Here is a 113,103-nt window from a genome sequence, read left to right on the forward strand (position 1 = left end):
TCGCGCCAGATCATGGCCGTGCCGACGATGTTCCTGAACGGTGCGTCGTTCGGCCAGGGCCGCAGCAGCGTGAAGGAAATCCTCGCGAAGCTCGATACGGGCGCCGGCGAACGCGCGGCGAAGTCGCTCGAAAACAAGCCGGTGTTCGACACGCTGATCGTCGGCGGCGGCCCGGCAGGCGCGGCCGCGGCGATCTACTCGGCACGCAAGGGCATCGCGACGGGCGTGGTCGCCGAGCGTTTCGGCGGCCAGGTGCTGGACACGATGGCGATCGAGAATTTCGTGTCGGTACAGGAAACCGAAGGGCCGAAGTTCGCGACCGCACTCGAACAGCACGTGAAGCAGTACGACGTCGACATCATGGACGTGCAGCGCGCCGACGCGCTGATTCCGGGCGACGTGCACCAGATCCGCCTCGCGAACGGCGCGGTGCTGAAGGCGAAGACGATCGTCCTCGCGACCGGCGCACGCTGGCGCGAAATCAACGTGCCGGGCGAGCGCGAGTACCGCAACCGCGGCGTCGCGTACTGCCCGCACTGCGACGGCCCGCTGTTCAAGGGCAAGCGCGTCGCGGTGGTCGGCGGCGGCAACTCGGGCGTCGAGGCCGCGATCGACCTCGCGGGCATCGTGAAGGAAGTCACGCTGATCGAATACGGTGCGCAACTGCGCGCGGACGAAGTGCTGCAACGCAAGCTGCGCAGCCTGCCGAACGTGACGATCGTCACGCAGGCGCAGACGACCGAACTGACCGGCGACGGCAGCAAGCTGAACGGGCTCGTCTACAAGGATCTGCGCTCGGGTGAAACGAAGCGTGTCGAGCTCGAAGGCGTGTTCGTGCAGATCGGCCTCGTGCCGAACACCGAATGGCTGAAGGGCACGGTCGAACTGTCGAAGCACGGCGAGATCGTCGTCGATGCGCGCGGTGCGACGTCGGTGCCCGGCGTGTTCGCGGCCGGCGACGTGACGACGGTGCCGTTCAAGCAGATCGTGATCGCGGTCGGCGAAGGTGCGAAGGCGTCGCTCGGCGCGTTCGATCACCTGATCCGGCAGGACGTGGCGGCGCCGGCGGCGAGCGCGCAACCGCAGGCCGAAGAAGCGGTCGCCGCCTGACGCAGGCCGGCCCCACACATCGAAGTTTGTCTCTCTTGGCCCCGCATGCCTTGGTCGGCGTGCGGGGCCCTTTTTATGCCGAAGACGTGCGCGGTTACTTGGTCGCGGTCGGGCCACCGTCCGCCGGCGCAGGCGCCGTCGACTTGAAACTGCTCGACTGCCTGACCAGTTGCTCGGTCATCGCGGCCGCCACCGGATTCGCGCCGGACGACGAACCGCCCTGCCGGTACGAACCGGTGCTCGCCGGCATCGAGGATACCGGCGACATCGACGGCGGCGGCAACGACGGGTCGAGCTTCGCCGACTCCCTGACGAGCGCGGCCGTCTCTGGCGTTTCGGATTTCGTCGCGGCCGGCGGCGCGGCGGCGGCGTGGCGTTCGAGGCCGTCGCGCTTGCGCGGCGCGCGTTGCGTGACCTGCGCGGGCGCAGCCGACTGAGCGCGTTTGGCGGCCGGGGCCGGGACGGGGGCCGGAGGCGAAGCCGGGGCCTGCGCCGATGGGGTCGAATCCTGCTCGTCGACCGTCACGACGTTGACCTTCGGCGGGGGTGCGACCGGCTTCGTTACCGGTTGCGGCTTGTCGCTGACGACCGGAACCGCCGGCGCAGCACCGACGCGTGCGGGGGCGGCCGGCGCGGGTGTGGGCGCGGAGGGAGGCGGCGCGGCCGCCGCCAGTTTCGGCGCAGTCGCTGCGGCCGGTGCCGGCGGCGCGATCGTGCCCTGTACCGCGTGATCGTTGCCCGCGGGCGCCGCGGCAACCGGCGCGGCCGAATCGCCGATGCCGGCGTCTTCGATCGCACGGTGGTCCGCGCGTAGGAGCATCACGTACGCGGTGCCGGCCGCGGCGACCAGAAGCCCGCCGGCGATCATCATGGTTTTACGGGTACTCGTCATGCTTGCTCACCGATCATATCGACGTGAACAAGTCATCATACGCGGCCGACGTCCGTTGATCCCGTATGAATACAATTGGTTGCATTGATCACGGCGGCGGGCCATCGGCCCCGCGCGATGCCGCGCCGCACTATCGTCGGACAAGAAAAAACGCCGCCCTTCGACTGTCAGATGCAGAAGATCGCGACCGCGATCCCGCCGAACAGCAGCCACTTGACGACGTAGTACACGGTGCGATTCCACGCCTTCAATCGCTTGCCGGCGCGCCGAATCGCATACAGGTACCTGAACGCACGATTGAGCCCGCCCGTGCGATCGCCGGTTTCGTTCGGCGACGCGGCCGCGCGCATCAGCAGTTGCCCGAATGCATCGTTGACGCGCTGCGCCCAGCGATATTTCATCGGACGATCGATGTCGCAGAACAGGATCACGCGATCGTGTTCGGTGCGGTTTTCGGCCCAGTGCAGGTACGTCTCGTCGAACATCACGGCCTCGCCGTCGCGCCATGCATACGACTCGCCGTCGACGACGATCCGGCACGCGTCGTCGTTCGGCGTATCGAGCCCGAGATGGTAGCGCAGCGAGCCCGCATACGGATCGCGATGCAGCCCGAGCTTGCCGCCCGGCGGCAACTGCGCGAACATCGCCGCCTTGATCGACGGAATCCGCGACAGGATCTCGACCGAGCGCGGGCACAATGCCTGCGCGGACGGATGCGGCGCATCGTACCACTTCAGGTAGAAACGCTTCCAGCCGTGGCGAAAGAACGAATTGAAGCCGATGTCGTTGTACTCGCCCGACGCCTTGATCCGGCTCGCGTCGCGCAACGCGAGCGCTTCGCGGCGAAACGTGCGCCATTCGCGCTGCAGCACCGCCAGCTCCGGAAAGCGATCCGTGTCGACGAACGGCGTGGTCGGCACCGACGAGAACGCGTACGAAAAGCAGTTCAGCGGTGCGGTAAAGGTCGAGTGGTCGGAAAGTTGCCTGAACAACCGGTGCCGAACCTTGCCGCGCCGATGCGTGTACACGACACACGCAATGAACACGATCAGCAGGACCCAGCGCATCGATATTTCCCCCGTGGTTCTTTGGCGAAATTCTAAAGACGGGGAAAATTTCCTGCATTGACGCACAGGCGGGACGATGGGCAGCGGGACGACACGGCGCGAATGTCGATCGACCGAGGCCGAAACGCCGAAAAGCCCGCATATACGGGCTTTTCGGGCTATCCGCACGCGCACGCGGCATGCCGCCGACGCACGCGCCGGCGGCGATTATTCCGGAAACGGCAAATCAGTTTGTCCGTCTGCGCGCATACCGAACGTGTTGAGCGTCATCGCGACGAGCGCGTAATAGCCGAGCAGCGCGACGAGGTTCACCACGGTCTCGTGGCCGAAACGCGCCCGCGCGCGTGCGAACGTCGCATCGCTCACGCGGCGCGTGTCGTACAGCTCGGTGGCGAACGCATGGATCAACGCGTCGTCGTCCGATTCGAAGGCCGGCGCGACGCCACGCCGGATCGCGTCGGCGGTTGCCGCCGGCAAGCCGGCATCGAGCGCGATCGGATGATGGATGTGCCACTCGGCCTGCGAGCGCCAACGCGCGGCTGTCACGAGAATCGCGAGTTCCGACAGGCGCAGCGGCAGCCCCGTGCGGTAGCGGCAGAACGCGCCGAGCTTCTGCGCGTGCTGGGCCAGTTCGGGGCTCGCGATCCAGCCGAGGAACGGCCCGTTCAGGTTGCCGCGCGGGCCGCTGAGGATGTCGGCGAGCACGGCCTTCTGTTCGTCGGTGGCCGATGCGGGATCGAAAGGAGGGAGTCTGTCCGTCATGATGAAAATTCGTTGAGATCGGGGTTCATGCGCCGGCCGACGCGAGCGCCGCGCCGATCGCGCCGGACAGCCGTTCGACGATCGTGTCGATCTGCTGCGCGGTGCAGACGAACGGCGGTGCGACCAGAATGTGGTCGCCGTGCACGCCGTCGATCGTGCCGCCCATCGGATACACCATCAACCCGCGCTGCATCGCTTCGCGCTTGACCGCCGCATGCAGCTTCAGCGCGGGATCGAACGTGGCCTTGGTGTCGCGATCGCGCACGAGCTCGATGCCGACGAACAGCCCGCGGCCGCGCACGTCGCCGACATGCGGATGCGCGCCGTAGTGCTCCCGCAACGACGCGCGCAACTGCTCGCCGCGCGCCTTCACGTTGTCGAGCAGCTTCTCTTCCGCGATCACGCGCTGCACCTCGAGCGCGGCCGCGCACGCGGTCGCATGGCCGAGGTAGGTATGACCATGCTGGAAGAAGCCCGAGCCGTCGACGATCGTCCGGTAGATGCGGTCGCTCACCAGCGTCGCCCCGATCGGCTGGTAGCCCGCGCCGAGCCCTTTCGCGATCGTCAGCAGATCGGGCGCGACGCCGTCTTCGTCGCACGCATACAGGTAACCCGTGCGCCCCATCCCCGACATGATCTCGTCGAGAATCAGCAGCACGCCGTACTTGTCGCACACCGCGCGAATCTTCTTCAGGTAGGTACGCACCGGCGGCACCGCGCCGGCCGTGGCGCCCACCACCGTTTCCGCGACGAACGCCGCGACGTTTTCCGCGCCGAGTTCGACGATCTTGCGTTCGAGCTCGTCCGCGAGGCGCTGCGCGTACGCTTCGTCAGTTTCGCCCGCCAACTGGTCGCGGTACGCATAGCACGGGCTCACGTGATGCGCTTCGATCAGCAGCGGCAGGAACGGCTCGCGCCGCCACGCGTTGCCGCCGATCGCGAGCGCGCCGAGCGTGTTGCCGTGATAGCTCTGGCGACGGGCGATGAAATGACGCCGCTGCGGCTCGCCCTTCTCGACGAAATACTGGCGCGCGAGCTTCAGCGCGGCCTCGATCGCCTCGGAGCCGCCCGACACGAAGTACACATGCTCGAGCCCGGCCGGCGCGGCGTCGACGAGCCGGTCGGCCAACTCCTCGGCCACGTCCGTCGTGAAGAACGACGTATGCGCGTACGGCAGTTGCTGCACCTGCCGCTTGATCGCGTCGATCACGCGCGGGTTGCTGTGGCCGAGACACGATACGGCCGCACCGCCGCACGCGTCGATATAGCGTTTGCCGGTCGAATCGATGATCTCGATGCCGTCGCCTGCGACGGCAACGGGCAAGGTGGCGCGCGGGGCGCGATGGAAAACGGTCGTCATGCGTGGCCTCATGGATCAGGATGCGCGGTGTGCGCATCCGGACGGCACGATGCGCGTCGCGAAGCGCTGCGTGCCGTGTTGATGGACGGTGAAGTCGATCGCGGTGTCGCGAATCGCGAACACCGCGGTCGCCAGCGTGTTTTCGTCGTCGGGGTCGGCCGGATCGTCGCGATAGATCGGCAACCCTTCCGGCGCCCGATCGCCGAGCACGCGCAGCAGCGCGGCTTCGTCGATCGCGTCGATGCCGCGCGTGAGCGCGTCGACGCGCCGCTGGCGATCGCCGGACGATTGCGTCACGATCTGCGCTTCCGCATCGCAACCGGGATGCACCAGGTGATTCGCATGGCCCGCAAGCCGTGCGACGTCGACGACCGAACAGCGCGCGACGCTCGCCTCGATGCTCAGCAGCCGCGCATCGCCGGTCGCACCGAGCGTGTGATGAAAGCCGCTCGCGCGCGCATGCGTGCGCAGCACGTCGGCGGCTGCGTCGAGCGACGTCGCGTCGAGCACGGCGCGCGCGAGGATCATGCGCGGCACGCCCGGCGCCGGCGTGCGGATCCGCAGGTTGTTGATCGCCTGCGCGATACCGGCGCGGTTCGCGGCGAACGTATGTCCCGGCAGCGAACCCGGGTAATAGAAACTGACGAACCCGGGCTTGCCGGCGGGTTGCACGTCGACGAGCAGGCAACGTTCGCGCAGGTACGGATCGCCGTCCTCGTTGTGCGCGATCCAGCGCGTGCCGTCCGCGCCGCGCGCGGCGAGCGTCGTGCAGCCGTCCGGCGCGTTGTGAATCAGCTCGCCGCGGCAATTCCACAGAAAAATGTCCTCGGCCGGCCAGCCGATGCCCGCCGCGATCCCGTCCAGCTCCGCGACGAGATCGGGGTACGCGGCCAGCGCGGCCTGCCGCAGCGCATCGACGAACGGATGGCCGCGCCAGCGGCGCACGGCCTGCCATGCGCCGCTCTGCTGCATGTACGGATCGAACACGGGGCGGGCAAGCTCGCCGAGGCGCACGCCGATGTCGAACGGCGTGCCGGCGATGACGGGTGAAAGGGAAAGCGGCATGTCGGGTGTTTCGGTTTCGTTCAGGATACGTGCTTCAGGAATTCCTTCAGGCGTGGCGTCGGCGGCCGGTCGATCAGGTCGGCCGGATGGCCGTCCTCGGCAATGCCGCCCTGATCCATGAACAGCAGCCGCGTGCCGACCCGCTTCGCGAAGCCGATCTCGTGCGTGACGACGATCATCGTCATCCCTTCGGTCGCGAGATCCTGCATCACTTTCAGCACTTCGTGGCGCAATTCCGGATCGAGCGCCGACGTCGGCTCGTCGAACAGCATCAGCCGCGGCCGGATCGCGAGCGCACGCGCGATCGCGACGCGCTGCTGCTGGCCGCCCGACAGCTCCGACGGGTAATGATTCGCGCGCGATTCGAGGCCGACCTTGTCGAGCAGCGCCATCGCCTGGTCGCGCGCGTCGGCGCGCGACGCGCCGCGCACCTGCATCGGCCCGAACATCACGTTCTCGAGCGCGGTCATTTGCGGAAACAGGTTGAACTGCTGGAACACCATGCCGGCTTCGAGCCGGATGTTGCGGATCGTCGCCGCGTTGCCGCGCACGCTCTGGCCATCCACCAGCAGCTCGCCGCCGGTGATCTTCTCGAGCGCGTTGATACAGCGCAGCATCGTCGATTTGCCCGAGCCCGACGGGCCGACCACGACGACCACCTCGCCCGCGTCGATCTTCAGGTCGATGTTCTTCAGCACCGGCACATGGCCGAAGCTCTTCGACACGTTCTGGAATTCGATCATGCTCATAAGATTTTCATCCGCTTTTCGACGAGCCGAAGCGTCAACGTCATCGCACCGGTCAGTATCAGGTAGATGACCGCCACCGCACTCCAGATCTCGACCGCCTGGAAATTACCGGCGATGATTTCCTGCCCCTTGCGCGTCAGCTCGCCCACGCCGATCACGATGAACAGCGATGTGTCCTTCAGGCTCACGATGCACTGGTTGCCGAGCGGCGGAATCAGCCGACGGAACGCCAGCGGCCCGACGATCTTCAACAGCACGCGCGGCATCGACAGCCCCATCGCGAGCCCCGCTTCCGTCAGCCCCTTCGGGATCGACAGCAGCGCGCCGCGCACCACTTCCGCGAGATACGCGCCGGAATTCACCGTGATCGCGATGATCGCGGCCGTCAGGCCGTCGATGCGGATATGCGCGAGCAGCGGCAGGGCGAAATACAGGAACATCACCTGCACGACGATCGGCGTGCCGCGGATCAATTCAATATAGACCTGTGCGAGCACGTTCATCGCCTTCGGTCCGTATGCGCGGAACATGCCCGCGATCATCCCGACGACGAAGCCGCCCACCAGCCCGAAAAATGCGATGAACACCGTCAACCGGACCCCGTCCATCAGGTCCGGCAACGCCGCCCAGATCGCCGACCAATCGAAATTCACTTGTCGCTCCCCGTTCGATTCAAGACCCGCGCGGCCCCGGGGCCGCGCGCCGATGCGCCGTCACGCTCACATCTTCGGCGGCTCGGCACCGAACCACTTCTTGTAGATCTGCGCGTAGCGGCCGTCGGCCTTGATCTTCACGAGCGACGCGTTGACCTTCGGCACGAGCGCGCTGCCCTTCGGGAAGCCGATCCCGTACTTGTCGCCGCTGACCGGCTGGCCGGCGACCTTCACCTTGCCCTTGCCTTCGTTGTTCACGAAGAACAGCACGTTCGGCGTGTCGTGCATCGCCGCGTCGACGCGGCCCGCTTCGAGCGCGAGGTAAGCCTGGTCGATGTTCGGGAACTGGCGGACCTCCTTCGGCTTCAGGTGCGCCTTGATCCAGTCGATCGTCGCGGTGCCCGTCTTCGCGGCGATCACCTTGCCGTTCAGGTCGTCGATCGACTTGATCGACGTGTCGCCGGCCTGCACCATCGCGGCGAGCCCGCTGTCGTAGTAAGGCGCGGAGAAATCGATCGCTTTCTTGCGCTCTTCCTTGATCGTCATCCCCGACAGCGCGACGTCGATGTTCTGCGTCTGCAGCGCCGGAATCAGGCCCGCGAAATCCATCGGCTGGATCGTGTATTTCCAGCCCTGGTCCTTCGCGATCTCGGCCCACAGGTCGAGATCGAAGCCGACGTACTTGTCGCCCTGCTTGAACTCGAACGGCATGAACGACGTATCGGTCCCGACGACGAGCGTCTTGGTGTCCGCGTGCGCGAGGCTGGCGCCGAGTGCGGCGACGACCGCGACGGCTTTCAGGAAGGAACGGCGACTCATGGATTCTCTCCGCATGATTGAGCGATGTGACCGGCCAACGGGCCGGCGGAACGACGACATCGAGTCGCACCGCAACATGCGATGTCTAATTAGACATTAGTGCAACAAGTGTTGTCAATGGCGATACTACGACACCAAAAAAGTCCGCAACAGATAAATGCATCGAGACAAACCCGGGCCGCGCGGCGCGGATAGATCGGAGGAAAGCGGGAGGATGGCGGAGCAGAATGCCCCGCCGGATCGTGGCGCGCCGGCGGATGGCGGCGCGGAGCGGAAGATGGCGCGCCGTGCCGGAATGGCCGTGCGCGTGACGCCGGCAACCGCCGGCTCGACTCAATGCAGGTGGCGCAACGCTCGGGCAATGGCCAACGGGCAACGCGCCGATGCCGCACCGCTCACGCCGCGACCCCGCTCGCCTGATGCGACACGAGCCGCGCATACGCGCCCTGCCGCGCCATCAGGTCCGCATGGCGCCCGGCCTCGATCACCGTGCCCTGCTCGATCACGAGGATCAGGTCGGCATGGCGCACGGTCGACAGACGGTGCGCGATGACGATCGACGTGCGCTGCGCCATCAGGTCCTCCAGCGCCGCGCGGATCTGCTGCTCGCTGATCGTGTCCAGGTGCGACGTCGCCTCGTCGAGGATCAGCACCGGCGCATCCTTCAGGAAGGCGCGCGCGATCGCCACGCGCTGGCGCTGGCCGCCCGACAACTGCACGCCGCGCTCGCCGACGCGCGTCGCGAGCCCGTCGGGCAGCCGCGCGACGAAGTCGCCGAGCGCGGCGTGGTCGATCGCGCGCCGCACGTCCGCGTCGGATGCGTCGTTCGCAGCGAGCCGGATGTTCGCTTCGAGCGTGTCGTTGAACAGGTAGGTATCCTGCGCAACGAGCGCGATGTGCTGCCGCAGGTCGTCGAGCCGCAGGTCGCGCAGGTCGACGCCGCCGAGCGTCACGCGGCCCTGCTGCGGATCCCAGAAGCGCAGCAGCAGGCTCGCGACGGTCGACTTGCCCGCGCCCGATGCGCCGACCAGCGCGACCGTGCTGCCGGGCGGCGCCTCGAAACTCACGCGATCGATCGCGGGCACGCTGCGCCCCGGATACGTGAACGACGCCGCCTCGAACCGCACCGTCGCATCGCCGGGCATCGCGTGCGCGCCGTCGATCACCGTCACGGGTTCCTTCTCCAGCGCGCGCAAGCGTCGCGTCGAGGCGATCGTGTCGGCAAGCTGGCGCGCGACCTGGCCGATTTCGGCCACCGGCATGAACGCAGCCACCGCGACCAGCACCAATAGCGGCAACGACTCGCGCGGGAACCCGCCGCGTGCGCACAACCACGCGCCGAGCGCCGCGACCGCCAGCCCGCCCAGCCCGCTCGCGACTTCCAGCGCGGCGCTTTGCGACGACAGATCGTCGAGCAGCTTCGCGCGCTGCCGGCGGTACGCATCGACCTCGGCCACGAACGCTGCGCGCCGGCGCGCGATCGCCTGGAACGCGGTCAGTTCCGCGAGCCCCTGGATCGTTTCGGTCAGGTGCGCACCGAGCTGGCCGAGCGCTTCGCGCGCACCGGTGCCGAGCCGGTCGACGTCGCGTCGCGCCAGCACGGGTGCGAGCCCCGCCCACAGCAGGAACGGCAACAGCACGAGCGCGAGCGGCCACGCCACCGACGCGAGCAACGCCAGCACACAGGTCGGCACGAGCACCGCGACGAATGCCGGCGCCAGCGTATGCGCGTAGAAATATTCGACGGTCTCGACGTCCTGCGTCGCGAGCGACACGAGATCGCCGGAACGGCGACGCAGCAGCCCGGCCGGCGCGAGCCGTTCGAGCGTCGCGAACAGCGCGATGCGCATTTCCGCGAGCAGCCGGTACGCCATGTCGTGCGCGAGCCAGGATTCGAGCCAGTGCAGCACGGCCGCGACAGGCGCGATCGCGAGCAGCGCGACCACGAGCCCGCTGCCGACATGCCCCGTCGGCACCGCGCCGACCACCCGTGCGCCGATCACGCCGACGCCGATGAATGCGAGCACGCGGCCGATCCCGAACAGCACGGTCAGCACGACCTTGGCCTTCCACGGACGCACGAAGCGCAGCAACGTCTGCAACGTTTCCGGCCAGCCGATCGTCGCCGCATCGTCGTTCAGCGGCCGCACCTGCGGGCCCGACGACGCGCGCGCGCTCGCACCAGCCGCCGCCGTCGCGCCGACGGATTCGGCGACCGCTTCCAGTTGCGGCCCCATCAGCCGTCGATACGGGCCGTCGCGCGCGATCAGCGCCGCATGCGTCCCTTCGTCGACCACCCGCCCCTGATCGAGCACCAGGATACGATCGGCGCCGATCACGCTGGACAGCCGGTGCGCGAGCACGAGCGTCGTCCGTCCGTGCGTAAGCCGGTCGAGCGCCTGCTGGATCAGCGCTTCGTTTTCCGCATCGACCGACGACAGCGCTTCGTCGAGCAACAGGATCGGCGCATCGCGCAGCAGCGCGCGGGCAATCGCGATGCGCTGGCGCTGGCCGCCCGACAGCATGAGCCCGCGTTCGCCGATGCGCGTCGCGTAGCCGTCGGGCAGCGCCGAGATGAAATCGTGCGCGTTGGCCGCGCGCGCGGCCGCGATCATGTCCGCGTCGCTGGCGTCCGGGCGGCCGAGCCGCAGGTTGTCGGCGACGCTGCCGTCGAACAGCGTCGCGTCCTGCGCGACGACCGCGATCATGTCGCGCACCTGGTCGACAGAGAGCGTACGCACGTCGTGGCCGCCGATCCGGACCGCACCGCCCTGCGCGTCGTGCTGGCGCAGCAGCAGGCGTACGATGGTCGACTTGCCGGCCCCGCTCGGCCCGACGATCGCCACCGTCTCGCCCTCGCGCACCGAGAAACTCAGCGCCGCATGGGCATCCGCGCGGCGCCCCGGATACGCGAAGCTGACGTCGTCGAACGCGATCTCCGGCCGCAGGCCCGCCACCCGCGGCGCGTCGGCGGCCGGCGCCTGACTGCCCGCGTCGAGCAGCGCATGGATCGCATGCGCCGCGGACTGGCCGATCATCCCCTGATGCAGCACCGCACGCAGGTCGCGCAGCGGGCGGAAGATCTCGCTGCCGGCCATCAGCACGATCAGCAGCGCTTCAACGCTCATGTCGCCGTGCTGCACGCGCCACGCGCCCACCGCGATCGCCGCGGCCGCGCCGAGGCCGGTGCCGAGATCGGTGAAGAACCGCGTCAGCAGGCCGAGCGCGAGCACCCAGAACGTGCTGTCCGACAGTGCGCGCGCCTTCGCGGCCAGCTTCGCGCCGAACGCGGTGCTCTGCCCGAACGCCTTCAACGTCGGCAGGCCCTGCACCGCGTCGAGAAACTCCTCGCCGAATGCCTTGAACGCGGCCGAACGGGCGAGCGCCGCACGCTTGTCGGCGCGATGCACGAGCTGCGGCAGCGCAAGCGTGACGAGCGCCGCGACCAGCAGGATCGCGGCCGTCGGCACGTCCCACCACGCGAGCACCGCGAAGATCATGAGCGGCGCGCACGCGGCGATCACGAGTTGCGGCAGGTAAACGCCGAAGAAGGTCTGCAGCTGCTCGACGCCGTCGACGACGGCCAGCATGACGCCGCCCGTGCGTTCGCCGTTGAACCATGCGGGGCCGAGCGCGGCGATCCGGTCGAACAGCCGCGCGCGCAGCGTCGCCTGCACGCGGCCCGCCGTATGCTGCGCGAGCACCGTGCGGCGATGATCGAGCCAGGCACGCAGCAGCACGCAAGCCGCCGTTGCAACGACGGCCTCGCCGATGTCGCGCGCCGGCGCGCCGGAAAAAACCAGCGCCAGCACGCGACCGAGAAATACGAAGCGCAGGATGCCGACACCCATCGCGAGCAACCCGAGCGCGACGGCCGCCGCCACCCGCCAGCGCAGCCCCGCCATCATGGCCCATAGTCGTCGGTCGAAATACATGAAGCCCTCCAGTCGGTGTTTCGTTGCGTTTTTCTTGACCGGATCGAGGCTACCTGCGCCGCCCGCGCGCGGCAAAAGATGATTTTTCAACGGGTGTTGAGTCAACTACAATACCCCGCATGTCGCACCTTCCTCCCCTCAGCGCACTGCGTGCTTTCGAGGCGACCGTTCGCCTCGGCGGGTTCGCGCGCGCGGCGGTCGAGCTGAACGTGTCGACCAGCGCGGTCAGCCATCAGATCCGCTCGCTCGAGGAATCGCTCGGTGCGCGGCTGCTCGAACGCAGCACGGGGCTCGGCGGCATCAGCCTCACGCCGGCCGGTGCGCGCCTGCTGCCGGCCGTCGGCGAGGCGCTGTCACGTCTCACCGACGCGTGCGCCGAGATTCGCGGCACCGCGCAACGGCTCACCGTCTCCGCCAACGCGCCGTTTTCGTCGATGTGGCTCGCGCGCCGGCTGGCGGAATTCTCGTCGCTTCATCCCGACACCCCGCTGCACGCGGTCGTGCTCGACGACGAGCCGGATTTCGCGCGCAGCGGCGTCGATCTGGCGATCGTGCACGTGCCCGCGCACCGGCTGCGAGACGACGACGACGTGCTGATGCGGGAAACCGTGTTCCCGGTGTGCAGTCCCGAACTGTTTCCGTACGCATCGGGATACGTATGCCGCTCGCGGCTGCTGCAGGAGATGCACGAGGACAACCCCGAGATCGACTGGCGCAACTGGGCATCGGAATTCGGCCTGCCGGGTGACTTCGAGACGAAGATCGTCCGTTACAGCAGTTTCAGCCAGGTAATCGGCGCGGCCGTCGGCGGCGCGGGCATCGCGCTCGGCCGCGTGCCGCTGATCGAGCCCGAACTGCGCAGCGGGCGCCTGGTGCCGCTGGTGCCGGGCCTCGCACGCGACGCGTCGTGGCGCTTCGTGCTGCGCCGCCATCCGTCGACGCGGCACCGGCTGCTCGATCCGTTGATCGCGTTCCTGCGCAGCGAAGCGGACGCACCGCCGTTCGTCTCGAAAATGGTTGCGCCCGCATCCAACGATAGTCACGCGCGAGGCACGAGCGGCGCCTGACGGGCCGGCATGCAAGGCCGGCCTCGCGTCGCCCGGCGGCCGCTTACGGCGTCGCGAAGAACAGCGCGACGACGCACGCCATCCCGCCGAACCACACGAGCGAACGCAGCGACGCCCAGTTCAGCAGGTACATCAGCGCATAGACGATGCGGATCGCGACGAACGCGATCGCGAGCTGATCGACGCGATGCACGTTCGCGCCGTTGTGCCATGCCACCACCAGCGCGGCCGTGAACAGCGCAAGCGCTTCCCACGCATTCTGATGAGCGGCCTGGGCGCGTGCGCGCCAGCCTTCGAGCTTCGCCAGGTACTCGCGCGGCGCGCGGTTGTCGTAACCCTTGCGGGCCTTGGCGAGAAACGTCATCGGGAACGGCAACAACGCGACGATGAACAGGCACAGCTGGGACGTCGTCATCCAGGTCTCCTCCATTATGATTACATTGAACAATGACAAGATCACCGAGAGCTTAGCATCGCGCCGTGCCGTTCGCGCACCGGTTTTCTAGACGGGAGACTCGGCCGCGCAGGCCGCCGGCGACGAGCCCGGCCCGCTACGACACCAAAATTTCCACCAAATCGTCGACAAATACGTTAATTAAAACTGGTCGAACACCAATAAGATAGTGCTCAACACTGGCTTGGCACGCGAGCGCGCCAAGCCCGCCGTTTCCCTCCGCGCCGCCGCGCGCCGAACGACATCCGACCCGAGCCCTTGCCATGCCCCGTCCCATCGTCGCCCATATCCGCCCGGACGCCGTCCGCCACAACCTCGACTTCATCCGCCGCACCGCTGCGCAATCGCGCGTGTGGGCCGTGATCAAGGCCAACGCGTACGGCCACGGCATCGAACGGATCTACCCGGGCCTCGCGGCCGCCGACGGCATCGCGCTGCTCGATCTCGACGAAGCCGTGCGCGTGCGCGAGCTGGGCTGGGACAAGCCCGTGCTGCTGCTCGAAGGGATCTTCGAGCCGGCCGACGTCGAGCTGGCCGATCGCCACCGGCTGACGGTCGCCGTGCACTGCGACGAACAGCTCGACCTGCTGATCGCCGCGAAGCCTCGTCAGCCGATCGACATCCAGCTGAAGATGAATTCCGGCATGAACCGGCTCGGCTACCGGCCGGCCGCGTTCCGCGCCGCGTGGGAACGCGCGGCGCGCGCGCCGTCGATCGGCAAGATCACGCTGATGATGCATTTCGCGAACGCCGACGAAGGCGAGGTCGACTGGCAGCTCGAGCAGTTCGACGCGACCACGGCCGGGATTCCGGGCGAGCGCTCGGTATCGAATTCGGCGGCGGTGCTGTGGCACCCGCACGCGCACCGCGACTGGGTGCGCCCCGGCACGATCCTGTACGGCGCTTCGCCGACGGGTGCGTCGCGCCATATCGCCGACACGCCGCTGACGGCCGCGATGACGCTGACCAGCCGGATCATCGGCGTGCAGACGCTCGCCCCCGGAGAGACCGTCGGCTACGGCCGGCGCTTCACGGCCGACCAGCCGATGCGGACCGGCGTCGTCGCGTGCGGCTACGCGGACGGCTATCCGCGCCATGCGCCGACCGGCACGCCGATCGCCGTGGACGGCGTGATGACGCGCGTCGTCGGCCGCGTGTCGATGGACATGCTGACCGTCGACCTGACGCCGTGTCCGAACGCGGGCATCGGGTCGAGCGTCGAGCTGTGGGGCGACCAGGTGAAGGTGGACGACGTCGCGGAAGCCAGCGGCACGATCGGCTACGAGCTGATGTGCGCGCTCGCGCGCCGCGTGCCGGTGGCGATCGTGCCCCCCGGCGCGTCGAGCATGCAGCCGGTGCCGCGGACCGGCAGCCACGGGCGCTGACCGGCGGCGGTTCGGCGGTTCGGCGATACGCGACCGCGCGCCGCACCTGTCGCGCTACGTACCGGCGGCCCGCCCACGCGCAGCGGCGACGACGCGGGACGTCGTTGCGCGTCGTGCAACGACGGGCGCCGATGCGCTCCCCGCGCGCTTGCGCCGATGCGTCACGAGCGCCACGTCGGCTTCCGCTTGTCGAGGAACGCGTCGATGCCCTCGCCCGCATCCTCTTCCATCATGTTGCGCGCCATCACGTCGCCCGCGTACGCATACGCTTCGTCGAGCGGCAACTCGCGCTGACGATAGAACATCTGCTTGCCGATCCGCACCGCGGCCGGGCTCTTCGCGACGATCTCCGCGACCTTGCGGGCGACGGCCGCATCGAGCGCGTCCTCGGGCACGGCTTCGTTGACGAGCCCCCACGCGGCGGCCGTCGCCGCATCGACGAAACGCCCGGTCATCAGCATGTCGAACGCGCGCTTGGCCGCGACGTTGCGGCTCAGCGCGACGGCCGGCGTCGAGCAGAACAGCCCGACGTCGATGCCCGACACCGCGAAGCGCGCGGTATCGGCCGCGATCGCGAGGTCGCACGCGGCGACGAGCTGGCAGCCGGCCGCCGTCGCGATGCCGTGCACGCGCGCGATCACCGGCACCGGCAACGCGCGCATCGCGAGCATCACGCGGCTGCACTGCGCGAACAGCGTGCGGTAGTAGTCGAGTTCGGGCTTGCTGCGCATCTGCCGCAAGTCGTGGCCGGCGCAGAACGCCTTGCCTTCGGCGGCCAGCACGACGCAGCGCACGTGCGGATCGGCAGCCAGCGTATCGAACGCATCGTGCAGGGCCGAGAGCAACGCTTCGGACAACGCGTTGAACTGCTGCGGGCGATTCAGGCGCAGCGTGACGACGCCGTCGTGCGTGTCGCGCAGCAGGATCGGCTCGGCGGTCTGTTGATCGGGTTCCATGGGGCTCCGCTGGACGGGGTTCGACAGGTTGCGCGGCGAGGCGAACGCGTGACCATCGCGCCCGCCCGCTCGCGGCATGACGAGGAAATGGTCCTCCACATTCCGCGGCGCGTCCAGCCGCGCCGCCGCATGCGCGTGCGCCGCGGCCTGCCCGCCACTGCGCCACGCCCCTGCCGCTCGTGCGTCAACGGCGCGGCTGCGCGGCTTGCGCGCGACCTGCCGTCCGCGCAGCCAGCGCGGCAATCGCATAGGCGACGCAGCCGAGCGCCGCGACAGCCCACAGCGCATCGGTCGGATCCGGCAACAGGATCGTCGCGGCGCCTGCAACGGCCACGCCGAGCAGGCTGCCGGCCTGCCGTGCCGCGTTGAGGAACCCGGATGCCACGCCCGCCGCGTCGGCAGGCACCTGTTCGAGCACCGTCGCGATCATCGGCGCCACCGACAGCGCGGTCCCGGTGCCGAATGCGATCATGGCCGTCCAGACCGCCGGCCACGGCGCACGCAGCGCGAGCGCAAGCGCGATCGCGGGAACGGCCAGTGCCGCCATCGCGAGGCCGTTTGCCATCAGCGTGACCGGATGCACCCGGCCGTGCAGTTTTCCCGACAGCAGATTGCCGAGCGACAGACTCAGCGCGAACGGCAACAGCGTCAGCCCCGTCTGCCGCGCACTCATGCCGAAGCGCCCGTGCAGGTACAGGCTCAGCACGAACAGCAGCCCGAAGTACCCGACATAGACGAGGCTGCCCATCAGATTCATCGCGACGAAGATGCGGTTGCGAAACCACGCGAGCGGCACCATCGGATGGCGGGCACGCCGCTCGACCACGACCAGCACGGCGGCGGCGAGCGCGGCGATCAGCAGCGCGCACCGGACCTCGGTAGCGCCGACGCCGCGCGTCGGCAGTTCGATCACCGCGAAACACAGCGCACCGAGCGCGGTCGCCCCGACGCACTGGCCGGCCCAGTCGAACCGGCGCACGTCCTGCGCGGCCGATGCGCGAACGAGCGCCGCCGCGCCGGCAAAGGCCACGGCGCCGGTCGGCACGTTGATCAGGAATGCGCTGCGCCAACCGAAATCGTCGACCAGGATCCCGCCGAGCACCGGCCCCACGGCAACCGCGACCGACGCGATGCCGGCCCACACCGCGATCGCTCGCGCCCGCTCGGCCGGCACGTCGAAGGTGCTGCGCACGATCGCGAGCGACGCGGGCAAGAAGAGCGCGGCGCCCGTGCCCTGCCCGAAACGCGCGACCACGAGGACCGCCACCGACGACGCGACGCCGCACGCCGCCGACGCGGCGACGAACAGCGCCAGCCCGGCGAGATACACGTGCTTCGCGCCGAACCGGTCGGACAGCGCACCGCCCGCGAGAATCAGCGCGGCGAAGCTGAGCGTGTACGCGTCGACGATCCACGCGAGTTCCGCGACCGTCGCGCCGAGGCTCGTGCGCATCGCCGGCAGCGCCACGTTGACGATCGTCGAATCGAGTACCGCCATGAACATGCCGACCGCGACGAGCGCCAGCGTCCAGCGCTGCTCGCGCGCCGTCGGGCGGCTCGGCGCCGCTGCGGCGACGGGAACGGGGACGGAAACGGAATGGCAATCGGACATGACACCTCCAGGCAGATGCCGGGAGTCTAGGACCGGGCGCATGATGCGGAAAAGTGATAATTTCGCATTTGCCCGATGCAGATTTGCATCATTCGATTCCGCCCACCGCTGGCTGCCCGATCGTCCGTCGAGCGACTCCACCCGGTAGCGGTAGACAAGAATCATGCAGGTGATCCTGCCCCGTGGCAGAACCTGCCGGTCAACGGCACGCCTTGCCTTCCCGCCATCAATGGCGGGTTTCTCGGAGCACATCCTGATGAACTGGGACAACGCCCGCTTCTTCCTCGCGCTGGCGCGCACCGGCACGCTGCGCGGCGCCGCGGCGCAACTGAACGTCGATCAGGCGACCGTCGGGCGCCGGATCGCCGCGCTCGAGGACGAGCTCTCGGCCCGGCTGTTTCTCCGCACCCCGTCCCTCTATGTGCTGACGACCGCGGGCGAAGCCCTGCTCGAACCGGCCGAAACGATGGAGCGGGCGTCGCTGACGATCGAACGCCGCGTGATGGGGCTCGACGAGCAACTGGCCGGGTCCGTGCGCGTCGCCACGACCGACACGCTCGGCAAGCGCTTCGTCGTTCCCGCGATCGCCCGCTTGCGGCGCAGGCATGCCGGCATCGACGTCGTGTGCGTGACGTCGGCGCAAATCACCAACCTCACGCGCCGCGAAGCGGATCTCGCGATTCGCACATTGCGGCCGGAATCGCCGGATCTGATCGTCAGGCGGCTCGGGCATCTCGAAACGGGCATCTACGCATCGCGCCGCTATCTGGCCGAACGCGGCGAACCGGTCGCGGGCAGCGCGTTCGACGGGCACGATCTGGTGATGTATCAGCAGCCGGTGGTGCCGACGATGTGGGACGCGCTGTGCGGCGAACCGACTTCACGCGGCCGCGTGATGTTCCAGACTTCGTCGACGATGATGCTGGTGGAAGCCGCGCTGGCGGGGCTCGGCATTGCGGAGCTGCCGTGCTTCCGCGCCGACACCGAGCCGGAGCTGGTGCGACTCATGCCGCAGCGGTGCAATCATTTCGACGTGTGGCTCGTCGCCCATGCCGATCTCTACAAGACCGCGCGCGTGCAGGCGGTGATCGAAGCGGTCGTCGACGAATTCGCGACAGCGGCGGCCCCCGCCCGCTAACGGGCCGGTGCGTCAGCGCGGCTGATACTCGCCATCCGCTGCCGACCAGCGAAACGTCCGGCGCCATTTGCCGCCGCGTTCGCGCAACTGCAAGTCGTGGAAGCCGTCCGTCGACGTCGACAGCACGCTCAGCGCATTGCTGCCTTCCGTGACGTCGTGATCGCGCGTGCCGTCGCGATGCCAATCGCCGGCGATATCCCGGTAGAACATCATCGGCTGCGCGGTCACTTCCGCTTGCGCCCGCTGCGCCACACACGCACGCCCGACCACAACTGACCGACGCCGACGACGAAAAAGACCAACCCCATCGCGCCGAATGTCAGCACATCGCCCCAGATCGCGCCGAACGTGTTCATCCGCGCAGTCATCCCCGGCGCATCCGGCGCATAGCGCACCTCGACCGTCGCGCCGTCCTCGACGCTGACGTCGCCGCCCTGCGAATATTCGACATGTTCGCCCGTGAGCGTCGTGAACGCGATTTCCGGATGATGCGGGCCCGCGTTCAGCTTGACGACGCGCCCCGGCACGACGACCGACGTTCGCAGGAACTCACGCGTCGACTGCGCATACAGAGCGACGCCGATCAGCATGCACGTGCCCACGACGGTAAAGCCGATGCCCTTTGCGATCAGCGTCTCGATGTGCCGGGCTGCAGCCCCGCCGGATACGGACATCATCCGTTTCGTGCTACGGACGCGACCGATAGAACGACACGTCGATCCGGGACTGTGTCTTGCAGCGATACATCACGCCGCGCCCCGTTTCGTCGGTCACGCCTTCGTACAGCCCGTTGCAGCCCGTCACCTTGTACCGCGCGAACGGAACGCGCTTGCCGTCCGTCGGACGGACCAGCACCGGAATGCGTCCGGTCGGGCCGTCGCCGATCATGCGGACGAGCACCATGCGCGCCGCATCGATCGGCGCGTCGGAACGCATGTAGATCGTGCGCCCCTGCGCGTCGGTGGTGCCTTCGACTTCGAGTTCCCGGCTGTCCTGGGTCGCGCTGGTGTAAAGCGCGAACGCATAGCGCGTGTTCGGCAGCGCCTGCCTGGTGGCGGGGTCGTGCAGCACGAAATAGCATCCGTTTGCGCCCCGCCCGGCCGACGCCTGCCCGTTGGCCTGCGTGGGATTGCACGTGTACGACGAGCCGTCGCCCGCGGCCGCCGTGTGTGCATGCTGTGGCCCCGTGTTCGCGCATCCGCCCGCCAGCGCGGCGACCAGCGATACGCACGCGCCGCGCAAGCGCGCGGGCCGACCGATTCCGGTTTTCATTGGAAGGTGTACCGTTCCCGATGTTGTCAATGCCGGGCGTGCCGTGCATGACACACCGGCACGCCGCCCTCGGCAACCGGCAGGATACGGACATCGCGGCGCGCTGTAAATCGCGCCGGCAACCGGCCACGCGCCCCGAACCGCAGCGTCGAACGCCGGCGCGGCATCGGGCCCGCGCCGGCCGCGCGCGTCAGCCCGCGAGCTTCTTCAGCGCGTCGAGCACCGCATCGCCCTTGAACGGCTTCACGATCCAGCCCTTCACGCCGGCGGCCTTGCCGCGCTCCTTCATCGCCGGGCTGCTTTCGGTCGTCAGCATCACGACGTTGACCGCCGTGTTCGCCAGTTCGCCGCGAATCTTCTCGACCATCGTCAGGCCGTCCATGTTCGGCATGTTCACGTCGCTGATCACGAGGCGCACGCCGGGCGTCGCCTTGAGCTTCGCGAGCCCGTCCTTGCCGTCGACGGCCGTCGCGACGTCGAGCCCGTGATTGCGCAGGAAGCCCGCCACTTCGTCGCGCACCGTGCCCGAATCGTCGACCACCAGAATCTTTGCCATGTCGTATTCCCCTTTCGTCGTTGCTGACTTCAACATTCAAAACAGTTCGAGTTCGCCCGATTCGACCATCGGCCCGACGTCCTGCACCGATTCGCGGAAATCCTCCGGCGACCAGCTCAGGCTGAACACGAAACGTTGGTCGAGACGGACCGAGCGCCCCGATGCCGGATCGGTCATCCGGTACTTGAAACAGAGCTGCGGACAATCGCCGCCGAACGAGATGAACTTCTGCTTGTGATTGACGACGAGCGGCACCTGCACCGGATGGCGCGCCAGCGCCTCGGCGTCGCCGAGATAGCGGTTCTTGAACGCGCCCCACACGAGATTGGTCAGCTCGCCGAGCACGCTGTTCACGTCGCGGAAATCCGGCGCGCGGCTGCCGTCGCGCGAGCCGCCGAGCATGTCGAGCAGCGGCTGCTCGCTCGTCTGCAGGAGCATGTAGCCGCGGCACCACGCGCTTTCGAGCGCGATCAGGCTGAACACCTCGCCGAAGATGATCTGGTCGCGCACGATGCACGGCGTGTCGTGCTCGATCGTCATGCCCGGGAACAGGCTGTCGAGGCGCGCCTCGGTGATCTCCGAGATGCCGCGCACGAGCGCGTTCGGGTAGTCGCGCCCAAACAGGTATTCGTCGATCGCGCGCTCGAGCGGCGTCATGTCGTCGGCGACGTAGGCCGCGCACGCGACACGCGCGAGCGCATCGGGCAGCCCGTCGCGCGACGCGAGCGATTCGCGGCGCAGGATGATCGGCAGCTCGGGCCGCAGCGCGTCGATCTGCGTCGCGATGATCGCGCTCTCGGCCGGCGAGCCGCCGTAATCCTCGGCCAGCAGGATCGCGCCGAGATCGATGTTCGAGCGCAGCACCTTCAGCAGCCGGCTGCGCCGCACGGTCAGGCCGACCAGGTTGTGCTCGTCGCAGAAACGCTTGATCGCGTCGGCATGCACACGGCTGTCGTCGAGCACGAGCACCTTGCTGACGGGTTGGTCTTCGGTCATCTGATGGATTCCTGATGGTCGGTCAGAACAGTTCGAGCTCGCCGCCGGTTTCCACCGTGGCCGCTTCCGGCACATGGAAATCGACCGGCGCGTTCGCGCACACGCACAGCGTCGCGCCGACCCGCACGTCGTCGAACGTCAGGTCGTACGCGGCCACGTAATCGGGCGAGAGCGCGTGCATGTAATCGATGCTCGCGCCGCTCAGCAGGTAAGGCGTCGACATCCCGAGATCGGGAAACGGCGCGGTCAGCGCCTGGTTGATCGCGCCGCAACACAGGTTCGCGGCTTCCATGAACGCGTCGGTCAGCGGCCGCGCGTTGCCCGCGCCTGCCGCCGTGCCGACGAAATGGCGGCGCGTCGCGTCGTCGTCGCTGAAGCGCAGCGCGAGCAGCAGGCGGAAGTGCAGCGCCGAGATCGTCAGCACGACCACATATTCGGGCGCCTTCGATTTCGATCGCGACGTCGCCTGCAAGCGATCGGGCGCGTCATGTTCGTGGCCGGTGGCCGGCCGGATGTCGCACGCGCCGCCGGATGCGAGCCGCGTGCGCGCGGCATCGAAAAAGATCCGCTCGAAACCGGCTCTCGCCTGCGCGCCGATCACGCGGCCTCTCCTTCGATCCGCGCGTGCAGTTGCCCGGCCAGCGTCTCGACGGTCGCGAGCGCGGCCGTGATCATCTTGCCGCCGGCCTGGATGTCCTGGAACGTCGCGGCGGTCACGAGATCGTTGCGGTTCAGGCTGTCGCGATAGCTGTTCGACAATTGCTGCGAGCGCGCGGCCAGCCCGCGCACCTCGCTCGCGACGATCGAGAAGCCGCGCCCGGCCGTGCCCGCGCGCGCGGCCTCGATCGACGCGTTCAGCGACACGATCGACACGTGCGCGACGATCGCCGACAGCTCCTGGTTCTTCGTGCGCATGTCCTGGTTCTGCGTGGTCAGCGAGATCATCTGCTCGTGCCAGCGCTCGAACGTGCCGGCTAGCCCGCGCAGGCGCGCGGCTTCGTCGGCGATCTTCATCGCGTGCTGCGCGAGCGCCGCGCGATCGGCCGACAGCGCCTGCAACGCGTCGCGCTGCGCGCCGTGCGCGGACGCCTCGCGCGCCAGCGCCTCCTCGAGCTGCGCCTCGCGCCGCGCCCATGCGTCGGCCGCTTCCGCATGCGCCGACGCCGCTTCTTCCGCGCGTGCACGGGCGGCGTCGAGCGCGTCGCGCAACGCATCGGCCTCGCGCGCCAGCGCCGCGACGTGCCGCCTGCGCATCACGCGAAACGCGATCGCCGCCGCCACGGCGACGACCGCGCCGCCCGCCAGCGCGGCGGCCATCTGAATCATCCACGCCTGCACGATCACGCCGTCACTCCGCTGCGCCGATATCCGCGCTGCGCGCCCGCTGGGCGGGCCCCGCGCCATGCGCGGCACCGTCCGCCGCGAAGCGCGCCGGCAGCGACACGATCGTCTCGAACGCGCGATACGGCGCGCCGACGCGATCGTCGGTGAAGCGCAGCGCGATATCGCCGCCCTCGCGCTTCAGGAAATTGCGCACCGCGTCCATGCCGACGCCGCGTCCGGATACTTCGGTCACCGTCTGCGCGGTCGAAAAACCCGGCCGGAAGATCAGTTCCGCGACCTCCTCGTCAGACAGTGCCGCCGCGTCGTCGGCATCGATCCAGCCGCGCTCGCGCGCGATGCCGCGAATCCGGTCGAGCGCGAGGCCGCGGCCGTCGTCGCCGAGCACGAACCACAGCTCGCCGCCGCCCACGCCGACCGCGATATCGATCGTGCCGGACGCCGCCTTGCCGGCCGCGCGCCGCACGTCGGACGATTCGATCCCGTGGTCGATCGAATTGCGCAGCAGGTGCATGAATACGTTCTTCAGCGTCGCGACGATCTCGCTGCGCACGCGCTGGCCGTGGCTGTCGATATGCACGACGGGCGCCGGCTTGCCGAGCTCGGCCGCGAGCGACGGCAGCGACTCGATCACGCTGCCGAGCGCCTCGCCGATACCCTGGGTGCCGAGCTGGCTCAACATGCGCCGCACGGCATCGCGCGCCGCGTGCCAGTCGGACGCATTTGCCGGATCGGCGCCGTCGAGCACGCGCAGGCTTTCGCTGATGCGCGCGCGCTCGACCATCAGGAAATCGGCGCCGCTTTGCGCCGGCTCGCTGCTGCGGCCGAGCGTGACCGCGTTGATCGTCGCGTAGTGATCGACGGCTTCGCGCACGCGCGCCAGGTCGTCCATCAGCGCGTCGCGGTTCCACTCGGGGCCGCTGTCCGCGCGCCGCAGCGATTCGTACGCCTGCTCCGCTTCGTGGACGATGTTCGTCAGATGCTGGAGGCTGTAGGTGCGCGCATTGCCCTTGATCGTGTGCATGTTGCGGAACAGCGCCGCGACGATCGAATGATCGGCGCGCTCGTGCTGGCGGATCATCCGCTCGTTCTCGCTGAGGAAGCCCTTCGCGCTGTGCACGAAGTCGTGGAACTTGTCCTGGCTGATCGACAGGATCTCGCCGATCATCTCGAGGCGCCGCTGCTGCTCGCCGGCCTGCGCGGTCAGCTCGCGGATCTCGGTCACGTCGCGCACGCACAGCATCAGGCGCACCACCGTGTCGGTCTCGTCGGTGATCGCCGACCAGCTCAGATCGAGCCATTTCTCGCGGCCGTCCGGCATCCGCTTCGCGACTTCGTTGACGAGCAGGTGCTCGTTGAACGCGAAGTTCATGCTGTCTTCGCCCAGGCACGCGTGCACGGCCGCATCGACCTGCGAACGCGCGTCGGCGCCGATCGCCGAATCGTCGAACACGAGCGCCATCAGGTCGCGGCCGGCAATGTCGTTCGTCTCGAAGATGGTTTCGAGGTACGCCGAATACTCCGCATGCACGACGCCGCCTTCGACGACGGTCAGGATGCCCTGCTGCATGTTCTGCAGCATCGCCTGGATGTCGGCCGTCTTCTGCTTCAGTTGCGCGGCGTTCTCCTGGATCTTCTCGATCATCCCGTTGAACGCGACGATCGAATGGCCGATTTCGTCCATCCGGCCCACCGGCACGCGGCGCGTGAAATCCTGGCTCCTCGCGATCTCGCTCATCGCCGTCTGCATCCCGATCAGCGGGCGCGTGATCTGGCGATACAGCACGAGGCCGAGCGCGGTCAGCAACACGATCACCGTGCCGGCGACGGCCGCGATCGCGGTCGCCGTGGTCGCGAGCATCCCGTTCAGCGCGCCGATCGCGTCGTCCTTCTGGCGGTTCTTCTCGACGCGCAGCGTGTCGACGATGCTTTCGAGTTCGTCGCGATACTGCGCGACGTTCGCGAACAGGTAGGCCTGCGCCATCTCGGCCTTGCCGTCCGCCTTCATCTTCACGGTGTCGTCGATCGCCGCGAAATAGTTGGCGGCACTGTCCTTCGCCTGCGCGACGAGCCCTTCCTGCGCGCGGCCGACCGCCGATTTCGCCTGCGCGTCGAGCGCGGCGCGCAGTGCGGCCTGCTTCGCCTTCAGCTCGTCGCGCGCCTGCGCGGCGGTGTTCGCGTCGGGCGCGTAGACGAGCGTCATCGTCGCGATCTGGATGTTCTTCACGTCGGCGACGAGATCCGCCGACGCGAGCGCGCTCGGCACGATTCCCTGGGTGACCTGACGCACCTCGGATGCGCTCTTGCGCGTCTGGTACACGGCATAGATGCCGATCGCGGACAGCGCGAAGAACGTCAGGACGACTAGTAGCGTAATGCGATGACGGATGGTCATGAGTACAGCTCCCCGCAGCGATCCGGCTTCGATCGCCCTCTGGTCTAATGAAAGAATGTGAGCGCCGAATTATCGGGGATGGTGTATGACTGTCCGATGACCGACAATCAATCGTTCATTGAGGAAATTGAAATGAATAATTGTGCGGGGAAAAGCCTAAAGTTTTTCGCGGATTTGCCGTTAACTCGCCACCGCCATATGCAGCACGGCCACGGCGCCCGACGCATCGCCGCAATAGCGGATATTCATCGTTTTATTCATGCTCCGCGAAATCCGTTTTATCGAATGCCGGTAAAACGTTTGCGCATTATCGGCGAGCCGGTTTATTTCGGCCTCTTTTTATAATCGATGCTGCGTTCGCCTGGCAGGCTCGTTAATGTCGCCCGTGCATGATCCGCCGCTCGGCCTTCGCTCGGTTCGGCGAGCCAGTCTTCGAATTGCAGCCGCGGAACCCGCCCGAATTCGCGGACATTGTGCGTGACGAGCACGAGATGCCGGGCGCGCGCCTGCCCTGCGATCAACGCGTCGTAAGGGCCGATCGCCGTACCGGCCGCGATCAGATGCGCACGAATTTCGCCCGCATGCTGCGCATCCTCGGTGTCGAACGGGACGACCTCGAACTGAAGCGCGTCGACACGTGCGACGTTCGCTGCCGCTCGCCGACTCTTGTACGCGCCGTAATAAAGCTCATGCGCGACGATCGCCGGGATCCCGAAATCGGCCGGCCGCCAGGCATGCAGACGGGCCAGCATTGCCGGCTCGCCCTCGAGAATGGCGATCACCGCGGTGGTGTCCAGCAGGAACTTCATTCGAACACATCCAGGCCCGAGCGCTCCTGAGCGGACGGCTGCGTGGTCGCCGCAGCCTCGAAGTCGGCGTCGACGGGGCCGATCAGCGGCGTCAGCCATGCCCAGTCTTGCGGCACCGGTTCAAGAATGACGGACGCCCCATGGCGGCGGATGCGCACCTCGGCCGTATCGAAGCGGAAATCCTTCGGCAGCCGGACGGCCTGCGAGCCGCGATGCTTGAAGATCTTTGCCGTGTCCATCTTCGCGCCCTCACGTATCTACAAAATGCATCTATTTTGTCAACGCACGTGAGAATGACGAGTCGTCCGATCGGCCTGCTGCCGAAAGGTTGCCGGGCCGTTGGCCCATGCCTGGCGGCATGGCGTCGCGATCCGTTCCCGCAGCGCACCGCGGCCCGATTCGTTCCCCCGCGGAAACAATCAATCCCGCCCCGGCGATTCCCGTCCCGATCCGCCCGCTCTAGACTGTCGCATCGTTCCCTTTCGGACTCACGCAATGACCGACGTTCTGCCGCTGACCACCGATCCCGAATCCGGGCTGCAGTACCGGCTGCGCCCGGCCAACGGCCGCCCCGCCGCCCGCCTGTTGCTGCTGCACGGCGTCGGCGGCAACGAAACCAACCTGCTGAACGTGGCCGGCACAATCGATCCGCGCATCGAAATCGCGTTCGTGCGCGGCCCGCTCACGTTCGGGCCGGATCAGCATGCATGGTTTCCGGTGCGTTTCGGCCCGAACGGCCCTGAAATCGATGCGGCGCGTGCCGACGAGAGCCGCGTGCAACTGATCGCGCTGCTGCACGCGCTCCGCGCGCGGGATGGCGCAGCCCCCGCGTCGGCCACCGTGATCGCCGGCTTCAGCCAGGGCGGCATCATGAGCGCGAGCGTCGGCCTCACGTCGCCGGGCGACGTGAGCGCGTTCGCCGTGCTGTGCGGCCGCATCCTGCCGGAAATCGATTCGCTGATCGCGCCGCGCGATGCGCTTCGCCCGCTGCACGCGTTGATCGTGCATGGCCGCTTCGACGACAAGCTGCCCGTCGCGTGGGCAGACAAGGCCGATGCGAAACTGGCGGCACTCGGCATCGCGCACGACACGCGGCTGTATGCGGCCGGACACGAGCTGACCGCGGAGATGGCCGGCGATTTCGGCCGATGGGTCGGCGAGCGCGCCGGCTTGAACCGGACTTGAACCGGACGCACCGCAGGCGCCGGCCCGCAAACGGACCGGCGCCTGCGGTGCATGGCATTACGCGTTCCGGGCAGGCTCGGCAACGGCGCGCGCCGATGCGGGCATCGCCGCCTGCTCGCGCACGGCTCCGCGTTTCGCCAGCTTCCAGCCGATCGCCAGCGCGAGCACGACGACCGGAATCATCGCAACGGTCCACGTGCCGCCCGGATAATCGAACGCCATCAGCACCAGCACGCTGACCAGGAACCCGAGCGTGAGCCACGACGTGAAAGGCGCGCCGGGCATCCGGAACGACACCGGGCTCAGTTCGCCGCGATCGACCGCGCGACGGAACAGGATCTGGCACATCACGATGAAGCCCCAGGTCGTGATGATCCCGAGCGACGCCATGTTCAGCACGATCTCGAACGCCTGCGCCGGCACGATGTAGTTCAGCGGCACGCCGATCGCATTGACCGCGACCGTGACGAGGATTCCACCATAGGGCACGCCGCGCGCGTTCATCCGCGACACGAAGCGCGGCGCGGAGCCGCCCATCGCGAGCGAGCGCAGCACGCGCCCGGTCGAATAGAGGCCGGAATTCAGGCTCGACAGCGCGGCAGTCAGCACCACGACGTTCATCACCGTGCCGACGTACGGCACACCGAGCTTGCTGAAGAACGTCACGAACGGGCTTTCGTGCGCGCTGTACGCGGTCCACGGCAACAGCATCGTCAGCAGCACGACCGAGCCGACGTAGAACAGCCCGATACGCCACATCACGCTGTTGATCGCCTTCGGCAACACCTTGCGCGCATCGGCGGTCTCGCCCGCCGCGACGCCGACGAGCTCGATGCTCGCGTATGCGAACACCACGCCCTGCACGATCAGCACGGCCGGCAGGATGCCGTGCGGGAAGATCCCGCCGTGATCCGCAACGAGATGCAGCCCCGGCATCTGGCCGGCGACCGGATGCCCGCTCGCGAGAAACACGGCGCCGACCGCGAGGAACAGCGCGAGCGTCCCCACCTTGACGATCGAGAACCAGAACTCCATCTCGCCGAACACCTTCACGCCGATCATGTTCATCACCGACACGATCCCGAGCGCGCCGAGCGCGAACACCCATTGCGGCACGTCGGTGAACACGGCCCAGTACTTCATGTAGATCGCGACCGCGGTGATGTCGACGATGCCGGTCGTCGCCCAGTTCAGGTAGTACATCCAGCCCGCGACGAACGACGCGCGTTCGCCCATGAACTCCCGTGCGTACGACACGAAGCTGCCGCTGGTCGGCCGGTGCATCACGAGCTCGCCGAGCGCACGCATGATCAGGAACGCGAACGCGCCGCACACGAGATACACGAGCGCCAGCGCGGGCCCCGCACTCTGCAGGCGGCCGCCCGCGCCGAGGAACAGGCCGGTGCCGATCGCGCCGCCCATCGCGATCATCTGCACGTGGCGCGGCTTCAACTTCTGTTCGTAGCCGGCTTCGTGCGACGCGAACATCGCATCGCGGTCGGCATGACGGGGATCCGCGCCGCCGGCCGTGTCGGCCGGGCGCTCGCTGGCGTGCTTCATGGTGTGTCTCCGTTTCTTGATGTATCGCGCCCGTCGACGGGCGCTGCGGGGAACGGCCACGCGCGGGCCGCCGGCGGCATGGGCCGGCGCCGCGCGGGCGGAATCAGTAGGCGCGCGGCCGGATCAGCGCTTCGGGCTGCAGCGCCTCGTCCAGTTGCGCGTCGGTCATCAACCCGTGAGCCAGCACGACTTCGCGGATCGACTTGCCGCTCTCGTGCGCTTCGGCGGCCACGGCGGTTGCGCGCTTGTAGCCGATGTACGGATTCAGCGCGGTGGCGAGCGCGACCGAGCGCTCCATCGTCTCGCGCAGCCGCTCGGGATTCGCGGTGATGCCGCTCACGCACCGCTGCGCGAGCGTCGTGCAGGCGGCCGTCAGGTGGCTGAAGCTGCGGAACAGCGCGCTGGCGATCACCGGTTCGAACGCGTTGAGCTGAAGCTGGCCGGCCTCGGCCGCGAAGGTGATGGTCACGTCGTTGCCGAACACCTCGAACGCGACCTGGTTGACGACTTCCGGGATCACCGGATTCACCTTGCCGGGCATGATCGACGAGCCGGCCTGCACCGGCGGCAGGTTGATCTCGCCGAAGCCCGCGCGCGGGCCGCTCGACAGCAGCCGCAGGTCGTTACAGATCTTCGACAGCTTGACGGCGATCCGCTTGAGCACGCCCGACACCTGGACGAACGCGCCGCAATCCTGCGTCGCCTCGATCAGGTTCGGCGCGGTGCTCAGGTCGAGCCCGGTGATCCGGCGCAGCGCGGCCAGCGCCTTCTCCGCGTACTGCGGGTGGGCGGTGATGCCCGTGCCGATCGCGGTCGCGCCGAGGTTGATCTCGCGAATCAGCCAGCCTGCCTCCTGCAGCCGCGCGATGTCTTCCGTCAGCATGACTGCGTAGGTCGAGAATTCCTGGCCGAGCGTCATCGGCACCGCGTCCTGCAGTTGAGTGCGGCCGAGCTTCAGCAAACCGGCGAACGCGTCGGCCCGCTCGGCGAACGCATCGCGCAGCCGCGCCATCGCTTCGAGCAGATGTTCGACCGCGAAGCACGTCGCGATCCGGATCGCGGTCGGATAGACGTCGTTGGTGCTCTGCGCGAGATTGACGTGCTCGTTCGGGTGCAGATATTCGTACTGTCCGCGCGCGTGCCCCATGATTTCGAGCGCGCGGTTGCAGATCACCTCGTTCGCGTTCATGTTGGTCGACGTGCCGGCGCCGCCCTGGATGACGTCGACGACGAACTGGTCGTGCAGCCGCCCTTCGCGGATCTCGACGCACGCGGCGGCGATCGCATCGCGGTACGGCCGCGGCAGCAGGCCCAGTTCGCAGTTGGCGTCGGCCGCCGCTTCCTTCACGGCCGCGAGCGCCATCACGAGGTACGGCAGCGACGCAATGGTGCGGCCCGAAATGTCGAAATTTTCTTTCGCGCGCAGCGTGTGGACGCCGTAATAGGCGGCATCCGGAATACTTCGTTTGCCTAAAAGATCCGCTTCGACGCGGAAGCCGTTTTCGGTCATCGTGCCCTCCAGGATGTCTCGTGCCGCTCGTCGTTCGCCGCTTGCCGACGCGACGGGTTCGCATTCTATGCCTTTGCAAAAACAAGCTCCCTTCTGTATTATCGAAAGCGGTTTTGCGTGTGGCGCAACAGCGAGAATCGAATGAAGAAAGGCGCGAGAGAAACCGGCATCGATCACCTCGGCGCGATGCGCGCGTTCGTGCGCGTGGTCGAAACGGGGAGTTTTTCGGCGGTCGCGAAGGAGATGCACGTGTCGACGTCGACGGTCGCGCGCAAGGTGACGGCGATCGAGGAGGCGCTCGGGGTCGCGCTGCTGCACCGCTCGACGCACAGCGTGACGCTCACCGAAGCCGGCCATATCTATCTGGAGCGCGCGGTCACGCTGATCGCCGATCTCGACGACACGCTGCGCGTCGTCGCCGAGCTGAATGCGCAGCCGAGCGGCCCGCTGAAGCTCACCGCGCCGGTCGCGTTCGGCCGCCGTCACCTCGCGCCGCTGATCGCGCCGTTCCTGGCGCGCTATCCGACGATCCAGCTCGACGTGCGGCTCACCGACAACCACAACGACCTCGTGGCCGGCGGCTTCGACCTCGACATCCACGAAGGCGAGAACTACCTGGACAACCTGGTCGTCCACCGGCTGTCGCGCAACGACAGCATCCTGTGCGCGACGCCCGGCTACCTCGACCGCTGCGGGCGCCCGGCGACGCCGGACGACCTGAAGCACCACAACTGCCTGCGCTACGTGCATCCGGAAGGCGATCCGCGCTGGGCTTTCGTGAACGGCGACACCCAGCACAGCGTGCTGCCGGCCGGCAATCTCGTCACCGACCATTCGGAGCTGCTGCTGGAAGCGACCTGCGCGGGGCTCGGCATCGCGGAATTCGAGATCTGGCTGGTGCGCGACCTGCTCGCGAGCGGCCAGCTCGAAGCCGTGCTGCCGCGCTACCGGCTGCAGAACCGGCTGACCGGCGAATTCATCTACATCGCATATCTGGCGAACCGGCGCAGCTCGGCGAAGCTGCGCGTGCTGAAGGATTTTCTCGTGGAACACCTCGCGCAGATCGGCGAGCTGTCGGATCGGGAACTGGCGAAGCTTCACCACGCACGCGCGTAGCGTGCGCCGATGCACGGCCCGGATCGCGGGCTGGCGGCATCGGCGCGGCGGCCGCGTTCAGGCCGCCTGCAATTCGAACGGGAACGTCACGTGCCCGAACTCGACTCCCTGCGTGTTGAGCATCCGCGGCCGGTGAAAGCCAGCCAGTTGCGCGCGCTGCTCGGCCGTGCCGATCTGCAGCCGCTCGAGGATTTCGCTCACGACCATATAGAGCACGTCGAGATTGCCGTCCTCGATCTTCACCGAGATGCCGAGCGCGCCGTCCGCGCCGAGTTGCCGCGTGCGTTCCGACGCGCGCACGCCGATCCCGTAGCACGCATCCGCGCCGAGCTTGCCGACCACCTGCCCGCCGAACGCGTTCATCAGCACCGTGCAATAGCGCCCGTCGCCTGCGACCAGTTCCGGATAGGCGGTCATCGCACGGTGAATGCGCGCCAGTGCGCGCACGCGATCGGTGAGCGCGCCGCCCGCTTCCGCCGCGTCCGCGCCGTCGGCCAGCGACGCGTACAGGCGCGCCAGCCGATCCAGCGAGAACGCCGGCGTCGGCAGGTTGCAGCCGTCGATGCCCCAGTCGACTTCGTCGTCGCGCAGGCCGCACGCGTCGGCCACCGCGTGCTTCACGCGCACCTGCATCGGATGGTCGGGCAGATGGTAATCGGCGATCGCGGCGCCGATCGCGCGCGCGCCCGCCAGCATCCCGACATGCTTGCCCGAACAGTTGCTGCATACGCTAGTCGGCGTGTAGTCGCGCTTGATCCATGATCGGTACACCGCGTCGGACAACGGCGGATGGCCGCCGCAGCGCAAATCCGATTCGTGCGCGTCGACCTTCTCGAGCATCGCGCGCGTGCGTTCGATGTGACGGTCCTCGCTGCTGTGCGACGCGCACATCAACGCGATGTCCGCGTCGTCGAAGCCGAAACGTTCCGGCGCGCCCGTCTCGATCACCGACAGCGCCTGGGCCGGCTTGGCGGCCGACCGCGCGAGCGTCATCCGGAACGGATCGCCGAACCGGGCCAGCAGCCGGCCGCGGGCGTCGACTACCGCCACATGGGCGACGTGCGTGTTCTCGATCGCATTGCCGCGGTACGTGACGACCGCTGCGCGTGGGGTGTCCATCCTCTTCTGTCTCCTTGCTCGGGGGCCTGATGCCGGGGCCCGTCCAACCGGTACGGCAGTGTAGCGAGTCGTCGTCGCCGCGCGTCGGTCCCGTCATGGAAAGCGGTGTTGCGCACGATGCAAAGCCGGTCGAACGGCAGCGGCAACGCGTCGATTGGCTGCCCATCGGGATGGCGCCACACGTCGCGGTCGATCCGGCATTCGGCGCACGGCAGGTCGGACGGTGCCCGGTCCTGCCCGGCCGGGCGATTTCGCGCTACGCGTCCAGCGCGAGCAACGCGAACGTCGCGAGCCAGTGCTCGCCCATGTAGTCGCCGGCCACGTGCGCGAGTGCGCTCGCGAGATGCCGGTCGGCCGCGTCGAGCAGCTTCGCACGCCGTGCATCGCCTGCCGGCAGCGCGCCGGCCAGCGACCGCTGGCACCACGCGCGGCTCAGGTTCAGCCCGTCGAGGTGCGCGATCTTGCCGTCGCTGCGGTCGCTGACGGTCGCCGGCTCGAACAGCGTCGCGGGCTCGCCGCGCGCGAGGTCGGGCAGGAAGCGCGCGAACCAGCCGTCGAATTCGGCGGCCGGCAGCACGCGCCGCATCAGTTCGGCCTCCATCAGCGCGGGCGACAGGAATTCGTCGCCCGACGGTTCCCACGCCTGGCATGCGACGTCGTTCAGGTGCCAGCGCTTCGCGGTATCGACGATCAGCGCGGCAAGCCCGTCGCGCTGCGTGTCGCGGGCGAAATCGAGCGCGAGCGCCAGCGCGAACGCGGTGTTGAAGTGCGTGCCGACACGCAGCGGATAGGTCGCCTTCGGCAGGAAAGTCTCGAAGCGCGACACGAACAGGTCGGCCAGCGGCGCCATCGTCTTCGCCCAGCGCGCGGCCTGCGGCAGCACGCCCTTCAGCGCGAGCCGCTCGAGCTGCGCGGCGAGCGCGAGCAGCCACGCCCAGCCGTACGGCCGCTCGAAGCCGGCGTTGTGCGGCCGCGCGAGATACGCGCGCTCGCCGGCGACGTTCGCGTCGGTGAAATGCGCGTCGACGATCGCGACGATGCGTTCGGCTTCCGGCAATGCCGGGTAGCGTTCGAGCACGCGCAGCACGAGCCAGTAGCCGTGCACGCACGAGTGCCAGTCGTAGCTGCCGTAGAAGATCGGATGCAATGCGCGCGGCCCCTGCACGTCGTGCGGACCTTCGAGCGCATGCGTGAGCTTGTTCGGATATTCGCGGGTCAGGTGCGCGAGCGCGAGCGACGCGAATTTCGACGCGAGTTCGGGAGTGAGTCGGTCGGTCATGAGGATCTCGTCCATCGAGTCAGAAGCGGAATACGAACGCGTACATCAGCAGCGTGTTCACGGCCAGCAGCAGCACGGCCGTCGGCCACTGCATCTTGATCACGCCGTTCTTGTCCTTCAGTTCGAGCAGCGCCGCGGGCACGATGTTGAAGTTCGCGGCCATCGGCGTCATCAGCGTACCGCAGAAGCCGCTCAGCATCCCGATCGCGCCCATGATCGCCGGATTGCCGTGGAACTGATGGACGATCAGCGGCAGGCCGATGCCCGCCGTCATCACCGGGAACGCGGCGAAGCCGTTGCCCATGATCATCGTGAACAGCGCCATGCCGACCGTGTAGGCCGCGACCACCGCGAACGGCGAATCGATCGGCACCCATTCCTTCACGAGCCCCGACACCACCCCGCCAACGCCCGCGATCGCGAACAGCGCGCCGAGCGCCGCGAGCATTTGCGGCAGGATCGCGGCCCAGCCGACCGCATCCATCGTATGGCGCGCTTCCTTCAGCGCGTGCACGGGCGAATCGCGCAGCATCGCGAGCGCGACGACGAACGCGACGATCGTGCCCAGCACGAGCGAGATCAGCGTCACGCTCTTCGGGTCGACGAACGGCACGAGTTTCAGTGCGAACGTGCCGATCAGCGTGACGACCGGAATCAGCAGCGCGGGCAGGAACAACCGGTTGCCGAAGCGTTGCGCGAGCGTCTCGCGCCGCACGGCCGCCGCTTCGCCGGCCTCGTCCGACCGGCCGCGGCCGAGCCTGCCCGAACCGGCGATCAGCGCGAGCGCGATCGCGAGGCAGCCCGTGACGAAATGCGGCAGCAGCGCACCGAACAGGAACGTGACCGCGTAGATGGCCCAGAACGCGAAATTGACGACGCGCCGCGGGTTCGTGCGGTCCGTCAGGTTGAAGTACGCGAACGCGGCGAACATCAGCCCCGCGAGCGTGTACAGCGATTCGAGGCCGATCATCGCGCGCCCTCCTGCTTCACCAGGCCGAAGCCGCGCGCGAGCCGGCGGTCGAGCAGCGCAAGGCGCGTGCAGTGAATCAGCAGCGCGGCGATCGCGGTCGGGATCGCCCACACCGACAGGTGCAGCGGCTCGATGGCGATGCCGTTCTGTTCGAGAAAGCCCTTGATCAGCAGGATCGACTGGATCGCGATGAAGATGTCCTCGCCGAAGAACACGGCGACGTTGTCGGCGCCCGACGCGTGCGCGCGGATCTGCTGTCGCACCGACTCGGGCAGTTCGCCGTGCCGGCTGACCGCGGCGGCCTCGGCCATCGGCGCGATCAGCGGCCGCACCATCTGCGCGTGGCCGCCGAGCGACGTGAGACCGAGTGCGGCCGTCGCCTGGCGCAGCACGAAATACAGCATCAGCACGCGGCCCGTGGTGGCCGCATGCACGCGCGAGATCATCCGCTTCGCCTGCTCCTTGAGCCCGTTGCGCTCGAGCAGCGCGATCACCGGCAGCGTGAGCCAGATCAGCCCCATGTAGCGGTTCTCGGCGAACGCCTTGCCGAACGCGCCGACGATGTCGACGAGATTCAGCCCGCCCGCCAGCCCCGTCGCGATCCCCGCGATCGTGACCACCAGCAGCGCATTGAAGCGCAGCGCGAAGCCGATCACGACGATCGGCACCCCAATCAGCACCAGCATTTCTCCTCCGTGTGTCTGGACGCGCGGCACGTCGGCAACGCGTTGGCGGCCCGGTTTGCATCGGGCTCGGACGGCGAAATCTAACACGAGACTTTATCGATAAAAAGTCGACAATTTGCCGATTCGGGTAAACGTTGAAGCCGGCGGATACCGTGCGCGCGCCGTGTGTCGAGCGCATTTCATCGGACGAATCGGGTCGGCCCGCGCGCGTGGCGCAGCCCCGGGACGGCGACTACACTGAAAGGCATCGGCAACGTACGGGAGAGCCGCCATGATTGACGTATTCCAGACCATCGGCAGCCGCGCGTTCTCCGCTCATCTGGCGAAGGACGGGATGGTGACGCTGATGGAGCAACACCATGAAGTCGACCGCGTGACGCTCGCGACCGCTTATGCCGCGCTCGTCGAGGAAGCCGAGCAGGAAGGCGACCTGCGCGACGCGACGGTCGAAGGGATGATGCGCGCGCTGATCCAGGGCTACGCACGTAGCCATTGACGGTGCGGCGGGCGCGTACGCTGCGCGGCCCGATGCTCTCGACGGCCCGGTACGGCTCGCTACGGCCCGCCACGCGGCCGGCGCGCGCCCGCGCCCATGCCGGACCCACCGGCCCTCGCGCGGTTGCCGGTCGTCAGCCTGCGTGAAGCGCCTCGGCAAGTTCGCTGCCGCGCCATTGCCGGCGCGATCGCGTTCCGTCATGAAGGCTTCGGCCTCGTCGCGGCCGGCACACGGGATCGTGCTGAAATAACGCGCGCGCTGCGCATCGCGTTCGACCGGACAATCGCGGTAGATCGACGCATATCCGCTCTCGATGTAGATCCTCTACGGCAAACGGCCGTCGCGCGCGGTCGCGACCGGTGCGAACGGCGCGCGGCTGACGACGAGCAGGGTTTCGCGCGCGGTCCTCGGGATCCCGCTTTCTTTTTTTCGATGCCGGCACGGTAACATGCGGACTTTTGCGGCCTGTCCGGACAGGATCGACTGGCCCGCTTGCAGGCAATGCGGCACAGTCATAGAGGAAACGCACTGAAACGGCATCATGCGCTCATTTTTCGATTGCCGCCGCCCGCGCTGCATGACAGCATTCGGGCGTCGTCAACCGAAAAGAATGCCGCGCCGTCCGGCCGCCGATGCCGCCCGGCAGCGAGCGCCGAACAGGCTGCCCCCTCCATGAACCCGGCCCACCTCCAACACTACGAACCGACCGGAGAATTCCGCTTGTGAACATCGGCATCGTCAACGACCTCCCGCTTGCCGTCGAGGCGATGCGCCGCGCGATCGCGCGACGGCCCGAGCACCGCGTGCTGTGGGTCGCGACCGACGGCGCGCAGGCCGTCGAACTGTGCGCCGCGCAGCCGCCCGACATCGTGCTGATGGACCTGATCATGCCGAAATTCGACGGGATCGAAGCGACACGTCGGATCATGCGTTCCGAACGACCGTGCGCGATCCTGATCGTGACGAGCTGCATCGGCGCGAACGCGTGGCGCGTGTTCGAGGCGATGGGCGCCGGCGCGCTCGATGCGGTCGACACGCCGCGGCTCGGCGACGGTGCCGCCGGCGACACGACGAAACTGCTGCTCGCGAAGATCGACCAGATCGGCCGCCTGCTCGACGCGCCGGGCGGCACGCGCGTCGCCGGCGCGGCCGCGCGCGGCGGCGGCCCGCTGGTCGCGATCGGCGCATCGGCCGGCGGCCCCGGCGCGCTCGCGTCGATCCTCGGCAGCCTGCCGGCCGATTTCAATGCGCCGATCGTGATCGTGCAGCACGTCGATCGCGCGTTCGCCGAAGGCATGGCGCAATGGCTCGACGGTCAGACGCGGCTCGCCGTGCGCGTCGCGCGCGAAGGCGACCGCCCGCAGCCAGGCGTCGCGCTGCTCGCCGCGACCGACGATCACCTGCGCATCACGCGCGCCGGCACGCTCGAATACACGCGGGAACCGGCCGCCACGCCGTATCGGCCGTCGGTCGACGTGTTCTTCAACAGCCTGACCGAGCACTGGCCCGGCCGCGTGATCGGCGTGCTGCTCACGGGGATGGGACGCGACGGCGCGATCGGCCTGAAGGCGTTGCGGATGAAGGGCTACCATACGATCGCGCAGGACGAGGCGACGAGCGCGGTGTACGGAATGCCGAAGGCGGCGGCGACGCTCGGCGCGGCGCGTGCGATCCTGCCGCTCGGGCGCATCGCGGGCGAGCTGGCGGCGCTCGCGCGGCTCTGAACCCGACGATGACCGCGCGCAACACCCATGCCTGCCCCTGCAACGACCGCGACAACCGCAACGACCCGCATCGATCATGACGATTGACCTGACTCGCCCGCCGGGCGGCCCGACCGCGTCGCCCGCCGACGCGCCGGCGATGGTGTTGCTGGTCGACGACCAGACGATCGTCGCGGAGGCCGTGCGGCGCGCGCTCGTCGACGAGGAAGGCATCGACTTCCACTACTGCCCGCGCTCGGACGACGCGATGGCCACCGCGATCGAGACGCGCCCGACCGTGATCCTGCAGGATCTCGTGATGCCGGGCATCGACGGGTTGAGCCTCGTGCGGGCGTACCGTGCGAATCCGGCGACGCGCGACGTGCCGATCATCGTGCTGTCGACGCAGGAAGAGCCGGTGATCAAGAGCGCCGCGTTCGCGGCCGGCGCGAACGACTATCTGGTCAAGCTGCCCGATCGCATCGAACTCGTCGCGCGCATCCGCTACCACTCGCGCTCGTACATGAACCTGCTGCAGCGCGATGAAGCCTATCGCGCGTTGCGGCAATCGCAACAGCAACTGCTCGAGGCCAATCTCGAACTGCGGCGCCTCACGCACTCCGACGGCCTGACCGGCCTGTCGAACCGGCGCTATCTCGACGAATACCTCGCCGCCGAGTGGCGGCGCGGCGCGCGCGAACGCAGCGAGCTGTCGCTGCTGATGATCGACGTCGACAACTTCAAGCTGTACAACGATACGTACGGGCACGTGTCGGGCGACAGCGTGCTCAAGCAGATCGCATCGACGATCGAGCGCTGCCTCGGGCAGTCTGGCGATCTCGCCGCGCGTTTCGGCGGCGAGGAATTCGCGGTCGTGATGCCGGCCACGTCGCCGGGCGCCGCACGGCTGCTCGGCGAGAAGATCCGGCTCGCGGTCGAAGCGCTGCGCCTGCGGCATGCTCACTCGTCGACGGGCAACCACACCGTGACGATCAGCATCGGCGGCGCGAGCATCGTGCCCACGCCCGGCCTGCCGACGACACTCCTGATCGAGGCGGCCGATCGCGCGCTCTATCGCGCGAAGCACGAAGGCAAGAACCGGGTCGAGATCGATCCGCCGCCGGGCGCGGGCGGGTTCGGCGCGCGCTAGCGGGACACCCGGCACGCGCTTATGCGGCGCCGAGCCGGCGCGCGTAGTCGTTCGCGTCCAGCGGGCGGCTGAACAGATAGCCTTGCTGCATGTCGCAGCCGATCTGCTGCAGGAACCACGACTGCGCCTGCGTCTCGACGCCTTCGGCCGTGACCTTCATCCCGAGCGAATGGGCCATCGCGACGACCGCCTGCGTGATCGCGACCGAGTCGTGATGATCGGGCACGCCCGACACGAACGAACGGTCCACCTTCAGGTTGTGCAGCGGAAAACGCTTCAGGTACGCGAGCGACGAATAACCGGTGCCGAAATCGTCGACCGAGATCCGCACGTTCATGTCCGTGAGCGCTTCGAGCATCGGCAGCACGGTATCCGTGTCGTTCATCAGCACGCCTTCGGTGATCTCGAGTTCGAGCGCGGACGGGTCGAGCCGCGTTTGCGCGAGACAGCGGGCGACCGACTCGACGAGCCCTTCGTGAAACTGCCGCGGCGACAGGTTGACGGCCAGCATCAGGTCCGGCGCGATCGTGCGACGCCATTCGGCCGCCTGCCGGCACGCGGTTTCGAGCACCCACTGGCCGATCGCGACGATCAGCCCCGTGTCTTCCGCGACCGGAATGAATTCCGCCGGCGACATCGGCCCGAGCTCGGGGCTCGTCCAGCGCAGCAGCGCCTCGGCGCCGACCGTGCGGCCGCTGCGCGCATCGACGACGGGCTGATACGCGAGCCGCAGCATGTCCGACGCGAGCGCGCGCCGCAGCGACTGCTCGATCGCGAAGCGGCGCTGCAGCCGCAGGTTGAGCTGGGCGGTGAAGAACGTGAAGTGGTTGCGGCCGCGCTGCTTCGCGTCGTACATCGCCGAATCGGCGTTGCGCATCAGCGTCACGGCGTCGTCGCCGTCGCGCGGCGCGACGCTGATCCCGATCGATACGCCGAGCCAGTATTCGTTGTTCGCGATCGCGAACGGCTTCGCGATCGCCTCGATGACCTCGCGCGCGAGCACCGCGAGATGCTCGGGATCGTCGCAGTCGTCGACGAGGATCACGAACTCGTCGCCGCCGACGCGCGTGAGCGCGTAGCGGCCATCCGCGCAGGCCGCGAGCCGCGCCGCGACGCTGCGCAGCAGCGCGTCGCCCGCGTCGTGGCCGGCCGTGTCGTTGACCTTCTTGAAGCCGACCAGATCGATGAACAGGATCGCGACGCGCGCGGGCCCGGCCGCCGCATCGTGCACGTCGAACAGCTCGCGCATGCGGTCGCCGAGCCAGCGGCGGTTGTAGAGGCCCGTCAGCGCGTCGCGGGTCGCCAGATACCGCAACTGCTGCTGCGCTTCGCGCACCGGGCCGATGTCGTTGAACGACACGAGCACCGAGTCGGCCTGCGTCTCGCCCGGCCTCACGATCGGCACTGCGTTGCCGCGCACCCAGATGATGTCGGCGTCCGCGAGGCCGAAGCCGACCGTGTAGCCGAGCTGAGGCTTGCCCGTCTTGAGCGCGATCCGGCTCGGCCAGTCGTCCGGCGCGATCGGCGTGCCGTCTTCGTGCAGCTTGCGCAGGACCACCGTCGACAGCCGGCGCCCGACGAGCTCGCCCTTCACGCGCAGCATCCGGTTCGCGCTCGGGTTGCTCGCGACCACGACACCGTCGCGCGACACGACGAGGATTCCTTCATTCAGGCTGTTGACGACGAGCCGGTGATGTTCCTCGCTGCGTGCGAGTTGCCGCGCGATCCGGTCCTGGTGCACCGCGAGGCCGACGCTGTTGCCGATATCGCGCAACAGCGCGGTTTCCTCGTCGCTCGGGCGGCACGGCCGGTGGTGATAGATGGCGAACGCGCCGAGCACGACGCCGGCCTCGTCGAGGAACGGCACCGACCAGCACGCGCGCAAGCCCAGCGGCAACGCAATGGCGCGGTAGTCGGCCCACCGCGGATCGGTTTCGATGTCCTCGACGGCGATCATCCGGCGCTCGTACATCGCGGTGCCGCACGAGCCGGCCGCGGGCCCGATCGGCGCGCCGTCGATCGCCGCGCTGTACTGCGCGGGCAGCGACGGCGCCGCGCCGACGCGCACGTGCACGCCGTCCGTATCGAGCAGCAGGATCGTGCACGACGCGCCGTCGCCGAGCAAAGCCTCGGCACGCCGGCAAACTTCGGACAGCAGTTCCGGCAGCGGCGTGTTGCGCGTGATCAGTCTCAGCACGCTCTGCTCGGACGCGAGCACTTCCGCGGCGAGCCCGAAGCTGTAGCGAGAACTTTGCGGTTCGGTATTCAAGCTGAATCCTGCCGTCTGTCCGACCGGGTCTGATGCGCCCGATTCGTTATCGATATTTCGTACCCTGTCCCGCCTCGGGTTTACGCCGATGCACGGTGCGCCCCGTTTGCGCGCCGTGCCAGAGCGCGCCGAAATGTATTTAACACCAATCCGCAACGATCGGCACACCTCGTTCCATCAGGGGATACGCTCGGTTGCCGCGCGGCTCGCGGGCGGCGGCCGGTGCGACGACAGGTTGCTGCGCTGCACGAAGGCGCAGGCGCGCTGCCCGCCGATCCTTCCGGATGTGCTCGGCCACGCAATCGAATCTGCAGGCGCGCCCGCGGCAGCGACCCGCGCCGCGACGGAAACACCGCGCCACGCATCGCGGCCTTCCGGGCCGCGTTTTCGTATCCGTGATTCAATGTCGATCGGACCGATGTCGCGCCATCCGGCGGCACGGCGAGGTGAACCCCATCGAACGACCTTCACTGGATCACCATGACGAACCCCACCGAAATCAAGGCGCTCGTTTTCGATGTCTTCGGAACGATCGTCGACTGGAGAGGCGGTGTCGCACGCGGCGCCGCCGCATTCCTGGCGCGCCACGCGCCGACGCTCGACCCGTTCGCGTTCGCCGATGCGTGGCGCGCCGAGTATTCGCCGTCGATGGAAGAAATCCGCAGCGGACGCCGCCGCTACGTGCGGCTCGACGTGCTGCATCGCGAGAACCTCGTGCGCACGCTCGACCGCTTCGGGATCGACGACGTGCCCGATGCCGACATCGATGCGCTCAATCTCGCGTGGCATCGACTCGATCCATGGCCCGATGCCGTCGCCGGGCTGCAACGACTGAAGCAGCGCTACATCGTCGCGCCGCTGTCGAACGGCAATATCCGGCTGATGGTCGACGTCGCGAAGCACGGCGGGTTACCGTGGGATGCGATTCTCGGCGCCGAGGTGGCGCGCGCGTACAAGCCGTCGCCGGCCGTCTATACCGAAGCGGTCGAGATTCTCGGTCTCGCGCCGGCCGAGCTGTGCCTGGTGGCCGCGCACAACGGCGATCTGGCGGCCGCGCGCCGGCTCGGGCTGTCGACCGCGTTCGTGCTGCGGCCGACCGAGCACGGGCCCGGCCAGACGACCGATCTGCAAGCCGACGACGCGTGGGATTTCGACGTCAGGGATCTGAACGAGCTGGCGGATCGGCTGGGTTGCCCGGGTTGAAGGCCAGCGGCGCGGCCGGCCCGTGCACCGCTATTCCGGCTCGCCGACGAAGCGCAGCGTCCCCGACTCCCCCGACAGCAACGCGCGGTTCGCGTCCGCCGCCGCGCGCAGGTAATCCCACAGCGCGGTCACGCGCCGCAGCTTGCGCAGATCCTCGCGGCACGTCAGCCAGAAACACCGCGTGACGACCACGTCGTCCGGCAGCACGGGCGCGAGCGCCGGCTGCGCGGCCGCCATGAAACACGGCAGGATCGCGAGGCCGCCGCCCTGCAACGCAGCGAAATACTGCGCGATCACGCTGGTCGTGCGCAAGCCCGCCGTCGCGCCGGGCACCGCGCGGTCCAGGTACAGCAGCTCGTTGCTGAACGCGAGATCGTCGACGTAGCTGATGAACGCGTGCTGCGCGAGATCGTCAGTACACGCGATCGGCGCGTGGTTCGCCAGATAGTCGCGCGTCGCATAGAGCCGCAACTGGTAGTCGCACAGCTTCGTGACCACGTAAGGCCCGCGTTCGGGCCGCTCGAGCGTGATCGCGAGATCGGCCTCGCGCTTGGGCAGGTTGACGAAATGCGGCACCGGCAGCAGGTCGACCGTCACGTGCGGATGCGCGGCGCGGAACCGCGCGAGCTGCGGCGCGAGGAAAAAGCAGCCGAACCCCTCGGTCGACCCGATCCGCACGTGGCCCGACAACGCCTCGCCGGTATTCGCGATCTGGTCGCACGCGGACTGCACGGTCGTCTCCATCGCATCCGCATACGCGACGAGCCGCTGCCCTTCGGCCGTCAGCGTGAAACCGCCGGAGCGCGACTTGTCGAACAGCAGCGTGCCCATCGCGGCCTCGAGCGCGCGGATGCGCCGCGCGACGGTCGTGTAGTCGACGCCGAGCCGCTTCGCGGCGCCGCTCGCGCGCTGCGTGCGCGCGACCTCGAGGAAAAAGCGCAGGTCGTCCCAGTTCAGGTTGCCGGAAACCGGCTCGGTGGCATGTCGCATGGGCGAGGGAAAAGGCGGGCGTCTCCGGGCCGGCCGTCGACATGCATAAATGCATATCCAACCGGTTTCTTTATCGGTACATCGTGAATCTGCGCATAACTATACTCGACCGTGACCTGCGGACCACGAGCCGCGGCAACAACTACCACGGAGACACCATGCAGACCCGATCCACCCTCGACGAGCATGCGACAATCGCGACGCCGGCCCCCGGGCGCACCGCGAAGCACTACCTGCTGGCCGGCTGGGCCAGCATGGCCGGCACGACGATCGAGTGGTACGACTTCTTCCTCTACGGCACGGCCGCCGCGCTCGTGTTCAACCGCATCTTCTTCCCGTCGCTGGACCCGGTCGTCGGCACGCTCGCCGCATTCGGCACGTTCGCGGTCGGCTTCATCGGGCGGCCGATGGGCGGCATCGTGTTCGGCCACTTCGGCGACCGCATCGGCCGCAAGTCGATGCTGATGATCACGCTGCTGCTGATGGGCGTGCCGAGCATGATCATCGGGCTGATCCCGTCGTACGACAGCATCGGCTACTGGGCTGCCGCGCTGCTGATCGCGATGCGCTTCCTGCAGGGGATGGCCGTCGGCGGCGAATGGGGCGGCGCGGTGCTGATGGCCGTCGAGCACGCGCCGAAGGGCCGCAAGGGGCTGTTCGGCAGCCTGCCGCAGACGGGCGTCGGGCTCGGGTTGATCCTGTCGTCGGTGGCGATGGCCGCGGTGGCCGCGCTGCCGGAAGCCGACATGCTGTCGTGGGGCTGGCGCGTGCCGTTCCTCGCGAGCATCGCGCTCGTCGGCCTCGGCTGGTTCATCCGCGCGAAGGTGCCGGAATCGCCCGACTTCGAGAAGGTGCAACGCCAGGGCAAGGCCGAGAAATCGCCGGTGACGGCCGCGCTGCGCCGCCATCCGCGCGAAGTGCTGACGATCGTCGGCGCGCGCGCCGCCGAGAACACCTGGTTCTACATGGTCGTCACGTTCGCGCTCGCTTACGCGACGCAGCAACTGCATTTGCCCAAAGCCGAGATGCTGCATGCGATCACGGCCGGCGCGGTGCTGTCGCTCGTCACGATGCCGCTGTGCGGGCACCTGAGCGACCGCATCGGCCAGCGCCGGATGTTCGCGCTCGGCCTTGTGCTGATGTGCGCGTTCGCCGCGCCGTTCTTCATGATGCTCGGCACGCAGCAGACGTCGTACGCATGGTGGGCGATCGTGCTCGGCCTCGGCGTCGTGTTCCCGATCCTCTATGCGCCGGAATCGCTACTGTTCGCGCAGCAGTTCCCGGCGGAAATCCGCTACAGCGGCATTTCGCTGTCGGTGCAGCTGGCCGGCGTGATCGGCGGCGGCTTCGCGCCGATGATCGCGACGTCGCTGCTCAAGGCCGGCGGCGGCCAGCCGCACTATGTGATCGCGTACCTCGTCGGCTTCGGCGTGTTCGCGCTCGTCTGTACCTCGTTGATGCGGCCGGCGCGCGCATAGCACCCCGCGCGCATTCAGTCGATTTCAGTTCAACCTGTCGTCCGCCGCGGCCGCACGCGCGGCGGACGCAGGCCACCCTTTTGCCTCGCACCACCGTTTCCCGGAGAGAGTTCCATGAACGCCGCAGTTCCCCAGACCGCCCTCGCCCTGCCCACCGCCAAGCTGCTGATCGACGGCGCGTTCGTCGATTCGCAAAGCGCCGAATGGGGCGACATCGTCAACCCCGCGACGCAGGAAGTCATCGGCCGCGTGCCGTATGCGACGCTCGACGAGGTCGATGCCGCGATCGCGTCCGCGCAGCGCGCATTCCATACGTGGAAGACGACGCCGATCGGCGCGCGACTGCGCATCATGCTGAAGTTCCAGGATCTCGTGCGCCGCAATCTCGAACGGATCGCGCACACGCTGACGGCCGAACAAGGCAAGACACTGCCCGATGCGCAGGGCGACATCTTCCGCGGCCTCGAAGTGGTCGAGCACGCATGCTCGATCGGCACGCTGCAGCAAGGCGAATTCGCGGAGAACGTCGCGGGCGGCGTCGACACCTACACGCTGCGCCAACCGATCGGCGTGTGCGCGGGCATCACGCCGTTCAATTTCCCCGGGATGATCCCGCTGTGGATGTTCCCGATGGCGATCGTGTGCGGCAACACGTTCGTGCTGAAGCCGTCGGAGCAGGACCCGCTGTCGACCATGCAGCTCGTCGAACTCGCGATCGAGGCCGGCGTGCCGCAAGGCGTGCTGAACGTCGTGCACGGCGGCAAGACGGTGGTCGACCGCCTGTGCACGCACCCGGACATCAAGGCGATCTCGTTCGTCGGCTCGACGCGCGTCGGCACGCACGTGTACAACCTCGGCAGCCAGCACGGCAAGCGCGTGCAGTCGATGATGGGCGCAAAGAACCACGCGGTCGTGCTGCCCGACGCGCATCGCGAGCAGACGATCAACGCGCTCGTCGGCGCGGGCTTCGGCGCGGCCGGCCAGCGCTGCATGGCAACGTCGGTCATCGTGCTGGTCGGCAAGGCCCGCGACTGGCTGCCCGATCTCGTCGACAAGGCGAAGGCGCTGAAGGTCAACGCGGGCGCCGAAGCCGGCACCGACGTCGGCCCGGTCGTGTCGAAGGCGGCGAAAGAACGCATCCTGTCGCTGATCGACGCCGGCGTGAAGGCCGGCGCGACGCTGCTGCTCGACGGCCGCGACGTGAAGGTGCCCGGCTACGAGCAGGGCAACTTCGTCGGCCCGACGATCTTCTCGGGCGTGACGACCGACATGTCGATCTACACCGAAGAAATCTTCGGCCCGGTGATGGTGGTGCTCGAGGCCGACACGCTCGACGACGCGATCGCGCTCGTCAACGCGAATCCGATGGGCAACGGCGTGGGCCTGTTCACGCAGAGCGGCGCGGCCGCGCGCAAGTTCCAGAGTGAGATCGACGTCGGCCAGGTCGGCATCAACATTCCGATTCCGGTGCCGGTGCCCTATTTCAGCTTCACCGGCTCGCGCGGCTCGAAGCTCGGCGATCTCGGCCCGTACGGCAAGCAGGTCGTGCAGTTCTACACGCAGACCAAGACGGTCACCGCGCGCTGGTTCGACGACGACGCGACGGCAGGCGGCGTGAACACGACGATCGCGCTGCGCTGATGCAGCGCACGGGGAACCTCGACATGGACATTGCATTCATCGGACTCGGCAACATGGGCGGCCCCATGGCCGCCAACCTGCTCAAGGCCGGCCACGCGTTGACGGTGTTCGACCTCGACGCGCACGCGGTCGACGCCGCGGTGCGCGCCGGCGCGACGGCGGCCGGCTCGCCGCGCGACGCGGCTGCGCGCGGCGCCGTCGTGATCACGATGCTGCCGGCCGCGCAGCACGTGCGCGCCGTCTACCTCGGCGGCGACGGCGTGCTGGCCGGTGCGCGCGCCGGCGCGACGCTGATCGACTGCAGCACGATCGATCCCGGCACCGTGCGCGCGGTGGCCGAAGCCGCCGCGCAGCGCGACTTTCCACTCGCCGACGCACCCGTGTCGGGCGGCACCGGCGGCGCGCAGGCCGGCACGCTGACCTTCATGGTCGGCGCGGACGGTGCGCTGTTCGAGCGCATCCGCCCGGTACTGCTCGACATGGGCAAGAACGTCGTGCACTGCGGCGGCACCGGCACCGGGCAGATCGCGAAGATCTGCAACAACCTGCTGCTCGGGATCTCGATGATGGGCGTGGCGGAAGCGATGGCGCTGGGCGCCGCGCTCGGCATCGAGCCGGCCGTGCTGGCCGGCATCATCAACACGTCGACCGGCCGCTGCTGGAGTTCGGACGCGTACAACCCGTATCCGGGCGTGAGCGACACGGCGCCGGCCGCGCGCGGCTATGCGGGCGGCTTCGCGGCGAACCTGATGCTGAAGGATCTCGGGCTCGCGACCGAAGCCGCGCGCAGCGCGCATCAGCCGGTCTGGATGGGCGCGCTCGCGCAGCAGCTGTATCAGTCGATGAGTCAGCAGGGGCTCGGCACGCTCGACTTCTCCGCGTGCGTGAAGCTGTACGAGGCGCAGCCGGCCTGACCCGCCCGGCCGTCGCCGGACGTGCGCCGACCCGCGATGTGCCCGAATGGCGTCGCGGGTCGGTTTGCATGCGGGGGGAGAAGGAAAACGGGGGCGGCGTAATCATGCCGCCGCTCGGTCAACCGCGCGGGTTCGACGCCGTTTCGAAGGTCGGATGGCACTCGAACGCGAGTTCGGAACGTGCGTCGATGCGGCGGCCGCCGGTCAGCGATTCCTGCTTCATGCTCGCGCGCATCCCGCGCTGCGTGCAGTAGTTGGTGGCTTCGCTGACGGCCTTCGCGTGGGCGTCGGCCCATGTCGTCGACACGCCGACCGTGTGCGTCGTCACGGTGAACACGTTCGGGTTCGACGTCGCGGTCACGTCGGAAGCAGTCGAACACGCGGCGAGCAAGCATGCAGCAGCCGCAATGGTCAACCATCGCAAGGTTCGAAAAGAGACTGGAATGGACATGGAGGGCAAGCGCACGCCGGGCGACGTGCATTGAGCAACATAGGCGACAGTATGCCTGCTCGATCGCCGGAGATCATGCCCCTTTCGGTGAACACATTGTTTCGAATGGTTAAACGATGGCCGAATCAGGCAAGATTTACAGCCGTCGCCGGCCATCGTTTTCGTCCGGCAGGTCATTTCGCCCGGCGCGCCCGCCGGCCGGGGCGCTCACGCCGGCGCGACGGTCAATGCGCCCCGCCTGCCGGATTCTCGCGGACGCTTCCGCGAGGTTTCGCCACGCCGGCTGCCCCGGCGCATAGCGGGCGCGAATGTAGGCGGCAAGCTCGGCCATCTGGCGGTCGTCGAACGCATCGCCGAAGCCCGGCATGTAGCCGAGCCCGTCGGTGGCCGGCTGGTCGATCCCGTGGTGCAGCACGCGCAGCAGGTTGTCCGGCGTCGCCTGGCTGACGCTCGTGTTGAGCCCCATCAGCGGCCGCACGCCGAAATGCCCGACACCGCCCGATTCCGCGTGACAGACCGCGCACGCCGCGTCGAACGCGCGACGGCCGTTCTCGAGGCCGAGCGTCGCGATCGTTTCCGCGCCGCGCGCGTGGCGGCTGGCCGCGTCCGCGGCGACTGCCGCGTCGACGGGCGGCGACAGCGACGCCAGATAATGCGCGATCGCCCGCACGTCGGACTCGGGCAGCGCCGCGAGCCCCGCGACGACGGGCGCCATCGGCCCGGCCGCGACGCCGTGCTGCGCCGAGAAGCCCGTGCGCAGATAGTCGAACAGCGCGCCTTCGGTCCACGGTACGGGCGAAGCCGGCGACGCGACGAGCGGCGGCGCGACCCATCCTTCCGCCTCGCCGCCCGCCAGGTAGGCAAGCCCGCCCTTCTCCGCACCGAGCGCGTTGCGCGGCGTGTGGCAGGCGCCGCAGTGCCCCGCGCCGTCGACCAGATACTTGCCGCGATTCCACGTCGCCGAGCGCGCCGGGTCCGGCGCAAATGGCCGCGCATCGTGAAACAGCCAGTTCCAGCCGGCCACGAGACGCCGCCGGTCGAGCGGGAACGGCAGCTTCGTTTTCGGCGGCTCGTGCCTCACCGGCGGCTGCGACATCAGGTACGCATAGAGCGCGAGCAGATCGGGCTCGCTCAGCTTCGCGAACGCGGTGTACGGGAACGCCGGATACAGGTGCGAGCCGTCGCGAGAGATGCCTTCGCGCATCGCACGGGCGAACGCCGGATACGACCACGTGCCGATGCCGGTTTCCGGATCGGGCGTGAGATTCGTCGTGTAGATCGTGCCGAACGGCGTATCGAGCGCGAGGCCGCCCGCGTTGGCCGCACCGCCGGGCGCCGTGTGGCACACCGCGCAATCGCCGGCGAGCGCGACCTGGCGGCCGCGTTCGAGCGTCGCCGCGCTCCACATCGCGCCGTCCGCGCCGCCCGGCGCAACAGGCGCGATCGGCGCGGGGCCCGGCAGGATCGCGCACGCCAGCCCGATCAGCCCGCCGACCACGCCGCCCGCGCCGCCGCCGGCCAGCCAGCGGCGCCAACGCGATGCGCGGCGCGCGGCCGCCCGCGGCCGGTCGCCGACATCCGCCGGCGCCGGTTGCGCGAGCGCGGCGCGAATGTGCGCGGCGTCGAACGGCGGCGCACGAAAACGCACGCCCGTTGCGTCGTACAGTGCATTGGCGATCGCGGCCGCGGCCGGCGCAACTGCCTGCTCGATTCGCCGCGCGTCGTATGCGGACAGGTCGCCGTATGCGCGATGCGCGGCTGCATCGACTGCAACCAGCTCGTGCGCGAACGCGTCGGGCCGCGCGCCGGCATCGGTCTCGTCGTACGCGGGCCGCGCGGACAACCGTGCCCCCATCACGCGCGATATCGCGGCCTCGATCTGCCACGCCGGCAGGCCCGCCGTCGACGTGTCGCCCGGCTCGCCCGCGCCCTGCCCGGCCACGACGCGCCGCACCGAAACATCGCCCGTCGCGCAATCGACTTCGAGATCGACGACCCACGCGGACCAGTGCGAATCGTGGCCGGCATCGTCGCCGGGCGCGACTGCGCGCGCATCGACACGCTCGCCGTCGAAAGCGAAACCGCGACCGCTGACACGCGACGCCGCGTTCGCCCGGGCCGCAGCCGGCACGCCCCACGCAGCGCGTTCGCTGACCATCCGGATCGTTTCGCGCGGGCCCGCATCCCGCGCGACGTCGAGATGCTGCAACCGCAACGCGACCGGATCGCGCCGCAATGCGCCCGCGAGTTCGTCGACGAAGGATTCGCGGGCAAAGGCGTGGGCGTGACCGGGAATCGCGCCGTCGGCGTCGGCCAGCTCGATCGACGTCTGCGCGTGCCGGTACACGAATGGCGATGCGGAGCCGGGATCGGCGCGTTCCTCCGCTGCGCGAGCATCGCCCGCGCCTGCGCCGGCCGCCTGCGCACGATAGCGCCAGGCCGCCATCCGGCCGTCGGGCGCGGTCCGCGTTTCGATATCGAACGATGCATGCGTGCGCGCATCGCCGAGCGGCCACGCGTAGCGCGCGTGGTGCGGACGCGATGCGTCGGCGGCCGCTTCATCGTGCGGCGCCGGCTCCGTCACGCGCGCCGGCGCCGCGGGCAGATCCGCATCATGCTTCATCGCCGCCTCGCAGATAGCGTGCGGCGCGACGCACCGCGCGGATGATCTCCAGATGCGTGCCGCAGCGGCACAGGTTGAAGCGCAACGCATCCCGAATCGCCGCATCGTCGGGCGCCGGGTTGCGGTCGAGCAGCGCCTTCGTGCTCGTGATCATTCCGTTCAGGCAGTAACCGCATTGCGCGGCCTGCTCGTCGATGAACGCGCGCTGGATCGGATGGGGCGCGTCGCACGACCCGAGCCCTTCCAGCGTCGTGACGTCGCGCCCGTGCGCGGCGGCGGCCGGCACGACGCACGAACGCGTGGCCTGCCCGTCGACGAGCACCGTGCACGCACCGCACTGCCCGAGCCCGCAACCGTATTTCGGGCCGTTGAGCGTGCAATCGTTGCGCAGGACCAGCAGCAGCGGCGCGTCGGGCGCGGCATCGGCGAAGGTATGCGGCGTGCCGTTCACGCGAAACGCCAGCGGCCGCGACGGAGAAGCGGGATGGGACATGAATGGATCCGGAATACGGCGTGCGGGCCGGAGTCGGCCGGCGGCGGACACGGCCGCCGGCTGGCGCCTGCCGGCGCGCCTGACATATAACACGCCGAAATGCGCGCGTTGCGACGCATCGATTCCCGCGCCGGCGAAGCGGCAGCAACGCGCCGCGGGCGCCGGCGCCCGCGCGTCAGGCCGCGGCCGCCACGTTGCCGCGCGACGGCGCTTCGAGCGGCACGTCGAACACGTCGTAACCGAACACCCACGACGGATCCTCGTTGGTGCGCAGCCACGTGTTGTTGTGCGACACGAGTTGCACCTTCGACGCGCGCGCCGCACGGTTCGCCTCGTACAGCGCGAACGCGCCCGCATGGTCGCCGATGCCGACTTCGTCGAGACAGCGCGCGAGCATCGCGGCGTCCTCGATCGCCATCGCCGCGCCCTGCGCCATGTGCGGCTTCATCGGATGGCACGCGTCGCCGAGCAACACGAGACGGCCGCGGCTCCACAGCGGCAGCGGATCGCGTTCGAGCAGCGGCCATTTGGTGATCGACGGCGATACGTCGATCAGGTGCTGGATGTCGGCATGGAAACCGGCGAACGCCTCGCGCATCTCGTCGCGGCTGCTGTCGACCATCGACACGCCTTCCGGCCACTCGGCCTGCGGCACCCCCGTCACGTAGTAGTACTCGTCGCGCTTCTCGGTCACGTAATAGACCATCATGTGACGATCCTCCGACCACCACTTCACGCACATGTCGTACGGCTTGTTGCCGAGCAGCGAGGCGGGGAACACCGCGCGGTGCGCGACGTAACCGGTGTAGCGCGGCGGTTCCGCACCGAGCAGATGCTCGCGGAGCCGCGAATTCACGCCGTCCGCGCCGATCGCGATGTCGGCCGTCTCGACGCTGCCATCGGCAAACGTGAGGCGCACCTCGTTGCCGGTATCCTCCACCGCCGCGAGCCGCTTGCCGAAGCGAATCGTGCCGGGCGTCACCGCCTGCGTCATCAGCGCGTGGAAATCGCCGCGATGCACGGTCAGGTAGCTCGCGCCGTAGGTCTTGCGCGCGTAGTCGCCGAGCAGAATCCGCGACAGCACGTCGGCCGTCTGCCAATCGCGGCTGTACCAGCAATCCGGATGCGAACCCATCGTTTCCAGCGCGCCCTCGCAGCCGATGCGCCGCATGATCTTCATCACGTTCGGACCGAGATGGATGCCCGCGCCGAGACGCGAGAACGCGGGCGCCTGCTCGTACAGCGCGACGTCGTAACCGCCGCGCTGCAGCAGCGCCGCAGCGGCCGTGCCGCCGAGGCCGGCGCCGATGATTGCGATACGGGGTTTGCTCATGCGGATCTCCTGATCGTGGGCCCGTTGCCGAACGCGGCGCGAGGACGGGCGGATTGAATGGCGTTCATGTAGCGTACACACTCAATTTATTCAGGACAAGCGGATTGTCGATCGACGCCTCGGCATTCGGGAAAACACCAATAAATCGTCGAAAATACGCGTACACAAACAATCCATCCATGCCGGACGTCATTTTGATCCATTGCCATTTTCAAATGTACACACTAGACTTTGCCCAACATCCGGCGATCCCGCGCCAGCGTGCCGCCCCACCCTTACCGACACGGAGCCTCCCGTCATGAGCAAGACCTACCGCATCGGCCAGATCGTGCCGAGTTCCAACACGACGATGGAAACCGAGATCCCCGCGATGCTGCGGCTGCGCGAAGCAATCCGTCCCGAGCGGTTCACGTATCACTCGAGCCGGATGCGGATGAAGAAGGTCGTCAAGGAAGAGCTCGCGGCAATGGATGCCGAATCCGACCGCTGCGCGGTGGAACTGAGCGATGCGCGCGTCGACGTGCTCGGCTACGCGTGCCTCGTCGCGATCATGGCGATGGGGCACGGCTACCACCGCGTATCGCAGGCGCGCCTCACGAAGCACACGGCCGACAACGGCGCGCAGGCGCCGGTGCTGACGAGTGCGGGTGCGCTCGTCGATGCGCTGAAGGTGATCGGCGCGAAGCGGATCGTCGTCGTCGCGCCGTACATGCTGCCGCTCACCGAGCTGGTGGTCGACTACATCCGCAACGAAGGCTTCGACGTGCTCGCCTACCGCGCGCTGGAAATCCCCGACAACCTCGACGTCGGCCGCCACGATCCGGCGCGCCTGCCCGACATCGTGAAAACGCTGCCGTACCAGGATGCCGATGCGATCGTGCTGTCCGCGTGCGTGCAGATGCCGTCGCTGCCGGCCGTCGCGAAGGTCGAGGCGATGACGGGCAAGCCGGTGATTACCGCCGCGATCGCGACCACCTACGCGATGCTGCGCGAACTCGATCTCGAGCCGGTCGTGCCCGGCGCCGGCGCGCTGCTGTCGGGCGCGTACTGAGTGCCACCACTTCGGAGACTCCCCATGCCCTCGACTTTCCTGTACGGCGCGAACGTCCGCGCCAACGGCATCCGCCAGCACTACCTGCGCTACGGCGGCGCGACCGGCGCACGCGCATCGCGCCCGGCAATCGTGCTGATTCCAGGCATCACGAGCCCCGCGATCACCTGGGGCTTCGTCGGCGAGACCTTCGGCGCAGCATTCGACACCTACGTGCTCGACGTGCGCGGCCGCGGGCTGTCCGAAGCATCGCCGGCGCTCGACTACAGCCTCGATGCGCAGGCGGACGACGTCGCGACGTTCGTCGCCGCGCTCGACTTGCCGCGCACGAGCCTCGTCGGCCATTCGATGGGCGCGCGGATCGCCGCGCGCGCAGCCCGGCGCGGCATCCGCGGGCTCGCGTCGGTCGTGCTCGTCGACCCACCCGTGTCGGGCCCGAACCGCCGCGACTATCCGGGCAAACTGCCGTGGTACATCGACTCGATGGCGCTCGCGCGCGCCGGCACGGACGCCGAAGGCATGCGCGCGTTCTGCCCGACCTGGACCGACGCCGAACTGCGGTTGCGCGCCGAATGGCTGCATACCTGCGACGAGCGCGCGGTGCGCACGTCGTACGAAGGCTTCCACACCGACGATTTCCACGCGGATGCCGCGCAACTGGCCGTGCCGTCGCTGCTGATCACGGCCGAGCGCGGCGATGTGGTGCGCGACGACGATGTCGCCGAACTGCAGCGCGCGACGCCGTCGATGCGGCACGTGCGCGTGCCCGATGCCGGCCACATGATCCCGTGGGACAACGCGGCGGGCTTCTACGCGGCGTTCGGCGATTTCCTCGGCGCACCGCTCGCGGCCTGAGCGCGCGGCGCCCGCCTCTTTCCTTCTTTACCGGAGCCGACGATGCCAGTCAGCGACACCCAATTGATCGACGCGTGGAAGCAGGTCCTCACGCTGTCGCGCCTCGAACCGGGCCAGACCGTCACGATCCTGACGAGCGCGGCCACCCATCCCCAGACGCTGTCGTGCGCGCTGATCGCGACGCAATCGCTGGGCGCGATCGTCAACCGGCTCGACCTGCCGCCCGTCAACGGCGACAAGGCGTTCAGCCGGGATCCGCTCGCCTACCTCGGCACGACGCCGCTGACCGGCAACAAGGCCGCGATCGCCGCGCTGCGCGAGAGCGATCTCGTGCTCGACCTGATGACGCTGCTGTTCTCGCCGGAGCAACACGACATCCTGAAATCGGGCACGAAGATCCTGCTCGCGGTCGAGCCGCCCGAAGTGCTCGTGCGGATGGTGCCGACCCTGGCCGACCGCACGCGCGTGCTCGCCGCATCGAAGAAGATCGCGGCCGCGCGCGAGATGCGCGTGAGCTCGGCGGCCGGCACCGCGCTCGTATGCCCGCTCGGCGAGTTTCCGCCGACCGCCGAGTACGGCTTCGTCGACGCACCGGGCCGCTGGGACCACTGGCCGAGCGGCTTCGCGCTGACTTACCCGAACGATCGCACCGCACGCGGCACGATCGTGATCGATCGCGGCGACATCCTGCTGCCGCAGAAGCACTACGTGCGCGAGCCGATCGCGCTGACCGTCGAAGGCGGCTACGCGACGCGCATCGAAGGCGGCGTCGACGCCGACCTGCTGCGCGACTACATGGAAACGTTCGCCGACCCCGAAGGCTATGCGATCTCGCATATCGGCTGGGGGCTGCAGCCGCGCGCACGCTGGTCGACGCTCGGGCTGTACGACCGCGAGGCGACGATCGGGATGGATGCGCGCGCGTTCGAGGGCAACTTCCTGTTCTCGCTCGGCCCGAACAACGAAGGCGGCGGCAACCGCACGACCACCTGCCATATCGACATCCCGCTGCGCCGCTGCACGGTCGAACTCGACGGCGAGACCGTCGTGCGCGACGGCCGCGTGACCGATCAACCCGCCTGACCGACGAGTGCCCGACACCATGAACGATCTTTCCCGTCACGCCGAAGCGAACGTGTATCGCCAGCAGGGCTTCGGCACGCCGCTGCCGCCGCACGGCAACCTCGGCCTGCTGATCGTCGACTTCGTGGTCGGCTTCGCCGATCCGGCGACGTTCGGCGGCGGCAACATCGCGCCGGCGATCGCGCGCACGACGCGTGCGCTCGCGCTGGCGCGCGAACGCGGCTGGCCGGTCGCGCACAGCCGCATCGTCTACGCGGACGACGGCAGCGACGACAACGTGTTCTCGCTGAAAGTGCCCGGCATGGCGACGCTGACCGAGCATCATCCGAACAGCGCGATCGTGCCCGAACTCACGCCCGCGCCAGGCGAACTCGTCGTGCGCAAGACCGTGCCGTCCGCGTTCTTCGGCACGCAGCTCGCGCCGTGGCTCGCGCAGCGCGCGGTGCAGACGCTGCTCGTCGCAGGGGCCGTGACGAGCGGCTGCGTGCGCGCGAGCGTCGTCGATGCGATGTCGCACGGGTTCCGCCCGCTCGTGCTCGCCGATTGCGTCGGCGATCGCGCGATCGCGCCGCACGACGCGAACCTGTTCGACATGCAGCAGAAATATGCGGCCGTGATGCCGCTCGACGATGCGATCGCGGCGATCGACGCCGTCCAGGCCCGCGCGCGCTGAGTCGCGACGGATCGCGGGCGGCACGCGTGCGAGTGCATCGTGTGCCGCCCGCGATTGACGCTGCGCTTTTGGCGACCTAGATTGACTCGACGCGCGCCGCCGCCCGAACGCTTCGCACCCCCATCGCCCGCCGGCCGCGCCACCCCTCGACAGGACCTCTCCCCGTGAACCGCTCCGAACTGCTCGCGCGCACCGGCTGCCTGACCGTGATCCGGCCGCCCGCGCCGCCCGTGAAGCCGGCGCCCGGTCAGCCGGGCAGCCTGTCGTCCTACGTGCCGGCGCTGCCCGAAATCTTCGTCGCGATTCTCGATGACGGCCGCATCCTCGCGTTCAACGGGCACGTCGATCTCGGCACCGGCATCCGCACGTCGCTCGCGCAGATCGTCGCCGAGGAACTCGACGTGCCGGCCGCGCGCGTGACGATGGTGCTCGGCGACACGGCCGCGACACCGAACCAGGGTCCGACCATCGCGAGCGCGACGATCCAGATTTCCGCGACGCCGCTGCGCTGCGCGGCCGCGCAGGCTCGTCACGCGTTGCTGGCGCTCGCGGCCGAGCGGTTCGGTGTCGACGCGGCACGGCTGGACATCGACGATGGAACGATTTCAGCCGATGGGCAGGCGATGACGTTCGCCGCGCTCGTCGCCGGGCAGCGGATCGCGCTGACGCTCGACCCGAACACCCGCACGAAGGACCCGGCTCGATACCGGATCGTCGGCCGCTCGTCGCCGCGCGTCGACCTGCCCGCGAAAGCGACCGGCCAACTCACGTTCGTACACGACATGCGCGTGCCGGGCATGCTGCACGGCCGCGTCGTGCGGCCGCCGTACGCGGGCCACGACAGCGGCCCGTTCGTCGGCACGTCGCTCGTGGACGTCGATCGCGCGTCGGTGGCCGATGTGCCGGGGCTCGTGGCCGTCGTCGCGATCGGCGATTTCGTCGGCGTGGTGGCCGAGCGCGAGGAGCAGGCGATCCGCGCCGCGCGCCAGTTGCGCGTGACGTGGCGGCCGCTTCCCGCGCTGCCGCCGCTCGACGAGCCGGCCGCCGCGATCGCCGCCGCGCCGGCCGGACGCCGCGTGCTGCTCGACGAAGGCGACGTCGACGCCGCGCGAACGGAACCGGACACGCTCACGCTGTCGCGCACCTACGCGTGGCCGTTCCAGATGCACGGCTCGATCGGCCCGTCGTGCGCGCTCGCCGACTACCGCGCACCTGGCGACGGGCGAATCACCGTGTGGTCCGGCACGCAGAACCCCGTATCGCTGCGCTACGACCTCGCGACGCTCGTCGCGCGCGACGAAGCCGATGTCGACGTGGTCCGGATGGAAGCGGCCGGCTGCTACGGCCGCAACGGCGCGGACGACGTGTGCGGCGACGCGCTGCTGCTGTCGCGCGCGGTCGGCCGCCCGGTGCGCGTGCAGTTGTCGCGCGCGGACGAGCATCTGTGGGAACCGAAAGGCGCGGGCCAGTCGATGCAGGTGACGGGCACCGTCACGCGCGACGGCCGCCTGCTCGGCTACGACTTCACGACGCGCTACCCGTCGAACGACGCGCCGCTGCTCGCGGCGCTGCTGACCGGCGCGATCGCGCCCGAGCCGCGCGTGTTCGAGATGGGCGACCGCACGGCCGTGTCGCCGTATGCGAGCCCGCATCGCCGCTTCGTCTGCGAGGATCTCGCGCCGCTCGTGCGCGCAGCGTGGCTGCGCGGCGTGTCGGCGTTGCCGAACTCGTTCGCGCACGATGCATTCGTCGACGAATGCGCGGCGCTGACCGGCGTCGATCCGCTCGCGTTCCGGCTGCGCCATCTGCAGGACGCGCGCGCGACCGAGCTGCTGCAGGCGGTGGCCGATCGCGCGGGATGGACCACGCGCGCGCCGCGCGCGCCGACCGAACGCGACGAATCGCGGCTCGTGCGCGGCCGCGGGATCGCGTATGCGCGCTACGTGCACAGCCGCTTCCCCGGCTTCGGCGCGGCGTGGTCGGCCTGGGTCGTCGACCTGAGCGTCGATCGCGTGTCGGGCGAGATCCGTATCGAACGAGTGACGGTCGGTCAGGACACGGGCACGATGATCAACCCGGACGGCGTGCGCCACCAGATCCATGGCAACGTGATCCAGGTATTGAGCCGCACGCTGAAGGAGCGCGTGCGGTTCGCCGACGGCAAGGTCGCGTCGCGCGAATGGGCGAGCTACCCGATCCTGACGTTCGCGGAAGTGCCGGACGTCGATGTCGTGCTGATGCCGAGGCAAGGCGAACCGCCGCTCGGTGCCGGCGAATCGGCATCGGTGCCGGGCCCGGCCGCGATCGCGAACGCGCTGTTCGATGCCACCGGCGTACGCTTCTACGCGCCGCCGTTCACGCCCGAAACAGTGCGCGCCGCGCTGCGCGAGGCCGGCCGGCTGATGAACGCCGACGCGGCCCGCGCATCGGCCACGGCGGGCGCGACGTAGGGCAGCCTGCGCCGCGCATCACGCGTCGCCGTCTTCTTCCATCATCTTGCGCAGCAGGAACTGCAGCGCGACCCGTTCGCCGGGATTGAGCGCGCCATACGTGCGCTCCGTCACCTGCCGCGCGAACGGCACCGTGCGATCGATCAGCGCGAGGCCGGCCGCGGTCGTGCGCACGATCAGCTTGCGACCGTCGTTCGGGTCGGGCGACACCTCGACCAGCGCGCGTGTCTTCAGGCGCTCGACGACGCCGCGAATCGTCGCCTGATCGATCGCGGTCGCCTTGACGATGTCGTTCAGCGAGCACGCCTGCCGTTCCTTGACCGCGCACAGCGTCACGAACTGCGCGGCCGTGAGATCCGAATCGGGGATCGCTTCCTGGAAAATCGAAACGTGCCGCTGATACGCGCGGCGCAGCAGATGCCCGACCTGATCGTGAAAATCGTACGAATCCTTGGAAGACGCCATGAGAGTGCGGGCCCGCGCCCGCATGCAAATGAAAGACAAGCAGTGTACACCCTCAAATCCGCACAACCGGCGCAGAACGATCGCGTCATTGCGGTGCATCGCGATTCGCGGCATCGCATGCAGATTGCGCGTGACGGTCGCCCGAGCGCAGCGGTCGCCCGCTCGTCGCATCGGCGCGCCGGGCCGGCCGCGCACCGTCGCGGCGGCTGCCGCAGAACCCTTCGCGCACTGCTGCCGGCTTTCGTGCACACACTTCAATTTTGAGTGCATACGCACGAATTTCGTGCATGCCGGCACGCGTGCCGCAGCGTTTTCAGCGCACGCTTCATATCGTCCATAACCCCTTTTAAAACATAGATTTTCCCGGTCTGACGCTGACATTCCGATGGCCGGATTCATGCCTGTGCGATTCGGTATTTTCTAGTGTGTACGCTATGTATTTGACGTGATATACAGACTCCAGTGCGCAGCGGAACGTCCGCTCGCGTCGATCGAGCCACCCATTCATCCGTCACATTCGAACAGGGGCAGTCCCATGTCTACCGCACACCCGAGCGCCGCCGTTTCCGCCGACGACGCGCTGCACGGCCCTCTCTATCGCAAGGTCACGCTGCGCCTCATCACCCTCTTCTGCCTGTGTTACTTCGCGGCCTATCTCGACCGCATCAACATCGGGCTCGCAAAGCTCCAGATGCTCGATGCACTGAAGTTCAGCGACACCGTGTACGGCCTCGGCGCCGGCCTGTTCTTCGCCGGCTACATCCTGTTCGAAGTCCCAAGCAATCTGGTGCTGCAACGCGTCGGCGCGAAGCTGTGGATCGCGCGGATCATGATCACGTGGGGCCTGTTGTCCGGCGCGACGATGTTCGTGCACACGCCGATGCAGTTCTACGTCGTGCGCTTCCTGCTCGGCGCCGCCGAAGCCGGTTTCCTGCCGGGCGTGCTGCTGTACCTGACGCAGTGGTATCCCGATGCGCGTCGTGCACGGATCGTCGCGCTGTTCATGGTCGGCTTGCCGCTGTCGAGCATGATCGGCAGCCCGATCTCCGGCTGGATCATGCGTGCGTTCGACGGCGTGCACGGGCTCGGCGGCTGGCAGTGGCTGTTCCTGCTCGAAGCGCTGCCGTCGGTGCTGCTCGGCTTCGCGGTACTGCGCTGGTTGCCCAACGACATCGAATCCGCGCAATGGCTGAACGCCGACGAGAAGCGGGTGCTGCGCGCGAATCTCGACGCCGATCCGGCCGGCAACAAGAGCCACGCGCTCGGCAAGGCCTTCTCCGATCCGAAGGTATGGGCGCTCGGCCTGATCGACCTGTGCGTGCTGCTCGGTCTGTATGCGGTGAGCTTCTGGCTGCCGACGATCCTGCGCGACACCGGCGTGAAGGACGCGTATCACATCGGCTGGCTGATGGTGATCCCGAACGCCGCCGCCGTGCTCGCCACGCTGTACTGCGGCGCCAGCTCCGATCGCGCGCGCGAACGCCGCTGGCATATCGTCGTCCCGTTCATGGTATCGGCCGTCGCACTGGCGATCGCGGCTTCGTCGTCGCACGGCACGCTCGGCACGGTGCTGCTGTTCTCGCTGATCAACGCCGGCGCGGCCGCCGCGATGCCGGTCGTGTGGGCGCTGCCGTCGACTTTCCTGAAGGGCTCGGCCGCCGCCGGCGGCATCGCGTTCGCATGCTCGATCGCGAACCTCGGCGGATTCGGCAGCACCTATTTCATCGGCTGGCTGCGCGACACGTTCCACTCGCAAAGCGCGGGGCTGGTCGGTTTCGCCGCGTGCATGCTGGTCGGCTGCGCACTCGCGCTCGCCTATCCGGCCCGGCTCGTGAACCGCTGACGCTTCGCGCCGCACGCGCAACACTGCCTTTTTACAACCGCGCCGATCGCGCGGTCTGCCCCCTACGTCCCCCGCGTCATCCCGCGCACGCCGCCCCGCCGGTGCGTGCGCGCTTCCCGCCGCCACGCCGCCGCCGTTCGCCGATTTTCGCACCGCGCAGGCACGTCGATTGCGCCATCCCCGCGCCCGCCCTCCGGCGGACAGCCATCTTCCTTCCAACCGGCGCTGCGACCCGCGCGGCTTTTTGCGCGGCGGTCCCGCATCGCAATGCAGGTTTCCTGAACGAGAGGACGACATGAAATCAATACGAACGATAGTGGCCCTGTGCTCGGTCATTTCCGTGCTCGCAGCATGCGGCGGCGGCGACGACGCCGGGACCGTACTCGGCATCTCGAAGCCGCAGGCGCGCTTCATCAACGCGGTGCCGGCCGGCCCGAACCTCGACTACTACCTGAATGCGAAGATCGACCAGTCTGGCGTCGCATACAAGGGCGTGACGCGCTATCACGACATCGATTCGGGCACGCAGAACGCCAGCTACGACGTGTCCGGCACGACCACGACCGTTGCATCTCAATCGTTCAGCGCGGCGAACGGTCACCACTACACGACGATCGCATTGCCGAGCACGACGTCGCTGATCTCCGTCATCGACGATCCGTACGACAAGGGCCTGCTGTCGGACAAGGCGCGCGTGCGCAGCTTCAACGCATCGCCGAATGCGCAGAACGTGGACGTCTACGTCGTGGCGCCGGGCACCGACATCACGACCGTCAGCCCGACGATGGCGGGCGCAGCCTACCAGAATGCCGTGCCGGCAACGACGCAGGATTCGGTCTACCTGAACGGCGGCACCTACCAGGTGGTCGTCACGACGGCCGGCAGCAAGTCGCCGATCCTGAAGACCGCGCCGGTCAGCATCGGCAACAACGCCGACTGGCTGCTCCTGACGATTCCGTCGGGTGGGGTCGGCGACGTGACGCCGAACGACATTCACGTACTCGTCGCGCAGGGCAACGACGCCGATACGTCCGCGCAGGAGCTGGGGCCGCAGTAAGGGCCGAAAACGGTCGCGGCGGCCGGTGCGACACGCATCGGCCGCCGTATGTCGAATCCCGGATCAGTCGTCGGACCGTTCGAGGCAGATCACGTGCTCGGCGCGCGTCCCGTCGCCGTGCTCGATATCGACGTCGCCGACATGGCGCACGCGCCAGCCCGGCCGCGTCGCGATCTGCGGCATGTTGCCGGACGGCCGGCTCTCGATCCCGCCGAGCCCTTCGTCGGGCGTATCGATCGCTTCGTCGAGCGACGCGTTCGAATAGATCACGTTGTCCTGCAGTTCCGACGCGCCGGTGCGCGCTTCCATGCCCTTGCCGTCGACGTCGACCGTGTTGTCGGTCATCGCCATGTTCGCGTTGTCGAGCGTGACGATCCGTCCAGCGGCGCGGCGCACGGGGTCGCCGCTGTCCACCGCATGCGCGTCGACGTCGATCGCCGGCAGGCCGGTCGGCATTTTCCCGGCGACCGCCTCCGGCGTCAGCGGACGCCGCGCCGTCTGCGCGGCCTGGGTCGCCGCGTCGGGCATGTCGCCGGCCGCCGGCGTCTTCACCGGGCTCTTCTCGATCTGTTCCCGCTGCTTTTCCGGGGTAGGGTTCGATTCCGCGTTCTGCATCGCACCTCCTTGGCCGGCCCCACGGACGCCAGCGTCACGCCAGCGCCGCCGGGCCGGAAATCGCTACAACGGTCCTTGCAAATCTTTCATGCACACGGCCACCCACGCACGCCATCCGGCGCGCGTGCCGCCGGCACGGCACCCGCAGGCGGACTGCGCGCTCGCGCGCCGCCCGCCCGACCTTCAACCGTGCGTCAGCCGCCGCTCGCGCCGGCCGGCCCGGAAGCCGCGCCCGGCATGCTTGCACCGGTATCGCCGCTGCTGCCGGCCGCCCCGCTGCTGGGCATGCCCGATGGCGCGGTCGAAGGCGCGGCCGACATGCCGCTCGCTGCACCCGAGTCGGAACTGGCTGCGCCGTTGTCGCCCTTCTTCTGGCAACCCGCGCCTGCCGCCAGGCCCGCGATCAGGATGCCGGCGAAGACGGCTCGCGATACGTGACGAAATGAATATCGCTGCATGACACCTCCGCTGATGTCGATGTGGATGGAATCCTCTGACCCGCAATTTGCGTGCCGCCCCACCGCCGCGGCCGCGTGCGGCGCATTCATTTTTCGAATGACGCCCAGCCGAATATTTAATTTCCCATCGCCGGGGCCGCCGCCCATACTCGCGAACAAATCCGAGACATAACGTCCACGGCGGCCCGGCCCGCGCTGCGTACACCCGCGGCGCGGTTTCGCGCCCCGCACATGGAAGGAGACAACGGCGTGCAACTGGAAGCCATTCACCGCACGGGCCTCGCGCTCGGCGCGGACGACGCATCGCATCGAACCGACACGGCCGCGCGCGATCCCGCGCTGAGCCCGCGGCTGCACAACCCCGATCTCGCGCCGACCAAGGCCGAAGGCCGCACCTGGGGCCGCTACAGCATCTTCGCGCTATGGACCAACGACGTGCACAACATCGCGAACTACTCGTTCGCGATCGGATTGTTCGCGCTCGGCCTGTCGGGCTGGCAGATGCTCGCGTCGCTCGCGATCGGCGCGGTGCTCGTGTACTGCTTCATGAATCTCACCGGCTACATGGGCCAGAAAACCGGCGTGCCGTTCCCGGTGATCAGCCGGATGAGCTTCGGCATCTACGGCGCGCTGCTGCCCGCGATGATTCGCGCGGTGATCGCGATCGCATGGTTCGGCATCCAGACCTATCTCGCGTCGGTCGTGCTGCGCGTGCTGCTCACCGCGATCTGGCCGGGCCTCGCCGCGTTCGACCAGAATGCGATCTTCGGGCTTTCGACGCTCGGCTGGATCACGTTCGTCGCGATCTGGCTGGTGCAGATCGGCATCCTCACGTACGGGATGGAAACGGTCCGCAAGTACGAAGGGCTCGCGGGCCCGGTAATCCTCGTCACGACGCTGTCGCTCGCCGCGTGGATGATCAGCCGCACCGGCGGCCATCTCGCGATGTCGATCGGCAAGCCGATGACCGGCCTGAAGATGTGGACGGAAATCTTCGCGGGCGGCTCGCTGTGGCTCGCGATCTACGGCACGCTGGTGCTCAACTTCTGCGATTTCGCGCGTTCGTCGCCGAGCGCGAAGACCGTGCGCGTCGGCAACTTCTGGGGCCTGCCGGTCAACATCCTCGTATTCGCGACGATCAGCTTCGTGCTCGCCGGCGCGCAGTTCGAGCTGAACGGCCACATCATCCACAGCCCGACCGAAATCATCGCGACGGTGCCGAACAAGCTGTTCCTCGTGCTCGGCTGCCTGGCCTTCCTGATCGTGACGGTGGCCGTGAACATCATGGCGAACTTCGTCGCGCCGGCCTTCGTGCTGACGAGCCTCGCGCCGCACCGCCTGTCGTTCCGCCGCGCGGGCCTGATCAGCGCGACGATCGCCGTGCTGATCCTGCCGTGGAACCTGTACAACAGCCCGATCGTGATCGTCTATTTCCTGTCCGGCCTCGGCGCGCTGCTCGGCCCGCTGTACGGGATCATCACGGTCGACTACTGGCTCGTGCGCAAGCAGCGCGTGAACGTGCCCGAGCTCTATACCGAAGCGCCGACCGGCGCCTACTTCTACACGCGCGGCGTGAACCGCAAGGCGCTCGCGGCGCTCGTGCCGTCCGCGCTGATCTCGATCGCGCTCGCCGTCGTGCCGGCCTTCAGCGCGATGACGCCGTTCTCGTGGCTGCTCGGCGCCGCCATCGCGGGCGGCGTGTACTGGCTCTTGGCCGATCGCAAGCGGCACTACGAAGCGCGCTCGGGCGAACACATCGCGGTCGCCTGCGCGCACCACTGACACACACGCATACGGAGTCACGATGAGGATCCTGGTAGTCAACGTCAACACGACCGAGTCGATCACCGACGCGATCGCCGCACAGGCGCAGGCCGCCGCGTCGCCCGGCACGGAGATCGTCGGGCTGACGCCGCGCTTCGGCGCGGAGTCGATCGAAGGCAACTTCGAGAGCTACCTCGCGGCGATCGCCGTGATGGATCGCGTGTTGAACTACGACGAACCGTACGATGCGGTGATCCAGGCCGGCTACGGAGAACACGGCCGCGAAGGGCTGCAGGAACTGCTGACGGTGCCCGTCGTCGACATCACCGAAGCGGCCGCCAGCGTCGCGATGCTGCTCGGCCATCGCTACTCGGTCGTCACGACGCTCGACCGCACGGTGCCGCTGATCGAGGATCGCCTGAAGCTCGCCGGGCTCGATGCGCGCTGCGCGTCGGTGCGCGCGAGCGGCCTCGCGGTACTCGAGCTGGAAGCGGATCCGGCCCGCGCGATCGAATCGATCGTCGGCGAGGCGCAGCGCGCGGTGCAGGACGATCGCGCGGAAGTGATCTGCCTCGGCTGCGGCGGCATGGCCGGCCTCGATCGGCAGATCGAGGAATGCACGGGCGTGCCGGTGGTCGACGGCGTGTCGGCGGCGGTCGCGCTCGCCGAGTCGCTGGTGCGCCTGAAGCTGAAGACGTCGAAGGTTCGCACGTACGCGCCGCCGCGCGCGAAGCGGATCGTCGGCTGGCCGGGAACCTTCGCGAAATGACGGGCCGCCGGCCGGTTGCCATATGGCGCGCACGCCCCGTCTCGCCGGGACGCGTATCGGCATGCGCAACCCGCTAGACCGGACGGCCCTGCCCCGCGGCGCGTCCGACGCCGCGGGCGCGCTCGACGTGCTCGATGCACGGCTGATGCGCATCCTGCTCGCGCTGCTGACCGAGCGTACCGTGTCGCGTGCGGCCGTGCGCCTGAACATGTCGCAGCCGGCGACGAGCGCCGCGCTCAAGCGCCTGCGCACGCTGCTCGGCGACCCGCTGCTGGTGCGCAGCCGCTACGGGATGGTGCCGACCGAGTTCGGCGCGCGCCTGATCGAGCCGCTGCGCAATGCGCTGCGCGTGATCGACTTCATCCGCATCCAGCAGCCGCGGTTCGACGCGCGCACGTCGGTGCGCACCTACCGGATCGGCTGCCCCGACTACCTGAACGTGCTGTTCGTGCCGAAGCTCGTCGCGCTGTTTCGCGAGCGGGCGCCGAACGCGCAACTGGTGTTTCATCCGCTCGGCGACGGGTTCGACGACGAACGCGCACTGGCCGACGGCGAGCTCGACGTCGTGATCGACAACCGGCCCGCACGCCGGTCGCGCTTTCGGCAGGACGACCTGTTCGACGATCGCGTCGTGTGCCTGATGCGCGCGACGCATCCGCTCGCGCGGCGCGGCGCGATGACGGCCGCCGGGTTCGCGGCGGCGCCGCAGCTGTGCCCGACGCCGTCGTGGCTCGAAGCGTCCGGCGCGATCGACCGGCAGCTCGAACGCGTGGGCCTGCAGCGGCGCATCGCGGTCACGCTGCCGCACTTCGAGCTCGCCGCGCATGCGCTCGTGCGCACCGACCTGATCCTCACCACCACGTACCGGCTCGCGCGGCACTACGCGAAGCTGCTGCCGCTCGCTGCGGTCGCGCTGCCGGCCGAGCCGCCGGACATCGTGTACCGGATGACGTGGAACGAAGCGGGATCGTGCGCGGAAGGCGGTCGGTGGCTGCGCGGACTGATCGCCGAAGCGACGCGCGCGTGGCTCGACGCCGAGGCGACGCTGCCGGCAGTCGCCGCGGTCGCCGCTTCCGGGGCCGATGCGGACATCCCGGCAACCGCGCCAGCCACCGCCGATCCGCCCGAGCCCGTCCGGCGCACGCGCCGCGGACCGGCCACGCATTGCCATGCGTCGCATCCGGCACGCGTCGCGCAGGCGGCACGCGTCCATCGCATCGCGACGAAGTCGCACTGACCGACGCCGCACCCGGGCCGCAAGCGTGCGCTCGGACGCCACGCCGCATGTCAGACCGGTCCTATTTACCCGCGCCGCGACGACTCGCCAGAATGACGCATTGAACACGTGCCGACGGGCGTCGCCTCGCGAACGCCCGTAGCCGCTTTATCGAATCGAGGAAATCCGCATGAAGAACGCACTCGTCGCGCTGGCCGTCCCGGTCGCGCTATTCGCGAGCGCCGGCACATTCGCCGGCACTCAGGACTGCTCGACACGCATCCGTGCGCTGAACACGCAGATCGACAACGCGAAACGGTTCGGCAACATGCAACAGGCGATGCGCCAGCAGGCCGCGCTCGATCGGATCACGGCCAACTGCACGGACGCCGGCCAGCTCGCGCGCGCCGAACGCAAGCTGACCGACAAGGCGCGCGACCTGCGCAATGCGGAAGACGAGGTACGCGACGCACAGGCGCGCGTCCGCGAAGCCGAAGCGCTCGGCGACGCAAGGAAGCTGAACCATGCGCAACGCAAGCTCGCAGACAAGCAGGCGAAGCTGCGCAACGCCACGCGCGACCTGCACGACGCGCAGGTCGATCGCGACGCGCTGAAAGGCTGACGGATCGAAACGGCGTGCCGCGCGAATATGCATTTCACGATTCGATGTTTGTCGGCCGGAAACCGATTCCGTAATCTGCCCGGCAGCCGCGCCGCCCGCGCGCGGATCACCGAGGACACACCGCCGATGACCCACTCTTTCGCCACGGCACGCCGCCGCACGCTGCAGCGCCTTGCCGCCCTCGCCGCCGCGCCGCTCGCGAGCGGCCTCGCGCTGCCCGCGAGCGCGGCCGGCGCCGACCTGTCGGGCGTCACGCTCGTGCTCGGCGACCAGGCCGGCGGCCTGCGGGCGCTGGCCGAAGCGGCGCGCGTGCTCGACGGCACGCCGTACCGGTTCCGCTGGGCCAACTTCCAGGGCGCCGCGCCGCTGTTCGAAGCGCAGCGCGCGGGCGCGATCGATCTCGCGCCAGCCGGCGACCTCCCCGTCCTGACGGCCGCGCTCGGCGATCCGTCGTTGCGGATCGTCGCGACGCGCGTCGGCTCGCCGGCGTCGCTCGGCATCGTCGTGCAGCCCGACTCGCCGGTTCGCACGGTGGCCGACCTGAAAGGGCAAACCGTCGTCGTGTCGTCCGCGCGCGGCAGCATCTCGCAATACCAGTTGTACGGCGCGCTGCGCGAACACGGGCTCGCGCCGCGCGACGTCGACGTGCGCTTCGTGCTGCCGGTCGACGCGTTCGCCGCGTTCGAGGCGAAGCGGATCGGCATCTGGGCCACGTTCGATCCGTACTACGGGCATGCGGTGCGACGCGGCGCGCGCATCGTCCGCGACGGCAGCGGCATCAATTCGGGGCTCGCGTTCCTCACGTCGCCGATCGAAACCCTCGACGATCGCGGCAAGCGCGCGGCGCTCGCGGACGTGCTCGCGCGGCTCGCCCGTGCGGGCCAATGGGCGCTCGCGCATCCCGCCGACTATGCGAGCGTCTATGCATCGCTCACGCGCCTGCCGCCCGACGCGGCCACCGATATCGCACGGCGGGCCGCGCTCGCGCAGCGCAGCCTCAGCGGCGCCGACATCGACGTGCTGCAGCGCGTCGCCGATCGCGCGGCGGCGGACGCGATCCTGCCGCGCCGCGTCGACGTCGCGTCGATCGCCATCCGGAACGTGGCGGCCTGAGTGGCGCCACGCGGGGCGCGGGCACGCGTTCAGCGCGGCCGCGCCATATCGAGATCCGGCACGTCGTCGCCGAACGTCGACGCGACGAGCGTGCGCATCGCGGCGATCAGCAACGTCGGCCCCGACTGGTTGAACGTGCAGCGCTCGCCTGCGGCCGGCACGGCCCGGTGCAGCACCGCGCGCCAGACGCCCCGCCCGCCGTCGCGCTCGAACGCGGCGAACGGCAGCCGCTCGACGAGCGGGCCGCCGTCCGCCCACGACGACGACGGCGCGAACGGCGTCGGCGCGCCGCCCGGCTCGCGAATCACCGTGCATGCCGACGTGTCGACGCGCGGCTCGACGAGGTCTTCCGCCATCGCCACCCAGTAATCGAGCGTCGCGCCCGTCAGGTCCTGGACTTGCATGGCCGTCTCCGTATGACCGTTCTGTCGAACGACGTCCTGGCTGCCGTGTGCACGACGACGAGGACGCGTCCCATGCGCGACAGGGTTGCGTCCCCCGTCGCCCTGCGACAAGCATAGTTCAACCGCGCTGCATCGCGTTCCGGGACGACCGTGCGACCGCGCATCTCACGCCCGTCGACATCTTCGATCTCGACTCCGACCGCCAGCTCTATCGCACGATACTCATCGGCGACGTGCCGGTCGGCCCCGACGGACGGCCTTCGATCGCGCACGAAGGCACGCCGGTCGAAACGGCGTCAGCCGTCGCCCTCGGCCGACGCTGCGAACGTCGGCTCGCGCGCGCCGGCTTTTCTCCGTCAATCGAGCCACACGCCGTCGAACCGGTGTCCGCCGAGCGGCGAGAACGTCAGCCCGTGTACGCGCCTGGAAATCGGCAGCGACACGATCGACGTCGCGATCGGCGTGAACGGCACCTGGTCCTTGAACACCACCTGCGCCTGCTCGTACAGCGCCGTGCGCTTCGCGACATCCGCATTCGAACGCGCCGCCGTCACGAGTTGCTCGAAGTCCTTGTTGCACCACTTCGCGAGATTGCTGCCGTGCACCGCGTCGCAGCCGAGCAGCGTGCCGAGCCAGTTGTCGGGGTCGCCATTGTCGCCCGACCAGCCGTACAGGATCGCGTCGTGCTGGCCGTCGTGTTTCGCGCGGCGGTTGTATTCGCCCCATTCGTAGCTGACGATCTTCGCGCGCACACCGATCTTCGCCCAGTCCTGCTGGATCAGTTGCGCCATCAGTTGGGCATTCGGGTTGTACGGGCGCTGCACGGGCATCGCCCACAGCGTCAGGTCGAAACCGTTCGGAAAGCCGGCCTGCGCGAGCAGCGCCTTCGCGGCCGCCGGATCGCGCGGCGCGTCCTTCAGGCGCGGGTTGTACGACCATTGCGCGGGCGGCATCGGGTTCGTCGCGATCGTCGCGTCGCCGTTGAACACGGTCTTGATGATCGCCGCCTTGTCGATCGCGATGTCGAGCGCGCGCCGCACGTCGACGCGATCGAGCGGCGGATGCTGCGTGTTGTACGCGACGAAGCCGACGTTGAAGCCCGTCCCCGAGAACAGCGTCAGCTTCGGGTCGCGCCGCACCGTCTCGAGATCGGCCGGCCGCGGAAACACCGACACCTGGCACTCGCCGGCCACGAGCTTCTGCAACCGCGCAGCCGGATCGGGCGTGATCGCGAACACGAGGCGTGCGAGCTTCACGTCGTCCGGTTTCCAGTAGTCGGGATTCGCGTCGTAGCGGATCAGCGCGTCCTTCTGGTACGTGCGCAGCAGGAACGGCCCCGTGCCGACCGGGAACTGGTTGATGTCCGACTCGCGATGGCGTGCGGCGAGCTGCGACGCATATTCGGCCGACAGCACCGACGCGAACGCCATCGCGAGATTGCGCACGAAGACGACGTCGGGCGACTTCAGCACGAAGCGCACCGTATAGTCGTCGACCTTCTCGATGCGCTCGATGTTGCGGTCGAAGCCGAGATCGCTGAAATACGGGAAGCTGACCGGATAGGCCTGGCGAAACGGATCGTCCGGGTCGAGCATCCGGCGGAACGTGAACACGACGTCGTCGGCCTGGAACGGCCGGGTCGGCTTGAACCACGCGGTCGTCTGGAATTTCACGCCGCGCCGCAGATGGAACGTGATCGTGCGCTGATCGGACGACACGTCCCAGCTCGTCGCCAGCGACGGTACGAGATCGAGCGTACCGCGCTTGAATTGCACGAGCCCGTTGTAGATCGTGTACGTGCTCGCATCGAAATCGGTGCTCGTCGTGTGCTGGCCGGGGTCGAAGCCGGCCGGGCTGCCTTCGGAGCAGTACACGAGTGTCTTGCCCGCGGGTGCCGCGAGTGCGTGCGGCACGGCGCCGGCCAGCAGCAGCGACGCGGCCATGCAGCGCAGCGCGGCGCCGGCATGCGTTACGCCGCGCGTACGGCGCGCGGCTGACGAAACGAAAGGATTCTTCATGGTGAGAGAGGCAAGCAAGAGGTGCCATGCGAATGACGACCGTCGATCTTCGCGCGCATCCCGCCGATCGCTTACCAATTAATTCCGCGTTGCTTATCGTCGCGGATGCATCCCGCTGCCCCTGCATGGGAATGTCCATGCGAGCGCCGTGGACTTGCTCGCGGAACACCGCCGCGACGCCCGGCCCGGCGTCATGACGCAGCGCCGTTCGCTCACGGTCGCGGGCATCCTTCCGGCCCCCTGCAGGTTCCGCCGAATTGGCGCATCGTATCGGTTGGCCAACGCCGGCACCGGTGCGCGGGAATCCGCCGGCGCACGCATGCCGGCACGGCGCACCCGCCGATGCGCCGCCCGTTCCTGGAGGATCACGCATGTCGCTCAACCCCGATACGCCGTCTCGTCCCGTGAAGTCGCCGGGCCCCGATCATCCGATCCTGATCGAACCGCACTCGTCGCGCGTGGTCGTGAAGGTCGCCGGCAAGGTCGTCGCCGATACGCGCCATGCACTGGTGCTGCGCGAGGCCAGCTATCCGGCGGTGCTGTACATTCCGCGCGAGGATGCCGACATGTCGCTGCTCGAACGCACCGACCACGCGACCTACTGCCCGTACAAGGGCGATTGCGCGTACTACTCGATTCCGGCCGGCGGCGAACGCGCGACCAATGCGGTGTGGACGTACGAGCATCCGAATCCAGCAGTCGAATCGATTCGCGAGCACCTCGCGTTCTATCCGGACCGCGTCGATTCGATCGAGGAAAGCCTGCTCGTCACCGCCTAAGCGCGGTGCCCTGCCGCGTCACCGTTCACGTATCGTCCGGCTGCTGATTTGCATATGCGGATTCATTGGTTGGCCGCCGTCCCGCCTGGCCGTATCGTCTTGAGTCCGGCGCGGGCCGGCCGCGCGCATCGCTCGCGACCGGCCGCGTCCCGTGCCGATCGCGCCATGCCCGCGCGACCCGTGAACCCGCCAGCAGGACGCCTCGATGAACGACACACCGCATGCAGACCTTGAAACGACCCCGGCGAACCCGCGCCGCCGCCGGTGGCTGCACGGCGCGGCCGCCGGGCTGGCCGGGCTCGCGCTCGGGCCGCTCGCGGCCGCGCCCGCACGCGCCGACGCCAGCGGTACGCGATTGCGCATCGGCTTCCAGAAATACGGCAACTTCGTCGTGCTCAAGGCGCGCGGCACGCTCGAGAAGCGTCTCGCGAGCCAGGGCGTCACCGTGCAATGGCTCGAATTCCCGGCGGGCCCGCAACTGCTCGAGGGGCTGAACGCCGGCGCGATCGACGTCGGCACGGTCGGCGAAACCCCGCCGATCTTCGCGCAGGCCGCCGGCGTCGATTTCGTCTACATCGGCAACGAGCCGCCCGCGCCGCAGGGCGAGGCGATCGTCGTGCTGCCCGATTCGCCGATCCGCACCGTCGCGCAACTGCGCGGCAAGAAGGTCGCGTTCAACAAGGGCTCGAACGTCCACTATCTGCTCGTGAAGGCGCTCGAGCACGCGGGCCTCGCGTATGCCGACATCCAGCCGATCTACCTGACGCCGGCCGACGCGCGCGCCGCTTTCGTGCAACGCAGCGTCGATGCGTGGGTGATCTGGGATCCGTATCTGGCCGCTGCCGAACGGCAGCTCGGCGCCCGCGTGATCGCGAACGGCGACGGGCTCGTGCGCAACACGCAGTACTACCTTGCCGCGCGCAAGTACGCGGCCGCGCACCCGCAGGTGCTGCGCGCGCTGCTCGACGAAGTCGACGCGGTCGATCGCTGGGCGCGCGATCACGTGCCCGAGGTGGCCGCGCAACTGTCGCCGCTCGTGGGCCTCGACGCGCCGACGCTCGAAGTCGCGCTCAAGCGCGCCGGCTACGGCGTGCAACCGATCGCCGATGCGACGGTCGCGTACCAGCAGAACATCGCCGACGCGTTCAGCGCGCTGAAGCTGATTCCGGGCAAGTTGTCGGTGGCGAGCGCACGTTGATGCGTCACGGCGCAGGCGCGCGATTCGCGATGCGACGCATCACGAAGCAGGCGCCGCACCGATACGCCGCCATTCGTCGTAGTCGGTGACGAGGCCCGCGTCGTCGATCGCGATATCGGCCGCATAGGTACCGCTCTCGTAGCGATACACGTGCGACGCCGTGCGCGTATAGCGCTGCACGCCGCGCACGATGTCGAAATCCGGAAACCGCAGCCACGCGGTGCGAATCTCGGCCGACTCGCCGACGGCAAGCGCCAGCCGCCGGATCGGCAGCGTATTGGTCGACGGACTGAAGCCGAGATCGATATCGGTTGCGCCCGCAAGCATCGGCGCAGCGACGCCGTCGATCGTCCACTGCCCGGCATCGCAGGCGATGCTCCATTGCCGTGGCGGCGCCGTGCCGGTCCACTGCGTCACGCACGCCGAGCGCGTGAGCCAGTCGGCCCCGCATGCGATCGTGTAATCGATGCGAAACGGCGTGCCGTCGATCGCGCCCGTCACCGCCCCCGACAGCGCGATGCCCGTTTGCGACTCGTCGAGCTGGCACCATTCGGCCGCCTGCCACGTCTGCACGATCTGCCATGCGACGCAGTGCGTGCGTCGGGCTTCATTCCGTTGCGTCATGTCGGGTCTCCTGTCGGTCGCGCGGAAGGAAATCGATTTTCGCTCACGGCGTGGGCGAACGCACGCGGCTTCGACAGCGCGGGTCGCGTTCCGGCCGATAGTCAGTATCGGCTCGATACACACCGTGGCCCCGCGCCGCTTTGGTACCATCCGTCGATCGGTAAAAATCGGACCGGAAGACAAAAGGCGCGACTTCATGGATTTGTTGGCGACGATGCGCATCTACGTCAGGGTCGTGGAGCGCGGCACGATGTCCGGCGCGGCGCGGGATCTCGACATGGGCCAGCCGGCCGTCAGCGAGCGCATCGAGAAACTCGAAAGGCATCTCGGCACGCGGCTGCTGATGCGCAGTGCACGCACCCTCGCGTGCACGGAGGAAGGCCGCATCTTCTACGAACGCAGCAAGGCGCTGCTCGAAGCGGCCGAACTGGCCGTTGCATCGGTCTCGAAGACGGAGAATGCGCTCGACGGCGCGATCCGGCTCGCGGCGCCGCAATGTTTCGGCGAGGTCGTGATGCCGGGCGTGCTGATGCAGATCCGCACCGCGTATCCGAAGCTGCACATCGACCTGGTGCTGAACGACGATATCGTCGATCCGGTCACGGAGGGCGTCGACGTGTCGATCCGGGTCGGCCAACTCGGCGACGGCGGGTTCGTCGCCTACGCGCTCGGCGCGGTCGGCCGCGTGCTCGTCGCCGCGCCGTCGTATCTCGACCGGCACGGCCCGCTCGACACGAAGGCCGATCTCGCGAACCATCCGTTCATCCGCGTGAAAGGCGTGTTCGCGAACGAACAGGTGCCGTTGCAGCGTGACGGCAGCGCAATCGAGTACGCGCGCATCCGGACGGTCATCACCACCAGCCACTGGCGCCCGATGTACGACACGATCGCGGCGGGCGGCGGCATCGGCGTGGTTCAGTCCCCGGCTTGCGCCGATGCGCTCGCGCACGGCCGGCTCGTCCGCCTGCTTCCGCACTACGACATCCCCGAGTTCGCGCTCAACGTGCTGGTGCACGCGCAGCGGCCGCTGCCGCCACGCGTGCGCGCCGTCGTCGATCTGCTGAAAAGGGCACTCCCGCCGCTGCTGGCGCACCGTCAGCGGTAGCCATCACGCCTGCAGCGATTTCCCCGGCTCCTTCACGTGCGCATCGACTTCCATCTGGTAGAAGCGCGCGCTGACGAAGCCGAACAGCGTCCAGCCGAGGAACACGCACAGGCCGCCGAGCATCAGCGCCTGCTCGCCCGAGCTGAACAGCGCATAGAAACTGTACGCGGTCGCGATCATCGCGATCACGTTCGTCACCAGCGCCTTGCCCGGCGGCACCTTCGCGACCTTCTGGATCGTGATCAGCGCGGCCATCGACATCACGTAAGGCACGAGGTTCGTGACGACCGCGAGATCGACGATCTTCTGGAACTGGCTGCTCAGCTCCGGGCTGATCGTCATCAGCGCCAGCGCGACCTGCGCGACCAGCAGGATCACCATGCCGACGATCGGCGTGCCGGTGCGCGTCGCGCGTGCGAACACCGGGAGGAAATAGCCGACGTCCGCCGAGCTCTTGAACACCTGCGCCACCGTGAACTGCCACCCGAGCAGCGAGCCGATGCACGCGATCACCATCAGCGCGGTGACGATCGTGCCGACGGTCGGCGTGAACATCGTCGCGAACGCGATGCCGAACGGCGCATTCGACTTCGCGAGGATCGCATTGGGCACGATGCCCGCGATCACGTTGGTCGACACGATGTAGAAGATCGCCGACGCGATCGTGCCGCCGAGCACGGCGATCGGCACGTTGCGCTCCGGATTCTCCACGGCGTCCGAGTTCGCGCACGCCGATTCGAGCCCGAGGAACGCCCACAGCGTCACCGCGATCGAGCTGCCAACTGCCGGCCCGAACGGCATGCCGTGCGGATTCCACGCCGCGCCCCAGGTCGCGCCGCTGAACCAGAACCAGCCGATCAGCGACACGACGACGACCGGAATGATCACGCCCCACACCGTCACCGCGCCGATCCGGCCGGTGATGCGCGAGCCGCCGAAGTTCGCGACCGTCGTCAGCACGAGCAGGAAGATCGTCCACAGGCCGGTCTGCAGCGGCGACAACGTCGCGTCGAACAGCACGGTGCCGTAGCCGACCGCCGTGACGCCGATCGCGACGTTGGCGATCACGAGCGACAGCCCGTACGTGTAGTTCGCCATATAGTTGCCGGCCTTGCCGAACGCGTACTCCGCGTAGCCGCCCATCCCGCCCGGCTTGCGGCTCAGCATCCCGCAGCGCGCGAACGCATAGGCCAGCGCGAGCGAGCCGCCGGCCGTGACGATCCATGACAGCAGCGAGATCGTGCCGACCTGCGCGAGCTTCGACGGCAGCAGGATGATGCCGGAGCCCATCATGTTGACCGCCGTGAGGATGGTGAGCTGCCAGACGTTCATCCGGCTCTTCGGCGCGGCCGCCGGTGCCGCGTCGGACATGCGCGCTGCGTTTTCCATGATGTCGATCCTTCGATGTGAGGCCGCCGCGCGGCCGGTCGCTCGTACGCCCGGCCGGGCTTCAGGCCGTCAGGCAATACACGCGGTACGTGCCGTCCTCGACCTCCACGCCGTGCGTGTCGTGCGCGAACCCCGGGAACCGCCGGTCGTACGCTTCGAGCGCCTTCAGGTAGCCGAGCACCGGGCCGCCGGCCGGCCCCGCGTTCTCGCCCGGCATCAGGAGCGGGATACCCGGCGGATACGGCACGACGCCGGTGGCCACCGTGCGCCCGGCCAGCTCGTCGAGCGTCACCTGCTCGATGCGGCCCTGCACGAGATGCTCGTACGCGCGCACCGGGCTCATCTCCGGCTTCGGCAGGATCGAGAACGCCTCCGACATCAGGCGCGTCGTGCCGAGCTGCTCCATCGCCGCGAACATCGTGTCGGCCAGGTCCTTCAACCCCATGCCCGCATAGCGCGATCCATGCGCCTTCGCGAGCGACGGAATCGCCATGTCGAGCGGCAGGTTCGCGTCGTAGTCGCGCTTGAAATCGCACAGCGCGCTGACGAGCGAACCCCACTTGCCCTTCGTGATGCCGATCGAGAACAGGAACAGGATCGTGAAATCGGTCGTCTTCTCGACGACGATGCCGCGCGCATCGAGATACGCGGTGACGACGCTCGCCGGAATGCCGACCGGCATCAGGCCGCCGGCCGGCGCGACGCCCGGCGTGACGATCGACACCTTGATCGGATCGAGCATGCAGTAGCCGTCCTCGATGTTGCCGAAGCCATGCCATTGCGCGCCGGGGCGCAGCACCCAGCACGCCGGGTCGCTCGCGAGCAGTTCGGGCGGCGCGTCGTGGAACGGCAGTGTGCGGCCCGTGCGCGCCTCCAGCACGGTGTCGGGCTGCCAGCATTCGAAGAACCAGTCGCCCTTCGCGCCGAATTCGCCGTTCATTCGCGCGATCATCTGCCGGAACGCGACGGCCTCCTCGATCGACTCGCGCGTCAGCGCGGCGCCGCCGGGGCCGTCCATCATCGCGGCCGCGACGTCGTTCGACGCGATGATCGCGTAGTTCGGCGACGTCGACGCGTGCATCATGAACGTTTCGTTGAACTGGCCATGCGGGATCGGGCTGCGGCCGTCGCGCACGTGGATGTACGACGCCTGCGACAGTGCGGTCAGCAGCTTGTGCGTCGACTGCGTCGCGAACACCGTGGGCCGGTCCGCATGATGGTCGCGCGGGTCGCCGTGCATCGCATGGCGGTCGCGGTAGATCGGATTGAACCGCGCGTAGCCGTACCACGCCTCGTCGAAGTGCAGCCGGTCGACGCTCGCGCCGAGCAGCTCCTCGACACGCGTCACGTTGTAGCAGAGGCCGTCGTACGTCGAGTTCGTGACGATCGCGTGCTTCGGCTGGCGATCCGCCAGCCCCGCTGCGAGCGGGTTCGACGCGATCGCCTCGCGGATGGCCGCCTGCGTGAGGCGCTCCGCGGCGATCGGCCCGATGATCCCGTAGCGGTTACGCGTCGGCACGAGGTACGTCGGGATCGCACCCGACATCGTCATCGCGTGCTCGGCCGACTTGTGGCAGTTGCGATCGCACAGCGCGATCTGGTCGCGGCTCACGCTCGCCATCAGGATGATGCGGTTCGACGTCGACGAGCCGTTCGTCACGTGATACGTGCGATGCGCACCGAACACGCGTGCCGCGTAGCGCTCGCTTTCGCCGATCGGGCCCGAGTGGTCGAGCAGTGAGCCGAGTTCGCCCACCGAGATCGACAGGTCCGAGCGGAACAGCGATTCGCCGAAGTATTCGAAGAACGCGCGGCCGACCGGCGATTTCAGGAAGCCGGTGCCGCCGGTGTGGCCGGGTGTATGCCACGAGTATTCGTAGACGCGCGAGAACTTCGCGAGCGCGCCGAACATCGGCGGCAGGACGGTCGAGCGATAGCGTTCGATCGACGCGTGAATGCGCCCGCCGATGAAGTCGGCCGTATCCTCGAGCAGCCACACGAAATCGTCGACCTTGCCCATCACCGCGGCCGGTACCGACGACGCGACGCTGCGGTCGGCTAGCAGGAAGATCGGCACGCTGCCGTTGCGATGCCGGATCGCGTCGACCACGGCCTCGGACGGCCCGTGGCCGTCCACGCCGAGATCCCAGTCGAGCAGCACGCACTGGATCGACGGATCGGAGCGGATCAGCACGATGGCGTCGTCGGCGGACGTGGCCGTCAACACGTCGATACCGCGTTGCACGAGCTCCGCGCTCAGCGTGCGGACCGCGCGCCCGGTTGCGGTTTCCTGCGCGATTTCGTCGTCGACCAGTAGCGCACGCATGCCGAGACGACGAATGCCGCCGACGGATGTATTCATGGTATTGCCCTCGCTGTTGCGTTGCTTCGATTGGTATCGTTCGTCTCACGAGCACGCGGACAGCAGGCCACGGGCAGCGGCATGAGACGCTCGCAATTCCGGCTTGATTCGCCATCCAATTCGGAGCCGACTATGCCATAGATGCTTTTCTCTGAAAAGCTGACGATTCGGTAAAACCATCGGCGCCTTTCAAATCGGATTTCATCGTTGGATCATTTTTATGTGCGCCGCAGCATGCCAATTCCGGATTGTTTGATCATGCTCATGCCGCAATGACATTGCCGATTCGGTTCGATTGAATTCGCGGGATTTTGTTGCTACGATCGGCTGCGCCGGACACGGCCCGATCGCGGCGGTGCCGCGCCGCGCAAGGCTTCTGATGCAGTGCGCATTCGGCATTCAGCATTCGCGGGACCGTTTCGATCGGCTGCAGCGCGTGTCGGGCCCGGATTGCGCGCCGATGTGAATGCGGCTCCCGTTTCCAGGTCATTTACCGGAGAGTTCGCGTGAGCCTGTTGAAAATCGCAGTCGAGCCGGCGCTGATCGGCGCCTTCCTCACCACGCACGAACAGGTCGACGTATTTCAGACCGATTTCACGAATATCGCGGCAATCGTCGTTGGAATCGATTCCGCGGAAAAGGTGCTGAAAACCGTCGAAAGAACCGGTTTCGCGATTCCGTTCTTCGTCGCGGTCGAGCCCGACCAGGAAGTGCCGCCGTCGGTCCTGCCGCGCGCGAGCGGCGTGATCCAGCTTCGGCACGGCGGCCGCCATTACTACGGCCGGCAGATTTCCGCCGCCGCCGACATCTACAGCGAGAACCTGCTGCCCCCGTTCTTCAAGGTCATGCGCGAATACGTGCAGCGCGGCTACGTCGAATTCGACTGCCCGGGCCACCAGGGCGGCCAGTTCTTTTCGAATCATCCGCTCGGCCGGATGTTCTTCGATTTCTTCGGCGAAACGCTGTTTCGCGCGGACCTCTGCAACGCGGACGTCCGGCTCGGCGACCTGTTGATCCACGAAGGGCCCGCGCTGGAAGCGCAGCGCAACGCCGCACGCATCTACAACGCGGACAAGACCTACTTCGTGCTGAACGGCACGTCGACGTCGAACAAGGTCGTCACGAGCGCGCTGCTCGCGCCCGACGATCTCGTGCTGTTCGACCGCAACAACCACAAGTCGGTGCACCTCGGCGCGCTCGTGCTGTCCGGCGCGCGTCCGGTCTATCTGGAGACCGCGCGCAATGCGTGGGGCCTCATCGGCGGCGTCGACAGCGCGGCGCTCGGCGAGGCGCGCATTCGCGACGCGATCCGCGACGTCGCGCCCGAGCGCGCCGACCTGCCGCGCCCGTTCCGGCTCGCGGTGATCCAGCTCGGCACCTACGACGGCACGATCTACAACGCACGCGAAATCGTCGACCGGATCGGCCATCTGTGCGACTACATCCTGTTCGATTCGGCGTGGGTCGGCTACGAGCAGTTCATCCCGATGATGCAGAATTGCTCGCCGCTGATGCTGACGCTCGGCCCCGACGATCCCGGCATCTTCGTCACGCAGTCGGTGCACAAGCAGCAGGCCGGCTTCTCGCAGACGTCGCAGATCCACAAGAAGGACAGCCACATCGAAGGCCAGAAGCGCTTCTGCGATCATCGGCGCTTCAACAACGCGTACATGATCCACGCGTCGACGAGCCCGTTCTACCCGATGTTCGCGGCGCTCGACGTCAACGCGCAGATGCACGCGGGCCCGGCCGGCAAGCGCCTGTGGCGCGACTGCGTCGCACATGGCGTCGATGCGCGCAAGCTGCTGCTGAAAACCTGCCGCCAGATCCGCCCGTTCGTCCCGCAGCAGATCGACGGCCGCCCGTGGGCCGATTACCCGACCGAGCAGATCGTCGACGACCTGCGCTTCTTCCGCTTCCATCCGGCCGACACGTGGCACGGCTTCGAAGGCTATGCGGACGACCAGTATTTCGTCGATCCGTGCAAGCTGCTGCTGACCATGCCCGGCATCGATCGCGATACGCATGAATACGCGCCGTTCGGCGCACCGGCGCCGATTCTCGCGCGCTATCTGCGCGAGCACGGCGTCGTGCCCGAGAAAGCCGACCTGTACACGATCCTGTTCCTGCTCACGCCGTCGGAGAGTTTCGGCAAGCTGCAGCATCTGGTCGCGCACCTCGCGCAGTTCGAGCGCCATCTCGATCAGGACACGCCGCTGCGCGAAGCGATTCCATCGCTGTGCGAAGCATATCCGGAGCTGTACGGCACCATGCGCCTGCGGCAGCTGTGCCAGCGCATGCACGATTTCTACCGCAGCCACGACATGAAGCATCTGCAGAAGCAGATGTTCCGGCGCGCGCAGTTCCCGAAGCAGGCGATGCTGCCGCAGGCCGCGAATGCCGAGCTGATCCGCAACAACGTCGAACTCGTCACGCTCGACCGCATCGCGGGCCGGATCGCGACCGAAGGCGCGCTGCCCTATCCGCCCGGTATCTTCTGCGTGGTGCCGGGTGAAGTGTGGGGCGGCCCGGCGCTCGACTACTTCCGCGCGCTCGAAGCCGGGATCAACGCGCTGCCGGGCTTCGAGCCGGAAATCCAGGGCGTGTACCTGCAGACGAAGCCGGACGGCACCCGGCAGGCCTCGGCGTACGTGGTCGCGGCCGGCGCGGACGCGGCGCGCCTGTAAGGACGGTGGGCGGCTGCGGGCGCGTCGGCATGCGCATGCGTTACAGCACGGCCCGCACGGCAGGCCGCGTGCGCATCGTGACCCGTGACGGCCAACGCCGTGCGCGCGCCGCCCCTCACCACGCCTGCCGGTAAATCTGCAGCGCGTCGGCCTCGGTCACCTCGCGCGGATTGTTCACGAGCAGGCGTGTCTGCAGCATCGCGTCCGACGCCATCCTCGGCAGATCGGCCTCGCCGATGCCGACCTCGCGCAGCGTGCGCGGAATGCCCGTCGCGACGATCAGCCCGTCGATCTCGGCGATCAGCGCATGCGTTTTCGCTTCATCGCTACCCGTGGCCGACGGCGCGACGATGGCCGCCAGTTCCGCATATAGCGGCGCGGCGGCCGGCGCGTTGAAGCGCAGCACGTGCGGCAGCACGAGCGCATTCGACAGCCCGTGCGGCACATGAAAGATGCCGCCGACCGGATAGGCCAGCGCATGCACGGCCGCGACCGGCGCATTCGCGAACGCCTGCCCCGCGAACATCGCGCCGACCAGCATCGCTTCGCGCGCGTGCCGGTTCTGCCCGTCGTCGCATGCGGCAAGCAGGTTGCGCGACAGCAGCGTCAGCGCGTGCGTGGCCAGCATGTCGGATACCGGATTCTTCAGCCGCGCGGACGTGTACGCCTCGATCGCATGCACCATCGCGTCGATGCCGGTGGCGGCCGTCGCCGCACGCGGCAGGCCGAGCGTGAGTTCCGCGTCGAGGATCGCGACGTCCGCGAACAGATGCGGCGATACGACGCCCATCTTGCGCGCCTCGCCGACCGTGACGATCGACACGGCCGTGACCTCGGAGCCTGTGCCGGCCGTGGTCGGCATCTGCACGAGCGGCAGCCGCGCGCCGGCGACCTTGTCGACGCCGTACATGTCGGCCAGCGCCTGCTGCCCCGGCGCGAGCACCGCGATCAGCTTCGCGACGTCCATCGACGAGCCGCCGCCCAGGCCGAGCACGATCTCGGCATCGGCCGCGACGGCCCGCTCGGTCGCTTCGAGCACCACGTGCTCGGGCGGATCGGCGATCACGTCGTCGATCACGGTGACCTGCCAGCCGTGCGCGGCGAGGCTCTCCAGCGCGGGCGCGAGCACGCCGCTGCGATGCAGGAACGCGTCGGTGACCACGCACAACCGCGCGAGCGCCGGAAAGCGTTCGCGCAACAGCGCGCCGAGCCGGCGCGCGGCGCCGAATTCGACGATCTGCGTCGGAACGGTACGGAATTGAAACGGGTTCATCGGGTGCCTCCCGGTGGCGTCGCCGTGCCGGTGTCCGGCTGCACCATGTAGCGGATCACGTCGCGACGATCGAGCAACGGAATGATCGCGCCGACGCCGATCCGCTGGAAATGCGGCGTTTCCCGATGCGCATCGAGGCCGTCCGCATCGCGGTAGCGCTCGAGGATCACGATGTGGTCGGGGTTCTCCGGCGACCGGAAGTACGCGTAGTCGAGATTCTTCGGCTCGGCCCGCGTGGCCGGCGCGAGCTCCGCGAGCAGTTCGACCACGCGGTCGCCGTTGCCGGGCTTCGCGAAGTAATGCGCGATCACCTGCAGATAGGGTTCGTTCATGCTGCGCTCCAGGTTCGACACAAGGCCGTCACGACGGGAGCGCACACCATCCGCCATGAACCGGACGGATTCAAACGCGATGAGGCGGCACCGTATCGCTGACGCGTCGTCGCATTGTATTGAATCGGCACGGCCTTCGCAGCGCCGCGGCCGGGCCGCGAACATCGGGCCCGATCCCGCACGGCACGCTCACGGCAAGCCAGAGCCCGGCCGGCCGCCGCGAGCTTTGGGCCACCATCCTGCTCACCACGGCACCGTCCGCCCCAGATAGTCGAGGTACTCGAGCCCGGGCCGCGCCCGCTTCGCCAGCAGCACGTCGACGAGGCTCGGCACGCTCTCGTCGATGGTCAGGCGCGCGTCGGGGCCGCCGAGTTCGGTGCGGACCCAGCCGGGCGCCATCAGCGCCAGCGCGCGGCGCGTATCGGCCTGACGCACCGCGAAGCTGCGCATGAACTGGTTCAGCGCGGCCTTGCTGCCGCGGTACACCTCGCGCATGCCGGTAACGTTGTTCGCGACGCTGCCCTGTCCCGACGACATCGCGCCGATCAGCCCGTCGTCGGTCACGAGATCCTGCAGCGTCTCGATCACCCGCATCGGCGCCAGCGCATTCGTGATCATCACGCGCACGAATTCGTCGGTCGTCACTTCGCCGATCGTTTCATTCGGATCGTTGGTCGTGCCGGCATTCACGAACAGCATGTCGAAGCGCCGGCCCGACAGGCGCTCGCGCAGTGCGGCCAATTGCGCGGGCTCGCAGATGTCGAGCGTGCTGATCTCGACCCGGCCGTCGAACCGGTCGGCCAGGTCGTGCAGCTTCGTGCGCCCCGATCCTTCGCGCACGGTGCCCGTCACGTGCCAGCCCTTGTTCAGGAATGCCTCCGCCATCGCCAGCCCGAGGCCGCGCGACGCTGCAACGAGCAGGATCGCGGGAGCGTTTCGTCGATTCGATTCGGTCGATTGCATGGTGTTTCGCCTTTGCCCTGTTTCGTGACGCACCCACTATAGGCGCACACTGCGACAGGCGCCAGACGCATCGAATGCAATCCATCGTTGCATCGAACGCCATGCCAAACCCCGCAGTGGCGTATCCTGTTCGCATGGAAGACATCGACCTGAACCTCGTCACCGCACTCGACGCGCTGCTGTCGGAGAGCAGCGTGACCGGCGCCGCGCGCCGGCTGGGCCTGAGCACGTCGGCGATGAGCCGCACGCTCACGCGGCTGCGCATCGCGACCGCCGACCAACTGCTCGTGCGCGCGGGGCGCAAGCTCGTGCCGACGCCGCACGCCGCCGCGTTGCGCGACCGCGTGCATGCCGTCGCGAGCGACGCGCGCGCGGTGCTGCGTCCGGCGACCGCCGACGTCGACTTCGCCACGTCGCCGCCCTGGCCGACGTCGCGCCGCGCGTGCGTATTCGCTTCGTCCCGAAACTCGACCGCGATCCGCAAGCGTTGCGCGACGGCACCGTCGACCTCGAAATCGGCAAGCGCGGCGACGACGCACCCGAACTGCACACGCGCATGCTCTTTCACGACTGGCACGTCGCGGTGGCGCGCGCCGGCCATCCGCTGTTCGCGTCGGCCCGGATCACGCCCGCGCGCTATGCAGCCTGCCGTCACGTCGTTTCGGCCCAGTTCGGCGATTTCGGCGGACCGACCGACGACTCGACCGGCGCGATCGCCCCTGGCCCCGCCGTGCACGTCGTCGTGCCGAGCTATCCGGACGCGATGCGTGTCGCAGCCGGCACCGACCTGATCGCGCTGGTGCCGCACTCGAGCCTCGGCAACGCGTGCTCGCCGGGACTCATCGAAGCCCTCGGGCTGCGCAGTTTCGAGATCCCGGTCCGGCTGCCGGCGATCCTCGTGTCCGCGCTGTGGCATCCGCGCATGCACGGCGACCCCGTACATCGCCGCCTGCGCGACACGGTCATCGCCGTCTGCCAGCGCGCGTATCCCAATTCCCGCCCGCCACGCACAGCGGCGCGCGGCAACGAAGCACGCGCCGCTGGCTGACGTTCCGCGGCCCGAGCCGGCCGCCGCCGTCGAGGTGCAGGATTGCGCCATTCGCGAAGCGGTTGCTCGACAGGACCGCGATCGCCTGGCAGCGATGCGCCGATCGCCGGGTGCCGAACCGGCCCTTTTCCACGTTCCGCCGAATCCCCACTATTGCGGCACGGCCGGGCGGCGCCGGCGGGCCCTTCGGCTAAAATGCCGCACTTTCCACCTTGTCCGGCCCGCTCGCCATGCAACCCGCCTCCTCCGCCCAATCCGCCTCCCATGGCGCCGACGCCGCAGAAGCGGCCCGCGACCTCGTGTACGGCCCGAACGACCGGCCGGCGCCGATGGTCGCCTTCGTTGCCGCGCTGCAGCACCTGCTGGCGATCATCGTGCCGATCGTCACGCCGGGCCTGCTGATCTGCCAGGCGCTCGGCGTGTCCAGCCGCGATACGACCCTGATCGTGTCGATGTCGCTGGTGATTTCCGGCATTGCCACCTTCGTCCAGTGCAAGCGCTTCGGCCCGCTCGGCGCCGGCCTGCTGATCGTCCAGGGCACCAGCTTCAATTTCGTCGGCCCGCTGATCGCCGGCGGCAGCCTGATGGTCAAGCAGGGCACGCCGGTCGAGACCGTGATGGCCGCGATCTTCGGCGTCGTGATCGCCGGGTCGTTCGTCGAGATGGGCGTGTCGCGCATCCTGCCTTTCGTGAAGCGCCTGATCACCCCGCTCGTCACCGGCATCGTCGTGCTGCTGATCGGCCTCACGCTGATCAAGGTCGGCCTCATCAGCATGGGCGGCGGCTACGGCGCGATGGCCAAGGGCACGTTCGCGAGCGCGGAGAACCTCACGCTGTCGGGCCTCGTGCTCGGCACGATCATCCTGCTGAACCGCGTGCCGATCGTCTGGGTGCGCAGCACCGCGCTCGTCATCGCGCTCGCGATCGGCTATTTCGCGGCTGCGTTCCTCGGCCGCCTCGACTTCACCGGCATGCACCAGGCCGCGCTGTTCCAGGTGCCGACGCCGCTGCACTTCGGCATCGGCTTCTCATGGGCGCTGTTCGTACCGATGCTGATCATCTACCTCGTCACGTCGCTCGAAGCGATCGGCGACGTGACGGCCACCAGCAAGATCTCGAACGAGCCGGTCGAAGGGCCGGTGTGGATGCAGCGCATCAAGGGCGGCGTGCTCGTCAACGGTGCGAACTCGCTGCTGGCCGGCGTGTTCAATACGTTCCCGAGCTCGGTATTCGCGCAGAACAACGGCGTGATCCAGATCACCGGCGTCGCGAGCCGTCACGTCGGTATCTGGATCGCGGGCATGCTGGTGGTGCTCGGCCTGTTCCCGGTCGTCGCCGGCGTGCTGCAGGCCGTGCCCGAGCCCGTGCTCGGCGGTGCGGCGATGGTGATGTTCGGTGCGGTGGCCGCGTCCGGCATCAACATCCTCGCGGGCGTCCATCTCGATCGCCGCGCGCTGCTGATCATCGCGGTGTCGCTTGCGCTCGGCCTCGGCGTGTCGCAGGTGCCGGACATCCTGAACAGCCTGCCGCATGCACTGAAGAACGTGCTGGAATCGGGCGTCGCGACGGGCGGCATCTGCGCGCTCGTGATGAACTGGTTCCTGCCGGCAAAGAAGTAAAGGCAATCGCGGTGCGAACCGCATGACGACGTGCCGGGCGCGATGGGGCATGATGGGGCGTGATGGGCCGCGCCGGTCGTCGTGCCAAAGCCGAACGGCATCAGGGGGCCGGCGCACGGCCCTGCCGCCGGCCTTGCGCTTTCGGCGTGTCACGCGACGGCCGGCCACGCATCGGCGACCGTCAATCGTCAAACCCGGTCAGGCTGCCTTGGCCGATCGAGTCGCGCTGGTTAGAATCACGACATGCCCCAGATCCTCGCGCCCGACAACGCCCCCGAAACGACTGCCGCCCCGATCAAGGAACGCGCGACCGTCGTCTGCTATCGCGACGAGCGCGTGTTGCTCGTCACGCGCGCGGCATCGCGCTGGGCGCTTCCAGGCGGCACGATCAAGCGCGGGGAGACGCCGCTCGAAGCCGCGCATCGTGAGTTATGCGAAGAAACCGGCATGACCGGACAGGATCTGACGTACTCGATGCAGTTCACCGGGCTCGCGAAGATCCATCACGTGTTCTTTGCGGAAGTCGCGCCGGACCAGACGCCGCAAGCGAACAACGAGATCGAGAAATGCAAGTGGTTTCCGATCGACGGTGTCGACCGTCTGCGCGCGAGTATTCCGACGAAGCGAATCGTCGAACTCGTCTACAACCACGAAATCCGCACGACGTAACGCATCCCGAGCAGTCGGCCGGCTCGAGTCGATTGTCGTGATCGGAGGTGAGCGAAGGTTCAGTACGAGCGCTTTCTTCGCAGTTCGTGCGTGGAATAGACGACGAGGAAGATACCCAGCATCGTGACGCCGGACGCCAGAAAGTCGTTTGCGCTTCCCGCACCGTGCAGCGCCGCCGGGAAAATACCGAGACTCAATCCCGTGCCAGCAAGAAGCAATCCTGCTGCCACGCCCCAGATCGGTCCGGCGGTCTTGTCGGTCTTATTTTTCATACGGCAACTCGTCTATACAGTCATGGCCTGATCGGTATCGGCAAGAAAGCGTCGCGTCTACCTTCAGTCATTCCACTATAGCCGGGAAATAATTCTCATACTTCTAGTGCTTTTCCCCATCAAGTTTGCGCGGTCGCGACCGTTGCGCGGGGTCGTGCGCGACGCGAGCGTGCGCAGGCCGAATCGGGGGTAACGGAATGGCGGAAGGCGGCAGACTGCAGGTTCCGTCCAGGAAGCCGTGCCAGGTTTGACTCCCATCGTTACGGACCGCCTCCTACCCACGATCGTACCCATACGTCGCATTTCGCCAGTTCCCGTCTCATCGGCAGGCCGTTGAAGAGCGCTATGCCTATCTCAGCAATTCGAGCAGCAAGGCAAACCAGGCGACCAGTTCCATGTTGCCCTGAGCACAAGCCGTCAGATGCGTCGCGTCTCGGCGAATGGAGAAAATGTAATCCGTCTGCGTTCCAGATGGGCTTCACCGCATTCTCGTGATGGGCCGCCATGGCCGTCGCGCGACTGCCGCTTTCACCGAACCTGTTGCCGAGTACGATCACGACTCCTCCACTGCCGCCGCCGGCCATCGAACGTTCGAGCACGACCCGCAACCGGTTCTGCGGGTCGATCCTCCGTCGGTCGTACGCCCACATCAGGGCTACAGCGAGCCACCGCAGGATCGCCAACGCTCCCGTGACGTGTGGTGGTCCCTACCCCACTAAACCGATTTCAATGGTGCTTGCAATTTCTTGGCCTTCGCGACTCTTTTTCGGCGCACCGCCTCAACATGAAATTCAAGGGCTCCGGCTTTCCGGCGTGCCATTGCACCATCGATTTCGGTTTCATTCCGCACTGACTGTCCAATTTGCTACACTACTGTAAAATACACTGCTCCTCAAAAATTTCGAAAGCGATCGATTCCAAGCAATTAACTCTCAACGATCGATACTCCAGAGCAATTGTCACATCATTCGTCCATTCTAGAAGGATTTCAGATTTATGGCCGTCGATCTGCAGGCGTTTCAATCCCTACAAGCCCGTCTCGATCGCCTCCTGACTTTCCTGGACGAGGATTCAGAAAACCTTTCTCTGCTTGCCGATACAGCGACTGCCGCAGCCGACGCCCACCAGTTTCAGCTTTGCAATGAATTGCTGACGCGTTACGAAGCAATTCAGCCTCTCCCGCCATCGCTCGTCAATATGAGGGGCTTGTCAGCCATGTCCGAAGGTCGGTTTGAAGCCGCATTGGCCGATTTCCGCACTCTCGTTGAACACGACGCGAATCCGGTCCTTTACTACAATTTTGCGTATGCGAGCGCCATGTCCGGTTCCTTCGCGCCTGCAGCGGACCTTGCGCCCGCCTGCCTCGACGCGGTCCCGGAGGCGGCTGCCCTGAAGTTGCGGGGCCTTCATTACCTGGGCCGCTTCGACGAAGCCACTCGGATGGGGTCGTTGATGGATCAGGCCGTCCCGCCCCCGGGCTTTGTAGGCGCTTACGCGTCGCTTTTGTTCGATCTGGGTGATCTGGAAAATGCACAACGCCATGCAGCGCGTGCGCCGGATTCTCCCGACAGTCTAGTGATCCTCGGATTGGCGGAACTCGAGGCGGGCAATATCGAACGTGCAACCGAACTGCTCGAACGAGCGACCGAAAGCAACCCGCTGGAAGCACGCGCCACGCTCGGGCGCGGTCTGTGCCTGCTCGCGCAAGAGCGATTCCCGAACGCGGCGGCGATGCTCGATCACGCCGCGGAACGACTCGGGAGCCATGCCGGCTCCTGGCTTGCGGCCGGCTGGGCCTGGCTCTTCGCCGGCAATCTGGCGACGGCAGCCGAACGCTTTCAACAAGCGGCAGTGCTTGATCGAGGATTTGCCGAAGCCCATGGTTCGCTCGCGGTGGCCCTGCAGCTTCAAGAGCGCCGGGACGATTCGCGCCGTCACGCCGATATTGCGCTGCGCCTCGATCCGCAATCGCTGTCCGGCACGCTGGCGAAGACCTTGGAACTTGAGGCGACGAACCATGCCGAATCTGCGAATACCCTCAAGGAAGCGGTGCTGAATCGTCCCCTTGGATCGACCGGCCGGACGCTGGCGCAGTCGCTGACAGCATTCGGCCTTAAGCGCACGCACAATCGATCATAACCCACGTACCCCACCACGACTTCTCCCCCGATCGCCACTGCAGAGTTGCGTGACGGGGAGCCATGGCTCGATCGTGACGATTGCAATCCACGTAGTTTCATCAGCAGACAGTCATTCGATCGCGCCGCCCGCAATATAACTTCCCGCACACCGCATTGAACCCCCGCCAGAAATAATACGTCGCCAGCGCCATGATTTAGCAATATTTATTAACTAAAAACCACCCTCCCAATGCCAGAGATTGACAACTTTCAGTTGATTTTCATCATCGATTAACTCCTTTCAATATCGTTGACATCATTACGATTGCAATTCAACATAGCAAAATAATCGTAATAAACAGTAACATCCCCCGGGGAAACGAGAGAATGTCTAGCGACAATGCCCTGGGCCTTATGGCTCAGCTAATGTGGACAAGTTTACTTGTCGCGGGTCCCATTCTCCTCGCCGCTCTGATAACGGGTCTCGTCATCAGCCTGTTTCAAGTCGTCACACAACTTCAGGAAATGAGTCTTTCCTATGTGCCGAAACTGGTTGTCGTCGGTTTCGTCATTGTCCTGCTCGGTTCCTGGATGTTGGCCCGACTGACCGGCTTTACCCAATCTCTCTTTAATCTCATTCCGACACTGGGCTAACCATGATCGCCAGTCCGAGTATCGGATGGGCTGCGGCGACGCTGTTGCTTTCGTTGCGCGTGGGCCCGGTGTTGACGCTTGCCCCACCCTTCTCGCAGATGGTGACGCCGATGCGGGTTAAAGTTGCCGCGACACTGACGTTGTCCGCCTGCCTCGCATCGACCGTCCCGTATCAGGGGCCAGTCGACGCCGGCATGATTCCCGTTGCCGCATGGGAGGGCCTGCTCGGGCTTGCGATCGCCTTTGCATTCCAGGCCAGTTTCGCGGCTCTGTCGTTCGTCGGACGCGTTCTGGATGTTCAGGCCGGCTATGGCCTGGCGATGGTCATCGATCCGGGCTCGCGTAGCCAGGCGCCGTTGCTCGGTTCCATCCTTACCATGACGGCGGGCGTCATTTTCTTCGCGTCCAACGGGCATCGCGATCTCCTCGCCCTGCTTTTCGCGCTCACGCAATCGTTTCCGCCTGCGTCTGTCCACATCATCGGCGACCCCGCATCGTTCACGTCGTACTTCGGCTCGCTGACTGCCATCGCGCTGGGCGCGACCGCCGCCGTCATGCTGACGCTGTTCCTGACGGATCTTGTGATTGCGTTCCTGGCCCGTGCGCTCCCGCAGATGAATGCATTGATGCTGGGCTTCCAGGTCAAGGCGTTCGTCACGCTTGCCGCAATGGCGTTGGCAGTTGGCACGCTCGCACCGGTCGCGTTGCGGCTCGTGCGGCTCGCGCTCGACTTCGTTCCGACCACGTTCCGACACTATGGCTGAACAAGACGAGAACCGGTCCGAAGCCGCCACTGCCTACCGTCTCGAGCAGGCGCGCAAGAAGGGCATGACGCCCAAGAGTCAGGAGCTCGGCATGCTGGCCAGCCTCAGCGCCTGTGCGGCCTACTTGTGGACCGATGGCACACACCTCGCGTCAGCCATCGCTACCCGCAGCGTTCGCCTGTTGGCAGAGATTCCTGCCGTCGCACATACGCCCGGCGCGATGACTACGTGGTTGATGACAGCAGTGTTGGACGCCTTTCGCTTGATTGCGCCGATGGCGCTGTTGTCGATGGGTGCTGGGCTGCTGGTCACCGTGCTGCAAACCCGCTTCCTTTTTGCGCCGGCTGCCGTCAAGGCCGACATGTCCAGGCTCAATCCCGTCCAGGGATTCAAACGCATCTTTTCGTTACAGACGCTCCTGGATTCGGCTCGCACTCTGACCAAAATGGCTGTTTACAGCCTGATCGCATGGTTCTGCATCGCGTCCATAATCGAGAGCGTCGCACATACGCCGCTCAATCCGCGTCGCTTGGGCGAGCTGATGCAGACGGTCGGACTGAGCTTCCTCGCGAAGCTGCTGATCGCCGCCGCAGTGTTCGCCGCACTCGACTTCGTGATCGTCCATCGCGTCTTCGCAAAGAAGATGCGCATGAGCCGTCACGAAATCAAACAGGAATACAAACAACGCGAAGGCGATCCGCGGATCAAGAATCAGCGACGCAAGATTCGTCGCGAGCTGACCCAGAATGCGCGCAGCCTTCGCAATGTCCGCGACGCGGATGTCCTGATCACGAATCCGACGCACTATGCGATCGGACTGAAGTACGTGCCGGCGCATATGGCAGCACCCAAGGTGATCGCACGAGGCGCCGGCGATTTTGCGCAACGGCTCAAGAAGGTTGCGTTCGTTTACGGCATTCCTGTCGTCGAATCGCCAGCGCTGGCCCGACGTATTTTTCGTGAAACATGCGTCGATCAGGAAATTTCCGCCGGCTCGTATCGCGACGCCGCCACGGTCTACCTGCGCATTCGCCGCCGCGTTGGCGAGGTCGCCGCATGAACGCGCTCATGTCCCGCTTCGGCCGGCAGCAAGATCTCGCGCTCGTGCTCGCCGTCATGGCGATCCTGCTGATCCTCTTTGCGCCGATCCCGGCCGCCGCTCTGGACCTGCTGATCATCACGAACTTCGCGTTCGCGTTCACGATCCTGCTGCTGACGATCTACGTTGTCCGGCCCGTCGATTTTTCGACCTTCCCGTCGCTGCTGCTGATCGCGACGCTGTTCCGGTTGTCGTTGAACATCGCGGCGACGAGACTCATCCTGTCCGGCGGCGAAGCCGGCCAGGTGATCAGCGCAATCGGCGAATTCGTCGTGCAGGGCAATTTCGTCATCGGCCTGATCATCTTTTTCATCCTGATCGTCGTCCAGTACGTGGTCGTGACGAACGGTGCACAGCGCGTGTCCGAGGTGGCCGCCCGCTTCGTGCTCGACGCGATGCCCGGCCAGCAGATGAGTATCGATGCGGACCTCAACATGGGTCTGATCGACCAGGACGAAGCGCGGGCCCGCAGAAAAGCGCTGGAAAAGGAGGCCGCGTTCTACGGCTCGATGGACGGCGCGAGCAAGTTCGTCAAGGGCGACGCGATCGCCGGCATCATCATCATGCTCATCGATATTCTTGGCGGCTGGGCAGTTGGTGTCGCCCAGATGGGCATGCCGCTCGGTCACGCACTACAGAAGTTCACCTTGCTGACGATCGGCGATGGCATCGTCACGCAGGTACCCGCGCTCGTGATCTCGGTGGCAACCGGGATCATCGTCACACGTTCGGCGTCCGACGGCGAACTGAGCAACGAAGTGTTCCGCCAACTCGCTCAGTTCCCGAAGATCCGCTTTCTCGTGACCGGGGCGCTGATCGGCCTGCTGATCCTGCCGGGCATGCCGAAATGGCCGATCCTGATTCTCGCGCCGGTGGTCTTCTTCGCGTGGTGGTTCGCACGCGGCACGTCGGCCGAAGCAGCTACGGCAATGGCCGGCGCCGACGCTCCGGCCACGCCCGCTGCCGGGAGCGACGGGCAGGCCTTGCCCGTTGCACCTGTTGAAGTCGGCTTCGGCCCGGAACTCGCGCGTGCATGGATTCCACTACAGGGCGTGCTGGCCGAACGGGTTGCCGCGTTTCGTAAGCAGTACGCCGACGAGATGGGTGTCACGATCCCGGCCGTGACATTCCGCGATGCAGCGCAGCTGGGCTCGAACGACTACCGGATCTTGCTGTACGGCAATCGCTTCGGCCAAGCCGCGCTGCATGCAGACAAAACCCTCGCGATCCACCCGAACGGCAAGTCGGGCGACCTGACGGGCATCGCGACGCGCGACCCGGCATTCGGCCTGCCCGCGCTGTGGATCGACGAAGCGCAGGTCTCCCGCGCATCGTCGCTCGGCTATACGGCCGTCGACCCGATGACGGTACTCGTCACGCACGTCACCGAGGTTGTCCGTGCAAACATCTCGACGCTCCTGTCCCGCAGCGATGTCGTCGCGCTGCTCGAAGGCGTCCGCACACGGTCGCCGGGGCTCGTCGAGGAACTTGTACCCAACATCCTATCAGTCGGCGACGTGCAGGCCGTGTTGCAGGGATTGCTGTCCGAGCATGTCCCGATCCGGAACATCGACCAGATCGTCGAGGTGCTGGCCGATGCCGGTCGGCATGAGAAAGATCCGGCATTGCTCGGGGAACGCGTACGTCAGAAGCTCGGACATAGTATCTGCCAGCGTCTGATCGGCGAGAAGGAAGCACTCGCGGTGCTGACGCTCGATCCGATGCTCGAAAACACGATTGCACACAATTTGCAGGGCGCTGACGGTAGCGGTGCATTCGTGCTCGATCCGGGGCTGGCCGAATCGTTCCTCACGCGGCTCGCTGAACAAGTCGACGCGATGCTTCGACAGAATCTCGCCCCCGCGTTGCTGTGCCGGCCCGAGCTGCGCCGGCACCTGAAGATCTTTTCTCGCCGTATCGCCCCTCGGCTCGCCGTTCTGTCGATGAACGAGATCCCGCACGCGATCAATCTGCGTTCGTTCGGGATGGTCGGTCTCGACCGTCACGCTTCCGCGGCATGACCGCCCCGCTTTCATGAACGATACCCGCCCCGCCCATGGATAACCTGATGACAACCGCCGTCGGCCTGATCTCGTCCGAGATGCGCCAGGTCGAAACCGCCGCGCAGAACGTCGCGAATCTCGCGACACCGGGCTACAAGCGGCTGATCACCTTCGCCGATGCGGTTTCGCAGGCCGAGTCGTCCGCGCAAACGGCGGCGCCACGTGCATCCACGCGCGACGTTGCAACCGACTTCACGCCCGGCCGCATGATCCACACCGGCAATCCGCTGGATCTCGCGCTGTCGAGCGGCGGCTTCTTCGCGGTTTCCGCTCCCGATGGCACCGCCTATCTGCGCGGTGGCTCCTTCCGGCTGGACGCCGATGGCCGGCTCGTCACGCGACAAGGCTGGGCGCTGCAAGGCAGTGGCGGCGGCGACATCGTCGTTCGTTCGCAGAACTGGCGCGTCCTCGCCGACGGGACCGTGCTTGACGATGGCCAGCCGGTCGCCGTGATCGGCACGGCGTCGTTCGCCAATCCGAATCAACTGGCCCGCACCAACGACGGGTTGTATCGCGCAAACGGTGCGCGACCGGTCGATCTGGCCGATCCCCGCGTGATGCAGGGCTATCTGGAAACGTCGAACGTATCGAACGCCGACGAAATGATCCGGATGATGGCCGCGATGCGACGCGTCGAGTCCGGGCAGAAGCTCGTTCATGCGTACGACGACATGATGGGCAACGTCCTGCAACGTCTCGGAGACATGTAATCGTGAACAATGTGTTCTACATCGGCGCAACCGGCCTCAACGCGCAACAGACCGCCATCGACGTCACGGCGAACAACATCGCCAACATGACCACGCCCGCGTTCAAGCGCGGCACCGTCGCGTTCTCCGAACTGCTCACCACGGTGCCGGCGCCGCTCGTGCGCGATTACGCGAACGAAACGTCGAGCATCGCGGCCGGCGTCAGCGCGGATCCATCGCTGCACGTCTATACGCAGGGCGAATTGCGGCCGACCAACAATACGCTCGATCTGGCGATTCGCGGCAACGGCTTCATCGAGCTCGCGTCCGATTCCGGCCAGACGCTGCTCTGGCGCGGCGGCACGCTGCGGGTCGGTTCCGACGGCTATCTCGCGACCGCGGACGGCCAGCGCCTGAAGGCTATGATTTCGGTACCGCGCGATGCATCGGCGATCACGATCTCGCAGACCGGTCAGGTTCAGGCGACCGTGTCCGGCCAGGCCGATCCGCTCGACATCGGCGAACTCGAAGTGCTGGTGCCGTCCGACGTGCGCTCGCTCGAATCGGTGGGCGGCGGCGTCTATCGCGCACGGGACGATGCGTCGTCGTTGACGCGCGTTCGCCCGGGCGAGGACAACGCCGGCGTGCTGGTCCAGGGATTCAGCGAGGCATCGAACGTATCGATGTCCGACGAACTCGTCGGCCTGATGCTCTACCAGCGAACCTATGCGGCCAACGCGCGGCTCGTTCAAGTCGGCGACGAGTTGATGTCCATCGCCAACGGGCTCAAGCGATGACGCGCGGTTTTTCCAGTCCGAGCAAGTCGCGCGCACCGTTGGCGGCGCGCGCTCGGCTACTTTGCCTCGGTGCGCTCGTTCCTGTGGCCGTGCTCGGCGCGCCGCCGTCGCCCGACGCAGCGATCCGTTTTCGCGCCACCGTCACCGTCGATCGCCCGACAGTCACGCTGGCGGATGTCGCCGACCTGACCGCCCTGCCTGAGTCCATCGCACCGCGCGCGGCGACCGTTCCGGTGATGTCGCTCGCGCGATCGGCAACCGCCGTTCGCGTGGACGCGCGCCGGCTCGCCGCATCCGCACGCCGCGCGATGCCAATGCTCGGCCCCTGGCTCGCGAACGTGCCGGTCGCCGACGTCGAAATCACACTTCTCCGGACCAACGCCGCTGCCAGCACGGCTTCGCCCTCGTGCGTGAGCGTGCTCGCTGATCTCCCGGTCGACGCCAGCCCGTCAGCCGGCGAGATTCAACCGGCAGGCTGCCCGGGCAACGGCGCCGTACGGGCCTGGCGCTACGACGCGGAATCACATGTAGTGCGGGCGGCCCGCGCCATAACCGCCGGCGAGATCGTGCCGGCGCCCGCCACGTCCCGTCTGGCCACCGTTCATCGTGGCGGACGCGTGTTCGACACCATCCAGGTGGGTGCCGTGACGGTGACGCGCTCTGGCACGGCACTGGCCGACGCCGGGCCACGGCATGCGGCACCGGTACTGACCGGCAATGCGGACATCCAGATCTGGCGGGCGCCGTCGGACGGACGGGGGCACTGACATGCGCCGCGTCCTTTCCTTCATCCACGCGGGCGCACTTGCAGCGTCGCTGCTCGGGACGACCGCCGCACCGGCGGCCGATCTCTATCAAGGCTCGACCTACGAATCGCTAACGGCAGACCGACGCGCGTCGCGGCCGGGCGACATCGTCACGATCCTCATCTACGAGAATTCGAGCGCGAGCAACACCGCAGACACGTCGACGAAGACCGGCTTCGGTGTGCAGGGCAACGTGTCGACGCTGTACGCGGGCAAGAATTCTGCACAGGTCGGTCTTGGCGACAACTACGGCGGCAAAGGCCAGATTCAGCGCACGGGCCGGCTGCTCGCACAGCTGAGCGCCAGCGTCACGGGCGTGACGCCGAGCGGCGACCTCATCGTTGCAGGCACGCAGGACATCGACGTCAACGGTGAAAAAACCCGCATTCGCCTCGAAGGCCGCATCCGGCCGATCGACATCGCCGCGAACAATACGGTGCTGTCGACGCGACTCGCAGACGCGAAGATCGACTACACCGGCGAAGGCTTCATCACCGATCGCTCGCGGCCCGGCCTCATTCCACGCTTCTTCGCATGGCTCGGCCTATGGTAAAGCGCTTCTTCATCCATGCCGCGTGGCTGGTCTGCGCGGTCTCGACCGCCGCTAGCGCGGCCACGGCCGACGTTCGCCTCAAGGATCTCGGCCGCTTCCTCGGCTGGCGCGACAACATGCTGGTCGGATACGGGATCGTCACCGGCCTGTCGGGCTCGGGCGACACCCCACGCAATCAGGCGACCCGCCAGGCGATGACGAACATGCTGTCGCAGTTCGATCTGAATCTGACACAAGATCAACTGCAGAGCCGCAACGTCGCAATGGTCATGATCACGGCGTCGCTGCCGCCAACCTCGGACGTCGGCGACAAGCTCGACGTCAACGTGACGTCGATGGGCGATGCACGCAGCCTGTCCGGCGGCACGCTGATCATGACGCCGCTACGCGGGCCCGACCGCAAGGTCTATGCGCTCGCGCAGGGAGCGGTATCCGTGGGCGGTTATCGCTACGATGCCAACGGCAACCTGCGCATGAAGAATCACCCTACCGCAGGCACCATTCCCGAAGGCGCGACCGTCGAAGTACCGGTCACGGCCGAACTGGTCAACCGCGACGGCTACCTCAGCTTCATCCTGAAGGACGCCGACGCGATCACGGCAGAACGCATTGCATCGCAGATCAACCGCTCGTTCGGCAGCGGGACCGCCCGCTCGACCGATGCGCGCACCGTGCGCATCCGCGCGCCGCTGGACGGCGGCGGACTGAACGGCTACGTCGCGCGCATCGAGTCCCTCGCCGTGGCCCCCGACCAACGCTCGCGCGTCGTGATCAACGAGCGCTCCGGCACGGTCGTCGCGGGTGGCGATACGCACATCGCGCCGATCACGATCTCGCACGGCGACATCAAGGTGACCGTCGCCACGCAGTACAACGCGTCGCAACCGGGCCTCATCGGAATCACGGGCCCAAACGTACGCAGCCTCGTCGTCGGCAACAGCGAGCTCTACGTCGACGAACCGGGCCAGACGGTCGCCGCATCGTTTCCGCAAGGCAGCGTCGGTGATCTCGTCCAGGCGCTCAAGGCCAGCCGGATCAGCACGCGGGATGTGATCGCGATCCTCGAAGCGATCAAGGCCGCCGGCGCGCTGCACGCCGACATCATCGTTCAATAAGGAGAGGGATTCATGTCCATCGATCTCGTCGCGTCGATCGCAACCAAGGCGCTCGACGGGCTGTTCGCGCGACAGGCCGCCACTGCGCAGAACATCGCGAACGCCAATTCGGTCGGCTACGTGCCGGTCCGCGTGACATTCGAAGAGGCACTGCGCGATGCCGCCGAAACCCATGCTGGCGACACCGTCGATACGCGTCTCGCGCGCATCCGGTCGGTCGAACCCTCGTTCGACGCGCCGCTGCCGATCGACGTCAACACGGTCCGTCTCGACGATGAAATCGCGTCCGCGTCCGAAACCTCCGCACGCTACGCGATGCTGATTGGCATGCTCGACCGGACGCTGCAGATCCGCCAACTCGCCATCAAAGGAATGTAAGCGATGGAAAACAGCCTTTTCGCGATCGCGCGCTCGGGGCTCGACGTCGAACGTCAGCGTATGGAAGTCATCGCACAGAATCTCGCCAATGCCGGCACGACCCGCACGTCGGACGGGCAGGCGTACCACCCGTTACGCCTCGTCTCCGGCCCGAGAATCGGCGCAACCTTCGACGATCACCTGCGCAATGGCGATACGTCGCCGACCTTCGGCATGACGGGTGTCCAGAGCTACGGTGTCGAGCGCATCGATGCACCGCCACGGCTCGTCCACGACCCGGCGCATCCGCATGCGGACGCCAACGGCATGGTCGCCTATCCGGGAATCGACCATGCCGGTGAAATGGCGTTGATGGTGCAGACGCTGCGCAGTTACGAAGCCGACACCGTGATCTTCAATGCCGCACGTTCGATGTATATGCGAGCGCTCGAACTCGGGGCCCGCTCATGAGCGCCAATCCGGTCGAATCGATCTCCATGGTGCAGGGCGCCCCGCTGTCGGAAACGGCCGCCATGTCGCCGTTTGCGCAGCAGTCGAGTTTCGCGGACTGGCTCGTCGCGGGCGCGACCCGTGTCGACCAGACCACCAGGCTTGCCGACGACGCCGTCGCCCGCTTCGCGCTCGACGGCGCAGTGCCGCCGCATCAGGTCATGATCGCGCTGGAGGAAGCGCGCATGTCGCTGCAGCTCGCGTTGCAAGTGCGCTCTCGCATCGTCGAGGGATACCAGGAACTGATGCGGATGCAGCTGTAAGCCATGGAATCTCTGCTCACACGTATTCGCGCGTCGTTTGCCGACGCATCGCCGCGCCGCCAATTGATCAGCGTTGCCGTTCTGGTTGCACTCGTCGCATCGTTGATCACCGCCGGCTATTTCGCACTGCGTCCGCGCTATCAAGTGCTGTTCCGGGACCTGAAGCCGCAAGACGCGGCCACCATCGTCGCCGAACTCGAACGGCAGAAAGTCCCCTTCCGGGTCGACGAATCATCTTCTGCCGTGCTGGTTCCCGCCGCGGACGCGCAAGTCATGCGGCTCAGGCTGATGAGCAGCGACATGCGGCTACAGGGGGCCGTCGGCTTCGAACTATTCAACAACTCGGATCTCGGCATTACCGACTTCGCGCAGAAGGTCAACTACCAGCGTGCGCTGCAGGGCGAACTCGCGCGAACCATCATGTCGCTCGACGAGATCGAACTCGCGCGTGTCCATCTCGCGTTTCCCGATTCGTCGATCTTTCGGCGCGCGGACGATCGGCCAAAGGCGTCCGTCGCACTGTTCATGCGTAGCGGCCATACGCTCGGCTCCGACACGGTGCGCGGCATTCAACGCCTCGTGGCCGCCGCGGTCCCGCAGCTGTCTGCGGCCGACGTGACGGTGCTTGACCAGCGCGGGGAATCGGCTTCCGGACGCGATGTTCCCGTCGACGATCCGCACTACGCGCTCAAGCACGCACTCGAACGCGAGTACGAGCGCAAGATCGGCGTGCAGATTGCCCCGTTGCTCGGCGCGCGCCATGCAACCGTCAGTGTCGACGCAACGCTGAATTTCGATCAAGTGCGCGTCACCAACGAATCCGATCTGAATCGGCCGATCGCGAGCGCGGGGTCGACCGGCATTCCGTTGCCGCCATCGTCGGTGAATGCCAAGGGCATCGGAGTGTCCGCCCTTCCGCCGTTGCCGTCCACATCGTCGTCCGATGGCACGCGAACGGAACGCAAGCTGGAGCAGATCGTGTCTGCGCCGGGCTCGCTGAAACATCTGAGCGTCGGCGTCGTGATCGACGGCACGCTACCGGAAGAGACGCTGACGCAACTGAAATCGGTCACGGCCGCGGCAGTCGGTGCGGACGGGTCGCGTGGCGACACGGTCGTCATCTTCGCACGCTCTCAAGCAGCCGACGGGTCGGCAACCGGAATTGCATCGCCGCCGGCAGTCGATGGCGGCGCCCCCACGATGCCGGCGCCGAATCCCGTCGGCGACTTGCTCGCCGACCACACGGCCGTACGACCGGGCGGTATTCGGCAGGTCTGGGCAAGGCTCGGATTGCCGGGTCCAGTTGCCGCGTCCGCAACGGTCCTCGTGCTGCTGATTGGAAGCGCCCTGCTGTGGCGCGCGCTTGCCGGCGGCAGACGACCCGCCGGGCAGCACGCAATGACTTCGACGGAACGCGCCGAGTACGTCACGCGCCTCCGTGTCCTTCTTTCCGAGAGTCGTCAGCATCATGAAGGCTAACGCGCGTATCGACCGACGCCTGCGCGGCCTTGTTGCCGATCTCGCCCATCGGCCCGCCGACGACATCGAGGCAGTCTGGCATGCGTTATCGGACGCCGAGCGCAAGCAGTTGCGCCCGCTGCTCAAAGACGCGGCGTCGCTCGGCCAGGGAGAACCTGGCGGATTGGCGACGGTCCTGTCCGACGCACCGTTGCAAGACGACGGCGAAGGATCGCCCAATCATGCTCCTGCCATCGAGCGTCTCGCCGGCCACTGGCCCGATGCGCTGCTCGCACAACTGGCCGGCAGTGTCGACGACGCGCAGCGCACGCGCCTGTTCGCGGATCATCCGGCATGGCGGCGTCATACCGTCGCGCCACTCGCGCCGCGTGCACGCGATGCGCTGCTGCGCGCCGCTGACGAAGCGATTCGAGCGCTTCCGCCGGCCGTCGAGGTCGACACAACTTCGCAGCGTCCGCCGAGCTCGTGGAGACGGCGCTTGCTCGACGGCCTCCGCAGGAGGCGCACGTGAGCCCGATCATCAAGGCAGAACAGATCGTGCTGAGCGTCGAGCGCGTGTCTCTCGGCGCGCAGTCGGCCGTGACGGAGCCTTGTTCGTCGCCGATGGCACATTCCCCGGTGGCGCATGCGCACGACGATGGCAACACCGGCGATGCATTTGCGCCGGAGCGCGATCGCTTGCTTGCACGGATTGCCGCACTCGAAGCGACAGCATCCGGCCACGAGGCCGAACTCGCGCAATCCGCTCGAACGGCATTCGAGCGCGGCATCGAAGATGGCATTCGGCAGGCGGCGCATGCCGAGGCCGAACGACTCGCGTTGCTGAAAAGCGGCATCGATGCCGCGCGCGACACGTTCATTGCTCGGCTGGCATCGCTGGAGAAGCTCGCGGCAGAGGTCGCACTCGTCGGGCTGGAGCGCGTGCTGGGCGATCCGACCCGTCATGCCGAACTCGTCATTGATACCGTACGCCATCGCCTGATGTCGATCGCGCAGGAGTCGCTCGTCGGAATCCGCGTGTCCGCGGACGATTTCCCCGATCCGGCACGGCTCGACACCGTTCGACACACGCTCGACACGGCACCGTCGGTGTCGCTCGTCGCCGATCCGCAGCTTCCTGCTGGCGCCTGCGTAATCGACCTGACGCTCGGCAAGCTCGACGTCGGTATCCCACGCCAGTTGGCCAGCATCGCTGCGACGATCCGGGAGACGGACAGTCATGCATGAACGGCGCCCCGTGCATCCTTATATCGACGCGCTGCGCCGCCTCGACCCCGTCGCGCGACTGGGCACCGTGACCCGCATCATGCCGACCTTCATCGATGCAAACGGCCCCGGCGTAGCGGTCGGCTCGCTTTGCGTCCTGGGAGAACAGACGCCCCCGCTATATGCCGAGGTCACCCGTGCGGAAGTTGGCAGAATTACGCTTGCCCCTTATCAGGCCACCCTATCGCTCTGTATCGGAGATACGGTACGCGCGGTCGGCTCGGACGCAACACTGCCCGTGGGCGACGCGTACCTGGGGCGGATCGTCGATCCACTCGGCCGGCCGCTCGATGGCGGCGCTGCGATTGCACCGCGACATCCGTGGCCGCTTTCGGGCGTGCCCACGTCGCCGCTCGATCGCACCACCCCCGATCGTGCGCTCGATACGGGGATCCGAGCAATCGATACGCTGCTGACGCTCGGCGTCGGCCAGCGCATCGGCATCTTCGCGGGGAGCGGCGTCGGCAAAACGACGCTGCTGTCCGGACTGGCTCGCCACGTCGATGCAGACGTGTGCGTTCTGTGTCTCGTCGGTGAACGCGGACGCGAAGCCGAGGATTTCTGGCACCGGGCGCTTCAGGATGTGTCACGCGCGCGGTCGGTAATGGTGATCGCCACGTCCGATCAGCCTGCCATCCTGCGTGCACGCAGCGTATCGGCGGCACTGGCCCACGCCGAGTATTTCCGTTCGCAGGGCAAGCATGTGCTGCTGCTGCTCGACTCGATCACGCGCTATGCGCTCGCGCTGCGCGAGATCGGCCTCGCGGCGGGAGAGCCTCCCACCCTTCGAGCCTATACACCGAGCGTCTTCGCCGCATTGCCGAAGGTCGTCGAACGCTGCGGCGCGGTGCGCGACGGCGGCGCTATCACAGCGCTGATGACGGTGCTGGCCGAAACCGACGAAATCGACGATCCGATGGCCGAAACCATGCGCGCGCTGCTGGACGGACACCTCGTGCTGACGCGAACGCTCGCCGAGCAGGGGCATTTCCCGGCGATCGATGTGACGCGAAGCGTCAGTCGGGTCATGCAACACGTCGCCAGCGATGATGCGCGCCATCTGGCTGCGCGTGCCCTCGCCGGGCTGTCGCTCTACGAGCAGTCGCGCACGCTCATCGAAGCCGGTCTCTATGTCGCCGGCAGCAATCCCGTGCTCGACGATGCGCTGCGCATCCGTTCCAGCCTCATTGATTTTCTCCGGCAGGACGTCGGGCAGGCCACCGATCGCGATCACGCGATCGTATCGCTGAAAACCATACTGGAGGCGACGTCATGACACGCCGCTCGCAACGGAACGCTGCGCTCGACATCGCGCTCGTCCGTCAACTGCAACTGCAACAGGCAATCTCGCGTGCCGCGCAGGCACGCGCTGCGCTCGATGTCGAGCGCGACCGGCAGCAGCAAGTCGAAGCCGAGCACGACTCGCATCTCGCGGCGTGGCGCGGCGCGGCCCTGGCCGACCGGCTATCGCCCGCGCTGCTCGCTAATTGCTCGGCCGCACTCGAATCCGTTTCCATCCAACGCAACACCGCGGCGCGGCGCGTCGACATGCGGACCACCGAGTTGGAGGTCGTTCGCGCGGCTCTGCAGCAACGCGACCGCCTCGCCGACGCCGCCGATCAGCACGCCCTGCACATGGAGAAACGACATCGCGCGGCGCTCGACGAGCGACGGATGACCGAACTAGAGATCCGCGTAGCCCTTTCTGGGGAGAATTGATGACAACGGATGTTCAGTTGCTTCGTGCGGCCGACGCGTCAGCCGATCGGCCGCGCATATCGGCCAGCGGCACCGGCAACGCGTTTGGCCAGTTGCTTCGCTCGATGGAGCAGGACATGTGGCGCAACGCCGTGTCAGCGCTTCCTGCCGACAGTCCCGCCCGATCGACGCCCTGCAACCCGGCAACCGTCGAGTCGCCGGTGAGCGCTCCCGCCATCACCGAACAGTACACCGCCTCGATCGCGTCGCCTCTCTCGTCGCAAGCCGTGACGACGGTTGTGCCCGACGTCGGCCCCGCGGTCTCGCTTACGCAAACGAGCGCCCCGACAACGCTGCCACAGCGCGAGGATGCGGCTCGACCTGCGAGCGCATACCAGGCGCCTGGTCCTCGACCGCTACCCGAGCGTTTCGGGCAACCGGACGCAAAAGCACCCGGTTCGACCGAACACATCGCTGGCGTGGCCTCCGGCCGCGACCTCCCGGTCGCCAACGTATCGTCACCACCGGCCGCCTCGCCGTTTCGCGTGACGGTCCTGCCGGGGAATGGCGCGCCACTTGTGTCGCTTCGCATCGCACAGGCCGATCCCGACGACCTCGACTTGCTCGATTCCCATGTTCGCACCGCTCTGCAGCAGAGCGGCTACCCCACGTCGAAGCTCGTGATCAACGGCATCGACCGCAACGCTCCCGGAGAAACCACTCATGGCGATTGATCCCATTGCCTCGTCCGCCAATCTCGGCGCCCGGGCAGATTCGCTCGGCCTGAACATGCAGTCGCTGCTGCAGATCATCCTGACGCAGCTTACCTACCAGGATCCGCTGAAGCCCGTCGACAACTTCGAGTTCGTATCGCAACTCGCACAGTTCACGTCGCTCGAGCAGAGCCGGCAGATGACGGACAAGATCGACAGCCTGCTGACGGTCCAGTCGGCCACCAGGACGGTCGGGCTGCTCGGCCGCAACGTGGATGTACAGACCGATACGGCGCAACTGAGCGGTGTCGTGAAGAGCGTGTCGTTCAAGGACGGCCAGCCGCAATTGACGATCGAAACGGCAGACGGCCAATTCCTGACCAACGCGACGGTCGCGCAGATCGTCGCTGTTCGATAATCGGCGCGACCGGGAGAGATCCATGCTTGAAAGCATCTACATCGGCATGAGCGGCTTGACAGCCTATTCGCGCGGCTTGCAGACCATCAGCAACAACGTGGCCAACCTCAATACCGCCGGCTTCAAGACGTCGACGCCGCAGTTTGCCGACCTCTACTACGGCCAGCAATTCGCACGCGGCTCCAGCGGCAATCCGAACGTCGCCTATTCCGGCAGCGGTGTCGAATACGGCTACGCTTCGCTGAATTTCAAGCAAGGCGACACGCGGCCGAGCGATGGTCAGCTCGATCTCGCGATCCAGGGCAACGGATTCCTGACGCTGCTCGACGGAAAGGACGCCCGCTACACGCGAACGGGCCAGTTCATCGTCGACGACGACGGGTCGATTCGCGACAAGAGCACCGGGCTGCAGCTGGCGGCGCTCACCGGCTCGGGTGGTCTCTCGGGCCTGTCGGTTGCGGGCAAGCAGGTGAATCCGCCGATGGCAACGACCGTCGTCAAGTTCACCGACAACCTGTCGACGGGGTCCACCAGCTTCTCGATTCCCAACATAGACGTATATGACGCCACTGGCGGGAAACACACGCTCAAGCTCGATTTCAAACCCGATTCCGGCCCGCTTCCCGGACGCTGGAAGGTGTCCGTCAGCGACGAAAACGGCGTGCCCGTCCAGGAAAGCACGCTGCAATTCACCGGCGGCATTCCCGATCCCGGGCAGAACAAGATCGGCGTCACGTTGCGCCCTGCCAACGCGCCGCTGCTCACGGTTTCGCTCGATTTCTCCAATGGCGTGACGAGCTATTCCGCGGGCACGACATCGACCCTGCGCGTGTTGTCCAAGGATGGTTACGCGACCGGCACGCTGTCGTCGCTGAGCATCGATCAGGACGGTCAGCTCGTGATCGGCTATTCCAACGGACAAAACGACAAGCTCGGCGCGGTCGCCCTCGCCAGTTTTTCCAATCCCCAGGAACTGATTCAGATGGGCAAGGGACTGTTCGATGCGAGCCACGCCGCCCCGCCTGCGTATCGCTCCAGCAATGGCGCCGGCGTCGGCAAGCTGCTTTCCGGTGCGACCGAGGCGTCGAACGTCGACTTGTCGTCCGAGTTCGGCCAGCTCATCCTGATCCAGCGCGGCTTTCAGGCTTCGTCCCAAGTCGTGAGCGCGGCAAACGAGATGATGCAACAGCTGCTTCAGATGCGGAGTCAGGGATGAGCATCGGCCCCGTCACCTGGCGCCCGGCCAGCAATCGCGATCCTGATCTCGCGCGGGCGCTGTTCGAGACGGCACTCGCCGACTGGCAGTCGCGGTGGTTCGGTCGGACGTGCTTTTCGCTCGGCGACGTCGCGAGCCTGCCCGGCAAGCCGCCCGAACCCGACGCGCGGGCACAAACCAGTCACTGTTGTGCTCCGGGTGTGCGCATCGACATGTCCGAGCGCAGCGATCGGCGTCTGATCGACGCCGCGTTCGCTGCGGGTGGACACGCATTCGACAACCCCGCATGCCATGGCTTCCTCGCATCGATCGCCGCCGAAATCCGCGACGACCTGATTGCGTCGCTGTGCGTATCGTCTGCTTCCGGTCGGACAGCTTCAGCACCCGCCGGCAATGACGTCTCCACCGCCGCGACATCGTTCAGCGGCTACGGTCTTTTTCGGCTGCCGATTGTCGCGCCGAATGGCGACGCGCTTGCGTTGCTGTTCTGCGACGTCCGGCATGTCTGGAACAACGGCGCATCCGACGCGCGCGCCGTCCCGCGTTCGCGGATCGGCACCGAGCTGACACCGCGCCGCATCGCGCTGGATACGTGTCAGGTCGCACTGTCCGTGCGGCTCGGTCGATGTGAATTGTCCGCTGCCCAGTTGACGACGTTATCGCCGGGCGACGTCATCGTCCTCGATCGCACGATCGACGCGCCTGCCACGCTGGTCGTCGACGAAACCTCGTCCACCGTCGCGTTCGGTACGCCGGGCCATACCGGCACATCGCTTTCCTTCAAACTGACGTCGCTCGCGACGCCCGATTCGCCATGACTACCCATACGTTTCCCAAACAGGCCGTAGCGGCCCGCGTCGATCTGCCCGAACAGCACGCCGACGCGAGCGCGGAAGCATCGCCGCGCCCGATGCTCGAGCTGCTCGACGGCGTCAAGGTCACGGTCGACGTGCTGCTCGGTCGCACCACGATGAACGTCAAGGACATGATGACGTTGCAATCGGGCGGCGTGCTCGAGCTGGATCGATCGGTCGGCGATCCGGTCGAGATCGCGTTGAACGGCAAGGCGATCGCGACCGGCGAAATCGTCGCCGTCGACGGCCGTTTCGGCGTGCGCATCGTCAGCGTTGGAACAGCCGATCGATGACCACACCGGTACCCGCATCGTGGCTCGAACGCGCACCGGATGCCGCGCCGGCCGTCAGCCTCTTTTCGCACCTCGGCGTCGACTGGGTTCGCGTCGTGCTGGCGTTGCTGTTGTGCCTCGCGATCGGCGTGGTCGCCGCACTCGTCATCCGGGCACGCTCCGTCCGCGGCACGCCACGCGATCCCGGGAATGTGCCGCGCATTCGCGTGATCGAACATGCCCGACTTTCCGCTCGGGCCACCTTGCATCTGATCGAATATGACCGGCGCGTTGTTCTCCTCATGTCCGATGCGAACGGCAGCCGTGTCGTCGACGCTCGCGACCAGTTGCCGCAGGAGTCCTGAAATGCGCTCGACGTTGCTCCGCGTTCTGGCCGTCATGCTGTTTGCGTTCCTGGGCGGTGCCGCCAATTGGGCCCATGCGTCACCTGCAGTGCAGGCTGCAGCCCCGCTGTCGGCGCTCGGCGTCGCCGACTTCGAGCGCTCCGGGGCCGGCATGTCCGAAGCCGTCCGAATCGCCGTGCTGCTGACGGTACTCAGCCTGCTCCCGGCATTCGTGGTCTCCATGACGGCTTTCATCCGGATCGCGATCGTGCTGTCGATGATCCGCCATGCATTCGGCATGCCCGAAACGCCGCCGACGCCGGTACTGATCAGCCTCGCGCTGTTCCTGACCGTGTTCGCGATGCTGCCGACGCTGCAGACGATCAACCACGATGCGCTTCAGCCGTTCATCGGCGGTCACTTGGAATTGTCGCAGGCGCTCGAGCGCAGCAGCGGGCCGTTGCGCGACTTCATGCTGCGCCAGGTGCGCGAGGACGAACTGAAGTGGATGTACGAGATGTCGCATCAGCCGCTTCCGGCAACGCCCGCCGACGTCAGCCTGCTGCAATTGACGCCCGCATTCATCCTGAACGAGCTGCGAGTGTCGTTCCAGATCGGTTTCGTCATCTTGCTGCCGTTCCTGCTGATCGATCTCGTCGTCTCCAGCGTACTGCTGTCGCTCGGCATGCTGATGGTGCCGCCCGCGACGATCTCGCTGCCGCTCAAGGTGCTGATGTTCGTGCTGGTCGACGGCTGGGGTCTCATTTTGCGCGGCGTGCTGGGTAGTTTCAAATGACGCTGCCGGATCTGCCGGGCGCGATGCGCGCTCTGTCGACAGAAGGACCGGAGCACGATCTGTGGGTCGCCTTCGAGCGCAGGCGCGACCCCGACACCAGGGAGGCGCTGTTCGATTTTTACCTGTCGTATGCGGCCGCGCTCGCCGGCAAGCTGTATCGCGGGCGGCATCGGGACGATGTCGAGTACCAGGACTACATGCAGTTCTCCTGTGTCGGCCTGCTCGAATCCATCGACCGGTTCGACCGGACCCGCGGCGTTGCATTCACGACATTCGCCACACAGCGGATCAAAGGTAGCGTCCTCGACGGCGTCACCCGGCTGACCGACGGGCAGGAACAGACCGCGCTGCGTGCCAGCATCCGCCGCGAGCGGCTTGAGTCGCTGAAGGATGCCCCCGGTGGCCAGCCACGCGACGTCTTTCGCGTGCTCGCGGGCGTGACCGTCGGCCTCGCTATCAGTTTCATGCTCGACGATACGGGCATGATCGGTGCCGACCCAGGGGCGGCGCAGTCCTTCCAGGACCATCCGTACCGGACGCTGGCGCAGCAGCAGACGCGCTCCCGCCTGTACGAGGCGGTCGACCGCCTGCCCGCACGCGAGCAGAAGATCATTCGCTACCACTACTTTCATCGCTTGAGCTTCGAGCACATCGCCGACATTCTCAACCTGTCCAAAGGCCGCATTTCGCAGTTGCATCGCGCGGCACTCGACGAGCTTCGTCGGCAGATCGGCACCGACGACTTCTATCTTCTTGCGTGACTCGCCATGGAAAACAACCTGTCATCGATTTTGTGCCCGGACGACCGGATGGCCGTGCTGGTGGAATCCATGCGATCCAGCGACGAAGCGGCGCTCCACGCGTTGAACAACGCACTCGAGCGCTGGCCCGACGACTACCGGTTGTGGTTCCTGCGCGGCGCAGTTCATGCCGGGGCGCAGCACTATGAGGCTGCCAGAAGCGATTTCGACGCATCGCGGCAACTGACGCCCGATTTCCCTGTCGCAGGCTTCATGCTCGGCTTTCTCCACTTGACTCATGGTCATGTCGATCGGGCCGTCGATGCGTGGCAGCAACTCGATACGCTGCCGGCCGACGATACGCTGCGCATGCTGAAAACCGGCTTGCTGAACCTCGCTGACGACCGCTTTGCACTGGCCGGCGAGCAGTTACGTGCGGGGATGGCATCGAATACGAAATACCCGCTGATCAATCGCTATATTGCGGACGTGCTCCGGCACGTCGAGTCGATCGTTGATACTTCGCCGGGCAATCACGCGTCATCGGAAAAGACGGGTATCCTTCCGGAAATCGATCCGGCGTGTTCCACGCCCCGCTGATAGGCTTTTCCATCGCCATGATTTCCCGCACCACGCTCGACCAGCTCACCGAGATACTGTGCAGCGAACTCGACAAGAAGGCCCGCGCGCGGCCGGGCGCCGCTGGTGCGACGTCGGCCGCCAGTACAACATCGAAAAGCGGGCCACGCCCGTTGGGTGAAACGCTCCGAGCGCATATCGACCAGTTGCTCGCAGCGGGCGTGACGGACGAGTTCCAGTTGACGCGCGCCGCGGTCGAGCATGTGCTGCACCGGCAATTCGGCGACGAGCAGGTCAACGATCCAACGTTTCAGTCGATTGCGAACCGGGTCGCGCAAGCCATCCTGGAAGATGACAGCCTCAAGGACGATCTGATGGCCGCGTTTGCCCTTCGCAAGTAATACTCGTCAAACTGAGCCAGCGCACTTCACCGGGGGTAAAGTGACAAGCGACCACCCCGCGCCAAGCGCTGGTACAACAGCCATCGCGATACGCCGTGGTACAGGTCCATGCAGCTATAACGGCAAGCAAGATTGGGCGACTGGAGCAGACCGATAATAGAGATGGCGGATGCGTTGGCTGGCGATGATGCAATAGGGGTGATTGCTGCACGGGCGGGGGTGCGGTGATGCCCCGCTTCTACGACGATTTGCTGTCCGTCAGTCCATTCGGCGCAAGCCGGCGCGCTCCGATATCAGCGTGTCACGGGCCGGAGATCTTCCGGTGCCAGATCACGCGCCCGTCCCGCAAAATAGTTGGGCGACATGTCCAGCGCCCGGCGACATCCAGCCCCTTCAGCTTGATATAACCGTCACTGAAGCGGGACGATCGGTCTCACTCAAAAAGCCCGACAAGCAACCTGTCATACGCTTCCACCTGTTTCGGGTTGGTGGACAAAAATCGCCCGATCCGCTCTCGTTGCTGAATTCGGTAACCTTGCCAATCCTCATCGTGAAATTCGACGGCTCGCTCGAGTTGACGGCACCCTTCGTCCACGTCGTTTTTATTGTAAAAGTAACCCAGTTCGCGGCATAGGTCGGCGTTGTGAACCATTGCGTAACCGTTCCAGCAAACATCGAAATAGAAATAATTCAATGCAAGACCGGATTGATGAGAAATGACGATGTCGGTGTATTCCGAAAGAAATTGGGGCGTGTTGTAATAACCGACAAAGCTTATTTTCGAATCCCGCACAAGATCCAGATGAGTTGCGATGCCGATGAATTCGGGGCTGCCTTTCGCGAGGTGTTCCGTGTTCGTCGCGTGCACATACGATATTTTCTCGCCTAGCTTCCGATAACCCAATTCCGCAATCAAGATCGGGTAGAGGCAGAACTTGGTGACGTCGATGTTCGGCTCCATCACGGACAACCGCTTCGGTTGTCCGGTCGGGCGATATTCCCCGCGATGCGGGAGTGCGGCCGATCGTTCTTCCACGCAGATCGGGTCCCAAACAAACGGCACCTCGCGAACAGGCTGGCGTCGCAAAACGCTGAAGAAGCCGGCGCTGGTATCGACGACTTGCGGGATGATCCACACTTGGTCGTAACGTTGGTTGATAAATACCGTTTCGGCATGCCGTCTGCCAAAAATCATCGCCTGCATCATGTGCACGTATTCCGGACCACAACAATAGCTTACGACTTTTGCGCCACGTGCCTGCAGATACGAGGTTTGCTGCTGATCGATTTGCCCCCCGAGCTCGATCAGGACATCCAGCGAATCTTTCGCGTCGTCGAAGGAGCACACCGGAAACTGCTTGATATCCCAGGGAAGAGCGGACGTGATCTCGACGCTCGTTGTGTTGACGAGCTTGACTTGATGACCGAGCGACGAGTGTTGAAAGAGCTTCATCAGATACAAGGCGTTCTGCTTGATGCCGTTGACCCAAAGACTCTCGGTCGCGTGGTGAAGGCCGATTGTGATGCCGATGCTAAGTGATCGTGCGGAACTCATTGGGTATCCGGTGTGCTCGTCAAATAGATGCAAATCATAGCGTCCTCGCATTTTCCGAGCGGTTAAAAACTGTCAAAATTTGGATCCGAACGCTTGGAGGTATCCGGAATTTCGCGTGTGCGGCGGGTTGAGATTCAGATTCCAATGTTGAATCGTTCCGGGTAAAGCAGCGCGAACTGAGTCATGACGCTCTTCCAATCGTGCCGGGAACCGGTCCATTTGGCCACGACGTTGCGCAGCGCCAGCCAGATCAATTTGAGTGCGGCCACGCCCGACGAGAAGTGGCCGCGTGCCTTGATGATCTTCCGAAGCTGCATGTGCAGCAACTCTATCGCGTTGGTCGTATATACAATTTCCCGAATATCAGGCGCGAAGGCATAGGTGCGGCCAACGAAGGCCTTCCAACATCGGCCCCTGTCATACGTTCTGGCACCATGTGCCTATCCTGCAATAGTTCCCTTTGCTCCTCGCACGAACGCCACCAGAACACGACAGGCACATGGGCACACGTCGATGGAACACCGAGGGAACATCACGGCACCACCATCCCGGTTTCCAAAGGGCTACGCCCTTTGGGCACGATATGGTTCGGCAATGCGTCGGCATTTCCGCAAACATATCCGTCGTGCCTATCGCTTTCAGTTGGGCGACACTCGGGATACAGGTCAGAGACACGATCGATACGCGAGGACTACACCAAGGCGACACTGTCGTCGTCGCGCGCTCGACGCGGTGCAATCTGCACCATGCCGCAAAGCCACGTCCATACTGGCTTTGCGCGATCCGCGACCACTGCAACGACGTTTCACCGCTCAGCAATGTGGTGCGCCTCAAACCCGCGCCACGCTTGGGCTGAGCGACCGGTTTGCACGCGTTTTGGCGCGTGCGTCATGTCTGTGCGATTTCAAGGGGGTGGTGCGTTTTGGACCAACACGATATTTACGCTGCAAACGGGACCGACGACAGCGCGACGGCCAGCGACGGAAGTCGGCAATTGTCGGCGTCAACGGCAGCCAGAGCGAACGCCGATCATCGCGTTATTGCCAACCGCTGGCTGCGTCACGCGATAGACGGAATCCCCGTAATGCACCTCGATGACGACGAGCGACGGCGCGTCGCCAAACAGCTCTTCTGAGACTCGAGCGCAGATGCGACAACGCCCGCAGAAGCGGGCGTTGTCGTCCAAATGTGTTACGTCATCCCCTTTTATCCGCGTTCCACACGAACTAAGTCATCGTACTCGCCGAACTCAGGTACAGCGGAATAATTAGGCTTCACGTCGGCCGACGAAGTAGCAGTCTCAATCCGGTGCGGATCGAAGAATTCTCGACGTATCGTGACGCCACCATCACGAGCAAAGATATATGATGTCCCAATTATCACCCTATCCGTATCGCCGTCAAATTCTCGATAAGTGGCCATCGATAGAAATAGCTTACCGGGCTCAACTTCCTGGAAGTCGTATGAAAGTGATTCCCTCAACAAATTGTCAAGAAAACCAAGTCCGATCGCCTTGGCTGTTACTTCAAGAAAACAATATGGCCGCTCAACGGAGTCCACAAGAACCGTGTAAAGTTGGCCATTGACGTGAGCCGACCTGGCTTGCTCCTCAGACCAAATCTCCGTCGGCCGCTTCTTGGCACG

The 113,103-nt window shown here is 67.1% G+C and carries 109 protein-coding genes and 4 pseudogenes (2 of these 113 running past the window's edge); 63 read left to right on the top strand and 50 right to left on the bottom strand.

The window, feature by feature from the left end:
• A protein-coding gene (gene ahpF, locus WT24_RS23360; protein WP_060035996.1) for an alkyl hydroperoxide reductase subunit F crosses the window boundary here: on the top strand, positions 1–1,110 show its 3' portion. The gene continues 492 nt to the left of window position 1, outside the view; 1,110 of the gene's 1,602 nt are visible here — the last part of the coding sequence; its start codon lies off the left edge, out of view; its stop codon occupies positions 1,108–1,110.
• 94 nt (positions 1,111–1,204) lie between these two features.
• On the opposite strand, the gene WT24_RS23365 is transcribed toward ahpF, so the two are convergent.
• From WT24_RS23365 to WT24_RS23405, 9 genes are all read right to left on the bottom strand, one after another.
• Positions 1,205–2,002, bottom strand: coding sequence for a hypothetical protein (locus WT24_RS23365; RefSeq protein ID WP_060035997.1), 798 nt, complete (start codon positions 2,000–2,002; stop codon positions 1,205–1,207).
• A gap of 167 nt (positions 2,003–2,169) precedes the next feature.
• Positions 2,170–3,069: a lipid A hydroxylase LpxO gene (gene lpxO / locus WT24_RS23370; RefSeq protein ID WP_059500776.1), complete on the bottom strand. Its 900-nt coding sequence runs from the start codon at positions 3,067–3,069 to the stop codon at positions 2,170–2,172.
• 207 nt (positions 3,070–3,276) lie between these two features.
• Positions 3,277–3,831, bottom strand: a complete 555-nt coding sequence (locus WT24_RS23375; protein ID WP_059795664.1) for a carboxymuconolactone decarboxylase family protein — start codon at positions 3,829–3,831, stop codon at positions 3,277–3,279.
• A gap of 25 nt (positions 3,832–3,856) precedes the next feature.
• The gene (locus WT24_RS23380) at positions 3,857–5,191 is read right to left on the bottom strand and encodes an aspartate aminotransferase family protein (protein WP_060035998.1); all 1,335 of its coding nucleotides are present in this window, start codon (positions 5,189–5,191) and stop codon (positions 3,857–3,859) included.
• 15 nt (positions 5,192–5,206) lie between these two features.
• Positions 5,207–6,256, bottom strand: a complete 1,050-nt coding sequence (locus WT24_RS23385) for a C45 family peptidase (protein WP_060035999.1) — start codon at positions 6,254–6,256, stop codon at positions 5,207–5,209.
• A 20-nt stretch (positions 6,257–6,276) separates the two neighbouring features.
• Positions 6,277–7,005: a glutamine ABC transporter ATP-binding protein GlnQ gene (gene glnQ, locus WT24_RS23390; RefSeq protein ID WP_034205076.1), complete on the bottom strand. Its 729-nt coding sequence runs from the start codon at positions 7,003–7,005 to the stop codon at positions 6,277–6,279.
• The gene (glnP, locus tag WT24_RS23395) at positions 7,002–7,658 is read right to left on the bottom strand and encodes a glutamine ABC transporter permease GlnP (RefSeq protein ID WP_059500780.1); all 657 of its coding nucleotides are present in this window, start codon (positions 7,656–7,658) and stop codon (positions 7,002–7,004) included. The genes glnQ and glnP overlap by 4 nt, the downstream gene beginning before the upstream one ends.
• 66 nt (positions 7,659–7,724) lie before the next feature.
• Positions 7,725–8,477: a glutamine ABC transporter substrate-binding protein GlnH gene (glnH, locus tag WT24_RS23400; RefSeq protein WP_034205078.1), complete on the bottom strand. Its 753-nt coding sequence runs from the start codon at positions 8,475–8,477 to the stop codon at positions 7,725–7,727.
• Between the two features lie 395 nt (positions 8,478–8,872).
• The gene (locus WT24_RS23405) at positions 8,873–12,412 is read right to left on the bottom strand and encodes an ABC transporter ATP-binding protein (protein WP_060036067.1); all 3,540 of its coding nucleotides are present in this window, start codon (positions 12,410–12,412) and stop codon (positions 8,873–8,875) included.
• A gap of 119 nt (positions 12,413–12,531) precedes the next feature.
• Between WT24_RS23405 and WT24_RS23410 the strand changes: the two genes are divergently transcribed.
• Entirely contained in the window at positions 12,532–13,479 is a 948-nt protein-coding gene (locus tag WT24_RS23410) for a LysR family transcriptional regulator (protein ID WP_060036000.1), read from the top strand.
• A gap of 43 nt (positions 13,480–13,522) precedes the next feature.
• On the opposite strand, the gene WT24_RS23415 is transcribed toward WT24_RS23410, so the two are convergent.
• Positions 13,523–13,894: an MAPEG family protein gene (locus WT24_RS23415; RefSeq protein ID WP_059500880.1), complete on the bottom strand. Its 372-nt coding sequence runs from the start codon at positions 13,892–13,894 to the stop codon at positions 13,523–13,525.
• A gap of 302 nt (positions 13,895–14,196) precedes the next feature.
• Here WT24_RS23415 and alr point away from each other — a divergent pair, with 302 nt between their 5' ends.
• Positions 14,197–15,318: an alanine racemase gene (alr, locus tag WT24_RS23420; protein WP_060036001.1), complete on the top strand. Its 1,122-nt coding sequence runs from the start codon at positions 14,197–14,199 to the stop codon at positions 15,316–15,318.
• A 161-nt stretch (positions 15,319–15,479) separates the two neighbouring features.
• Here alr and WT24_RS23425 read toward each other — a convergent pair whose 3' ends face one another.
• Both WT24_RS23425 and WT24_RS23430 read right to left on the bottom strand, forming a co-directional pair.
• The gene (locus tag WT24_RS23425; RefSeq protein WP_059500881.1) at positions 15,480–16,274 is read right to left on the bottom strand and encodes an enoyl-CoA hydratase; all 795 of its coding nucleotides are present in this window, start codon (positions 16,272–16,274) and stop codon (positions 15,480–15,482) included.
• Between the two features lie 184 nt (positions 16,275–16,458).
• Positions 16,459–17,886, bottom strand: coding sequence for an MFS transporter (locus WT24_RS23430; protein ID WP_060036002.1), 1,428 nt, complete (start codon positions 17,884–17,886; stop codon positions 16,459–16,461).
• A 256-nt stretch (positions 17,887–18,142) separates the two neighbouring features.
• On the opposite strand from WT24_RS23430, the gene WT24_RS23435 reads away from it, so the two are divergent.
• Complete coding sequence (locus WT24_RS23435) at positions 18,143–19,024, top strand: LysR family transcriptional regulator (RefSeq protein ID WP_059500882.1); 882 nt, start codon at positions 18,143–18,145, stop codon at positions 19,022–19,024.
• A 12-nt stretch (positions 19,025–19,036) separates the two neighbouring features.
• On the opposite strand, the gene WT24_RS23440 is transcribed toward WT24_RS23435, so the two are convergent.
• The 8 genes from WT24_RS23440 to WT24_RS23475 form a co-directional block, all read right to left on the bottom strand.
• Positions 19,037–19,252, bottom strand: a complete 216-nt coding sequence (locus tag WT24_RS23440) for a hypothetical protein (protein WP_257127545.1) — start codon at positions 19,250–19,252, stop codon at positions 19,037–19,039.
• Complete coding sequence (locus tag WT24_RS23445) at positions 19,249–19,701, bottom strand: DUF3592 domain-containing protein (protein WP_060036004.1); 453 nt, start codon at positions 19,699–19,701, stop codon at positions 19,249–19,251. Before WT24_RS23445 ends, WT24_RS23440 begins: the two co-directional genes overlap by 4 nt.
• Before the next feature lie 10 nt (positions 19,702–19,711).
• Complete coding sequence (locus WT24_RS23450) at positions 19,712–20,296, bottom strand: hypothetical protein (RefSeq protein WP_060036005.1); 585 nt, start codon at positions 20,294–20,296, stop codon at positions 19,712–19,714.
• Between the two features lie 190 nt (positions 20,297–20,486).
• Positions 20,487–20,852, bottom strand: a complete 366-nt coding sequence (locus WT24_RS23455; protein ID WP_006486240.1) for a response regulator — start codon at positions 20,850–20,852, stop codon at positions 20,487–20,489.
• Between the two features lie 36 nt (positions 20,853–20,888).
• Positions 20,889–21,848 (bottom strand): chemotaxis protein CheX, encoded by a 960-nt coding sequence (locus WT24_RS23460; protein WP_059795650.1) that lies wholly within the window; start codon positions 21,846–21,848, stop codon positions 20,889–20,891.
• 22 nt (positions 21,849–21,870) lie between these two features.
• Positions 21,871–22,449, bottom strand: a complete 579-nt coding sequence (locus WT24_RS23465; RefSeq protein WP_060036006.1) for a hypothetical protein — start codon at positions 22,447–22,449, stop codon at positions 21,871–21,873.
• Positions 22,446–23,174 carry a methyl-accepting chemotaxis protein gene (locus WT24_RS23470; RefSeq protein WP_059795686.1) on the bottom strand — a complete coding sequence of 243 codons (729 nt, stop codon included), beginning with the start codon at positions 23,172–23,174 and terminating at the stop codon, positions 22,446–22,448. Before WT24_RS23470 ends, WT24_RS23465 begins: the two co-directional genes overlap by 4 nt.
• Positions 23,175–23,196: 22 nt before the next feature.
• Complete coding sequence (locus WT24_RS23475; protein ID WP_060036007.1) at positions 23,197–25,584, bottom strand: MCP four helix bundle domain-containing protein; 2,388 nt, start codon at positions 25,582–25,584, stop codon at positions 23,197–23,199.
• Positions 25,585–25,680: 96 nt separating this feature from the next.
• Here WT24_RS23475 and WT24_RS33495 point away from each other — a divergent pair, with 96 nt between their 5' ends.
• On the top strand, positions 25,681–25,929 hold the full coding sequence (locus tag WT24_RS33495; RefSeq protein ID WP_179949388.1) for a hypothetical protein: 249 nt from the start codon (positions 25,681–25,683) through the stop codon (positions 25,927–25,929).
• 65 nt (positions 25,930–25,994) lie between these two features.
• Here WT24_RS33495 and WT24_RS23480 read toward each other — a convergent pair.
• A pseudogene (locus WT24_RS23480) lies at positions 25,995–26,393 on the bottom strand (type II toxin-antitoxin system VapC family toxin); the annotation flags it as partial.
• Positions 26,390–26,632 carry an antitoxin gene (locus tag WT24_RS23485; protein WP_059795644.1) on the bottom strand — a complete coding sequence of 81 codons (243 nt, stop codon included), beginning with the start codon at positions 26,630–26,632 and terminating at the stop codon, positions 26,390–26,392. The pseudogene WT24_RS23480 and the gene WT24_RS23485, both read right to left, overlap by 4 nt.
• A gap of 256 nt (positions 26,633–26,888) precedes the next feature.
• Between WT24_RS23485 and WT24_RS23490 the strand changes: the two genes are divergently transcribed.
• Positions 26,889–27,578: an alpha/beta hydrolase gene (locus WT24_RS23490; RefSeq protein ID WP_060036008.1), complete on the top strand. Its 690-nt coding sequence runs from the start codon at positions 26,889–26,891 to the stop codon at positions 27,576–27,578.
• A 57-nt stretch (positions 27,579–27,635) separates the two neighbouring features.
• On the opposite strand, the gene WT24_RS23495 is transcribed toward WT24_RS23490, so the two are convergent.
• Together WT24_RS23495 and aspA are read right to left on the bottom strand one after the other, a co-directional pair.
• Positions 27,636–29,138 (bottom strand): amino acid permease, encoded by a 1,503-nt coding sequence (locus WT24_RS23495; RefSeq protein ID WP_059795640.1) that lies wholly within the window; start codon positions 29,136–29,138, stop codon positions 27,636–27,638.
• Between the two features lie 103 nt (positions 29,139–29,241).
• The gene (gene aspA / locus WT24_RS23500) at positions 29,242–30,648 is read right to left on the bottom strand and encodes an aspartate ammonia-lyase (protein WP_059500795.1); all 1,407 of its coding nucleotides are present in this window, start codon (positions 30,646–30,648) and stop codon (positions 29,242–29,244) included.
• A gap of 141 nt (positions 30,649–30,789) precedes the next feature.
• Between aspA and WT24_RS23505 the strand changes: the two genes are divergently transcribed.
• Positions 30,790–31,764: a LysR family transcriptional regulator gene (locus WT24_RS23505; RefSeq protein ID WP_060036009.1), complete on the top strand. Its 975-nt coding sequence runs from the start codon at positions 30,790–30,792 to the stop codon at positions 31,762–31,764.
• 57 nt (positions 31,765–31,821) lie between these two features.
• Here the strand turns inward: WT24_RS23505 and WT24_RS23510 are convergent, their stop codons facing one another.
• The 4 genes from WT24_RS23510 to WT24_RS23530 form a co-directional block, all read right to left on the bottom strand.
• On the bottom strand, positions 31,822–32,883 hold the full coding sequence (locus WT24_RS23510) for an asparaginase (RefSeq protein WP_060036010.1): 1,062 nt from the start codon (positions 32,881–32,883) through the stop codon (positions 31,822–31,824).
• 256 nt (positions 32,884–33,139) lie between these two features.
• Positions 33,140–34,162 carry a DUF2891 domain-containing protein gene (locus tag WT24_RS23520; protein WP_059795685.1) on the bottom strand — a complete coding sequence of 341 codons (1,023 nt, stop codon included), beginning with the start codon at positions 34,160–34,162 and terminating at the stop codon, positions 33,140–33,142.
• A gap of 19 nt (positions 34,163–34,181) precedes the next feature.
• Positions 34,182–35,132 (bottom strand): DUF979 domain-containing protein, encoded by a 951-nt coding sequence (locus tag WT24_RS23525; protein ID WP_059500799.1) that lies wholly within the window; start codon positions 35,130–35,132, stop codon positions 34,182–34,184.
• Positions 35,129–35,818 (bottom strand): DUF969 domain-containing protein, encoded by a 690-nt coding sequence (locus WT24_RS23530; protein WP_060036011.1) that lies wholly within the window; start codon positions 35,816–35,818, stop codon positions 35,129–35,131. The genes WT24_RS23525 and WT24_RS23530 overlap by 4 nt, the downstream gene beginning before the upstream one ends.
• A gap of 271 nt (positions 35,819–36,089) precedes the next feature.
• On the opposite strand from WT24_RS23530, the gene WT24_RS23535 reads away from it, so the two are divergent.
• Positions 36,090–36,314 carry a hypothetical protein gene (locus WT24_RS23535; protein WP_060036012.1) on the top strand — a complete coding sequence of 75 codons (225 nt, stop codon included), beginning with the start codon at positions 36,090–36,092 and terminating at the stop codon, positions 36,312–36,314.
• A gap of 324 nt (positions 36,315–36,638) precedes the next feature.
• Here WT24_RS23535 and WT24_RS35470 read toward each other — a convergent pair whose 3' ends face one another.
• Positions 36,639–36,857, bottom strand: a complete 219-nt coding sequence (locus WT24_RS35470) for a hypothetical protein (RefSeq protein WP_257127255.1) — start codon at positions 36,855–36,857, stop codon at positions 36,639–36,641.
• A gap of 179 nt (positions 36,858–37,036) precedes the next feature.
• Between WT24_RS35470 and WT24_RS23540 the strand changes: the two genes are divergently transcribed.
• Together WT24_RS23540 and WT24_RS23545 are read left to right on the top strand one after the other, a co-directional pair.
• A complete protein-coding gene (locus WT24_RS23540) occupies positions 37,037–38,038 on the top strand; it encodes a chemotaxis response regulator protein-glutamate methylesterase (RefSeq protein ID WP_059500800.1) in 1,002 nt (333 codons plus the stop codon).
• A gap of 76 nt (positions 38,039–38,114) precedes the next feature.
• Positions 38,115–39,167, top strand: coding sequence for a PleD family two-component system response regulator (locus tag WT24_RS23545; protein ID WP_059795636.1), 1,053 nt, complete (start codon positions 38,115–38,117; stop codon positions 39,165–39,167).
• A 19-nt stretch (positions 39,168–39,186) separates the two neighbouring features.
• On the opposite strand, the gene WT24_RS23550 is transcribed toward WT24_RS23545, so the two are convergent.
• On the bottom strand, positions 39,187–41,436 hold the full coding sequence (locus WT24_RS23550; protein WP_059500802.1) for a bifunctional diguanylate cyclase/phosphodiesterase: 2,250 nt from the start codon (positions 41,434–41,436) through the stop codon (positions 39,187–39,189).
• Between the two features lie 480 nt (positions 41,437–41,916).
• On the opposite strand from WT24_RS23550, the gene WT24_RS23555 reads away from it, so the two are divergent.
• Positions 41,917–42,639 (top strand): haloacid dehalogenase type II, encoded by a 723-nt coding sequence (locus tag WT24_RS23555; protein WP_060036013.1) that lies wholly within the window; start codon positions 41,917–41,919, stop codon positions 42,637–42,639.
• A gap of 30 nt (positions 42,640–42,669) precedes the next feature.
• Here the strand turns inward: WT24_RS23555 and WT24_RS23560 are convergent, their stop codons facing one another.
• Positions 42,670–43,629 carry a LysR family transcriptional regulator gene (locus WT24_RS23560; RefSeq protein WP_060036014.1) on the bottom strand — a complete coding sequence of 320 codons (960 nt, stop codon included), beginning with the start codon at positions 43,627–43,629 and terminating at the stop codon, positions 42,670–42,672.
• A 158-nt stretch (positions 43,630–43,787) separates the two neighbouring features.
• On the opposite strand from WT24_RS23560, the gene WT24_RS23565 reads away from it, so the two are divergent.
• From WT24_RS23565 to mmsB, 3 genes are all read left to right on the top strand, one after another.
• A complete protein-coding gene (locus WT24_RS23565; protein WP_059500805.1) occupies positions 43,788–45,107 on the top strand; it encodes an MFS transporter in 1,320 nt (439 codons plus the stop codon).
• Between the two features lie 114 nt (positions 45,108–45,221).
• Positions 45,222–46,748: a CoA-acylating methylmalonate-semialdehyde dehydrogenase gene (locus WT24_RS23570; protein WP_060036015.1), complete on the top strand. Its 1,527-nt coding sequence runs from the start codon at positions 45,222–45,224 to the stop codon at positions 46,746–46,748.
• Between the two features lie 23 nt (positions 46,749–46,771).
• A complete protein-coding gene (gene mmsB / locus WT24_RS23575) occupies positions 46,772–47,662 on the top strand; it encodes a 3-hydroxyisobutyrate dehydrogenase (RefSeq protein ID WP_060036068.1) in 891 nt (296 codons plus the stop codon).
• A 118-nt stretch (positions 47,663–47,780) separates the two neighbouring features.
• Here mmsB and WT24_RS23580 read toward each other — a convergent pair whose 3' ends face one another.
• The 4 genes from WT24_RS23580 to WT24_RS23595 all read right to left on the bottom strand — a co-directional run bounded on the left by WT24_RS23580 (position 47,781) and on the right by WT24_RS23595 (position 52,562).
• The gene (locus WT24_RS23580; protein WP_059500807.1) at positions 47,781–48,113 is read right to left on the bottom strand and encodes a hypothetical protein; all 333 of its coding nucleotides are present in this window, start codon (positions 48,111–48,113) and stop codon (positions 47,781–47,783) included.
• A gap of 136 nt (positions 48,114–48,249) precedes the next feature.
• The gene (locus tag WT24_RS23585; RefSeq protein ID WP_257127548.1) at positions 48,250–50,736 is read right to left on the bottom strand and encodes a c-type cytochrome; all 2,487 of its coding nucleotides are present in this window, start codon (positions 50,734–50,736) and stop codon (positions 48,250–48,252) included.
• Entirely contained in the window at positions 50,726–51,229 is a 504-nt protein-coding gene (locus WT24_RS23590; RefSeq protein ID WP_060036016.1) for a (2Fe-2S)-binding protein, read from the bottom strand. The genes WT24_RS23585 and WT24_RS23590 overlap by 11 nt, the downstream gene beginning before the upstream one ends.
• Positions 51,230–51,404: 175 nt before the next feature.
• Positions 51,405–52,562, bottom strand: a complete 1,158-nt coding sequence (locus WT24_RS23595) for an FAD-dependent monooxygenase (protein WP_060036017.1) — start codon at positions 52,560–52,562, stop codon at positions 51,405–51,407.
• A 298-nt stretch (positions 52,563–52,860) separates the two neighbouring features.
• On the opposite strand from WT24_RS23595, the gene WT24_RS23600 reads away from it, so the two are divergent.
• From WT24_RS23600 to WT24_RS23620, 5 genes are all read left to right on the top strand, one after another.
• Positions 52,861–53,613, top strand: coding sequence for an Asp/Glu racemase (locus tag WT24_RS23600; RefSeq protein WP_006483547.1), 753 nt, complete (start codon positions 52,861–52,863; stop codon positions 53,611–53,613).
• Between the two features lie 24 nt (positions 53,614–53,637).
• Positions 53,638–54,468, top strand: a complete 831-nt coding sequence (locus tag WT24_RS23605) for an alpha/beta fold hydrolase (RefSeq protein WP_060036018.1) — start codon at positions 53,638–53,640, stop codon at positions 54,466–54,468.
• Positions 54,469–54,510: 42 nt separating this feature from the next.
• The gene (locus WT24_RS23610; protein WP_059792076.1) at positions 54,511–55,551 is read left to right on the top strand and encodes a hypothetical protein; all 1,041 of its coding nucleotides are present in this window, start codon (positions 54,511–54,513) and stop codon (positions 55,549–55,551) included.
• 19 nt (positions 55,552–55,570) lie between these two features.
• A complete protein-coding gene (locus tag WT24_RS23615) occupies positions 55,571–56,224 on the top strand; it encodes an isochorismatase family protein (RefSeq protein ID WP_059792094.1) in 654 nt (217 codons plus the stop codon).
• Between the two features lie 164 nt (positions 56,225–56,388).
• Positions 56,389–58,674: a xanthine dehydrogenase family protein molybdopterin-binding subunit gene (locus WT24_RS23620; protein WP_060036019.1), complete on the top strand. Its 2,286-nt coding sequence runs from the start codon at positions 56,389–56,391 to the stop codon at positions 58,672–58,674.
• Between the two features lie 18 nt (positions 58,675–58,692).
• Here the strand turns inward: WT24_RS23620 and WT24_RS23625 are convergent, their stop codons facing one another.
• Positions 58,693–59,139: a MarR family winged helix-turn-helix transcriptional regulator gene (locus WT24_RS23625; protein ID WP_060036020.1), complete on the bottom strand. Its 447-nt coding sequence runs from the start codon at positions 59,137–59,139 to the stop codon at positions 58,693–58,695.
• 535 nt (positions 59,140–59,674) lie between these two features.
• Here WT24_RS23625 and WT24_RS23630 point away from each other — a divergent pair.
• Positions 59,675–60,982 (top strand): MFS transporter, encoded by a 1,308-nt coding sequence (locus tag WT24_RS23630; protein ID WP_059500815.1) that lies wholly within the window; start codon positions 59,675–59,677, stop codon positions 60,980–60,982.
• A gap of 295 nt (positions 60,983–61,277) precedes the next feature.
• On the top strand, positions 61,278–62,039 hold the full coding sequence (locus WT24_RS23635; protein WP_059500816.1) for a DUF4397 domain-containing protein: 762 nt from the start codon (positions 61,278–61,280) through the stop codon (positions 62,037–62,039).
• A gap of 63 nt (positions 62,040–62,102) precedes the next feature.
• On the opposite strand, the gene WT24_RS23640 is transcribed toward WT24_RS23635, so the two are convergent.
• Positions 62,103–62,654, bottom strand: coding sequence for a DUF3005 domain-containing protein (locus WT24_RS23640; protein ID WP_059500817.1), 552 nt, complete (start codon positions 62,652–62,654; stop codon positions 62,103–62,105).
• 189 nt (positions 62,655–62,843) lie between these two features.
• Between WT24_RS23640 and WT24_RS23645 the strand changes: the two genes are divergently transcribed.
• The 6 genes from WT24_RS23645 to WT24_RS23670 all read left to right on the top strand — a co-directional run bounded on the left by WT24_RS23645 (position 62,844) and on the right by WT24_RS23670 (position 68,596).
• Positions 62,844–63,092 carry a hypothetical protein gene (locus WT24_RS23645; protein ID WP_257127549.1) on the top strand — a complete coding sequence of 83 codons (249 nt, stop codon included), beginning with the start codon at positions 62,844–62,846 and terminating at the stop codon, positions 63,090–63,092.
• Positions 63,093–63,343: 251 nt separating this feature from the next.
• Positions 63,344–64,894, top strand: coding sequence for an NCS1 family nucleobase:cation symporter-1 (locus WT24_RS23650; protein ID WP_059500818.1), 1,551 nt, complete (start codon positions 63,344–63,346; stop codon positions 64,892–64,894).
• Positions 64,895–64,916: 22 nt separating this feature from the next.
• The gene (locus WT24_RS23655; protein ID WP_060036021.1) at positions 64,917–65,645 is read left to right on the top strand and encodes an aspartate/glutamate racemase family protein; all 729 of its coding nucleotides are present in this window, start codon (positions 64,917–64,919) and stop codon (positions 65,643–65,645) included.
• 61 nt (positions 65,646–65,706) lie between these two features.
• The gene (locus WT24_RS23660) at positions 65,707–66,882 is read left to right on the top strand and encodes a LysR family transcriptional regulator (RefSeq protein ID WP_060036070.1); all 1,176 of its coding nucleotides are present in this window, start codon (positions 65,707–65,709) and stop codon (positions 66,880–66,882) included.
• A 169-nt stretch (positions 66,883–67,051) separates the two neighbouring features.
• Complete coding sequence (locus WT24_RS23665; protein WP_059792063.1) at positions 67,052–67,483, top strand: DUF1090 family protein; 432 nt, start codon at positions 67,052–67,054, stop codon at positions 67,481–67,483.
• Between the two features lie 126 nt (positions 67,484–67,609).
• Positions 67,610–68,596, top strand: coding sequence for an ABC transporter substrate-binding protein (locus tag WT24_RS23670; protein WP_060036071.1), 987 nt, complete (start codon positions 67,610–67,612; stop codon positions 68,594–68,596).
• Positions 68,597–68,625: 29 nt separating this feature from the next.
• Here the strand turns inward: WT24_RS23670 and WT24_RS23675 are convergent, their stop codons facing one another.
• Positions 68,626–69,000 carry a phage protein NinX family protein gene (locus WT24_RS23675; RefSeq protein ID WP_059500822.1) on the bottom strand — a complete coding sequence of 125 codons (375 nt, stop codon included), beginning with the start codon at positions 68,998–69,000 and terminating at the stop codon, positions 68,626–68,628.
• Positions 69,001–69,119: 119 nt separating this feature from the next.
• On the opposite strand from WT24_RS23675, the pseudogene WT24_RS33520 reads away from it, so the two are divergent.
• A pseudogene (locus tag WT24_RS33520) lies at positions 69,120–69,311 on the top strand (TauD/TfdA family dioxygenase); the annotation flags it as partial.
• A gap of 45 nt (positions 69,312–69,356) precedes the next feature.
• On the opposite strand, the gene WT24_RS23680 reads toward WT24_RS33520, so the two are convergent.
• The gene (locus WT24_RS23680; protein ID WP_060036022.1) at positions 69,357–71,018 is read right to left on the bottom strand and encodes an ABC transporter substrate-binding protein; all 1,662 of its coding nucleotides are present in this window, start codon (positions 71,016–71,018) and stop codon (positions 69,357–69,359) included.
• Between the two features lie 371 nt (positions 71,019–71,389).
• Here WT24_RS23680 and WT24_RS23685 point away from each other — a divergent pair, with 371 nt between their 5' ends.
• Both WT24_RS23685 and WT24_RS23690 read left to right on the top strand, forming a co-directional pair.
• Positions 71,390–71,797, top strand: coding sequence for a DUF427 domain-containing protein (locus tag WT24_RS23685; protein WP_060036023.1), 408 nt, complete (start codon positions 71,390–71,392; stop codon positions 71,795–71,797).
• A 205-nt stretch (positions 71,798–72,002) separates the two neighbouring features.
• Complete coding sequence (locus WT24_RS23690) at positions 72,003–72,995, top strand: sulfonate ABC transporter substrate-binding protein (RefSeq protein WP_060036024.1); 993 nt, start codon at positions 72,003–72,005, stop codon at positions 72,993–72,995.
• Between the two features lie 39 nt (positions 72,996–73,034).
• On the opposite strand, the gene WT24_RS23695 is transcribed toward WT24_RS23690, so the two are convergent.
• The gene (locus WT24_RS23695; RefSeq protein ID WP_060036025.1) at positions 73,035–73,619 is read right to left on the bottom strand and encodes a putative glycolipid-binding domain-containing protein; all 585 of its coding nucleotides are present in this window, start codon (positions 73,617–73,619) and stop codon (positions 73,035–73,037) included.
• A gap of 196 nt (positions 73,620–73,815) precedes the next feature.
• Here WT24_RS23695 and WT24_RS23700 point away from each other — a divergent pair, with 196 nt between their 5' ends.
• Entirely contained in the window at positions 73,816–74,724 is a 909-nt protein-coding gene (locus WT24_RS23700) for a LysR family transcriptional regulator (protein WP_060036026.1), read from the top strand.
• A 3-nt stretch (positions 74,725–74,727) separates the two neighbouring features.
• Here the strand turns inward: WT24_RS23700 and potE are convergent, their stop codons facing one another.
• Positions 74,728–76,113: a putrescine-ornithine antiporter gene (gene potE / locus WT24_RS23705; RefSeq protein ID WP_060036027.1), complete on the bottom strand. Its 1,386-nt coding sequence runs from the start codon at positions 76,111–76,113 to the stop codon at positions 74,728–74,730.
• 61 nt (positions 76,114–76,174) lie between these two features.
• The gene (locus tag WT24_RS23710; protein WP_059792055.1) at positions 76,175–78,475 is read right to left on the bottom strand and encodes an Orn/Lys/Arg decarboxylase N-terminal domain-containing protein; all 2,301 of its coding nucleotides are present in this window, start codon (positions 78,473–78,475) and stop codon (positions 76,175–76,177) included.
• Positions 78,476–78,981: 506 nt separating this feature from the next.
• On the opposite strand from WT24_RS23710, the gene WT24_RS23715 reads away from it, so the two are divergent.
• A complete protein-coding gene (locus WT24_RS23715; protein ID WP_060036028.1) occupies positions 78,982–81,162 on the top strand; it encodes an ornithine decarboxylase in 2,181 nt (726 codons plus the stop codon).
• A 115-nt stretch (positions 81,163–81,277) separates the two neighbouring features.
• On the opposite strand, the gene WT24_RS23720 is transcribed toward WT24_RS23715, so the two are convergent.
• From WT24_RS23720 to WT24_RS23730, 3 genes are all read right to left on the bottom strand, one after another.
• Positions 81,278–82,435, bottom strand: coding sequence for an iron-containing alcohol dehydrogenase (locus WT24_RS23720; protein WP_060036029.1), 1,158 nt, complete (start codon positions 82,433–82,435; stop codon positions 81,278–81,280).
• The gene (locus WT24_RS23725) at positions 82,432–82,767 is read right to left on the bottom strand and encodes a putative quinol monooxygenase (protein ID WP_059500888.1); all 336 of its coding nucleotides are present in this window, start codon (positions 82,765–82,767) and stop codon (positions 82,432–82,434) included. The genes WT24_RS23720 and WT24_RS23725 overlap by 4 nt, the downstream gene beginning before the upstream one ends.
• Before the next feature lie 243 nt (positions 82,768–83,010).
• Entirely contained in the window at positions 83,011–83,730 is a 720-nt protein-coding gene (locus WT24_RS23730; protein WP_060036030.1) for an SDR family oxidoreductase, read from the bottom strand.
• A 134-nt stretch (positions 83,731–83,864) separates the two neighbouring features.
• Here WT24_RS23730 and WT24_RS23735 point away from each other — a divergent pair.
• The 3 genes and pseudogenes from WT24_RS23735 to WT24_RS23745 all read left to right on the top strand — a co-directional run bounded on the left by WT24_RS23735 (position 83,865) and on the right by WT24_RS23745 (position 87,066).
• Positions 83,865–84,778, top strand: a pseudogene (locus WT24_RS23735) (LysR family transcriptional regulator).
• Positions 84,779–85,008: 230 nt separating this feature from the next.
• Positions 85,009–86,397, top strand: a complete 1,389-nt coding sequence (locus WT24_RS23740; protein ID WP_059500831.1) for a nucleobase:cation symporter-2 family protein — start codon at positions 85,009–85,011, stop codon at positions 86,395–86,397.
• 243 nt (positions 86,398–86,640) lie between these two features.
• Positions 86,641–87,066: an NUDIX hydrolase gene (locus tag WT24_RS23745; protein ID WP_060036031.1), complete on the top strand. Its 426-nt coding sequence runs from the start codon at positions 86,641–86,643 to the stop codon at positions 87,064–87,066.
• Positions 87,067–87,125: 59 nt separating this feature from the next.
• Here the strand turns inward: WT24_RS23745 and WT24_RS33530 are convergent, their stop codons facing one another.
• Positions 87,126–87,338, bottom strand: coding sequence for a hypothetical protein (locus WT24_RS33530; protein WP_082725156.1), 213 nt, complete (start codon positions 87,336–87,338; stop codon positions 87,126–87,128).
• 996 nt (positions 87,339–88,334) lie between these two features.
• On the opposite strand from WT24_RS33530, the gene WT24_RS23750 reads away from it, so the two are divergent.
• The 28 genes from WT24_RS23750 to WT24_RS23880 all read left to right on the top strand — a co-directional run bounded on the left by WT24_RS23750 (position 88,335) and on the right by WT24_RS23880 (position 109,904).
• Positions 88,335–89,477, top strand: coding sequence for a tetratricopeptide repeat protein (locus WT24_RS23750; protein WP_060036032.1), 1,143 nt, complete (start codon positions 88,335–88,337; stop codon positions 89,475–89,477).
• A gap of 368 nt (positions 89,478–89,845) precedes the next feature.
• Positions 89,846–90,112 (top strand): flagellar biosynthesis protein FliQ, encoded by a 267-nt coding sequence (gene fliQ / locus WT24_RS23755; RefSeq protein WP_060036033.1) that lies wholly within the window; start codon positions 89,846–89,848, stop codon positions 90,110–90,112.
• 2 nt (positions 90,113–90,114) lie between these two features.
• Positions 90,115–90,876, top strand: a complete 762-nt coding sequence (locus WT24_RS23760; RefSeq protein WP_060036034.1) for a flagellar biosynthetic protein FliR — start codon at positions 90,115–90,117, stop codon at positions 90,874–90,876.
• Positions 90,869–91,936 (top strand): flagellar biosynthesis protein FlhB, encoded by a 1,068-nt coding sequence (locus tag WT24_RS23765; protein WP_082742277.1) that lies wholly within the window; start codon positions 90,869–90,871, stop codon positions 91,934–91,936. Before WT24_RS23760 ends, WT24_RS23765 begins: the two co-directional genes overlap by 8 nt.
• The gene (locus WT24_RS23770) at positions 91,933–93,996 is read left to right on the top strand and encodes a flagellar biosynthesis protein FlhA (RefSeq protein ID WP_060036035.1); all 2,064 of its coding nucleotides are present in this window, start codon (positions 91,933–91,935) and stop codon (positions 93,994–93,996) included. Before WT24_RS23765 ends, WT24_RS23770 begins: the two co-directional genes overlap by 4 nt.
• Before the next feature lie 47 nt (positions 93,997–94,043).
• A complete protein-coding gene (locus WT24_RS23775) occupies positions 94,044–94,748 on the top strand; it encodes a flagellar hook-basal body protein (RefSeq protein ID WP_257127550.1) in 705 nt (234 codons plus the stop codon).
• 2 nt (positions 94,749–94,750) lie between these two features.
• The gene (locus tag WT24_RS23780) at positions 94,751–95,524 is read left to right on the top strand and encodes a flagellar hook-basal body protein (RefSeq protein ID WP_060036037.1); all 774 of its coding nucleotides are present in this window, start codon (positions 94,751–94,753) and stop codon (positions 95,522–95,524) included.
• On the top strand, positions 95,521–96,291 hold the full coding sequence (locus WT24_RS23785; protein WP_156440231.1) for a hypothetical protein: 771 nt from the start codon (positions 95,521–95,523) through the stop codon (positions 96,289–96,291). Before WT24_RS23780 ends, WT24_RS23785 begins: the two co-directional genes overlap by 4 nt.
• 1 nt (position 96,292) lies before the next feature.
• Positions 96,293–96,883, top strand: a complete 591-nt coding sequence (locus WT24_RS23790) for a flagellar basal body L-ring protein FlgH (RefSeq protein WP_060036039.1) — start codon at positions 96,293–96,295, stop codon at positions 96,881–96,883.
• Positions 96,877–97,998 (top strand): flagellar basal body P-ring protein FlgI, encoded by a 1,122-nt coding sequence (locus tag WT24_RS23795; RefSeq protein ID WP_060036040.1) that lies wholly within the window; start codon positions 96,877–96,879, stop codon positions 97,996–97,998. The genes WT24_RS23790 and WT24_RS23795 overlap by 7 nt, the downstream gene beginning before the upstream one ends.
• Positions 97,999–98,010: 12 nt before the next feature.
• Positions 98,011–98,376, top strand: a complete 366-nt coding sequence (locus tag WT24_RS23800; RefSeq protein ID WP_060036041.1) for a hypothetical protein — start codon at positions 98,011–98,013, stop codon at positions 98,374–98,376.
• A gap of 3 nt (positions 98,377–98,379) precedes the next feature.
• Positions 98,380–98,826, top strand: coding sequence for a flagellar basal body rod protein FlgC (flgC, locus tag WT24_RS23805; protein ID WP_060036042.1), 447 nt, complete (start codon positions 98,380–98,382; stop codon positions 98,824–98,826).
• Positions 98,823–99,128, top strand: a complete 306-nt coding sequence (fliE, locus tag WT24_RS23810) for a flagellar hook-basal body complex protein FliE (protein WP_060036043.1) — start codon at positions 98,823–98,825, stop codon at positions 99,126–99,128. Before flgC ends, fliE begins: the two co-directional genes overlap by 4 nt.
• A 3-nt stretch (positions 99,129–99,131) precedes the next feature.
• A complete protein-coding gene (gene fliF, locus WT24_RS23815) occupies positions 99,132–100,607 on the top strand; it encodes a flagellar basal-body MS-ring/collar protein FliF (RefSeq protein ID WP_060036044.1) in 1,476 nt (491 codons plus the stop codon).
• Positions 100,597–101,118, top strand: a complete 522-nt coding sequence (locus WT24_RS23820; protein ID WP_060036045.1) for a hypothetical protein — start codon at positions 100,597–100,599, stop codon at positions 101,116–101,118. Before fliF ends, WT24_RS23820 begins: the two co-directional genes overlap by 11 nt.
• Entirely contained in the window at positions 101,115–101,834 is a 720-nt protein-coding gene (locus WT24_RS23825; RefSeq protein WP_060036046.1) for a hypothetical protein, read from the top strand. The genes WT24_RS23820 and WT24_RS23825 overlap by 4 nt, the downstream gene beginning before the upstream one ends.
• The gene (locus WT24_RS23830; protein WP_060036047.1) at positions 101,827–103,149 is read left to right on the top strand and encodes a FliI/YscN family ATPase; all 1,323 of its coding nucleotides are present in this window, start codon (positions 101,827–101,829) and stop codon (positions 103,147–103,149) included. The genes WT24_RS23825 and WT24_RS23830 overlap by 8 nt, the downstream gene beginning before the upstream one ends.
• Complete coding sequence (locus tag WT24_RS23835) at positions 103,146–103,592, top strand: hypothetical protein (RefSeq protein WP_060036048.1); 447 nt, start codon at positions 103,146–103,148, stop codon at positions 103,590–103,592. Before WT24_RS23830 ends, WT24_RS23835 begins: the two co-directional genes overlap by 4 nt.
• Complete coding sequence (locus WT24_RS34605; protein ID WP_156440230.1) at positions 103,592–104,305, top strand: hypothetical protein; 714 nt, start codon at positions 103,592–103,594, stop codon at positions 104,303–104,305. Before WT24_RS23835 ends, WT24_RS34605 begins: the two co-directional genes overlap by 1 nt.
• The gene (locus tag WT24_RS23840; protein WP_060036049.1) at positions 104,295–104,702 is read left to right on the top strand and encodes a flagellar hook assembly protein FlgD; all 408 of its coding nucleotides are present in this window, start codon (positions 104,295–104,297) and stop codon (positions 104,700–104,702) included. Before WT24_RS34605 ends, WT24_RS23840 begins: the two co-directional genes overlap by 11 nt.
• 22 nt (positions 104,703–104,724) lie before the next feature.
• Complete coding sequence (locus tag WT24_RS23845; RefSeq protein WP_060036050.1) at positions 104,725–105,918, top strand: flagellar hook protein FlgE; 1,194 nt, start codon at positions 104,725–104,727, stop codon at positions 105,916–105,918.
• Positions 105,915–106,736, top strand: a complete 822-nt coding sequence (locus WT24_RS23850; protein ID WP_060036051.1) for a FliM/FliN family flagellar motor C-terminal domain-containing protein — start codon at positions 105,915–105,917, stop codon at positions 106,734–106,736. The genes WT24_RS23845 and WT24_RS23850 overlap by 4 nt, the downstream gene beginning before the upstream one ends.
• A complete protein-coding gene (fliN, locus tag WT24_RS23855) occupies positions 106,733–107,065 on the top strand; it encodes a flagellar motor switch protein FliN (protein ID WP_060036052.1) in 333 nt (110 codons plus the stop codon). The genes WT24_RS23850 and fliN overlap by 4 nt, the downstream gene beginning before the upstream one ends.
• The gene (locus tag WT24_RS23860; RefSeq protein ID WP_060036053.1) at positions 107,062–107,409 is read left to right on the top strand and encodes a hypothetical protein; all 348 of its coding nucleotides are present in this window, start codon (positions 107,062–107,064) and stop codon (positions 107,407–107,409) included. Before fliN ends, WT24_RS23860 begins: the two co-directional genes overlap by 4 nt.
• Positions 107,369–108,184: a flagellar type III secretion system pore protein FliP gene (gene fliP, locus WT24_RS23865; RefSeq protein ID WP_257127551.1), complete on the top strand. Its 816-nt coding sequence runs from the start codon at positions 107,369–107,371 to the stop codon at positions 108,182–108,184. Before WT24_RS23860 ends, fliP begins: the two co-directional genes overlap by 41 nt.
• A complete protein-coding gene (locus WT24_RS23870; protein ID WP_257127552.1) occupies positions 108,181–108,945 on the top strand; it encodes a sigma-70 family RNA polymerase sigma factor in 765 nt (254 codons plus the stop codon). The genes fliP and WT24_RS23870 overlap by 4 nt, the downstream gene beginning before the upstream one ends.
• Before the next feature lie 6 nt (positions 108,946–108,951).
• Positions 108,952–109,524: a hypothetical protein gene (locus WT24_RS23875; RefSeq protein WP_156440229.1), complete on the top strand. Its 573-nt coding sequence runs from the start codon at positions 108,952–108,954 to the stop codon at positions 109,522–109,524.
• Positions 109,506–109,904 carry a hypothetical protein gene (locus WT24_RS23880; RefSeq protein ID WP_257127553.1) on the top strand — a complete coding sequence of 133 codons (399 nt, stop codon included), beginning with the start codon at positions 109,506–109,508 and terminating at the stop codon, positions 109,902–109,904. The genes WT24_RS23875 and WT24_RS23880 overlap by 19 nt, the downstream gene beginning before the upstream one ends.
• A 433-nt stretch (positions 109,905–110,337) precedes the next feature.
• Here the strand turns inward: WT24_RS23880 and WT24_RS23885 are convergent, their stop codons facing one another.
• The 4 genes and pseudogenes from WT24_RS23885 to WT24_RS34615 form a co-directional block, all read right to left on the bottom strand.
• Positions 110,338–111,459 carry a DUF2827 domain-containing protein gene (locus WT24_RS23885; RefSeq protein WP_060036055.1) on the bottom strand — a complete coding sequence of 374 codons (1,122 nt, stop codon included), beginning with the start codon at positions 111,457–111,459 and terminating at the stop codon, positions 110,338–110,340.
• A gap of 134 nt (positions 111,460–111,593) precedes the next feature.
• A pseudogene (locus tag WT24_RS23890) lies at positions 111,594–111,839 on the bottom strand (transposase); the annotation flags it as partial.
• A gap of 623 nt (positions 111,840–112,462) precedes the next feature.
• Positions 112,463–112,645: a hypothetical protein gene (locus WT24_RS34610; RefSeq protein ID WP_156440228.1), complete on the bottom strand. Its 183-nt coding sequence runs from the start codon at positions 112,643–112,645 to the stop codon at positions 112,463–112,465.
• Between the two features lie 20 nt (positions 112,646–112,665).
• A protein-coding gene (locus tag WT24_RS34615; RefSeq protein WP_156440227.1) for a lytic transglycosylase crosses the window boundary here: on the bottom strand, positions 112,666–113,103 show its 3' portion. The gene runs 36 nt beyond the window's last position; only the last 438 of its 474 coding nucleotides appear in the window; its start codon lies beyond the right edge, outside the window — the gene reads right to left on this strand; the stop codon is at positions 112,666–112,668.

The sequence above is a fragment of the Burkholderia sp. MSMB1078WGS genome, assembly GCF_001528895.1.
Lineage (GTDB): Bacteria > Pseudomonadota > Gammaproteobacteria > Burkholderiales > Burkholderiaceae > Burkholderia.

Bases quoted from the DNA above. Each gene is read 5' to 3' on its own strand.
- WT24_RS23795 (WP_060036040.1), top strand. From the start codon at position 96,877: ATGGTAAAGCGCTTCTTCATCCATGCCGCGTGGCTGGTCTGCGCGGTC.
- WT24_RS23835 (WP_060036048.1), top strand. From the start codon at position 103,146: ATGACACGCCGCTCGCAACGGAACGCTGCGCTCGACATCGCGCTCGTC.
- WT24_RS23790 (WP_060036039.1), top strand. From the start codon at position 96,293: ATGCGCCGCGTCCTTTCCTTCATCCACGCGGGCGCACTTGCAGCGTCG.
- WT24_RS23490 (WP_060036008.1), top strand. From the start codon at position 26,889: ATGACCGACGTTCTGCCGCTGACCACCGATCCCGAATCCGGGCTGCAG.
- WT24_RS23455 (WP_006486240.1), bottom strand. From the start codon at position 20,852: ATGGCAAAGATTCTGGTGGTCGACGATTCGGGCACGGTGCGCGACGAA.
- WT24_RS23870 (WP_257127552.1), top strand. From the start codon at position 108,181: ATGACGCTGCCGGATCTGCCGGGCGCGATGCGCGCTCTGTCGACAGAA.
- flgC (WP_060036042.1), top strand. From the start codon at position 98,380: ATGGAAAACAGCCTTTTCGCGATCGCGCGCTCGGGGCTCGACGTCGAA.
- WT24_RS23475 (WP_060036007.1), bottom strand. From the start codon at position 25,584: ATGACCATCCGTCATCGCATTACGCTACTAGTCGTCCTGACGTTCTTC.
- WT24_RS23875 (WP_156440229.1), top strand. From the start codon at position 108,952: ATGGAAAACAACCTGTCATCGATTTTGTGCCCGGACGACCGGATGGCC.
- WT24_RS23760 (WP_060036034.1), top strand. From the start codon at position 90,115: ATGATCGCCAGTCCGAGTATCGGATGGGCTGCGGCGACGCTGTTGCTT.
- WT24_RS23585 (WP_257127548.1), bottom strand. From the start codon at position 50,736: ATGAAGCATGATGCGGATCTGCCCGCGGCGCCGGCGCGCGTGACGGAG.
- WT24_RS23405 (WP_060036067.1), bottom strand. From the start codon at position 12,412: ATGTATTTCGACCGACGACTATGGGCCATGATGGCGGGGCTGCGCTGG.
- glnH (WP_034205078.1), bottom strand. From the start codon at position 8,477: ATGAGTCGCCGTTCCTTCCTGAAAGCCGTCGCGGTCGTCGCCGCACTC.
- WT24_RS23785 (WP_156440231.1), top strand. From the start codon at position 95,521: ATGACGCGCGGTTTTTCCAGTCCGAGCAAGTCGCGCGCACCGTTGGCG.
- alr (WP_060036001.1), top strand. From the start codon at position 14,197: ATGCCCCGTCCCATCGTCGCCCATATCCGCCCGGACGCCGTCCGCCAC.
- WT24_RS23850 (WP_060036051.1), top strand. From the start codon at position 105,915: ATGAGCATCGGCCCCGTCACCTGGCGCCCGGCCAGCAATCGCGATCCT.
- WT24_RS23775 (WP_257127550.1), top strand. From the start codon at position 94,044: ATGACAACCGCCGTCGGCCTGATCTCGTCCGAGATGCGCCAGGTCGAA.
- WT24_RS23590 (WP_060036016.1), bottom strand. From the start codon at position 51,229: ATGTCCCATCCCGCTTCTCCGTCGCGGCCGCTGGCGTTTCGCGTGAAC.
- WT24_RS23505 (WP_060036009.1), top strand. From the start codon at position 30,790: ATGAAGAAAGGCGCGAGAGAAACCGGCATCGATCACCTCGGCGCGATG.
- WT24_RS23665 (WP_059792063.1), top strand. From the start codon at position 67,052: ATGAAGAACGCACTCGTCGCGCTGGCCGTCCCGGTCGCGCTATTCGCG.
- WT24_RS23485 (WP_059795644.1), bottom strand. From the start codon at position 26,632: ATGGACACGGCAAAGATCTTCAAGCATCGCGGCTCGCAGGCCGTCCGG.
- potE (WP_060036027.1), bottom strand. From the start codon at position 76,113: ATGGAAAACGCAGCGCGCATGTCCGACGCGGCACCGGCGGCCGCGCCG.
- WT24_RS23750 (WP_060036032.1), top strand. From the start codon at position 88,335: ATGGCCGTCGATCTGCAGGCGTTTCAATCCCTACAAGCCCGTCTCGAT.
- WT24_RS35470 (WP_257127255.1), bottom strand. From the start codon at position 36,857: ATGATGCCGTTTCAGTGCGTTTCCTCTATGACTGTGCCGCATTGCCTG.
- fliE (WP_060036043.1), top strand. From the start codon at position 98,823: ATGAGCGCCAATCCGGTCGAATCGATCTCCATGGTGCAGGGCGCCCCG.
- WT24_RS23710 (WP_059792055.1), bottom strand. From the start codon at position 78,475: ATGAATACATCCGTCGGCGGCATTCGTCGTCTCGGCATGCGTGCGCTA.
- WT24_RS23700 (WP_060036026.1), top strand. From the start codon at position 73,816: ATGGATTTGTTGGCGACGATGCGCATCTACGTCAGGGTCGTGGAGCGC.
- WT24_RS23415 (WP_059500880.1), bottom strand. From the start codon at position 13,894: ATGACGACGTCCCAGCTGTGCCTGTTCATCGTCGCGTTGTTGCCGTTC.
- WT24_RS23860 (WP_060036053.1), top strand. From the start codon at position 107,062: ATGACCACACCGGTACCCGCATCGTGGCTCGAACGCGCACCGGATGCC.
- WT24_RS23675 (WP_059500822.1), bottom strand. From the start codon at position 69,000: ATGCAAGTCCAGGACCTGACGGGCGCGACGCTCGATTACTGGGTGGCG.
- WT24_RS23470 (WP_059795686.1), bottom strand. From the start codon at position 23,174: ATGATTCAGATGGCCGCCGCGCTGGCGGGCGGCGCGGTCGTCGCCGTG.
- WT24_RS23625 (WP_060036020.1), bottom strand. From the start codon at position 59,139: ATGGCGTCTTCCAAGGATTCGTACGATTTTCACGATCAGGTCGGGCAT.
- WT24_RS23695 (WP_060036025.1), bottom strand. From the start codon at position 73,619: ATGACGCAACGGAATGAAGCCCGACGCACGCACTGCGTCGCATGGCAG.
- WT24_RS23765 (WP_082742277.1), top strand. From the start codon at position 90,869: ATGGCTGAACAAGACGAGAACCGGTCCGAAGCCGCCACTGCCTACCGT.
- WT24_RS23365 (WP_060035997.1), bottom strand. From the start codon at position 2,002: ATGACGAGTACCCGTAAAACCATGATGATCGCCGGCGGGCTTCTGGTC.
- WT24_RS33530 (WP_082725156.1), bottom strand. From the start codon at position 87,338: ATGAAAAATAAGACCGACAAGACCGCCGGACCGATCTGGGGCGTGGCA.
- aspA (WP_059500795.1), bottom strand. From the start codon at position 30,648: ATGACCGAAAACGGCTTCCGCGTCGAAGCGGATCTTTTAGGCAAACGA.
- WT24_RS23655 (WP_060036021.1), top strand. From the start codon at position 64,917: ATGAGGATCCTGGTAGTCAACGTCAACACGACCGAGTCGATCACCGAC.
- WT24_RS23830 (WP_060036047.1), top strand. From the start codon at position 101,827: ATGCATGAACGGCGCCCCGTGCATCCTTATATCGACGCGCTGCGCCGC.
- WT24_RS23640 (WP_059500817.1), bottom strand. From the start codon at position 62,654: ATGCAGAACGCGGAATCGAACCCTACCCCGGAAAAGCAGCGGGAACAG.
- WT24_RS23555 (WP_060036013.1), top strand. From the start codon at position 41,917: ATGACGAACCCCACCGAAATCAAGGCGCTCGTTTTCGATGTCTTCGGA.
- fliN (WP_060036052.1), top strand. From the start codon at position 106,733: ATGACTACCCATACGTTTCCCAAACAGGCCGTAGCGGCCCGCGTCGAT.
- WT24_RS33495 (WP_179949388.1), top strand. From the start codon at position 25,681: ATGACCGACAATCAATCGTTCATTGAGGAAATTGAAATGAATAATTGT.
- WT24_RS23635 (WP_059500816.1), top strand. From the start codon at position 61,278: ATGAAATCAATACGAACGATAGTGGCCCTGTGCTCGGTCATTTCCGTG.
- WT24_RS23385 (WP_060035999.1), bottom strand. From the start codon at position 6,256: ATGCCGCTTTCCCTTTCACCCGTCATCGCCGGCACGCCGTTCGACATC.
- WT24_RS23615 (WP_059792094.1), top strand. From the start codon at position 55,571: ATGAACGATCTTTCCCGTCACGCCGAAGCGAACGTGTATCGCCAGCAG.
- WT24_RS23845 (WP_060036050.1), top strand. From the start codon at position 104,725: ATGCTTGAAAGCATCTACATCGGCATGAGCGGCTTGACAGCCTATTCG.
- glnQ (WP_034205076.1), bottom strand. From the start codon at position 7,005: ATGAGCATGATCGAATTCCAGAACGTGTCGAAGAGCTTCGGCCATGTG.
- WT24_RS23445 (WP_060036004.1), bottom strand. From the start codon at position 19,701: ATGATGTCCGTATCCGGCGGGGCTGCAGCCCGGCACATCGAGACGCTG.
- WT24_RS23820 (WP_060036045.1), top strand. From the start codon at position 100,597: ATGAAGGCTAACGCGCGTATCGACCGACGCCTGCGCGGCCTTGTTGCC.
- WT24_RS23730 (WP_060036030.1), bottom strand. From the start codon at position 83,730: ATGCAATCGACCGAATCGAATCGACGAAACGCTCCCGCGATCCTGCTC.
- lpxO (WP_059500776.1), bottom strand. From the start codon at position 3,069: ATGCGCTGGGTCCTGCTGATCGTGTTCATTGCGTGTGTCGTGTACACG.
- WT24_RS23740 (WP_059500831.1), top strand. From the start codon at position 85,009: ATGCAACCCGCCTCCTCCGCCCAATCCGCCTCCCATGGCGCCGACGCC.
- mmsB (WP_060036068.1), top strand. From the start codon at position 46,772: ATGGACATTGCATTCATCGGACTCGGCAACATGGGCGGCCCCATGGCC.
- WT24_RS23680 (WP_060036022.1), bottom strand. From the start codon at position 71,018: ATGAAGAATCCTTTCGTTTCGTCAGCCGCGCGCCGTACGCGCGGCGTA.
- WT24_RS23885 (WP_060036055.1), bottom strand. From the start codon at position 111,459: ATGAGTTCCGCACGATCACTTAGCATCGGCATCACAATCGGCCTTCAC.
- fliQ (WP_060036033.1), top strand. From the start codon at position 89,846: ATGTCTAGCGACAATGCCCTGGGCCTTATGGCTCAGCTAATGTGGACA.
- WT24_RS23545 (WP_059795636.1), top strand. From the start codon at position 38,115: ATGACGATTGACCTGACTCGCCCGCCGGGCGGCCCGACCGCGTCGCCC.
- WT24_RS23570 (WP_060036015.1), top strand. From the start codon at position 45,222: ATGAACGCCGCAGTTCCCCAGACCGCCCTCGCCCTGCCCACCGCCAAG.
- WT24_RS23375 (WP_059795664.1), bottom strand. From the start codon at position 3,831: ATGACGGACAGACTCCCTCCTTTCGATCCCGCATCGGCCACCGACGAA.
- WT24_RS23530 (WP_060036011.1), bottom strand. From the start codon at position 35,818: ATGCTGGTGCTGATTGGGGTGCCGATCGTCGTGATCGGCTTCGCGCTG.
- WT24_RS23525 (WP_059500799.1), bottom strand. From the start codon at position 35,132: ATGATCGGCCTCGAATCGCTGTACACGCTCGCGGGGCTGATGTTCGCC.
- WT24_RS23630 (WP_059500815.1), top strand. From the start codon at position 59,675: ATGTCTACCGCACACCCGAGCGCCGCCGTTTCCGCCGACGACGCGCTG.
- WT24_RS23450 (WP_060036005.1), bottom strand. From the start codon at position 20,296: ATGAAAACCGGAATCGGTCGGCCCGCGCGCTTGCGCGGCGCGTGCGTA.
- WT24_RS23560 (WP_060036014.1), bottom strand. From the start codon at position 43,629: ATGCGACATGCCACCGAGCCGGTTTCCGGCAACCTGAACTGGGACGAC.
- WT24_RS23605 (WP_060036018.1), top strand. From the start codon at position 53,638: ATGCCCTCGACTTTCCTGTACGGCGCGAACGTCCGCGCCAACGGCATC.
- WT24_RS23430 (WP_060036002.1), bottom strand. From the start codon at position 17,886: ATGTCCGATTGCCATTCCGTTTCCGTCCCCGTTCCCGTCGCCGCAGCG.
- WT24_RS23800 (WP_060036041.1), top strand. From the start codon at position 98,011: ATGTCCATCGATCTCGTCGCGTCGATCGCAACCAAGGCGCTCGACGGG.
- WT24_RS23580 (WP_059500807.1), bottom strand. From the start codon at position 48,113: ATGTCCATTCCAGTCTCTTTTCGAACCTTGCGATGGTTGACCATTGCG.
- WT24_RS23745 (WP_060036031.1), top strand. From the start codon at position 86,641: ATGCCCCAGATCCTCGCGCCCGACAACGCCCCCGAAACGACTGCCGCC.
- WT24_RS23670 (WP_060036071.1), top strand. From the start codon at position 67,610: ATGACCCACTCTTTCGCCACGGCACGCCGCCGCACGCTGCAGCGCCTT.
- WT24_RS23770 (WP_060036035.1), top strand. From the start codon at position 91,933: ATGAACGCGCTCATGTCCCGCTTCGGCCGGCAGCAAGATCTCGCGCTC.
- WT24_RS23425 (WP_059500881.1), bottom strand. From the start codon at position 16,274: ATGGAACCCGATCAACAGACCGCCGAGCCGATCCTGCTGCGCGACACG.
- WT24_RS23380 (WP_060035998.1), bottom strand. From the start codon at position 5,191: ATGACGACCGTTTTCCATCGCGCCCCGCGCGCCACCTTGCCCGTTGCC.
- WT24_RS23565 (WP_059500805.1), top strand. From the start codon at position 43,788: ATGCAGACCCGATCCACCCTCGACGAGCATGCGACAATCGCGACGCCG.
- WT24_RS23840 (WP_060036049.1), top strand. From the start codon at position 104,295: ATGGCGATTGATCCCATTGCCTCGTCCGCCAATCTCGGCGCCCGGGCA.
- WT24_RS23610 (WP_059792076.1), top strand. From the start codon at position 54,511: ATGCCAGTCAGCGACACCCAATTGATCGACGCGTGGAAGCAGGTCCTC.
- WT24_RS23510 (WP_060036010.1), bottom strand. From the start codon at position 32,883: ATGGACACCCCACGCGCAGCGGTCGTCACGTACCGCGGCAATGCGATC.
- WT24_RS23535 (WP_060036012.1), top strand. From the start codon at position 36,090: ATGATTGACGTATTCCAGACCATCGGCAGCCGCGCGTTCTCCGCTCAT.
- WT24_RS23595 (WP_060036017.1), bottom strand. From the start codon at position 52,562: ATGAGCAAACCCCGTATCGCAATCATCGGCGCCGGCCTCGGCGGCACG.
- fliF (WP_060036044.1), top strand. From the start codon at position 99,132: ATGGAATCTCTGCTCACACGTATTCGCGCGTCGTTTGCCGACGCATCG.
- WT24_RS23725 (WP_059500888.1), bottom strand. From the start codon at position 82,767: ATGAACGAACCCTATCTGCAGGTGATCGCGCATTACTTCGCGAAGCCC.
- WT24_RS23685 (WP_060036023.1), top strand. From the start codon at position 71,390: ATGTCGCTCAACCCCGATACGCCGTCTCGTCCCGTGAAGTCGCCGGGC.
- WT24_RS23600 (WP_006483547.1), top strand. From the start codon at position 52,861: ATGAGCAAGACCTACCGCATCGGCCAGATCGTGCCGAGTTCCAACACG.
- WT24_RS34605 (WP_156440230.1), top strand. From the start codon at position 103,592: ATGACAACGGATGTTCAGTTGCTTCGTGCGGCCGACGCGTCAGCCGAT.
- WT24_RS23650 (WP_059500818.1), top strand. From the start codon at position 63,344: ATGGAAGGAGACAACGGCGTGCAACTGGAAGCCATTCACCGCACGGGC.
- WT24_RS23520 (WP_059795685.1), bottom strand. From the start codon at position 34,162: ATGACCGACCGACTCACTCCCGAACTCGCGTCGAAATTCGCGTCGCTC.
- WT24_RS23435 (WP_059500882.1), top strand. From the start codon at position 18,143: ATGAACTGGGACAACGCCCGCTTCTTCCTCGCGCTGGCGCGCACCGGC.
- WT24_RS23460 (WP_059795650.1), bottom strand. From the start codon at position 21,848: ATGACCGAAGACCAACCCGTCAGCAAGGTGCTCGTGCTCGACGACAGC.
- WT24_RS23690 (WP_060036024.1), top strand. From the start codon at position 72,003: ATGAACGACACACCGCATGCAGACCTTGAAACGACCCCGGCGAACCCG.
- WT24_RS23660 (WP_060036070.1), top strand. From the start codon at position 65,707: ATGCGCAACCCGCTAGACCGGACGGCCCTGCCCCGCGGCGCGTCCGAC.
- WT24_RS23495 (WP_059795640.1), bottom strand. From the start codon at position 29,138: ATGAAGCACGCCAGCGAGCGCCCGGCCGACACGGCCGGCGGCGCGGAT.
- WT24_RS23720 (WP_060036029.1), bottom strand. From the start codon at position 82,435: ATGAACCCGTTTCAATTCCGTACCGTTCCGACGCAGATCGTCGAATTC.
- WT24_RS23410 (WP_060036000.1), top strand. From the start codon at position 12,532: ATGTCGCACCTTCCTCCCCTCAGCGCACTGCGTGCTTTCGAGGCGACC.